Annotated in this window: 100 protein-coding genes and 1 riboswitch; of the genes, 42 read left to right on the top strand and 58 right to left on the bottom strand. The window is 38.2% G+C overall.

Features of this window, described 5'->3' with window-relative positions; all coding sequences use genetic code 11:
- Positions 1-2 precede the first annotated feature (2 nt).
- The 3 genes from AC27H3_RS08210 to AC27H3_RS08200 all read right to left on the bottom strand — a co-directional run bounded on the left by AC27H3_RS08210 (position 3) and on the right by AC27H3_RS08200 (position 2596).
- Positions 3-443, bottom strand: a complete 441-nt coding sequence (locus AC27H3_RS08210; protein ID WP_487105228.1) for a hypothetical protein — start codon at positions 441-443, stop codon at positions 3-5.
- Positions 444-605: 162 nt separating this feature from the next.
- Entirely contained in the window at positions 606-2345 is a 1740-nt protein-coding gene (locus AC27H3_RS08205) for a sodium:solute symporter family protein (protein WP_085300867.1), read from the bottom strand.
- Positions 2345-2596, bottom strand: a complete 252-nt coding sequence (locus AC27H3_RS08200) for a DUF4212 domain-containing protein (protein WP_487105226.1) — start codon at positions 2594-2596, stop codon at positions 2345-2347. Before AC27H3_RS08200 ends, AC27H3_RS08205 begins: the two co-directional genes overlap by 1 nt.
- Positions 2597-2909: 313 nt before the next feature.
- On the opposite strand from AC27H3_RS08200, the gene AC27H3_RS08195 reads away from it, so the two are divergent.
- From AC27H3_RS08195 to AC27H3_RS08170, 6 genes are all read left to right on the top strand, one after another.
- Positions 2910-4757: a putative nucleotidyltransferase substrate binding domain-containing protein gene (locus AC27H3_RS08195; RefSeq protein ID WP_487105224.1), complete on the top strand. Its 1848-nt coding sequence runs from the start codon at positions 2910-2912 to the stop codon at positions 4755-4757.
- Positions 4758-4771: 14 nt separating this feature from the next.
- Entirely contained in the window at positions 4772-5470 is a 699-nt protein-coding gene (locus AC27H3_RS08190; protein ID WP_487105222.1) for an exonuclease domain-containing protein, read from the top strand.
- 99 nt (positions 5471-5569) lie between these two features.
- Positions 5570-5806: an RNA recognition motif domain-containing protein gene (locus AC27H3_RS08185; protein ID WP_085300864.1), complete on the top strand. Its 237-nt coding sequence runs from the start codon at positions 5570-5572 to the stop codon at positions 5804-5806.
- Between the two features lie 385 nt (positions 5807-6191).
- A complete protein-coding gene (locus AC27H3_RS08180; protein ID WP_487105220.1) occupies positions 6192-7367 on the top strand; it encodes an efflux RND transporter periplasmic adaptor subunit in 1176 nt (391 codons plus the stop codon).
- An 11-nt stretch (positions 7368-7378) separates the two neighbouring features.
- On the top strand, positions 7379-10516 hold the full coding sequence (locus AC27H3_RS08175) for an efflux RND transporter permease subunit (protein ID WP_487105218.1): 3138 nt from the start codon (positions 7379-7381) through the stop codon (positions 10514-10516).
- A 93-nt stretch (positions 10517-10609) separates the two neighbouring features.
- Positions 10610-11242, top strand: coding sequence for a TetR/AcrR family transcriptional regulator (locus AC27H3_RS08170; RefSeq protein WP_487105216.1), 633 nt, complete (start codon positions 10610-10612; stop codon positions 11240-11242).
- 37 nt (positions 11243-11279) lie between these two features.
- Here AC27H3_RS08170 and AC27H3_RS08165 read toward each other — a convergent pair whose 3' ends face one another.
- Positions 11280-11972, bottom strand: coding sequence for a DUF2982 domain-containing protein (locus tag AC27H3_RS08165; protein ID WP_487105214.1), 693 nt, complete (start codon positions 11970-11972; stop codon positions 11280-11282).
- A gap of 152 nt (positions 11973-12124) precedes the next feature.
- Here AC27H3_RS08165 and arfA point away from each other — a divergent pair, with 152 nt between their 5' ends.
- A complete protein-coding gene (gene arfA, locus AC27H3_RS08160; protein WP_085300859.1) occupies positions 12125-12328 on the top strand; it encodes an alternative ribosome rescue factor ArfA in 204 nt (67 codons plus the stop codon).
- Between the two features lie 52 nt (positions 12329-12380).
- Here arfA and AC27H3_RS08155 read toward each other — a convergent pair whose 3' ends face one another.
- Genes AC27H3_RS08155 through cyaY form a run of 5 tightly spaced genes read right to left on the bottom strand, consistent with a single transcriptional unit; the run spans position 12381 to position 17143 of the window.
- On the bottom strand, positions 12381-13568 hold the full coding sequence (locus tag AC27H3_RS08155) for a heme biosynthesis HemY N-terminal domain-containing protein (protein WP_487105212.1): 1188 nt from the start codon (positions 13566-13568) through the stop codon (positions 12381-12383).
- Positions 13568-15058, bottom strand: coding sequence for a uroporphyrinogen-III C-methyltransferase (locus AC27H3_RS08150; protein ID WP_487105210.1), 1491 nt, complete (start codon positions 15056-15058; stop codon positions 13568-13570). Before AC27H3_RS08150 ends, AC27H3_RS08155 begins: the two co-directional genes overlap by 1 nt.
- A gap of 50 nt (positions 15059-15108) precedes the next feature.
- The gene (locus AC27H3_RS08145; RefSeq protein WP_487105209.1) at positions 15109-15882 is read right to left on the bottom strand and encodes a uroporphyrinogen-III synthase; all 774 of its coding nucleotides are present in this window, start codon (positions 15880-15882) and stop codon (positions 15109-15111) included.
- Complete coding sequence (gene hemC, locus AC27H3_RS08140; RefSeq protein ID WP_487105207.1) at positions 15869-16801, bottom strand: hydroxymethylbilane synthase; 933 nt, start codon at positions 16799-16801, stop codon at positions 15869-15871. The genes AC27H3_RS08145 and hemC overlap by 14 nt, the downstream gene beginning before the upstream one ends.
- Positions 16802-16822: 21 nt before the next feature.
- Positions 16823-17143 (bottom strand): iron donor protein CyaY, encoded by a 321-nt coding sequence (cyaY, locus tag AC27H3_RS08135; RefSeq protein ID WP_487105205.1) that lies wholly within the window; start codon positions 17141-17143, stop codon positions 16823-16825.
- Positions 17144-17253: 110 nt separating this feature from the next.
- On the opposite strand from cyaY, the gene lptM reads away from it, so the two are divergent.
- The 6 genes from lptM (at position 17254) to uvrD (ending at position 23313) form a co-directional block, all read left to right on the top strand.
- Positions 17254-17424 (top strand): LPS translocon maturation chaperone LptM, encoded by a 171-nt coding sequence (lptM, locus tag AC27H3_RS08130; protein WP_101685890.1) that lies wholly within the window; start codon positions 17254-17256, stop codon positions 17422-17424.
- An 11-nt stretch (positions 17425-17435) separates the two neighbouring features.
- Positions 17436-18686 carry a diaminopimelate decarboxylase gene (gene lysA / locus AC27H3_RS08125; protein ID WP_487105202.1) on the top strand — a complete coding sequence of 417 codons (1251 nt, stop codon included), beginning with the start codon at positions 17436-17438 and terminating at the stop codon, positions 18684-18686.
- Between the two features lie 16 nt (positions 18687-18702).
- Entirely contained in the window at positions 18703-19533 is an 831-nt protein-coding gene (dapF, locus tag AC27H3_RS08120) for a diaminopimelate epimerase (RefSeq protein WP_487105200.1), read from the top strand.
- A gap of 13 nt (positions 19534-19546) precedes the next feature.
- Entirely contained in the window at positions 19547-20233 is a 687-nt protein-coding gene (locus AC27H3_RS08115; RefSeq protein ID WP_487105198.1) for a DUF484 family protein, read from the top strand.
- Positions 20234-20244: 11 nt separating this feature from the next.
- Positions 20245-20970: an HAD-IA family hydrolase gene (locus tag AC27H3_RS08110; RefSeq protein ID WP_487105197.1), complete on the top strand. Its 726-nt coding sequence runs from the start codon at positions 20245-20247 to the stop codon at positions 20968-20970.
- Positions 20971-21138: 168 nt separating this feature from the next.
- The gene (gene uvrD / locus AC27H3_RS08105) at positions 21139-23313 is read left to right on the top strand and encodes a DNA helicase II (RefSeq protein WP_487105195.1); all 2175 of its coding nucleotides are present in this window, start codon (positions 21139-21141) and stop codon (positions 23311-23313) included.
- Positions 23314-23426: 113 nt separating this feature from the next.
- On the opposite strand, the gene rarD is transcribed toward uvrD, so the two are convergent.
- On the bottom strand, positions 23427-24347 hold the full coding sequence (rarD, locus tag AC27H3_RS08100) for an EamA family transporter RarD (protein ID WP_487105193.1): 921 nt from the start codon (positions 24345-24347) through the stop codon (positions 23427-23429).
- Between the two features lie 272 nt (positions 24348-24619).
- Between rarD and recQ the strand changes: the two genes are divergently transcribed.
- On the top strand, positions 24620-26419 hold the full coding sequence (recQ, locus tag AC27H3_RS08095) for a DNA helicase RecQ (protein WP_487105191.1): 1800 nt from the start codon (positions 24620-24622) through the stop codon (positions 26417-26419).
- Between the two features lie 65 nt (positions 26420-26484).
- Here recQ and AC27H3_RS08090 read toward each other — a convergent pair whose 3' ends face one another.
- The gene (locus AC27H3_RS08090; protein WP_085300846.1) at positions 26485-26784 is read right to left on the bottom strand and encodes a c-type cytochrome; all 300 of its coding nucleotides are present in this window, start codon (positions 26782-26784) and stop codon (positions 26485-26487) included.
- A 172-nt stretch (positions 26785-26956) separates the two neighbouring features.
- Here AC27H3_RS08090 and AC27H3_RS08085 point away from each other — a divergent pair, with 172 nt between their 5' ends.
- Positions 26957-27262: a DUF3630 family protein gene (locus tag AC27H3_RS08085; protein ID WP_487105189.1), complete on the top strand. Its 306-nt coding sequence runs from the start codon at positions 26957-26959 to the stop codon at positions 27260-27262.
- A 345-nt stretch (positions 27263-27607) separates the two neighbouring features.
- A complete protein-coding gene (locus tag AC27H3_RS08080) occupies positions 27608-28078 on the top strand; it encodes a 2-thiouracil desulfurase family protein (RefSeq protein WP_487105188.1) in 471 nt (156 codons plus the stop codon).
- Positions 28079-28085: 7 nt separating this feature from the next.
- On the opposite strand, the gene AC27H3_RS08075 is transcribed toward AC27H3_RS08080, so the two are convergent.
- Positions 28086-29099: a GGDEF domain-containing protein gene (locus AC27H3_RS08075; protein ID WP_487105186.1), complete on the bottom strand. Its 1014-nt coding sequence runs from the start codon at positions 29097-29099 to the stop codon at positions 28086-28088.
- Positions 29100-29361: 262 nt separating this feature from the next.
- On the opposite strand from AC27H3_RS08075, the gene AC27H3_RS08070 reads away from it, so the two are divergent.
- Together AC27H3_RS08070 and AC27H3_RS08065 are read left to right on the top strand one after the other, a co-directional pair.
- A complete protein-coding gene (locus AC27H3_RS08070; protein ID WP_487105184.1) occupies positions 29362-31146 on the top strand; it encodes a DUF885 domain-containing protein in 1785 nt (594 codons plus the stop codon).
- Between the two features lie 83 nt (positions 31147-31229).
- A riboswitch (cyclic di-GMP riboswitch) is annotated at positions 31230-31312 on the bottom strand.
- 282 nt (positions 31313-31594) lie between these two features.
- Positions 31595-33427, top strand: coding sequence for a hypothetical protein (locus AC27H3_RS08065; RefSeq protein WP_487105182.1), 1833 nt, complete (start codon positions 31595-31597; stop codon positions 33425-33427).
- Between the two features lie 104 nt (positions 33428-33531).
- On the opposite strand, the gene AC27H3_RS08060 is transcribed toward AC27H3_RS08065, so the two are convergent.
- A complete protein-coding gene (locus tag AC27H3_RS08060; RefSeq protein WP_487105180.1) occupies positions 33532-33786 on the bottom strand; it encodes a hypothetical protein in 255 nt (84 codons plus the stop codon).
- A 256-nt stretch (positions 33787-34042) separates the two neighbouring features.
- On the opposite strand from AC27H3_RS08060, the gene tesB reads away from it, so the two are divergent.
- On the top strand, positions 34043-34900 hold the full coding sequence (tesB, locus tag AC27H3_RS08055) for an acyl-CoA thioesterase II (RefSeq protein WP_487105179.1): 858 nt from the start codon (positions 34043-34045) through the stop codon (positions 34898-34900).
- On the opposite strand, the gene AC27H3_RS08050 is transcribed toward tesB, so the two are convergent.
- Both AC27H3_RS08050 and AC27H3_RS08045 read right to left on the bottom strand, forming a co-directional pair.
- The gene (locus tag AC27H3_RS08050; RefSeq protein WP_487105177.1) at positions 34884-36143 is read right to left on the bottom strand and encodes a mechanosensitive ion channel family protein; all 1260 of its coding nucleotides are present in this window, start codon (positions 36141-36143) and stop codon (positions 34884-34886) included. The two genes, tesB and AC27H3_RS08050, sit on opposite strands and share 17 nt — an antisense overlap.
- Positions 36143-37048: an acyltransferase gene (locus AC27H3_RS08045; RefSeq protein ID WP_487105175.1), complete on the bottom strand. Its 906-nt coding sequence runs from the start codon at positions 37046-37048 to the stop codon at positions 36143-36145. The genes AC27H3_RS08050 and AC27H3_RS08045 overlap by 1 nt, the downstream gene beginning before the upstream one ends.
- A 443-nt stretch (positions 37049-37491) precedes the next feature.
- Here AC27H3_RS08045 and proB point away from each other — a divergent pair, with 443 nt between their 5' ends.
- The gene (gene proB / locus AC27H3_RS08040; RefSeq protein WP_487105173.1) at positions 37492-38592 is read left to right on the top strand and encodes a glutamate 5-kinase; all 1101 of its coding nucleotides are present in this window, start codon (positions 37492-37494) and stop codon (positions 38590-38592) included.
- Between the two features lie 60 nt (positions 38593-38652).
- On the opposite strand, the gene AC27H3_RS08035 is transcribed toward proB, so the two are convergent.
- The 7 genes from AC27H3_RS08035 to AC27H3_RS08005 all read right to left on the bottom strand — a co-directional run bounded on the left by AC27H3_RS08035 (position 38653) and on the right by AC27H3_RS08005 (position 43802).
- Positions 38653-39162 (bottom strand): hypothetical protein, encoded by a 510-nt coding sequence (locus tag AC27H3_RS08035; protein WP_487105171.1) that lies wholly within the window; start codon positions 39160-39162, stop codon positions 38653-38655.
- Between the two features lie 32 nt (positions 39163-39194).
- A complete protein-coding gene (locus AC27H3_RS08030; RefSeq protein WP_487105380.1) occupies positions 39195-39317 on the bottom strand; it encodes a LapA family protein in 123 nt (40 codons plus the stop codon).
- 228 nt (positions 39318-39545) lie between these two features.
- Positions 39546-40376 carry a glucosaminidase domain-containing protein gene (locus AC27H3_RS08025; protein ID WP_487105169.1) on the bottom strand — a complete coding sequence of 277 codons (831 nt, stop codon included), beginning with the start codon at positions 40374-40376 and terminating at the stop codon, positions 39546-39548.
- Positions 40377-40528: 152 nt separating this feature from the next.
- Positions 40529-41119 carry a sigma-70 family RNA polymerase sigma factor gene (locus tag AC27H3_RS08020; RefSeq protein ID WP_487105167.1) on the bottom strand — a complete coding sequence of 197 codons (591 nt, stop codon included), beginning with the start codon at positions 41117-41119 and terminating at the stop codon, positions 40529-40531.
- A gap of 7 nt (positions 41120-41126) precedes the next feature.
- Positions 41127-42032, bottom strand: a complete 906-nt coding sequence (locus AC27H3_RS08015) for a mechanosensitive ion channel family protein (protein WP_487105165.1) — start codon at positions 42030-42032, stop codon at positions 41127-41129.
- On the bottom strand, positions 42032-42310 hold the full coding sequence (locus AC27H3_RS08010; protein ID WP_487105163.1) for a hypothetical protein: 279 nt from the start codon (positions 42308-42310) through the stop codon (positions 42032-42034). Before AC27H3_RS08010 ends, AC27H3_RS08015 begins: the two co-directional genes overlap by 1 nt.
- A gap of 58 nt (positions 42311-42368) precedes the next feature.
- Positions 42369-43802, bottom strand: coding sequence for an OmpA family protein (locus AC27H3_RS08005; protein WP_487105161.1), 1434 nt, complete (start codon positions 43800-43802; stop codon positions 42369-42371).
- A gap of 214 nt (positions 43803-44016) precedes the next feature.
- Between AC27H3_RS08005 and AC27H3_RS08000 the strand changes: the two genes are divergently transcribed.
- Together AC27H3_RS08000 and AC27H3_RS07995 are read left to right on the top strand one after the other, a co-directional pair.
- Positions 44017-44625, top strand: coding sequence for an RHS repeat-associated core domain-containing protein (locus tag AC27H3_RS08000; RefSeq protein ID WP_487105159.1), 609 nt, complete (start codon positions 44017-44019; stop codon positions 44623-44625).
- Positions 44618-45130 (top strand): hypothetical protein, encoded by a 513-nt coding sequence (locus AC27H3_RS07995; protein ID WP_487105157.1) that lies wholly within the window; start codon positions 44618-44620, stop codon positions 45128-45130. Before AC27H3_RS08000 ends, AC27H3_RS07995 begins: the two co-directional genes overlap by 8 nt.
- 182 nt (positions 45131-45312) lie before the next feature.
- Here AC27H3_RS07995 and AC27H3_RS07990 read toward each other — a convergent pair whose 3' ends face one another.
- From AC27H3_RS07990 to ilvC, 3 genes are all read right to left on the bottom strand, one after another.
- Positions 45313-45504 carry a hypothetical protein gene (locus tag AC27H3_RS07990; protein ID WP_487105155.1) on the bottom strand — a complete coding sequence of 64 codons (192 nt, stop codon included), beginning with the start codon at positions 45502-45504 and terminating at the stop codon, positions 45313-45315.
- Positions 45505-45678: 174 nt separating this feature from the next.
- The gene (gene ppnP, locus AC27H3_RS07985) at positions 45679-45996 is read right to left on the bottom strand and encodes a pyrimidine/purine nucleoside phosphorylase (protein ID WP_487105153.1); all 318 of its coding nucleotides are present in this window, start codon (positions 45994-45996) and stop codon (positions 45679-45681) included.
- A gap of 113 nt (positions 45997-46109) precedes the next feature.
- Entirely contained in the window at positions 46110-47594 is a 1485-nt protein-coding gene (gene ilvC, locus AC27H3_RS07980; RefSeq protein ID WP_487105152.1) for a ketol-acid reductoisomerase, read from the bottom strand.
- A 167-nt stretch (positions 47595-47761) separates the two neighbouring features.
- Between ilvC and ilvY the strand changes: the two genes are divergently transcribed.
- Positions 47762-48661 carry an HTH-type transcriptional activator IlvY gene (ilvY, locus tag AC27H3_RS07975; protein WP_487105150.1) on the top strand — a complete coding sequence of 300 codons (900 nt, stop codon included), beginning with the start codon at positions 47762-47764 and terminating at the stop codon, positions 48659-48661.
- Between the two features lie 19 nt (positions 48662-48680).
- Here the strand turns inward: ilvY and AC27H3_RS07970 are convergent, their stop codons facing one another.
- Positions 48681-50198, bottom strand: a complete 1518-nt coding sequence (locus AC27H3_RS07970) for a YifB family Mg chelatase-like AAA ATPase (RefSeq protein ID WP_085300829.1) — start codon at positions 50196-50198, stop codon at positions 48681-48683.
- A 518-nt stretch (positions 50199-50716) separates the two neighbouring features.
- On the opposite strand from AC27H3_RS07970, the gene ilvG reads away from it, so the two are divergent.
- From ilvG to AC27H3_RS07945, 5 genes are all read left to right on the top strand, one after another.
- Positions 50717-52384 carry an acetolactate synthase 2 catalytic subunit gene (ilvG, locus tag AC27H3_RS07965; protein WP_487105147.1) on the top strand — a complete coding sequence of 556 codons (1668 nt, stop codon included), beginning with the start codon at positions 50717-50719 and terminating at the stop codon, positions 52382-52384.
- The gene (gene ilvM / locus AC27H3_RS07960) at positions 52384-52629 is read left to right on the top strand and encodes an acetolactate synthase 2 small subunit (protein ID WP_487105145.1); all 246 of its coding nucleotides are present in this window, start codon (positions 52384-52386) and stop codon (positions 52627-52629) included. The genes ilvG and ilvM overlap by 1 nt, the downstream gene beginning before the upstream one ends.
- A 382-nt stretch (positions 52630-53011) precedes the next feature.
- Entirely contained in the window at positions 53012-54886 is a 1875-nt protein-coding gene (ilvD, locus tag AC27H3_RS07955) for a dihydroxy-acid dehydratase (protein WP_487105143.1), read from the top strand.
- Positions 54879-56459, top strand: coding sequence for a threonine ammonia-lyase, biosynthetic (gene ilvA / locus AC27H3_RS07950; RefSeq protein WP_487105141.1), 1581 nt, complete (start codon positions 54879-54881; stop codon positions 56457-56459). The genes ilvD and ilvA overlap by 8 nt, the downstream gene beginning before the upstream one ends.
- A gap of 130 nt (positions 56460-56589) precedes the next feature.
- Positions 56590-58176: a DUF418 domain-containing protein gene (locus AC27H3_RS07945; RefSeq protein ID WP_487105139.1), complete on the top strand. Its 1587-nt coding sequence runs from the start codon at positions 56590-56592 to the stop codon at positions 58174-58176.
- Positions 58177-58228: 52 nt separating this feature from the next.
- Here the strand turns inward: AC27H3_RS07945 and ubiK are convergent, their stop codons facing one another.
- Positions 58229-58483, bottom strand: a complete 255-nt coding sequence (ubiK, locus tag AC27H3_RS07940; RefSeq protein WP_487105137.1) for a ubiquinone biosynthesis accessory factor UbiK — start codon at positions 58481-58483, stop codon at positions 58229-58231.
- A gap of 176 nt (positions 58484-58659) precedes the next feature.
- Between ubiK and rep the strand changes: the two genes are divergently transcribed.
- Complete coding sequence (rep, locus tag AC27H3_RS07935; protein ID WP_487105135.1) at positions 58660-60678, top strand: DNA helicase Rep; 2019 nt, start codon at positions 58660-58662, stop codon at positions 60676-60678.
- A 118-nt stretch (positions 60679-60796) separates the two neighbouring features.
- Positions 60797-61789 (top strand): GGDEF domain-containing protein, encoded by a 993-nt coding sequence (locus AC27H3_RS07930; protein WP_487105133.1) that lies wholly within the window; start codon positions 60797-60799, stop codon positions 61787-61789.
- A 54-nt stretch (positions 61790-61843) separates the two neighbouring features.
- On the opposite strand, the gene AC27H3_RS07925 is transcribed toward AC27H3_RS07930, so the two are convergent.
- The 13 genes from AC27H3_RS07925 to AC27H3_RS07865 all read right to left on the bottom strand — a co-directional run bounded on the left by AC27H3_RS07925 (position 61844) and on the right by AC27H3_RS07865 (position 75456).
- Positions 61844-62323, bottom strand: coding sequence for a YehS family protein (locus AC27H3_RS07925; RefSeq protein ID WP_487105131.1), 480 nt, complete (start codon positions 62321-62323; stop codon positions 61844-61846).
- Between the two features lie 90 nt (positions 62324-62413).
- Positions 62414-63979 (bottom strand): ubiquinone biosynthesis regulatory protein kinase UbiB, encoded by a 1566-nt coding sequence (ubiB, locus tag AC27H3_RS07920; protein WP_487105129.1) that lies wholly within the window; start codon positions 63977-63979, stop codon positions 62414-62416.
- Between the two features lie 9 nt (positions 63980-63988).
- On the bottom strand, positions 63989-64618 hold the full coding sequence (locus tag AC27H3_RS07915; RefSeq protein ID WP_487105127.1) for a ubiquinone biosynthesis accessory factor UbiJ: 630 nt from the start codon (positions 64616-64618) through the stop codon (positions 63989-63991).
- A 16-nt stretch (positions 64619-64634) separates the two neighbouring features.
- Positions 64635-65423, bottom strand: a complete 789-nt coding sequence (gene ubiE / locus AC27H3_RS07910; RefSeq protein ID WP_085300820.1) for a bifunctional demethylmenaquinone methyltransferase/2-methoxy-6-polyprenyl-1,4-benzoquinol methylase UbiE — start codon at positions 65421-65423, stop codon at positions 64635-64637.
- Between the two features lie 227 nt (positions 65424-65650).
- Complete coding sequence (recG, locus tag AC27H3_RS07905) at positions 65651-67783, bottom strand: ATP-dependent DNA helicase RecG (protein WP_487105378.1); 2133 nt, start codon at positions 67781-67783, stop codon at positions 65651-65653.
- Positions 67780-68490 (bottom strand): tRNA (guanosine(18)-2'-O)-methyltransferase TrmH, encoded by a 711-nt coding sequence (trmH, locus tag AC27H3_RS07900; protein WP_085300819.1) that lies wholly within the window; start codon positions 68488-68490, stop codon positions 67780-67782. Before trmH ends, recG begins: the two co-directional genes overlap by 4 nt.
- Positions 68491-68562: 72 nt before the next feature.
- On the bottom strand, positions 68563-68952 hold the full coding sequence (locus AC27H3_RS07895; protein WP_487105125.1) for a RidA family protein: 390 nt from the start codon (positions 68950-68952) through the stop codon (positions 68563-68565).
- 13 nt (positions 68953-68965) lie between these two features.
- Positions 68966-71077 (bottom strand): bifunctional GTP diphosphokinase/guanosine-3',5'-bis pyrophosphate 3'-pyrophosphohydrolase, encoded by a 2112-nt coding sequence (gene spoT, locus AC27H3_RS07890; RefSeq protein WP_487105123.1) that lies wholly within the window; start codon positions 71075-71077, stop codon positions 68966-68968.
- 267 nt (positions 71078-71344) lie between these two features.
- Positions 71345-71620, bottom strand: a complete 276-nt coding sequence (rpoZ, locus tag AC27H3_RS07885; protein ID WP_085300816.1) for a DNA-directed RNA polymerase subunit omega — start codon at positions 71618-71620, stop codon at positions 71345-71347.
- A gap of 74 nt (positions 71621-71694) precedes the next feature.
- Positions 71695-72318, bottom strand: coding sequence for a guanylate kinase (gene gmk, locus AC27H3_RS07880; RefSeq protein ID WP_085300815.1), 624 nt, complete (start codon positions 72316-72318; stop codon positions 71695-71697).
- Between the two features lie 172 nt (positions 72319-72490).
- The gene (locus AC27H3_RS07875) at positions 72491-72898 is read right to left on the bottom strand and encodes a VOC family protein (RefSeq protein WP_487105120.1); all 408 of its coding nucleotides are present in this window, start codon (positions 72896-72898) and stop codon (positions 72491-72493) included.
- Between the two features lie 272 nt (positions 72899-73170).
- Positions 73171-74358, bottom strand: coding sequence for an amino acid aminotransferase (locus tag AC27H3_RS07870; protein WP_487105118.1), 1188 nt, complete (start codon positions 74356-74358; stop codon positions 73171-73173).
- Between the two features lie 387 nt (positions 74359-74745).
- A complete protein-coding gene (locus AC27H3_RS07865; protein ID WP_487105116.1) occupies positions 74746-75456 on the bottom strand; it encodes a DUF445 domain-containing protein in 711 nt (236 codons plus the stop codon).
- 190 nt (positions 75457-75646) lie between these two features.
- Here AC27H3_RS07865 and AC27H3_RS07860 point away from each other — a divergent pair, with 190 nt between their 5' ends.
- From AC27H3_RS07860 to AC27H3_RS07850, 3 genes are all read left to right on the top strand, one after another.
- On the top strand, positions 75647-76597 hold the full coding sequence (locus AC27H3_RS07860) for a peptidylprolyl isomerase (RefSeq protein ID WP_487105114.1): 951 nt from the start codon (positions 75647-75649) through the stop codon (positions 76595-76597).
- A 238-nt stretch (positions 76598-76835) separates the two neighbouring features.
- Complete coding sequence (locus tag AC27H3_RS07855) at positions 76836-77546, top strand: FecR family protein (RefSeq protein WP_487105112.1); 711 nt, start codon at positions 76836-76838, stop codon at positions 77544-77546.
- A gap of 56 nt (positions 77547-77602) precedes the next feature.
- Positions 77603-79831, top strand: a complete 2229-nt coding sequence (locus AC27H3_RS07850) for a CHASE2 domain-containing protein (protein WP_487105110.1) — start codon at positions 77603-77605, stop codon at positions 79829-79831.
- 40 nt (positions 79832-79871) lie between these two features.
- Here AC27H3_RS07850 and AC27H3_RS07845 read toward each other — a convergent pair whose 3' ends face one another.
- Positions 79872-80705: an SDR family NAD(P)-dependent oxidoreductase gene (locus AC27H3_RS07845; RefSeq protein WP_487105109.1), complete on the bottom strand. Its 834-nt coding sequence runs from the start codon at positions 80703-80705 to the stop codon at positions 79872-79874.
- A gap of 156 nt (positions 80706-80861) precedes the next feature.
- Here AC27H3_RS07845 and AC27H3_RS07840 point away from each other — a divergent pair, with 156 nt between their 5' ends.
- The 3 genes from AC27H3_RS07840 (at position 80862) to AC27H3_RS07830 (ending at position 85311) form a co-directional block, all read left to right on the top strand.
- Complete coding sequence (locus AC27H3_RS07840; RefSeq protein ID WP_487105107.1) at positions 80862-83750, top strand: M16 family metallopeptidase; 2889 nt, start codon at positions 80862-80864, stop codon at positions 83748-83750.
- A gap of 328 nt (positions 83751-84078) precedes the next feature.
- Entirely contained in the window at positions 84079-84708 is a 630-nt protein-coding gene (locus tag AC27H3_RS07835) for a YiaD family glycine zipper/OmpA-like lipoprotein (protein ID WP_085300808.1), read from the top strand.
- A gap of 159 nt (positions 84709-84867) precedes the next feature.
- Positions 84868-85311, top strand: a complete 444-nt coding sequence (locus AC27H3_RS07830; RefSeq protein WP_487105105.1) for an MgtC/SapB family protein — start codon at positions 84868-84870, stop codon at positions 85309-85311.
- A gap of 263 nt (positions 85312-85574) precedes the next feature.
- On the opposite strand, the gene AC27H3_RS07825 is transcribed toward AC27H3_RS07830, so the two are convergent.
- Together AC27H3_RS07825 and AC27H3_RS07820 are read right to left on the bottom strand one after the other, a co-directional pair.
- Positions 85575-86561, bottom strand: coding sequence for a GGDEF domain-containing response regulator (locus tag AC27H3_RS07825; protein ID WP_487105103.1), 987 nt, complete (start codon positions 86559-86561; stop codon positions 85575-85577).
- 180 nt (positions 86562-86741) lie between these two features.
- Positions 86742-87293, bottom strand: a complete 552-nt coding sequence (locus AC27H3_RS07820) for a BON domain-containing protein (protein ID WP_487105101.1) — start codon at positions 87291-87293, stop codon at positions 86742-86744.
- Positions 87294-87636: 343 nt separating this feature from the next.
- On the opposite strand from AC27H3_RS07820, the gene greB reads away from it, so the two are divergent.
- Entirely contained in the window at positions 87637-88110 is a 474-nt protein-coding gene (gene greB / locus AC27H3_RS07815; RefSeq protein ID WP_487105099.1) for a transcription elongation factor GreB, read from the top strand.
- A 182-nt stretch (positions 88111-88292) separates the two neighbouring features.
- The gene (locus AC27H3_RS07810) at positions 88293-88877 is read left to right on the top strand and encodes a YqaA family protein (protein ID WP_487105097.1); all 585 of its coding nucleotides are present in this window, start codon (positions 88293-88295) and stop codon (positions 88875-88877) included.
- A gap of 407 nt (positions 88878-89284) precedes the next feature.
- Here AC27H3_RS07810 and AC27H3_RS07805 read toward each other — a convergent pair whose 3' ends face one another.
- Entirely contained in the window at positions 89285-91996 is a 2712-nt protein-coding gene (locus AC27H3_RS07805; RefSeq protein ID WP_487105095.1) for a TonB-dependent receptor plug domain-containing protein, read from the bottom strand.
- A 102-nt stretch (positions 91997-92098) separates the two neighbouring features.
- Complete coding sequence (locus AC27H3_RS07800) at positions 92099-93409, bottom strand: GntP family permease (protein ID WP_487105093.1); 1311 nt, start codon at positions 93407-93409, stop codon at positions 92099-92101.
- 202 nt (positions 93410-93611) lie between these two features.
- Here AC27H3_RS07800 and AC27H3_RS07795 point away from each other — a divergent pair, with 202 nt between their 5' ends.
- The gene (locus AC27H3_RS07795; protein ID WP_487105091.1) at positions 93612-94274 is read left to right on the top strand and encodes a response regulator; all 663 of its coding nucleotides are present in this window, start codon (positions 93612-93614) and stop codon (positions 94272-94274) included.
- Positions 94275-94309: 35 nt separating this feature from the next.
- Here AC27H3_RS07795 and AC27H3_RS07790 read toward each other — a convergent pair whose 3' ends face one another.
- The 5 genes from AC27H3_RS07790 to trxA all read right to left on the bottom strand — a co-directional run bounded on the left by AC27H3_RS07790 (position 94310) and on the right by trxA (position 102245).
- Positions 94310-97783: a PAS domain-containing hybrid sensor histidine kinase/response regulator gene (locus tag AC27H3_RS07790; protein WP_487105089.1), complete on the bottom strand. Its 3474-nt coding sequence runs from the start codon at positions 97781-97783 to the stop codon at positions 94310-94312.
- A gap of 252 nt (positions 97784-98035) precedes the next feature.
- Entirely contained in the window at positions 98036-98731 is a 696-nt protein-coding gene (gene fre, locus AC27H3_RS07785; protein WP_487105087.1) for an NAD(P)H-flavin reductase, read from the bottom strand.
- 46 nt (positions 98732-98777) lie between these two features.
- Positions 98778-100280, bottom strand: a complete 1503-nt coding sequence (gene ubiD, locus AC27H3_RS07780; RefSeq protein ID WP_487105085.1) for a 4-hydroxy-3-polyprenylbenzoate decarboxylase — start codon at positions 100278-100280, stop codon at positions 98778-98780.
- A gap of 189 nt (positions 100281-100469) precedes the next feature.
- Positions 100470-101729: a transcription termination factor Rho gene (rho, locus tag AC27H3_RS07775; protein ID WP_085300797.1), complete on the bottom strand. Its 1260-nt coding sequence runs from the start codon at positions 101727-101729 to the stop codon at positions 100470-100472.
- 189 nt (positions 101730-101918) lie between these two features.
- Positions 101919-102245, bottom strand: a complete 327-nt coding sequence (trxA, locus tag AC27H3_RS07770; RefSeq protein WP_085300796.1) for a thioredoxin TrxA — start codon at positions 102243-102245, stop codon at positions 101919-101921.
- A gap of 222 nt (positions 102246-102467) precedes the next feature.
- On the opposite strand from trxA, the gene rhlB reads away from it, so the two are divergent.
- Positions 102468-103733 carry an ATP-dependent RNA helicase RhlB gene (gene rhlB, locus AC27H3_RS07765; RefSeq protein ID WP_085300795.1) on the top strand — a complete coding sequence of 422 codons (1266 nt, stop codon included), beginning with the start codon at positions 102468-102470 and terminating at the stop codon, positions 103731-103733.
- Positions 103734-103736: 3 nt separating this feature from the next.
- Positions 103737-105245 (top strand): Ppx/GppA phosphatase family protein, encoded by a 1509-nt coding sequence (locus AC27H3_RS07760; RefSeq protein ID WP_487105082.1) that lies wholly within the window; start codon positions 103737-103739, stop codon positions 105243-105245.
- Positions 105246-105365: 120 nt separating this feature from the next.
- On the opposite strand, the gene hemB is transcribed toward AC27H3_RS07760, so the two are convergent.
- The 6 genes from hemB to tatA all read right to left on the bottom strand — a co-directional run bounded on the left by hemB (position 105366) and on the right by tatA (position 110144).
- Positions 105366-106382, bottom strand: coding sequence for a porphobilinogen synthase (gene hemB / locus AC27H3_RS07755; RefSeq protein WP_487105080.1), 1017 nt, complete (start codon positions 106380-106382; stop codon positions 105366-105368).
- A 100-nt stretch (positions 106383-106482) separates the two neighbouring features.
- Positions 106483-107928 (bottom strand): sensor domain-containing diguanylate cyclase, encoded by a 1446-nt coding sequence (locus tag AC27H3_RS07750; RefSeq protein WP_487105078.1) that lies wholly within the window; start codon positions 107926-107928, stop codon positions 106483-106485.
- Entirely contained in the window at positions 107921-108715 is a 795-nt protein-coding gene (locus AC27H3_RS07745) for a TatD family hydrolase (RefSeq protein ID WP_487105076.1), read from the bottom strand. The genes AC27H3_RS07750 and AC27H3_RS07745 overlap by 8 nt, the downstream gene beginning before the upstream one ends.
- A gap of 69 nt (positions 108716-108784) precedes the next feature.
- A complete protein-coding gene (tatC, locus tag AC27H3_RS07740; RefSeq protein WP_487105074.1) occupies positions 108785-109531 on the bottom strand; it encodes a twin-arginine translocase subunit TatC in 747 nt (248 codons plus the stop codon).
- Entirely contained in the window at positions 109528-109896 is a 369-nt protein-coding gene (gene tatB / locus AC27H3_RS07735) for a Sec-independent protein translocase protein TatB (protein WP_085300789.1), read from the bottom strand. Before tatB ends, tatC begins: the two co-directional genes overlap by 4 nt.
- Positions 109896-110144 carry a Sec-independent protein translocase subunit TatA gene (tatA, locus tag AC27H3_RS07730; RefSeq protein WP_487105072.1) on the bottom strand — a complete coding sequence of 83 codons (249 nt, stop codon included), beginning with the start codon at positions 110142-110144 and terminating at the stop codon, positions 109896-109898. Before tatA ends, tatB begins: the two co-directional genes overlap by 1 nt.
- Positions 110145-110244: 100 nt before the next feature.
- Between tatA and AC27H3_RS07725 the strand changes: the two genes are divergently transcribed.
- A complete protein-coding gene (locus AC27H3_RS07725; protein WP_487105070.1) occupies positions 110245-111219 on the top strand; it encodes a hypothetical protein in 975 nt (324 codons plus the stop codon).
- Positions 111220-111240: 21 nt separating this feature from the next.
- Here the strand turns inward: AC27H3_RS07725 and AC27H3_RS07720 are convergent, their stop codons facing one another.
- On the bottom strand, positions 111241-113859 hold the full coding sequence (locus AC27H3_RS07720) for a bifunctional diguanylate cyclase/phosphodiesterase (RefSeq protein WP_487105068.1): 2619 nt from the start codon (positions 113857-113859) through the stop codon (positions 111241-111243).
- A gap of 405 nt (positions 113860-114264) precedes the next feature.
- Entirely contained in the window at positions 114265-115128 is an 864-nt protein-coding gene (rpoH, locus tag AC27H3_RS07715; protein ID WP_487105066.1) for an RNA polymerase sigma factor RpoH, read from the bottom strand.
- Between the last annotated feature and the right edge of the window lie 215 nt (positions 115129-115343).

The following is a 115343-nucleotide window of genomic DNA, read 5'->3' as shown; positions in this document are numbered from 1 at the left end:
GGCTACTGTATAGTTTGAGTATAAAATTCAGCAATATATTGTCCGCCTTTTATATTCGCTATTACCCGTAATTTTTGCTTATCACTTTTAGCTGAAATTTTGTTTCGCAAAGGCGTTGGACTCTTCCAATAATATGCATTGTCAATCATACCTAGTGGGTATGCATTAACTTGGTTATCGTTATCAACGATAAAGAATGTTGCGCTGTCGAGCGGAAATGTTGAATTTAACGTAGTCGTTCCTGCTTCATCATATATATTGACTTCAAATTCACCTGATTTCAAAATACATTTTTTATTAATAACATCACAATGTCCAAAAGGGACCATATTAAATACCCTTTCTTGATCCGCTTTATTTTCAAGATAAAAATCTGACGCTATGTAGCCACCCAAAATAAGAAACGGTGCCACCATTAAAGCTACTTTTGTATGACGGTTCATGATCATCCTCTTTAATATTCAATTGTAAACGTTATGCTGTAGCACTATAAGTAGTGCCGATAATACAAAGCCGATTCGCTTTAAGTCCTCCTTAAATCAGAAAAATTAAAGGCCCCAAAGTGGAGCCTTTATTCATTGAATATACAATTCCATTACTTGTTATTAATGGTCATGTGCTGCCGAAACCCCACCATGTGGCGTACGGAAGTTTTCAACTAATTGTTGAATATGAGCTGGTGCTGGACCGGTAAATTTCAACACAGTAAATGCTACTGCAAAGTTAACAACCGCACCAACTGAACCGAAGGCATTTGGAGAAATACCAAAGAACCAGTTAGGACCCATATCTCCTAAGAATGAAGTACCTGGGATAAACATAATACCTTTATGTTGGAATACATAAAGCATAGTTACACCGATACCTGAAATCATACCAGCAACGGCTGCTTTTCCACTCATTTTCTTAGCGAATATACCCATCATTAGTGCAGGGAATATTGACGATGCAGCTAAACCAAAGGCCAGTGCAACCGTACCAGCGGCAAAGCCAGGCGGATTTAAACCTAGCCAACCAGCCACCAATACCGATATTGTCATTACAATACGACCAGCCATTAACTCATTCTTCTCTGTTAAATCGGGCGTTAATATACCTTTCATTAAATCATGAGAAATTGAGGATGATATGGCTAATAATAAACCAGCAGCCGTAGACAATGCAGCAGCTAAACCACCCGCAGCAACTAAAGCTATTACCCAGTTAGGTAGGTTAGCAATTGCAGGGTTAGCCAATACCATAATGTCACGGTCAACTTTAATCATTTCATTGGTTTCTTTATCAGCAGTGTACTGAATTTTACCATCGCCATTTTTTTCTTCATATTGTAATAGACCGGTATTTTCCCAATCTTTAAACCACTGAGGACGCTCAGCATATTCAAGATTTTGACCTGCTACTGGTTCAATGGTGTTCATTAAGTTTAAACGAGCCATAGCGCCAACTGCAGGAGCAACGGTATATAACAAAGCAATAAATACTAAGGCGTAACCGGCTGATTGACGTGCTGCTTTAACTGAAGGAACTGTGAAGAAGCGCATAATAACGTGCGGTAAACCTGCAGTACCAATCATCAGAGATAAGGTATAAGCAAACATGTTTACTGTGCCGCCCATGTTATCCGTGGTGTATTCTTTAAAGCCTAAATCTGTAACCACCATATCTAACTTATCAAGTAAGTAAACACCACTACCGTCAGCTAAAGTAGAACCTAAACCTAATTGTGGAATTGGGTTACCCGTTAACTGCAATGAAATAAACACGGCTGGAATGGTGTAAGCAAAAATCAATACACAGTACTGAGCAATTTGCGTGTAAGTAATACCTTTCATACCACCTAATACTGCATAAACCCAAACAACGAACATACCGATGTAAAGACCTAAATCGTAGTCAACTTCTAAGAAGCGAGAAAAAGCAACACCTACACCCTTCATTTGACCGATAATGTAAGTTAATGAAGCAATAATTAAACAAACAACCGCGACTATACGAGCCGTTTTTGAATAATAACGATCATATATAAATTCAGGTACGGTAAATTTACCGTGTTTGCGCATGTAAGGTGCAAGTAGCATGGCTAATAATACATAGCCACCGGTCCAACCCATTAGGAATACAGAGCCCCCGTAACCTAAGAATGAGATCATACCGGCCATTGAAATAAATGACGCAGCACTCATCCAATCGGCACCAATAGCCATACCATTTTGCATAGGTGTTACACCACCACCAGCCACATAAAAATCACTTGTTGAGCCGGCACGTGCCCACCAAGCTATACCGAAATAAATAGCGAAAGAACCAAATACGGCAATGTATGTATAAATCTTTAACTCATCCATTATGATTCCTCCACGTTATATTTTTTATCAAGGTCGTTCATTTTCTTGGTATACCAAAAAACTAAACCGACAAATGTGTAAATCGAACCTTGTTGTGCAAACCAGAAACCTAGTTTGTACCCACCCAATCGAATCTCATTTAATGGCTCTACAAGCAATAAGCCAAAGCCAAACGAAACTACAAACCAGATAGCAAGACATATAAATATTAGGCGCAGATTCTCTGTCCAATATGTTGCATTACCTTCCATCATTCTCTCCTAGCAATTATTCTTATCAAACATAATCAGCTTAATAAGCACAGCGTTTTATGATTTTTATACGCTATATACCAAATTGATTTTCAATTGGTATTACCTGTTGTTTAAGAGAGGTTGACTATTAATTCGACCCGCTGGTAAAACCAACATTGGATAAATGAATACTTAACCTACTCTAAGTTACACACTAGCAATATTATTTCGGCGCTTATATTAAACTTTAGTCTAGAACGTGATTCTAACGGTTGACTTAAGTCGCACAATTCCCCTAAATACAGTAAGTGTATTTACTTGAGATATTGTTATGGACTCAGCATTAAGTGAAATCAGTGAATTTATTCAAGCGATTCCTCCTTTGGACTTATTGCCGAGTAATATCATTGAGCAAATAGTAAAAGAGATCAGCATTAGTTATGTTCGTCGCGGCCAATCACTGTCAGCCACAAGCGATGAAGAAGCGAATATCTACATACTTCGCAAGGGTGCTTTAAGTTACTTTAGCGAAGATGAAAAGTTATTAGCAAAGTATAGTGAAGGGGAGATATGTTCGGCTTTTTGTTTGAGTCAGCATGGGCATACAACCCCAAATATTACCTCGGATGAAGATACCTTACTCTATGGAATTAATTACAATAATTTTCAGCAATTAATTAAAGAGTTCCCTGATGTAATAACCTACTTTCAACACACTTCAGAGCAAAGACTGAATAAAAAAATGTTGCAAGTAAATGAAGAAGCAATAGTAAACTCTTCCTTATTGAATAGCCCAATTGACAATTTTTATCACAGCCCTGTAGTAACGATTAGTCCGAATAAAACGATTCAACAAGCAGCAATTATGATGACCGAGCAAGGCTTTTCTTGTTTAGTAATTACTGAAAATGAACAGCCATTAGGCATAGTCACCGATAAAGATATTCGTCGTCGATGTGTGGCGCAAGGACTAAGTATAGAACAACCTGTTAGTGCAATTATGACGGATGATATGACCACCATAGATGTTAATAGCACCGCTTACGATGCATTAATGAAAATGACACAAAAGCATATACATCACTTACCCGTGACCGCTAATAACCAACTTAAAGGCATGGTTACCGTCACCGACTTAATGAATAATGAAGGACAAAATGCCGTTAACATTACCAGCGTTATTCATAAAGCAACCTCTGTAGTCGAGCTAACTGAAATAAGTAGCATGATACCTAAGCTACAAATTCGTATGGCTAAATTAGGCACTACTGCTGATCATGTAGGTAAAAGTATTAGCGCTATTACCATGGCATTTACTATTCGTTTAATAGAAATGGCTGAAAAGTTATTAGGTCCACCACCCGTACCTTATGCATGGTTAGCCGCAGGCTCTCAAGCGCGGCAAGAGCAATTTGCGCACTCAGATCAAGATAACGCCTTGATCATATCTAACGACCTAAAACCAGAACATGGCTATTGGTTTAAAGACCTTGCTACGTTTGTGTCTGATGGCTTAGCCGCTTGCGGGTTTATTTACTGCCCAGGCAATGTCATGGCCACAAACCCACAATGGTGTAAAACCCAAAAACAATGGTCACAATATTTTTTTCATTGGATAAACACACCTGAGCCAAAAGCCTTAATGCATTGCAGCACTTTTTTTGACTTGACCACCGTTTATGGCGACAGCCAATTATTAGAAAAAGTGCGATCGAAGATGTTAAAAACCACTAAGAGCAGTACGTTATTTATCGCTCACTTGTCACGTAATGCCTTAAATTTAAGGCCACCATTGGGCTTTTTTCGTGACTTCGTTTTAAAGCAAAATGGCGAAAATAAAGCAACACTAGATTTAAAGCATAATGGAATTGCCCCCATAGTAGACCTTGCGCGTATTTATGCTTTATCAGAAGGAATTTCTTCTGTTAATACCATAGAACGACTAAAGCAAGCAGCAGGCACACCTTCATTATCAACAGCATCGGCAGCAAATCTTGTTGATGCATTTGAATTTCTCAGTATGTTACGCATGGTTAATCAAGCCGATAAATTACAACAAGGGCTAGAGCCGAATAATTATTTATCGCCAAAAGATATTTCAAAACTTGAACGAGAACATTTAAAAGACGCTTTTAAAGTGATCAAAACCATGCAAGACAGTCGCCAATCCACTTACTAAAAACAGTACTTATTATGTTAAACCATCATCCACTAATGCGTTGGCTAATCGGCTACGAAGCGCAACGAAAACGCATGTTAGCGCGCGCCCCAAAGGGGCCATTACATGACTTTCTTAGCGTGCCTTTTCCTTTGCTTTACACACCCGTTGACCAAATACCGATATTAGCAGTAGATTTTGAAACCACGGGCTTAGATGCTATTCAAGACAAGCTACTCAGTGTTGGTTGTGTTGAGCTAAATCAAAGACAAATTAAAATTGGCACAAGCTATCATCAAATCATTCAAACTCAAGGGAGTTTAAAAGCAGATAATGTCACTATTCATCAAATTACTGATGACCAGAAAGATCAAGGTAAACCTTTAGCCGAAGTGGTTGCTGCGCTACTTAAAATGCTAGCCGGCAAAGTCATGCTAGTGCATTTTGCTCGTATTGAGCGGCAATTTTTACAGCAAGCATGTATCGAGCTATATGGTATGGCGCCGGTATTTCCAATGATTGATACTTTAGTTATTGCAAAAAAGAAGCTTGATAAACGCGATGTGGCTTATGACCCTTCAGAGTTAAGGCTTTCAGCTTTGCGCGCAAAGTACCTATTACCAAGTCACTATGCCCATAATGCCTTAAATGATGCCATTGCTACCGCTGAGTTACTGTTAGCACAAACGAGTAAAAAAAATGAAGATTTAACGCTTCAACAATTGATTTTATAACTCAAGCTAACGCCTTATTTTTGCTAAATACAAAAATAGCTTGGTCTTGAGCAAAACTATGAGATAATTGACACTGCAATCACATACCTATGGTCAATTATGAAACTTTTAGTTCGCAACCTTTCTCGTTCAACAACTGAACAAGAACTCCGTATTTTATTTTCTGCTCACGGCAACGTAACTGAATGTACTTTAGTTTTGGACCAAGCAACCGCAAAATCAAAAGGTTTTGGCTTTGTTGAAATGCCAAATGAAAAAGAAGCTAAAGACGCTTTAAAAAACCTTCATGAAACCAAAGTTTCAAATAATAAAATTCGCGTTAAAATCGCACAATAATTTATCACTTTGATAGAAAATAAAAACCAGCATTATGCTGGTTTTTTTGTCTCAAGGGTTTGTAGTCCTTACCTCTAAAAACGATAAATGAACTCTTATACGCTATGCTTCAAAACCACCTCAAAATAGCGCATAGAAATCGGTTGTTTTTAACCATAAAAATTAACCTTTTTTATCGCTAGATTTAACCCAGTAAATACCTACAAGCCTTATCACAATTACTCTGATGAATGATAAAAAGCTAAATATTTCATGAAAAGTGTCATGTTTGTTTCATAAGTGTAATGTTTTGTAAAAAAGCACTTATTAAATTTCTTCTTACATAAAATTGGCTTAGAATGATCGTTCATTCTACATTCTATATTTAAAATTAAAGGTATTTAACATGTTGCGTTCTCGTATCGCTTTATCTCTATTTTCAGCCCTTGTTGCTATGGTTGCTTTAACAGGTTGTGAACAAGCGACTGGACAGCCACAAGCTTCAGGTCCTCAAGCCGTTCCCGTTGGTGTTATTACTTTAAAAAGCCAAGCGCTTACGCTAAAAAAAGAATTACCTGGGCGTATTAATGCCTTTCAAATCGCGGAAATTCGTCCTCAAGTCAGTGGTATTGTTCAATCTCGCTTATTTACCGAAGGTAAGCGCGTAGAAAAAGGCGAGTCACTTTATCAAATTAATCCTGATACTTTTAAGGCACAGCTAGCCGTAAGTGAGGCAGCAGTTGCAAGTGCGCAAGCGAGTATTGCAAGCAGTAAATCTAAAGCGACTCGTTTCAAGGAATTATTAAAAATTCAAGCCGTTAGCCAGTTAGATTTTGATGAAGCAGATGCAGCATATAAACAAGCACTAGCTGCTTTGCTTACCGCCAAAGCGCAACTTCAAACAGCGCAAATCAACCTCGATTACAGTCATGTTTCGTCGCCTATTAGCGGCCAAATCAGTAAATCAAGTGTCACCGTTGGTGCTTTAGTTAGTGCAAATCAAAGTACTGCATTAGCAACAGTTACCCAGCTTGACCCTATTTATGTTGATTTAACACAATCGAGCAATGAGCTTACAAGACTCAAGAAAGCATTAGCAACAGGTGCCTTAACAGTAGATGCTGCAAACCAAACAGACGTTGAATTAACTATGGAAGATGGTTCAGTTTACCCGCATAAAGGCACTTTACAGTTCTCTGAAGTAACAGTTGACCCAAGCACAGGTTCAGTAACCTTACGTGCACAATTTCCTAATCCAGAAAACTTTTTACTTCCAGGTATGTACGCTCGCGCCTCTATTGTTGAAGGTGTTGTCAGCGATGCTATTTTAGTACCGCAGCGTGGTGTCAGCCGAAATTCTAAAGGTGAGCCAACAGCTATGGTGGTAAATAAAGATAACAAAGTAGAAAGCCGTGTTTTACAAGTTGATAGAACCATTGGCTCAAATTGGTTGGTTACCAATGGCATAAAAGCTGGCGAAAAGTTAATTATTGAAGGCTTACAGAAAATTCGACCTGGCAGTGCAGTTGCTCCTGAAGAAGCAGAGTCGACTTTACATTCTACAACTAACAAAGCGCAATAACGGAGTATTCAATGTCACGATTTTTCATCGACCGACCTATATTTGCTTGGGTACTTGCTATAGTTGTCATGCTAGCAGGGGTTTTAGCGATTAATGGTTTACCTGTTGCACAATATCCTTCAATTGCGCCACCTGCTATTAGTATTTCAGCTAACTACCCAGGAGCGTCAGCAAAAACACTCGAAGACTCGGTAACCCAAGTTATTGAACAGAAAATGAAAGGGCTTGATGGCTTACTTTATATGTCGTCAACGTCTGAATCCAGTGGTTCAGCAACGCTTACGCTTACTTTTAGTGCTGATACCGACCCAGATATTGCCCAAGTTCAAGTGCAAAATAAATTAGCTACCGCAACACCATTACTGCCAGAAGAAGTACAACGTCAAGGCGTGGTGGTAGCAAAATCTGCCCGTAACTTTTTATTAGTTGTTGGCTTTGCCTCTCAAGATGGCAGCATGAGCAATATCGATATTGGTGATTATGTCTCTTCAAATGTACAAGACATAGTTTCACGAGTTAATGGCGTTGGTGAAGTACAACTATTTGGTTCACAATATGCGATGCGTATTTGGTTAGATCCCGCCAAGTTACAAGACTTTAATTTAAACCCTGCCGACATAAGTGCGGCAATAAGTGCACAAAATGCCCAGGTTTCTGCCGGTCAATTGGGCGGAATGCCCTCTGTTGAAGGTCAACAACTTAATGCCACTGTTACTGCACAAAGCCGTTTACAAACGCCAGAACAATTTAAAAACATCTTTGTTAAAACCAATAGCGATGGCTCTGTAGTACGTCTTGAAGATGTTGCTAAGGTAGAGCTTGGTGGTGAAAATTACGGTGTAGTAGCACGTTTCAATGGTAAGCCTGCATCAGGCTTAGGGGTTAAGCTAGCCAGTGGTGCTAATGCGCTTGATACCGCTGCCGGTGTTAAAAAAGCATTAGCCGAATTACAACCGTTTTTTCCTGAAGGCTTAGTATCTGTTGTACCTTATGACACGACACCTTTTGTGGCTTTGTCTATCGAAAAGGTCGTTCACACCCTAATTGAAGCGGTTGTTTTAGTATTTGTAGTTATGTACCTATTTTTACAAAACTTTCGTGCGACACTTATTCCTACAATAGCAGTACCGGTTGTACTTCTGGGTACCGTTGGTATTTTATTCGCTTTTGGTTATTCAATTAATACCTTAACAATGTTTGCTATGGTATTAGCCATAGGCTTGCTCGTTGATGATGCGATTGTTGTTGTAGAGAATGTTGAGCGTTTAATGACTGATGAAAAGCTTTCTGCGCTAGATGCAACTCGAAAGTCCATGGATGAAATTAAAGGTGCCTTGGTAGGTATTGCCATGGTGTTATCTGCAGTATTTATTCCAATGGCGTTTTTTAGTGGTTCTACGGGTGTTATTTATAGACAGTTCTCTATTACGCTGGTATCAGCCATGGGGCTTTCAGTATTAGTTGCTCTTATATTAACGCCTGCATTGTGTGCAACGTTATTAAAGCCAAGCCATGTACATAATAACAATAGCTTAATAGGTAAGTTCTTTTCAGGCTTTAACCGCGGATTTGATAAAACGAATGCCGGCGCACAAAGCTTTGTTGCTAGAATGATCAACCACTCTAAACGTTATTTAATTATTTATGCCATGATTGTTGGCGGCATGGTCTATGTTTTTTCAAGCTTACCTACCGCTTTTTTACCTGATGAAGATCAGGGGCTTTTATTCAACCAAGTTATGTTACCTGCTGGTTCAACTACCCAAGAGACATTAGAGGTAGTTAAAAAAGTAGAAAATCATTACTTAAATGAACAATCAGAAGCCGTAAAAGGTATATTCACCGTTACTGGTTTCAGCTTTGCGGGCTCAGGACAAAACTCAGCGATTGGTTTTGTTAGCTTAAAGCATTGGGATGAACGACAACGCCACGACCTGTCAGTTTGGGCGGTTGCAGGTAAAGGTATGCAATTTTTCTCAACGATTAAAGAAGCATTTGTTTTTGCCTTCCCACCACCTGCTATTGTTGAATTAGGTACCGCAAACGGCTTTAATATGTTTTTACAAGACCGTGTAGGCATGGGCCACGAGGCGCTTTTAAATGCACGAAATCAATTATTGGGCTTGGCAGGCCAAAGTAAGATTTTAGCTGGTGTGCGCCCTAATGGGCAAGAAGACATGCCAGAGCTAAAACTTGATATAGATTTAGCCAAAGCACAAGCCCTTGGTGTATCACAAAGTACCATTAATAGTACGCTTTCTACCGCTTGGGGTAGCAGTTACGTTAACGACTTTATCGACCGTGGCCGTGTTAAAAAAGTATATCTTCAAGGTAGTGCAGATTCTCGTATGGTGCCCGAAGATCTTAATAAATGGTATGTGCGAAATAATCTTGGCGATATGGTGCCTTTCTCGGCATTTGCGAGCTCTTATTGGTCTTATGGCTCTCCACGTTTAGAAAGATATAATGGATTTGCTTCAATGGAAATTCAAGGTAGTGCCGCGCCTGGTTATAGTACGGGTCAAGCCATGGACGAAATGGAACGATTGGTTAATCAACTGCCTCAAGGTTTTGCTTCTGAGTGGACAGGCATTTCATTTCAAGAACGCTCAAGCGGTGGACAAGCGCCACTGTTATACGGTCTTTCATTACTGTTTGTATTCTTATGTTTAGCCGCACTATATGAAAGTTGGTCTGTACCCTTTGCCGTTATGTTGATTGTACCTTTGGGTATATTTGGTGCCATCATGGCAGCTTTTGGTGGCGGCTTATCAAACGATATTTACTTACAAGTAGGCTTGTTAACTACCATAGGTTTAGCGTCGAAAAATGCGATATTAATTGTTGAATTTGCTATTCATCAAATGGAAGAAGAAGGCCTAGAACTTGTTGATGCAGCCATTGCCGCTGTTCGACTTCGTTTGCGTCCTATTTTAATGACATCAATGGCCTTTATTTGTGGTGTATTACCGCTAGCTATTGCATCTAGTGCCGGTTCAGGTGCCCAGAATGCCCTAGGTATTTCAATTATTGGTGGCACACTGGCATCGTCAATTTTAGTGGTGGTGTTTGTACCCGTATTTTTCGTTATTGTTCGTCGAATATTTCCAGCTACAACTAATGGCAGCAATGATAAAGCGGCACTTTAAACTAAAGCACTTTAATAACCTACTTAAATTTATTTTAAGTAGCACTTAAATATGGTTTTTATCGGGCCAATAGGCTCGATAAAGGAAATTTAAATGAAAACAAAAAAATACGCAGATCCTGCACTCGCTAAAGCACGCCGCGAACAAGTACTTAGTGCTGCCGCTGAATGCTTTCATCGTAAAGGTTATCACGGTGCAGGCATGGCCGAAATATCACGAACTGCCGGTATGAGTGCTGGACATATTTATAATTACTTCGATAGTAAAGAAGCGATTATTGAAAGTATTATTGAGCAAGATATGGAAGAAATGTTTTCTATCTTTCAACAATTTGAAGATCATCCAAGTGATGTGCTTACTGCGCTTTTAGATGGATTAAATATGGGTGTATCACGACATATGGATACAGGCTCATGTGTTATAAATTTAGATATGATGGCCGAAGCTAATAGAAATTACAAAGTAGCAAAACTCTTACGTGAATCTGATTTAAAAGCCAGAAATCGCATGAGGCAATTGTTAATTAGTGACAGAAGTGTGTTAAAAAACCAATCGGAAGAAGAGATTGAAAGTCGCATTAACGTTATTTTTTCTGTGATGGCAGGGTTACTACTGCGAAAAGTGTTACACCCAGAACTTACTGAAGAAACGGTTCTTATCGCACTTCGACCAGCAATGAAAACCTTACTTATGCCATTTGAACAAGCGCAATTAAAAGCACAGTAAATTTTCACTCAGTAGCTAAATAGCTTGTTTAGGCTTCTTATTTAGGTGCTGAGTAATAATCTTGTTTCGCATGTTGTAAATAATGGCTCGATAAGACCACAAAATCATCAATTGAGCTATTTAAACTACTCGCTGAAATAAACAAATGCGCGCCAAGTGCTTGGTGCAATATTTCACAATGATGCAAGAAACCTGCCAAAGGCCCTTTAATCACTTCACCGGTTGTTAACCGATAAGGCTCAAAATTTAATACCCCTTGCTCCATGGTAATAAGTTGCTGCTTTATGCAATAGTGAATAAGCGGCTTTTGTTCGTGAATCATTCGATTGGCTAATCGTAACGATATATTACTCGCAAGTGCATCTACAGAGTATAGTTTAATCCCAACGTAACTCAGCTCTTGTCGCTCAATGCCAACGGTATTAGTAACACTATGAATATTTCGAATATGTTGCCATTTAAGCTTCCAGCGTCCATGACGATGGTAAAACGTTAACGTTTCAGGTGCTAATATTAAGCTATGTTGAGGCTCTGCAAGTTTTAATAAGCCAATAAAAATAGTTACCAAGCAAGTTAACACCATAAACATCAGCACAAACCTAGCTTGGTGCCAATAATTAAAACAAAAACCTAGCACAATAACTAACGCAATAAGCCCCAGCAAGGTAATAAACAAACCATGATGACGAGCGATAGCTTTAATTTTTCTGGTGGTAATAGTCGTTGTCATGGTCATTTGCTGTTAGTTAAATAATTTGTGTATTTAATATTTGTGCATATTTTTTTGTTTAGTATATACTCAGCGCGTTTTCGCTACTAAGCAACAAATTTATCGAAATTTGTTTGAACAACTCAATTAATAGTAAATAAAAGGTAAATAAAATGACAAAGAATAAAGTAAAAAAACAACTCAAAAACCAAGGGGGTTGTGAATTAGGCCGAGGGGTAATTAAAGATAACTTTTTAGCCGCTGTAGTTACATCTAAGTTATTTAAGCAACAAGTTATAACAGCAAAAAAAGGTAAAGGCGCTTATCAAAGAACGCAAAAACATAAAGGACAAGAGTCCTATTTAATAGCGGTTTAATTCTTAAGAATATAACCGCTATTAAATAGGGCTTTAGTTTTATATAGCTAAATTAAAGGTGTATTTTTCGCAGTACTTGGTTGGCTTTATCTAACTGCCCTTGATGCTCAAGTACTTGTGAAAAAGCCAGTAAATCGATTTTATCGTATTGCTGTTCTTCAAGGTTTACTAAGCTGTTGAAGGCTTTTTCGGCTAATGACCACTGTTTAGAAGCTGCGGCAAAGTGTGCAACTAAAGATAACCAAAGCGCATTATTAGGCTGGTTGTGTAAGTGCTTTTGAGCTGCCGCCATCAAACTATCGTCATGAGTAATAGGCAATGTTCTTAGTGCTTTTAATAAGCTTAACGCGTTGCCTTTTTTAATGATCGGTAATAATAATTTTTCCAAAGGTTCATTGATTTGATTTTCTGCCAACACTTGGCAATAAGTCATAATTACAACTTCATTCTGCTTGATTTTTTTCGGCAGCTGTTGCCAATATTCAACTAATGCCGAGCTGTCGTGCTGCTTTATTTGCTGATTAAATGCACCATAAAAAGCTTGTTGTTGCCATAAGGTTATCGTCTCGATACTAATAGATTTTTCTTTTTGAGCCGCGTTAAACTGCTTGATTGCATAATCAAAGCGCTGCTCAATTAAACTTAATTCTATTTCCAGCTTTAGTAATCGTGCGTCATGTCCAATATGCTTGTGGTGTTCATCTATAATCGTGCGTGCTAGTTGATAGTTTTTTTGTCCCATCAATAATTTAACTTTAATTATTATCGCTTCTAAGCCCGTTTCTTTAATACTGGTCGTTGTGTTTTCTAATAAACCTAAATAATGATCAGTATTGGGCTTTAATGCTTGTTTCTGAGCGGCATCAGCGGCAACAAGGTAAGCAATATGCTCAAAGGTAGAGCCGTCAGCAGACTTAGCTAACAAATGCTCAGCTTGTTTGTAATCACCTAGCACATAGGCAGCAATACCTTTATTAAAGTCTTTAAGCGCTTTTCGACGACTGGCAAAAGAAATTTTATTCCAAGCTTTAAAGCTAAAGTTAACTCCGCCGCGGAAAAATTTTATGATAAGTGCCAAGGTAAAAAAGCATAATGCCAGCGTTATAATTGCGGTAATGACTGTTGTTTCAATGGCTGAATCGCCAATAGAAATCAGAATATAGCCTTTTTCTCCAATTAACATAGGCGTTACAACAACGACACTAAGAAATAAAATCAGCAATAATAAAAGTCGTTTCATTATAATTCCTCGCTCAGTTCAGAGCTTGTTGCTGGCTCTGGCGTAGCTGGCGGTGTTTCAACGCTCTTACTGCTATCAAAAGTCTCTACTGAAGACGACTCTTTATCCGACAACACTTGTCGAATGGCCTGTAATGAGGCAAGCTTATTTGGGTAATCAACTTTGATAGTGGCTGTTTTTAACGTATTTATTGTCTGAAGAAAATGTTGGTTTTCATCTGTTGTTAGATCAAAATATTCATTAATCCAACGCTCTGTAGCATTAAGTGACTGCAGATAAATCTCGTTTTTAGATTTACTCGCCGCCCAAATAGCCGTTTGCACTTTTAAACTTAAGTTTTCACGCAAATTTTGCTGAAACTGTGGCGACATTAATGGTTCAATGTTGCCGGTTCTGCGTGTAACAGTGAAAAACTCATCAATAAACTTACGCCATGTTTTCGCCAGGTTTTCACGCCAGTCAGCTGCGTTATCGGTTAACGCTAATGAATTCTGAGCTGGATTTAAATCTGGAATTTCAAATAACGCCATTGGCAATGTGGCAATTTGTTGTTCAAGTACCATTAACTTTAAAATTACATCATCGGTCGCCAATGTAGGTAATAGCTGTAATTGCGCAACATCTTGTTGAATAGTTTGGCGCAATGCTAAAAATTGAGGATCATTTAATTCTTTTATACGCAATTCAGCATCTTTAAGCAGGCTAACCGCTGTACTTGGCGTTTTTTCTAACCATAAACTCCTTGAAGCAACTCGAATTAGGTATTCAGCTTCTTGTAAGAGCCAATCACTGGGTTGATTTTGTCCTAAGCTAGCCAGTTTTTGCTTTAATTGAGTAAGCGTAGTCTGGTTACTATTTTCAATACGATTTATTTGGGCAACTTTATCAGCTAATGCGTTAATTTCGTTAGTATTGCTTAATTTACTTTTAGCAAACTGTTGGTTAATTTTCTGACTAATATTTTGGCTGTTACTTGCAAGCTGTTGGGCTACTTGCTGTTGGTTTTCAATAAGCTTGCGCTCTAAAACATCATTGAGTTGTTGGCTGTATTGCGCCTTTTGCTGCTCATTCCAATAAAAGTGGCCAGCGCTGGCCAAAATTGCAAGCAAAGCAATTATTAAAGCGATAATACCAACTTTAGAAATTTTATTATGCTGCGCTTTAGTCGTGGCATTTTTATCAATAGGCTTTTTAGTGCTAGCCGTTGTTGGCTTACTTGATGCGGTAGTCGCGTTATTTTTCAATGGGGCTTCGCTCTTTTCATTAGTTTTTTTCGAAGATGGCTCAGTTGGCTTTTGGCTTGCTGCACTGGGTGCTTTTTCTGACTGGTTTTCATTAGGTGCAATAATAGCAGGATTTTCAGGTACGACTTCATTCGCTGAACTAACCTTAATGGTGGCAGATAAACCTGTTTGCTGCTCAACATTACTGTTTGAAGCTGAAGATTTATCATCAGATTTAGTTTGCTTAGGTTGTTTTTTATCGCTCATGAACTGATCCTATCTTGCATGGTTATTACTACATACTTTACTTTTATAGCTTACTTAAGCGCTATTTCACTTTTTGTGCTTTCGCTAACCTGACAAGCAAGCGTTCGTATAATGGCAATGGTATTAGCGCCGTTAGCATTTACTACGCGCTGAATACCCATAGTTTTGGCATTTTCAGCAATTCTTTGGCTCGCAACGACCCATAAACATTGTTGTTGCCAGTATGGGTCTGAACCCTTAATTAAGTTTACTATGAATTCTAGCAAAGCGTTACTAGTGATTAAGATACAATTTATCTGTTGCTGATGCCATGTTTTGATGATCTTTTGTGGGTAATTTCGCCAAACACGTCGATAACTTTCAAAATAATGCACAGTAGCACTACGCTGACGTAACGCATCAGCTATTAGCTCTCTACCGCCATCGCCACGTATAATCAGCACATTTTTATTTTGTACATTTTTCAAAGGTAATAGCGCTAAAACCCCATCACTGTCGTGCTTTTCGGGAACCAATGCGTTGATGTCTAACGCTTTTAGCGCTTGTTGAGTAGCACTACCTACCGCAATAACGATTTCTGCAGGCCATAACGATATTGGCATTAATTTTTGCGCAAACTCAACCGCTGCTACGCTAATAAAAATAACAATAGGTGATACTAACTGTTTTTGCAGTGTCTGTAATTGATCAAGGTTTTCGGCGGCTTGATAATCGAAAAATGGCTGGCAATAACTGCCATAGCCATATTGCTCTAGACAAGTTTGTAGCTCGCGCCCTGCTTTTTCCGGGCGCGTGATTAATACATTAAGTTTATGATTGTTCATATACCTGACGAAGAATTTTATCAGCGCCTTTAGCCAAGAGATTTTCAGCTAATTGGTTGCCTAATTGTGCGGCCTGGTCAATATTGCCACGTACTTCGCTGGTTAATATTTCGCTGCCATCGATAGCGCCGACTAAACCACGCAAATATAACTGTTGCTCTTCAAACACAGCGTAACTGCCTATTGGCACCTGACAACCACCTTCAAGCGCTCGGTTCATGGCACGCTCTGCAACCACTCTAACACGTGTATTTTCACATGCTAACGGTGCAAGTAAGGCTTTTATTATCGTATCTTCATTTCGACATTCAATACCGACAGCGCCCTGGCCATTAGCAGGCAACATAACTTCTGGCTCAATATATTCTTGAATACGTTCAGGCATTTCTAAGCGAATTAGGCCTGCTGCCGCTAAAATAATCGCATCGTATTCACCATTATCAAGCTTTTTAAGGCGGGTATTAACGTTACCTCTAAGATCGCGAATATCAAGGTCTGGACGCAGTGCTTTAATTTGACATTGACGACGTAAGCTTGAAGTACCAACAATAGCGCCTTGCGGTAAATCAGCAAGACTTTTAATGGTGTTAGAAACAAACGCATCACGCGGATCTTCACGTGGACAAATTATTTCTAATCCTAAACCTTCAGGGAATTCAACCGGTACATCTTTCATTGAGTGCACCGCAATATCAGCACGGTTCTCTAACATCGCCACTTCAAGCTCTTTTACAAACAAACCTTTACCGCCAACTTTTGCTAGCGGCGTATCAAGAATAATGTCACCTTTTGTGGTCATGGGAACCAGTTCAACATTAATACCTGGATGAAAGTGCTCAAGTTTCGCTTTCACATATTCGGCTTGCCACAACGCTAACGCGCTTTTTCGAGTGGCAATACGTACGGTGTGTTGTGTCATTTCAATTACCTTAATTAATATTTATTGCGCAGTAAGCACGATGGCTTGTTCTGCTTGTTTGCTGACCGCATGAGATAAAAAATGCCATAGCTCATCGCCACCGCGTTTATCTAACCATTGCTCATTTTCGAAATGAAAATGGTGGCCATTAAATTTTGTTGCTACCCAAATTTCATGTAAGGGCGCTTGTTTGTTAATGATGATTTTACTGGCGTTTTTAAAGGTCAGCGTTAACATACCGCCAACACCTTCATAATCGATATCGCAACCGCAATCTTCAATGGCTTCTTCTACCGCAAGTAAAATATTTTCAGCGGCTATATTGTATTGACTATCATTCATTAACTATTCCTTTCTACCGGTACATTAAGATTGTTTAATCTTTGCTTGGTAATTGTTGGTCAAGGGATTATAAAACGTCTATCATGGGAAAAAAATCGAATAAATCAATTATGCGTAAACAAATTGTAATTATTTTCTTCAGCTTGGTTAGTTTAGTAATCATAACAGGCTGTGGTATTAAAGGTCCTTTATACCAAACTCCTGAGCAACAGCAAGAGAACTTGCCTAAAACAAGTGAAGAAACAGACAAAAATAGCGATAAATCTAATTTAAAGCATTAGGAATAACGGCATTGGACTTTTTTAATCGTAAACAACACTCATTATACGCCGAGCAATGTCAGGTTACTGAGTTAGCAAAGCAATATGGTACACCACTCTATATTTACTCTCGAGCGACTATCGAGCGTCATTGGCATGCCTTCGATCAAGCGGCTGGCGATCGCCCGCACCTTGTTTGCTACGCCGTAAAAGCCAATAGCAATATTGGTGTGTTAAATGTAATGGCTAGACTAGGCTCAGGCTTTGATATTGTTTCTAAAGGTGAGCTAATGCGTGTGGTTGAAGCAGGTGGCGATCCTAAAAAGGTGGTTTTTTCAGGCGTTGGTAAAACATCTGATGAAATAGCTTATGCCTTAAATCTTGATATTTATTGTTTTAATGTAGAGTCAGCGGCAGAGTTAGATCGCATTCAAGATGTCGCCAAAGGCTTAAATAAAGTAGCCCCAATTTCTTTACGGGTTAATCCCGATGTTGATGCTGGTACACACCCTTATATTTCAACAGGCTTAAAAGAGAATAAGTTCGGTATTAGTATTGAACATGCCCCAGCACTTTATCAATATGCAGCAACGTTATCGCACATTAATATTCAAGGTGTTGATTGCCATATAGGTTCGCAACTTACCGAGGTTTTACCTTTTTTAGACGCTCTCGATCGCGTGTTAAAATTAGTTGATCAACTCGCTGAGCAAGGCGTTGTATTATCACATATTGATGTTGGTGGTGGTTTAGGTGTTTGTTACGACGACGAAAAGCCACCGCACCCACAAGAATATGCTGAAGCTATTGCGCAAAAGTTAGTAGGTCGAGACCTCAAGCTAATTTATGAGCCGGGCCGAGCGATTATGGCCAATGCCGGTATTTTAGTGACTGAAGTAGAGTATCTAAAAGAAAATGAAGATCGAAATTTCGCCATTGTAGATGCCGCGATGAACGATTTGATCAGACCCGCACTATATCAAGCTTGGCAGGCGATTATTCCTGTTGAACAGCGTGATGATATAGCCAGTGCACAATATGATATTGTCGGGCCAATCTGTGAAACAGGGGATTTTCTTGGTAAAGATAGAAGCTTAGCCATACGCGCGGGTGACTTACTTGCTATTCGTAGTGCGGGTGCTTACGGTTTTACGATGAGTTCAAATTACAATAGCCGACCACGCGCAGCCGAAGTCATGGTTGATGGCACTGACAGTTATTTAGTGAGAAAACGCGAAACCTTAAGCCAATTATGGCAAGGTGAAAGCATATTACCTTCATAGTGGAAGATAAGCATAGATGTTAGTAAATTTTTCTAAAATGCATGGTTTAGGTAATGACTTTCTTGTACTCGATAATGTAACGCAAAACGTTTACTTGTCGAATGAGCAAATAAAGCAGCTTGCCGATCGAAACTTTGGTGTCGGCTTTGACCAAGTATTAGTGGTTGAGCCGCCGTATGATCCTGATTTAGATTTTCATTATCGAATTTTTAATGCCGACGGTAGTGAAGTTGGGCAATGTGGTAATGGCGCACGTTGCTTTGCAAAGTTTGTGCGTTTAAAAGGCTTAACCAATAAACATAAAATAAAGGTCTCAACGCAATCGGGCAAAATGACCTTATTTGTTGAGCGTGACGGTAATGTTTCAGTCAACATGCCGGTACCGCAATTTGAACCACCAAAAATTCCATTTACCGCACAAAAAGCCGAAGGAACCTATATTCTGCGCAGCGAAGACGAAACTGTGCTTTGTGGCGTTGTTTCTATGGGTAATCCACATTGCGTCTTAACGGTAGACAATGTAAAAGAAGCACCCGTAGAAGTTTTAGGTAAAGCATTATCATTTCATGAGCGCTTTCCTGAACAAGCAAATATTAGCTTTATGGAAGTTGTTTCACCTGAATATATCAAACTACGCGTTTACGAACGTGGGGCAGCTGAAACCTTAGCTTGTGGTAGTGGCGCTTGTGCTGCTGTCGTTATTGGCCACATGCAAAAAAAGCTCAATCGACAAGTATTGGTTGATTTACCCGGCGGACAATTAAAAATATTTTGGAAAGGCCCCGGTAACTCAGTAAAAATGACAGGTCCCGCCGTGCACGTGTTCGATGGGCAAATAAACCTATAAACAAGATAAACCTATGCAAATAAATGATCAAAACTTACTGTCTGATGACGAAATAAAACTAACCGATGAATTAATCGTCGCTTACCTTCAAGAAAATCCTGAGTTTTTTAACCGTCAGGCTGACTTTGTTACCACCTTAAGACTGCCCGATCATCAGCGGGGCACAATTTCTTTAGTGGAACGTCAACTATCTCAACAACGACATAAAATTCATAATCTAGAAGAAGAAATCACCCAATTAATGGTAATTGCTAATCAAAACGAGCAACTTTTTTCTTTATATAGCGATCTCTACCTACGCCTACTTGATTGTACTACCGCCGTTGAACTACTCGATTGCTTACATCAAGCGACGACACAATTATTATCATTAGATGCGTTAAAATTATGGTTAGTTAAGCCAACTAAAGTTAGTCACAGTGCTTTAATTAACAATAATTGTGCTGAAATAATTGAAAACAGATTAAGTAAAGATGAATATTATTTTGGTCGATTACAACAAAGCGAACAAACATTGATTTTTGGTGAATCCAACGCCGGTTCAGTTGTTTTAGTTCGCCTTATGCATAACCAAGAAGATATCGGTTTCCTGGCGATTAGTAGCCAAGATGCAGAGCATTTTGACCCACGAATGGATACCTTGCTGTTGGGGCAATTTAAAAAGTTAGTCGCTAAATTACTTCATCAACAACTTTTCTAGGCTGAAGTATTGTGAGATTTTATCGTCGGCTGCACCCTTTTCATGCTATTAGCTTTGATTTAGATGATACTTTGTACAGTAACCACCCAATTATGTTGGCTACCGATACCAAGATGATCAAATATTTTAAAGCTATTTTCAGTGACTATGGTTTAGATAGTACTTTATATGCCTTTGATATGACTTTCTGGTGGCCTTTTCGCCAACAAGTTATCGCACAGTCACCTTGGATAAAACATGATATAAGCCTGTTACGAGAAAAAACCTACTATCTTGGCGCTATGTCATTGGGTTTAAATGACACAGAAGCACAAAAAGTTGCTACTTTAGCCTTAGCTTATTTTGTTGAACAACGCAGTAACTTCACGCTACCACAACATACGCACGACTTTCTAAGCACCCTTCAGCGCAAAATTCCTTTGGCTGCGATCACCAACGGCAATGTAGATACCGACAAAATAGGTATCGCAAAATATTTTACAGCCCACTTTAATGCGACCACCGAAAATAAATTAAAACCTGATCGCGATATGTTTGATAAAACCTGCCAAACCCTACAAATAAGCCCTTCACAATTACTGCATGTCGGTGATTGTGGTAAAAATGATGTTTTTGGCGGTATTAACGCCGGCTGCCAAACTGCTTGGTTAAATCCCTACCAAGTAGGTAAAGCCCTGAAAGTTATTCCAACCCTAGCACTTGACCATATTGAACAGCTAATCAAAATTGTAAAATAAGTAATTATATTTACTTCTTTATATTAAAAAACAACCAAATTAACGTTAATATTTCAGTAAACAATATCACTTTATATATTCATTAACTTCACAGGCTTATAGCGTTATCAAAACAGGGCTGAACTTGTTATGATAGCAGCATAATTTTGCTTTAGATTTTACCTTGCTATGGATGTTTCTGAATTACTTGACTCGTTAAACGATAAACAACGCGATGTGGTGGCTGCACCATTACAAAATATGTTGGTGCTCGCTGGCGCGGGCAGTGGTAAAACGCGAGTTTTAGTTCAACGTATAGCTTGGTTAATGAAAGTTGAGCATGCATCTTCTCACAGTATTTTAGCAGTAACTTTTACCAATAAAGCCGCAGCAGAAATGCGTGCCCGAGTAGAACAAACCGTTGATGGCAACGTACATGGTATGTGGGTTGGTACCTTCCATGGTTTAGCACATCGTTTATTGCGCATGCACTTTCAAGAAGCCAAGCTACCGCAAAGCTTTCAAGTACTTGATTCTGATGACCAACTTCGTATGGTTAAACGTATTGTGCGTTCCTTAGAATTAGACGAAAAACGTTGGCCACCAAAGCAATTTCTTTGGTATATCAATGGTAAAAAAGATGAAGGTTTACGTCCACAACATATTGATACTCAGTACGATGCGACCGAAGAAACTTTTGTTAAAGTTTATCGTGTTTATCAAGACACTTGTGACCGAGCAGGCTTAGTAGATTTTGCCGAATTATTACTGCGCGCTCATGAACTTTGGTTAAACAACCCAGAATTACTCGCACATTATCAACAGCGCTTTGCCCACGTATTAGTAGATGAATTTCAAGATACCAATGCCATTCAATATGCCTGGTTGAACATGCTAGGTAAAAAAAGTGGCAGTGTCATGATAGTAGGTGACGATGACCAATCTATTTATGGTTGGCGTGGTGCAAAAATTGAAAATATTCAACGCTTTTTACAAGACTTTGATGGCGCAAAAACCATTAAATTAGAACAAAACTATCGTTCAACAGCCAACATTCTTAATGCCGCTAATCAGTTAATTGGCAACAATAATAATCGCCTCGGTAAAGACTTATGGACCGAAGATGATGCTGGCGAAAAAATATCTATCTACACCGCATTTAATGAAATAGACGAAGCTCGCTTTATTGCCGGACGCATTAGCGATTGGAAAGATAAAAAAGGCTCACTCGATGATGTCGCTATTTTATACCGCAGTAACGCACAATCACGCTTAATGGAAGAAGCGTTAATTCAAGCTAAATTGCCGTATCGTATTTATGGCGGTTTACGATTTTTTGAACGTCAAGAAATTAAAGACGCGCTTGCTTATTTGCGCTTACTGAACAACAGAGATGACGATGCTGCATTTGAGCGTGTTATTAATACACCGGCGCGTGGTATTGGTAATCAAACATTGAGCTTAGTTCGTGATGCTGCACGTAGCCTCGAAAGTACGCTCTGGCAAGCCTGTCAGCACATGATGAAAAATGAAGAGCTTAAAGGTCGCAGCGCAAAAGTGATCAAGCAATTCATTAATGTTATTGATCAGTTAGAAGATGACTCTAGTCACTTAAATCTCGACCAACAAGCAAATTATGTTATTCAGCATTCAGGCCTTAAAGCCATGTATCAAGCCGAAAAAGGTGAGCGTGCTGAAGCTCGTATTGAAAACTTAAATGAATTAGTTACGGCATGTCAAACCTTTGAGGTTGATCCTGAGCTTGAAGAAGAACAAAGTCCGCTTACCTCATTTTTAACTCATGCTGCATTGGAATCAGGTGAATCGCAAGCCGACGATTATGAATCTGCCGTGCAACTGATGACTATGCATTCAGCTAAAGGCCTTGAGTTTCCATTGGTATTTATAGCTGGTTTAGAAGAAGGTATGTTCCCTTCGCAACAGTCGGTTGAAGACCTAAGTCGTTTAGAAGAAGAGCGACGTTTATGCTATGTAGGTATGACCCGAGCAATGCAAAAGTTGTACTTGTGTCATGCAGAAAGCCGTCGTTTATATGGCCAAGAGAAGCATCATAAAGCCAGTCGTTTCCTACGAGAATTACCCGATACTTGCACTGAAGAAATTAGAATGCAAAACCAAGTAAGCAAACCCAGAACCACCGGGAAATTCTCTTCAGCGCTGACCTTAGAAACCTTTGGTAACTCAGGCTTTAAGTTGGGTGAAAATGTTCGTCATGCTAAGTTTGGTGACGGCGTGGTATTAAATTATGAAGGTAGTGGTCCACAAAGTCGTATTCAAGTTAACTTTGCTGATGTGGGGTGTAAGTGGTTAGTCGTTGCTTATGCTAATTTAGAGAAGCTCTAAATATTTAATCGAATATGACTTAGCACGCTTGAGTTAAGTCTCAAGCGACATTCCTACCATTAAAGCACAAAATAGAGCGTGCTTTTTAACACGCTCTATTAACTGATATAAACTTATATTAACTTTGTCGCTGCTAACTTAGCAGCTTTACGTCTGGTTTTTACTGAGTCAAAGCTAAATATTGCCAGTGCGGTCCAGATACAAGCAAAGGTAATTAATTTCGCAAAATAGAGTGGCTCTTGATAATAAAAGGTTGCCAAAACAAACATAATACTTGGCCCTATATACTGAAAGAAGCCCAATGCGGTTAGGGTCATACGCTTCGTTGCTGCAGAAAAGCAAAGTAAGGGTGCGGTAGTTACTATACCGGTACAAATTAATATTATATTTAATGACATAGCATTTTCGAACATATTATTGGTATTGGTTTCTAAAAACACTAACCAATAAATTAGCGCGATAGGTAACATCATGAGTGACTCAACTAATAACCCAACAAATGAGTCTAAAGGTAGCTTTTTCCGCAATAATCCATAAGTAGCAAAAGTACCGGCCAACGCTAACGATATAATGGGAACCGAGCCAACCATAATAAGCTGAATCATCACGCCAATAAATGCCAAACCTACAGCAAATAACTGCCAAAACCTTAAACGCTCACCTAAAAACACCACGCCCAACGCCACACTAAGCAACGGATTAATATAATAGCCAAGACTAGCATCGAGTAGGTGATCATTATTAACCGCCCAAATAAACATAAACCAGTTTACGGCTAAAAAGCTCGCCGATATTGTTAACTGCATGACTATTTTAGGTTGTGTAATGGTGGCAACAAAGCTGCCCCAACGCTTAGTCAATAAAACAATTAGCATCAATAACACGGTCGACCATACTACGCGATGAACAAGAATTTCATCGGCATCAATATGATCAATTAATTTAAAGTATAAAGGCGCAATACCCCACATGGTGTAAGCGCATATGGCAAAAATAATACCGCCACGAAGAGCGTTAGTTTCAGTTGTTGGCATGAAGTGAACTTAAGGACTAAATTTTGCTAAGGAACAAACATAATAACATTATTAATTTAAACAGCCTATCAACAAGTTAATACCCGCTAAGGATATTGAGATACTGTGACCGTTAATTTTATTTAGCTTTGGTTCAAGTAACTAATTTATAACTTATTATAAAAACTCCTGTTCAAGCACGTTAAAATTCAGCTTAATATTGAAAAAAATCTCCGCACAATGTCATTACTACTGTAAAATGTCCGTTGATTTAATTTAATAAAGACTTTCTGTTGCAAGCCATATCCTCAACAACATTAACTGACTCTCTGAAACATCATTTTGGTTATCAGGCTTTTCGTCCTGGCCAAGAAGAAATCATCAATCAGGCGCTTCAGGGCCGTGACAGTTTAGTATTAATGCCAACGGGTGGCGGGAAATCAATGTGTTTTCAGCTACCTGCAACTATTTTGCCCGGTGTTACTATTGTTGTTTCCCCCTTAATCGCCTTAATGAAAGATCAAGTTGACGGTTTGGTACGACAAGGCATTGCGGCAGCATTTGTTAATTCATCACTTGACGCTGACACGATAAACGATATTTTTCGTCGTTTGGGGCAAGGCGAAATAAAATTACTTTATGTTGCACCTGAACGGCTAAAGAATTACTACTTTATTCAAGGGCTTTCTCAACTGAATATCAGTTTATTTGCTATTGATGAAGCGCATTGTATTTCGCAATGGGGCCACGACTTCCGCCCAGCTTATACCCAACTGCATTTACTAAAGCAAAATTTTCCACATGTACCTGTGATGGCACTCACCGCCACGGCAGATGTCACCACACGCAGAGACATACTGCAGCAATTAGCCCTAAACGATCCTTATATTCATCTTGATAGCTTTGACCGCCCCAATATTCGTTTTACTTTGGCAGAAAAATACCAAGGTGAACAACAAGTTGTCGGCTACATTAAAAAACGTAAAGATGAATGTGGCATTATTTATTGTAATAGCCGCTGGCAAGTTGAAAAGCTAGCCAAGCGTTTAGCTGAAACCGGTGTTAATTGCTCTGCGTATCATGCTGGTTTAGAGCCCGAAATTCGCAATATTATTCAAGATAAATTTGCTAAAGATGACATACAAATTGTGGTCGCAACAGTGGCTTTTGGTTTAGGCATTAACAAATCTAATGTACGCTTTGTCATTCATTTTGAACCGCCAAAAACCGTTGAATCTTATTATCAAGAAATAGGCCGAGCAGGTCGTGATGGTTTACCAGCAGAAGCGCTGTTTCTTTACGATGAAAAAGATGCTGAACGCATTAATAAGCGCATTAGCGAGGGTGAAAACGAAGAGCGTGTCAATGTTGAGCTACAACGTTTTCAGGCTATGCGTGGCTTTATTGATGCTCAAACATGTCGACGCAGAGTAGTATTAAATTATTTTGCTGAGTTTACTGAAAAAAGCTGTGGCAATTGTGACATTTGTTTAGACCCACCAAGCCAGTTTGATGCAACACAAGCTGCACAAAAAGTACTTTCCTGTGTTTATCGCATTGAAGAAAATGGTGATGTTGAGCATGTTGTTGCAGTGTTACGCGCAGAGTTAAATAATAAAATAACCCAGCTTGGTCATGACAAAGTATCAACCTTTGGTATTGGCAGAGACAAAACCCCCGGTTATTGGTTTTCAATTGTTAGGCAATTAATTCATTTAGGCTATCTACAACAAGATATTGCTGCCCAATCCAACTTATGTCTTACGCAAGCCGCTGGCGATATATTAAAAGGTAAACATCCTTTAATGTTAGCTGCGCCGCGTTTACAAAAAGCGAGTTATTGGCAAAGTAATAAACGCGAAAAAGTTTATGACAGAGCATTATTTGCTAAGTTGAGATCCCTACGTAAAGAAATAGCTAAACTTGAAGATATTGCGCCTTTTATTGTCTTTAACGATGCGACATTGTCTGAATTGGCGAGGGTAAAACCTACAACAACCAGGCAGATGCTCAATGTTAGTGGTATTGGCGATACAAAGCTTGCCCGCTATGGTGAGCCGTTTTTATCTTTAATAAAACAACATCAAAGCTAAACATACCCTAAATTTTGAAGACAAAAAAAGCGCTTAATAGCGCTTTTTTCAAAACATAAAACTTATTATTTAAGGCCAGCGTAGTAAGCTGCGATGTTAGCAACATCTTCATCAGATAATGCCATTGCCATAGGCGCCATTACTGGATCTTTACGGTTGCCCGATTTAAAATCTTTTAATTGCTTTGCAAGGTAAGCTTCTTTTTGACCAGCAAGATTAGGGTACATAGGAACAGCAGAAATACCAGCAGCACCGTGACAAGCTGCACACATAGCTGATTTTGCTTTACCGGCAGCTGCGTCACCAGCAAATGCTGGAGAAGCCATCATAACAGTAGCAGCAACGGCTAAAGTAAGTTTTTTCATAGATAATATCTCTCTTTGGTAAATAATTTTAAGGGATCCTTTGTTGATTATATGTAAAAAAAATACTGTTGTCGTTGCTTTTTTTAAATGCACACTCGGATGAAAAGTAATCTATTACATTACTGCAACAATATATGTTTTCAACAATTAACTCATTTGAAGTAGAAACGGTATGCTAAAAGAAAATAATATAGAAATCATAAAGCTTGATGAAATAAATAACACAACACTGCAACTTTCATTTAATGTTGAATGGACAATGGATGATAAAGCCTCAATAATTGATCATATTTTACGCTTAACATCAGCGAAGAAATTAGAAGTTTTAGAAGGGGCAGATCTTTATAGTTTAAGAGTAAGAATTGCTGATAATGAATTTTTTCTCAATTTTGAAGAATATAGCCACGCTTGTTGGTTTGAATGTGTTAGCGAACAAGACATCTGCGGGTTACCAGCCCTGAAACAACTTTTATTATAACTAACAACATAAGACCTATGCTTTTATTTACTTGGCAGAAAGTCTTATACCAAATGTCATAAGTTATTGACCAATGTTAAGCGAGGATAAATTGTTCAAGAATACATGTTTATTGTTCCAGACTAAACATAAGTACCTGCATCCCTGCAGGCACATGTTTATTGTTCCAGACTAAACATAAGTACCTGCATCCTAAGTTATTAGCGCAATGAAGGAGCATATTGTCGAGTAATAGCGGGCGTGTGTGATTGAAAACAACGCCGTTATTGACGATTTAAACCGCCTTAAAATGATCGATTATTTATTTTAATTGGTATTAATATTTAAATTGTATAGGAATAGCTAGTGGAAAAAATTCTCATCAGCAGCTGCTTTTTAGGTAATAAAGTGAGATACGACGGTGGTGACAACTTATTAGTTAATGCCACACTTTTGCGTTGGCAAGAAGAAAACCGTTTAGTCGTGATCTGTCCTGAGCTAGCAGGGGGGTTAACTACGCCAAGACCTCCTGCTGAATTGCAAGTTATTGACGGCAGCATTTCAGTTAAAACTATAACGGGTCAAGATGTGACTAACGAGTTTAAACAAGGTGCCTCTAAAGCGTTAATAGTCTGTCAAAAACATCATATTCGATACGCCTTGTTAAAAGAGTCTAGTCCTTCTTGTGGTAGCACAACTATTTACAATGGTAATTTCAAGCAAGAAAAAATCCCAGGACAAGGTGTTACCAGTGCAATATTAAGAGCGAATGGAGTAAAGGTATTTTCAGAAAAAAACTTACCGCTTTTAATAACTGAACTCAGCGCAGATCAATAAATACCGGTTAAGTATTAGCAATATTAACGTGGTTAGTTCGTTTACTAGTATTATCATTAATCAGTGCGCGTGTTTGGTTAATAATATTATTAGCGCTGGTAGCAACATTAAAATCGCTAACACCAATACTCAGCGTCATTTGAGGTAACCTAGTACCTGACTTACTAGTAATAAACCTTAATTTTTCAACACTTTGTCGAATTTTTTCAGCTACTTCACCAGCAACAATTCGTTTTACATTAGGTAATAAAATTAAAAACTCATCGCCAGCGGTTCGTACCGGTAACCCACTCTGTCCAACATAACTGCTAACTTTATTGGCAATTTTTGTTAATAATACATCGCTGATTAATGGGCCTAAGCTTTCATTCATTTGAGTAAACTGATCAATATTAATAACAATTGCTGCAACTTGCTTTTTGGGGTCATCACAAAGCCAAAGTTCTAAATGCTGATTCATTGCTTTCATATTATATAAACCGGTCAGCGGATCTAAGTAGATTTCTTTTTTGACGTCGTCCAACTCTACACGTAAAGCGGCTGTAGATTTTTGTGAAGACTTAAGCTGTTTAGCAAGCTTTTCTTGCTCATATTTGAATTGCTGAGTTGTTAAACGTATTTGTTTAATAGCGTTGAATATTTCGCTTCTATCTTTAGATTTTAGATTAACAATATTTTCGTCTAACTCAGTCACTAATCGCTGAGTATTAAGGCTAGATTGTTGACTATTAGCCTGTAAATCTACGAGCACTTCATCAAGATCGTCAATTAATTCACCTCTAAAAGCACTTTGTCCTAAAATATATTGACGATACATTTCTTCTAAAAAGAAGTTATCGAGTTTCTTTTTAGATGCCAGCTGCTTTTCAATAGCACTATTAAGACTTTTTGAGTGTTTATTAAGGTAGCCGTAACTTACCGCGTAATTGATTGGAGTCGCCGCTATATGCCATAACTGCAATTGTTTTATGGCGGCATGCATTTTTTGTTCAGCTTGTGCTATGGAGTCATGGTACTGCACTATGCCAACTTTTTATTTCATTATTGCTAAATTTAACCGGTAGGTTATTGTCCAGTAATTTACATGAAAGTGCCATAATAAAATGCCTAAAGCCTGCAACAAGTAGCCATTTTGTGGCTAAAAAGCACAAAACGCGATCCTAATAGACTAAAGTGTTGAAAAATTAAGACGTGATCGTAATCTTTGCTTTATAAATGGTTTCGATTTGTTATGGTAATTAAATCAGTGACTATTTTAATATAATTAACATTTGAGATTTCTAATGAAAGCTTTTTCAATCACCTTATTCCTTGTTGCATTTATTATGGGTTGTCAGTCGACAAAACCTAACGCTCCAGTTGTTAGCAACAACCTTGAACAGATAATTAAAGACTACCAGCAATTTAAAGACAACCAAAACCCGTTTAATCAAGATATTGCCGGCGATACTAACAGTCGATTACCCGATTTATCTCCAAAAAATCTACAAGTGCAACATCTAGCACTGTCTGAAATTTACCAGCGACTATCGGCAATAGACGACAAAAACCTTAATCAATCTGACGCCATTAATCATTCAGTTTTGTCATATAGCATAAAAAACCAACTCGATAATTACACCAACAAAGAGCATTACATGCCATTAACCGCTGAGTCAGGGTTCCATGTTTGGATTAGTCGAATTAAGAGCCAAGTAAGCTTTAAAACTGAACAAGACTATCGCGATTACATTTTGCGTATGCAGGCTTTACCAAAATATTTTACTCAACAAATGTATTGGATGGATAAAGGTATTGAAGAAGGTATTACTCAACCAAAAATTGTACTGCTCGGTTTTGAAGACTCTATTAAAGCATTTATCAAGCCTGATGCGAGTTTAAGCACTTATTATCAACCATTTACTGCCATGCCTGAGTATTTTTCACCACAATTAAAAGCGCAACTAAAAGCAGAAGCTATTAACGCTATTGTTGAGTCTGTAATACCCAGTTACCAACAATATTACGACTACATGATAAATCGCTATCAACCCAATGCACGAAAAAATATAGCCGCAAGTTCTTTACCCAATGGTGATAACTATTATGTTAATCGATTACAACACTATACAACCTTACCTAATACAGTTGATGAGGTACACAATACCGGTCTAGCCGAAGTAAAACGTATTCGCCATGAAATGGACACCATTATTGAGCAACTAAACTTTACCGGCAGTTTTGCTGACTTTGTCCACTTTTTACGCACAGATAAACAATTTTACGCCACTAGCCCAGAAGGTTTATTAAAAGAAGCCTCGTTTATTGCTAAAAAAATGGATGCTCAATTACCAAAACTATTTAAGACCTTGCCACGCACACCTTACGGCGTTATTGAGGTACCGGCGAACATTGCACCTAAATATACAACAGGCCGATATTCTGGCCCTTCACGCGATGATCAAGCCGGTAATTATTGGGTTAACACCTACCGTTTAGATCGCCGCCCTCTCTATGTTTTAGAAGCGCTAACGTTACATGAAGCAGTACCCGGACATCACTTACAAAACTCTATTGCTCGTGAAATGGAGAATGTGCCTCAGTTTCGAAATAGTACTTATATTTCTGCGTTTGGTGAAGGCTGGGGACTTTACTCAGAGTACTTAGGTAAAGAAGCTGGATTTTATCAAAGCCCATATAGTGATTTTGGTCGCCTAACCTATGAAATGTGGCGTGCTTGTCGCTTAGTTGTTGATACCGGTATGCATGCGAAAGGCTGGAGTCGTGAACGTGCTATGAACTATTTAGCTGATAATACCGCTCTGTCACTGCACAATGTAAAAACTGAAATTGACCGTTACATTTCTTGGCCTGGCCAAGCGTTATCTTATAAAATGGGTGAGTTAACCATCAAAAAGTTACGTCAACATGCAGAACAAGAGCTAGGTACATCATTCGACTTACGCGATTTTCATGATCAAATATTAAAGAATGGTTCAATGCCATTATCAATGTTAGAAACCTTGATTTATAAGTATGTTGAAGATAAAAAATCGCTAGATAAAAGCAATAATGAAGAAAAGCGATGAGAAAACAAAGGAAGGCACGCAAAGTTACCAGAGACTAGAATGAAGGAACCGATAAATTAAGATAAGCCCCCACTATATCTAAATTTTGCAGTTCCGCTATCATAGGTTGCCCCTTAGATCGGTAACTTTGCGTCTCCAGTTTTCACTGGATTTGCCCTTATTAAGCTTAAAAAGCTCAGTAACAATTATAAATAAAGAATTATATTTGTAAACACCTTTTAATATTACCTTGGCAGCAATAATTAAAACGTTGATATTAAATAACTTATTATTTATAGCTTAGGCTTAAAGTAGTAATACTAATGGTAAATTACGCTGTAGAGTTAATAATTTTTCAGCTTTAATTCTACATTATCAGTGCTAACTGTTAATTAAATACTTTAGATAAAATATAGTTACAGTAAAAAACAAAAATGACCCACAACCTAAAAATGGAAGTTAACGTTCAATGAATCGAATGCTAATAGGTTTTTTAATCAGTATTTGTATCTCGCTTTCTATTCAAGCAAGTGAAACGAATAATGACATTAATTATATTCAAGTTATTGACAATTATTACAGTCTAAACAAAGAATTATTACTTTCACAAGATGTGGTCGATACAGCACAATCAATTGTCCATTTTAGAGATCAATTTAGCTCAAACACCATCGCCAAAGCATTTTCGCTTTTATCTGATGTTGCTTACAATCGAGGTAACTTGCTTGTGGCATTTCAACTCGCACAATATGGTAGTGAAATTGATCAAATAGCTACCGAAATACAGCTAGATTTAATGTTAAAAGTTGCTCGCGGCTATTATGCACAGGGGAACTACCTCCAATTACAAGATACCTCACAGGCTGCAGCATGGTTGGCTGAACAAGCCAATAATATGAATTATCATTTACAAGCTCTCGCATACTCTGTTGTCGCCTATGCATTAAGTGCTGAATACGAGGAAGCAGTAAAAACGCTTAATAAAGTTGAAACGTTACTCAATCAAAATCTCACCAATGTGGATCAAATAACATTGCTTGAAACTATTGCTCAAGCACATTTCTATTTATCAGAATATGACAACGCTGTAGAAATTCTCACACATGTCATCAAGTTACGCACTGACATGGCAAGATCAGAAGGCCTTGCTCGCAGTTATCATTTAGTGGCTCAAGCTTATTATCAATTGCACCAATATGATGATGCATATAATGCTTTTTGGCAGTCATTAGAATTTTCTAAACAATATAAACTCAACATACATACAGCTTATGCCGAGCTTGGTCTAGGTCAGGTACTACTTGAGCAACAGCGGCTTAAAGCGGCAAAAAAACACTTACTCAATGCCCAAGAGGTATTTAATCAATACAACTTAGTACGGGTTAAACTGTCGGCTAAAATTAGTTTAGTTAAAGTTTTATTTGCCTTAGGCGAGAACCAAGAAGCGGAAAGTACGTTGCTTTCAGCGCAAGTATTAACTGAAAATATTGTGCTTTCTCCACAGCAAATTGAATTGTATTTGTTATTAACCGACTACTATATTGCAAAAAATAACTTTCCTCTTGCGCTGAAAAATCAAAGTCTTTATTTATCATTATATCGAGGTATATACCCTAACGTTAGCGTAAAAGATTCATTCGCTAGAGCCGCTATATCAACAAGTGATAAAGCTAAAAAACTTGCTTTAAATTTAGCAGAGCAAAGCCAACTTAGTCTAAAATTCAACGAAAAATATACTCAACAAAAAAATGTCATTATTCTGCTTTCTCTGCTCTTATGCTGTAGCACTATTTTTATAGCTTTTTGTCGTTTTCAGACTCATCGCCAACAACTTACCCGTAGTTACGATGAAATAGAATTACCTCAAAACCAATTAGCACAACCAGTACAAACAAAACGTTGGTATCAACAGCAATATAAAATAGCTAGAAAATATCAATATGAAGCTTCTATCGCCTACTTAAAAATAGAAAACTGGCAAGAATTGAGCTTTCGCTTTAATCGGAAAATTCTTAACGATGTCAGCCAAGCACTGGCTATTATTATCAATGAGAACATCGATGAAGAAGATTACGCTGGAGTAATAAGCACTGGCGAATATTTATTTTTATGCCCTCACCAAAGTCCTGAGCAGGCAGTGATAAAGTTAACGCGTATTAAACAAGCGATCAGCACTCGCTTTTTCGCAAATTTAGGAGACTACTCGGTTAAAGTAGTATTCTCAATAGATTCGCCAAATATTCAAGATATTGATCCCTATGTATTTCTTTCACGGTTAAGCGAATGCTCTAGTAAAGAATAAATTAAGCTGTGTTGTTTAAAGTGGTCGGGGGGAGACTATGAAGTATTAAAAGGTAGCAATAAAAAAGCCGCTCTATAAGCGGCATTTTTATATCAAAATGGAAATTAAGCTCTAACGGTAATACTTGGTGAGGTATTAATCTCGCCATCGTCCGAAATGGTCGCGGCATTATTATCACATAATAAAATGGCGATATTGCCAGCCTTGCTGCTGCGAATAAAACAAAGATCGTAGCCGAATTGAGTCAAACTGCTAGTAGCAAATTTTTGCGCAAGCGAAAGCTTGTCCCACAAATTAGATTGCTCTGCGGTATATTGGCGTCTTTCTAGTAATACTTCTCGTTCAAGAACTGCGTGCACAATGGCCTCTTTATCACGTTAGTAATACGTATTTTACATTCATATTATACGTTTAGTAGCTGCAACATATCGTAGATCATTATTAAGATCAATCATTAAAGTTAAAATTTTCATAAATAAACTTTTGCTGGTTGGCCAGTATAGCAGCCTGCATTTGTCAAAAAGAATAATTTTTTAAAGTATATTTCGTTATTCTCCCGAGATAGCAGGTTATAATTAATTTAGATTTGTCACAGTTAAAGAGAGTAAAGTTTTTATGAGTCAGGTATTGGATGATCTTTCAGCACTTTTAAAATTAGAGGTAATAGAGCAGGGTATCTACCGTGGCGAAAGTCAAGATTTAGGCTTTAGAGCTTTATTTGGTGGCCAAGTTATGGGCCAAGCGTTGTCGGCCGCACAAGAAACCGTTGCAGAAACTCACAATGTACATTCTTTACATTCTTATTTTTTAAGACCAGGTGATGCGAGTAAGCCCGTAGTTTACCAAGTTGAAAATATTCGTGATGGCAAAAGCTTTAATACTCGTCGTGTAAATGCGATTCAAAATGGCCAAGCTATTTTCTATATGACGGCTTCATTCCAACAACAAGAGCAAGGTTTTGACCATCAAGATGTTATGCCTATAGTGCCTAAGCCTGAAGAGTTAAAGTCGTATACTGATTTTATTTTTGATAATCAAGAACATATACCAGAAGAAATACGCGGTAAATTCTTATCTGAAAAGCCAATAGAAACTCGACCTGTCAAACAATACGATTGGCTAAAACCTGAAAAAACAGAAGCTAAGTGTCAAATGTGGATAAAAGCTAATGGTAAACTACCTGATGACCTTCGTATTCATACCTACTTATTAGCTTATACTTCTGACTTTAATTTTTTACCTACGGCTTTATTTCCTCATGGTGTTAGCTATTGGCAGCCAAACTTTCAATTAGCAACTATTGACCATTCCATGTGGTTTCACCGACCATTTCGCATAGACGAATGGCTGCTATATTGTATTGATAGCCCATCAGCTAGTGGTGGTAGAGGCTTAGTAAAGGGTCAAATATTTAACCAAGCTGGCTTGTTAGTCGCCTCTACTATGCAAGAAGGTGTTATGCGCCAACGTTAGATTGGGCATTTTTCCAGTCGTAACCGCTTGGGTGCTGAAACACTCTCAAGCCGAAAAGCGGTGCTGCTGCATATAAATGGTCGAATATATCGGCCTGTATAGCTTCATAATTCACCCAGTTTTGATCACTACTGAAAAAGTATAACTCTAGTGGCAAGCCAACTTCTGTTGCCGGTAACTGCCTAACCATACATGTCATATCATGATGCACTTTTGAGTGCTGTTTTAAATAAGCCGTTATATAAGCTCTAAAGGTGCCAATATTGGTTAGCTGCCTTGTATTAATCGTTGAGACAGTTATAGCGCTATCTACTTCAACCTGTTGCTTGAATATTTCAGATTTTTTGGCTGCTAAGTAATCTTTAAGTAAATTCACCGATGCCAATGATTCAAGTTGTTGTTGGTTATAAAACTCAATACTACTGACATCAATCACAATAGCGCGTTTAATTCTTCTGCCGCCAGAATTAAGCATGCCACGCCAATTTTTAAAAGAACCACTGGTTAAAGCATAGGTTGGCACTGTGGTTATAGTATTATCAAAATTTTTAACTTTTACCGTATTTAACCCTATTTCGATGACATCGCCATCGGCACCATACATAGGTAACTCAATCCAATCGCCGGGTGCAACCATCCTATTAGCTGAAATTTGAATACTCGCGACCAAGCCTTTAATCGTATCCTGAAACACTAAAATTAATACGGCAGTTAAAGCGCCTAAACCACTAAGCAAGTAAAGCGGTGAACGATCTAAAATTTGCGATACCGCCAATATTGTTGCTACTAAATACACCACAAGCTTAATAACTTGTAAGGTAGAGTTCAGCGGTAAGTATCGTTCGCTAGCGGTTTGTCGGTAGAGTTTATTAATAACATTAAGCACAGCACTTATAGTGCGCGCTATTTGAAAACAAAGGCCTATTTTAGCAACCACTATCAGTACTGTGGCGAGTAATGAGCTTTCATCCAAAAAGTAAGGGGTCAGTAACAGTAATAATATAAAAGGAACTAACAAAGAAATACGTGCAAATACTTGGTGATCAAAAAATAAATCATCCCAAGTGTTTTTTGAAGCTGTTGTTAGTTTATGTATTAACACAAGCACATAGTTTTTCGCGATATAAAAACTAATACTGCAAAATAATAAAATAATCAAGCAAGCGATAATAACCGAACTCAAGGTTAAGTATGACTCATGTAAACCCTGCGCCGTTAACCATGAAGTAATTATGTCCTGCATTAATTATCCTTGTTTGCTTGTTCTTCAAGCTCAATCATTTTTTTATCTTTATCTAACCAAAGCTGATTAACCCACTTTTGAAACTGTATTTTATAAGCACGATCATTAACATAATCCCCCTTTAAAGAATCGCCAATATCTTGCGTTTCAATAGCAATATCTACTTGCTTTATCTTGCCTGATAGAAAGTCTATAAAGTTTGGCTCACCATCGGGATAATAAATGGTTACATTAACAACTTTACTCAAATTGCCTTTCATTGCTTGTAGTACAAAGCCAATACCACCGGCTTTAGGCTTTAATAACCGTTGAAAAGGCGAGTTTTGCTTCTGATGTTTTTCAGCGGTAAAGCGAGTTCCTTCAATAAAGTTCATTACACTTACTGGCTTGTGTTTAAACTTTTCACAGGCTTTTTTGGTTGTTTCGATATCTTTACCTTTTAAGTGTGGATTTTTCCTTAAAAAGTGTTGGCTATAACGCTTCATAAAAGGAAAGTCGAGTGCCCACCATGCTAGTCCCAGAAACGGAACATAAATTAATTCTCTTTTTAGAAAAAACTTTAAGAATGGAATTTTGCCATGAAAAACACGCTGAAGAACTAAAATATCGGTCCAACTTTGATGATTACTTATCACTAAATACCAGTCTTTCATTTTTAATTTTTCTAAGCCAGAAACGTTAATTTTTGTTTTAGTGAATAGCTTTTGGATAAAAGTATTAAAAAGCACCCAATTACTGGCCATTTGATCCAGTAAATAACTAAAGAACTTTTGCCACAATGCAATAGGCCCTAAAGCTTTTAACAGTGAAAAAATTAGAATAGGCAGTAACCATAATAAGGTGTTTGCAAGATACAAAAGCACAGAGAAGCAGGCAATAATAGGGCCAGGTAAAAAATGTAGCATATAAACAACCGAAAAATTAAAATCTAAAAACTAGCTATGATATTAATGGGTTTTGCGCATATTTTCAGTAAAAATCGTTAAAAAAATAATAGCTTGTTAATAGAGAATATTCATCGTAGTTATTTGAAGTGTAAATATAAACTAGCGTCAACGTCACAAAAGTAGGCTTTATGACAGGTTTTATTTAGCATAATAAAACTAGAATTCAAGGTTACATGTTATTGCGAGGAAAAAAATAATATGGGTAAAAACGCACCATATATTTATTGCCATCGACATTCTGCGAATAAAACACCATATTAACTTAGTAAAACATTAACTTTAGTGCACTAATTCCATAAACCATTAGAAAAGAGTAAACAAGTCTAATACAGCGGCAAAAGTAGGTTGCAAAACTACCATGTTTCAAGGCAATCTTAACCAATAAGAAAAGAGGGATTGTAATGAATTTTAATCGGGTTGTAATAAAAGTTGGTAGTGCATTAGTTTCACCTGACGCTCAGGGTTGTAGCGGTAAGTATATACTCGCTATTGCGCGTTTTATTACTCAATGTCAGCAAGCAGGTAAAGAAGTTATTCTGGTTTCATCGGGTAGTGTAGCCGCTGGCAGAGGATTAATTGCGCACGGCTCATCCAATCCTTCAATACCTATAAAGCAAGCGATGGCGTCGGTTGGTCAAATGAAGATGATGGCTAACTGGCAACGCTTTTTTGATGTTCCTTGTAGCCAATTATTAATAACGCATGGCGACTTAAAAGATCGTCAACGCTACATTAGCATTAAAAACACCTTACGAATTTTACTCGAAAATGGCGTTATACCTATTGTTAACGAGAATGATACGGTGGCTACAGAAGAGTTAAAAGTTGGTGACAATGATAATTTAGCAGCATTAGTCGCTGTCGTTAGCGAAGCAGATAGTTTATTTATTTTAAGCGATGTTGACGGCGTATTCGAAGAAGATCCACGTATAAACCCACAAGCTAAATTAATTCCTGTTATCAACAAAATCGATGACGCTATTTATGCCATGGCAGGCGCTACCAATAACAGTATTGCTACCGGCGGTATGAAAACAAAAATTCAAGCAGCAGAAAAAGCGGTAGAAAACGGGATTGAAACCTATATTTTTAATGGTAGTCGCGGAGAAATATTTGAACAAATCTTACGTTTTGAAAACCCAGGCACTCACTTTGTTGCTAAAGAAAGTGCTACACGGGCACGTAAACATTGGTTAAAGCACACGTTAAAAAGTAGTGGTACTGTTTTAATAGATGTTGGTGCAGTTAGCGCTTTGAACAATAAGGGCGCATCTTTGCTTCCTTCAGGTGTTGCTGATGTGAAAGGAAGTTTTAAAGTTGGCGATTGTATAGATATTTATGACGCCAAAAATGGTAAACATATCGCAAAAGGTATAAGCCAATACAATACCCATGATCTCAAACGCATTAAAGGTTGTAAAAGTGATGAAATAAACACTTTACTCGGTTATTGTCCAAGCAAAGTCGTTATACATCGTGATGATATGGTAGTGTTAACATAATCAATAAGTTAAGTGGCGCTGTATATATCGCGAGTAAACTTCTGCACTGATTTAGTCGGACTAAAACTCTACTCTTAAACCCTCTTCTACAATCACTAAACTAGAAGGTGAAAATTTAAATAAATCATTACTAATACGATCAAAATCAATCAATACTGAAATGGGTAAATGTTGCCCGATAGTATTTTTAATTGAGTTAATAGAAGTCTCAGACTTTGGGAAGGTGTTATCAATAACATCAAATTTGGTAATTAATGGATTACTTACTTTCAAAGCGTTACTCGCTTTGTCAAAAAAAATTTGGCCTTTAAATGTCGTATCAGCAGTAAGTTGGTGACCATTCTTAATAACCTTTATACGAGCAGTTATAGCAACAGACTGACTAGCAGCATACAGTGCTAAATAGGGGTTTGAGGCTTCTAATCTATATTCCATATATGTTTCAACGACTGGAAACCTTATGCTCAAAATACTATTAATTTGGCGCTCTGACATGGTTAAGCCTAAAGCAAAAACTTGTTGGCTAAATACAATAAAAATAAAAATGAGCACGCCTATTTTTTTCATCATTACTACTTACCTTTTTAATTACCTACTAAAGATTACTCACGTTTACTTTTTAAAATTAGACCGATTAATAAGCCTATCACTAACATCAAACCAATTAAAATGGCTCGCGGCATGGCAAAATCCCAAAACAGGAAAGAGATACTGACAGTTGCCATATTCTGTAACACAATAATTAAACATAAAATTGTTAATATTAATATAAAATATCGGTGTATTTTACTCATTACTGACTCCTAATATTTGTTTTTAAATGAACCTTATATTGTTAAGTACAAATAAAATTTTTGAGGCTGTTGTTACTACCTATAGATGCACTGAACCTAACAAAAGTCACATATGAATGAAAACTTTCTATATTCCATATCGCTGCAATTTAACTTAGATTAGTCTGTAATATCATCAAAGGTATTTTCAAACGCGGTGGTGAATCGTTGAAGCTTATTTTGTTGAATAAATGCAATTAGTTTTGCAACATAATGATGACCTTCTTCAGAGTACTCAGTCAATGTTTTTGCTAAAGAAGTACCTGTAAACGACGCTTCTTTTTCACGCAACATTGCTCGACTTTCTCGTAACCCTTTATAAGAATCATGGGTGTTAAGGTTTAAAATATAACTACGAACAGCCATATTGATAGAGTCAAATCTAGCGACTTCATGACCTTTACCTGACTCTCTTAGCGCAGGCTCCATACCGCAGCCTGGCGAAAAGCACCATTGGCCGAATAAATTATTACCTTGCTTTGCAAATCGTGATGTTCCCCAACCAGACTCTATAGCAGCTTGCGTTAGCGCTAAAGATGGAGGAACGTAATCAACTCTTTTCAGTAGCTCTTCAAAAGTGTCGTCATCAATATATTCACTTTCTACTTTATAGTTTTTTGAAATGTTCAGTAACCAAGTTTGCTGTTTAGCAGTCAGCTTTGCTACAGGAACACTCTTAAGCATATTAATAAGCTTTCTTAATTGTAATACGTGATTATTTTCAGCTTGAATAATAGGGTATAAGGTCGTGAAAAAAGCTTCCTTTTTTTCTTTTACATCTCTAATTTTAGAAAAGTCCGGCAAACTTTTCATGCTTGAGTTAACTTTTGCTTCTGCTTTAGGGAGTAATAGCGCTGAATGGTCGCCCGTAATAACACTACCGATGAACGCCAAAATAAAAAGTGCGCATAGAAATAGAACGGGGATTTTAAATTTTATCTTACTGTGCATGCTGTGCCCTATGGTTAATTTAACACTGTGTATTATATCATTTCATTGGCGTTGTAATTTCTTTATTTAATAATTACAACGCCAAATTTTACTTTATAAACGCCGAATCGTTTTAATATAGGCACTAAGCACATCAAAGTACTTTGTGCGCTTTACTTGTCTTGATCCTCAGAACGAGCACTGACAGCCATTTTTTCTAATGCACGTTTATAGCGCATTTTTACAGTGCTTAATTTCTCTTCAACCACCAAAGCTATATCGCTAAAATCAAGATCACCTGCAATTCGAAACACAACAATTGAGCGCTCTTCTATACTCAATTTCGCTAACAGATGGTCAATACTTTTATCACCTTCTGTTGAGCTATTTTGTATGCCATCAACTGCTATATGCTCAGCTTCATCGAGGTCAACTAAATCCAGTTGCTTTTTCCTAAGCCGAGTTAAAGCTTGGTTGTGTGCAATTCGATAAATCCATGTTTTAAAACTGGCGCGGTCTTCAAATTTAGCTAGGCTATGAAAGACACTAAGCATAGTATCATTTACAGCCTCTTCTGCTTCTTGGGTTGAGCCTAAATACCGGTAACAAACTTGTATAAGTTTTTTATGATATCGATGAAAAAGCACTTCGTAGGCCGTTGTCACATAAGGTAGTTGCAACCGTGCAATTCGCACAAGCTCAGCATCACCTTCTTGAGACAAGCGATCAGAGACACGATTATTTTCGCCCTCTGATATGGTCATTATGCGCTCACTTTTCTTTGGTTGTTTTACTTATCTTAGTTGTTTTACTAGCTTTAGCCGCTTTACTTGGCTTAACTAACTCACTCATTTTCGTAGTAAGATATTTTTCAGTTAACAGATCTTGATTTGGAATACTCAAACGCTTACCCGCTTTATTTTCAATTAAGGTATTAACCGTTGAAACAGAAACGACATTTCCAATAAAACCATCGAATTCAACTTCATCTCCTGGCGAAAGCTGCTCTCTCGCATAAATACCTGAAACAATACTGTTTGCGATAGTTTTAGTGCCCAGGCCTAACGCTAATGCAAGGGCGATACCTAGGCTCGCAATCAGCACAGTGAAAATCGTATTAAGTAATGCCATTTCTAATTCAAGCTGGCCTGTAACCAATGAAAAAGTAATAAATAATACTAATATCTGAAGTACACGCCCTGCTGCTGCACCATACTCCACACCTAAACTATCAAGTGAACTTTCAACTTGAGTTTTCACTAGGTTAGCAATAAATAAACCTATCAATGTAATAACCACAGCTCCTAATAACTTAGGTAAGTACAATACAAATTCATCAAGAATTGCCGAGAATCGATCTAAACCTAGCGTATCTGCACCAGCAACAAGTATAATCAGTACAAAAAACACATGGAGAAGTTTGCCGATCATTTCAGACGGCGTTAATTTCAGTCCTAAGGTTTTAATAGCCTTGTCAACACTGAGCTTTTGGCATAGCTTATCAAAACCTAGCTTCTCTAAAATTTTTGCTACCCACTTTGTAATTATTTTGGAGATAAATAAGCCAATATATATAACAATTATGGTGGCAATTAGGTTAGGTAAAAAACCTGCTATTTCAGTCCAAAAGCCTGATAGGGCATTACTAAAAGATTGTGTCCAAACATCTAAGTTCATTATAATTCTCCGGTGTTTTTATTATTTTTTGATAATTTTGTATTTAATAATGTTTGTTTTTGTTGATTGTGAAGTTCAAGTTTTCGCTTTGCAGAATACATTGAAGCACCAAAACCAAGAAAAAGTACCCAAATCCAACCGACAAAAAGTCCTGTAACGTCTTTCACCGCCGTTATATTTGACGACGTTGACAGCACTTTTTTTAATGCTTCATCTTCGTCAGATTGAGGGCTGTTTTCTTGCCACATTGTTCTCAATTTGTCTTCGTCAAAACTCATTTGTGTTCTCCAACAATAAAAAGAGGTGCTATGAAATACACAGCACCTCAATCACTAACTAGTTAATAATTAAAATTTCTACTCGTCTGTTTTGCGCACGGCCTTCAACAGTTTCGTTAGAGGCAACAGGCTTCTCTTTACCAAAGCCATTTGACTGTATGCGATTAACATCAATGTTACCTACTTGGCTCATAAAATCAGCCACTGTTTGAGCTCTGTTTTTAGAAAGCGCAAGATTAAGTTCTGCACTGCCTGTTGCATCAGTGTGACCTGAAACTACAATTTTAGAATTCGGGAATCGGCTGATCGCATCATTAATTTTATTTAATAACGTAAAGTTAGATGATTCAATTTCACTACTGCCCGGCTTAAAAGAAAAGCCTTGAGCACGAATTAAAACGTTATCTAATTGTCTATAAACTGCCGCTTCTTCCTCTTTAAATAATGACTGAACGCCAGCAAACCTTGCATTGTCTTCACGTTTTGCTTTTTGCTCTTCTTCAAGTGCCATTTTCGCTGACAAAATAGCTTCATCTTTATCTCGAGCTAAGCGAGATTCACGCGCTTCTAAAGAGACTAATTCGCTGCTCAAACTATCAGTACGTTGGCTAGTTTGTGTTAACGTTTTGTGCGCATAAGCCACCACTTCTTTATTTGATTCATTAAATGGCAAGCTGGCTGTAATAGGCGATAAGGCATACTCAAGCTGCTCTTGATACCAAATAAGTTTCTGCTCTTCAGTGAACTTAGCGTCTTTAAAGTATTTATTCATATCAGCAATCCCTTGCGCACGCTGAATTAACCAAATAGCACGATTAGAATGCACGTTAGCTTTTTGCGTGTTAGATCTATCAGCCTCTAAAGTATTCAATGCTAATTGATACTCGTCTTGCGCCTGAGCAAACAAAATTGGCGCAATGTCGTCTAAATCTTCTTTAGCTGCGGTATTAATTGTATTTTTAGCCACGCTTAGCATGTTAGTTTTTAAAGCTGTAAGTTCAATGGCTAAGTACTGGTTTTTTAACTCATTAATATCACGTATAGCACGTTCATCTTCACCAAGTTCAAACCAAGCAAGCATTTTTTTAAATTGCTTTTCTGCGTCGTCAAAGCGTTCTGGTACAAGTTTGTCTGCATTTACAATCAGCGCTTTTTGACGAGCATTAAACGCCTCTTCAAAAGTATATTTTGCTTTATTTGATTGTGTTATTGCTGCATTAACTCTATCAACCGTTTCTTTTGCGGTAATGTCTGTTGAAGCTTTTCCTGTTTTGGCTTGTTTTAATGCATCGTCAAAAGCACGTTGTGCCGCTTTCATTTGTTCAGGCGCGTAAAATGCTAAATCTTCCTGCCCTGCTTTTTCTAAAAGCTGCTCTGCTTGATTCAAGGTCGGAAATTTTTTCATCATCTCATTTTCAGATAATGTAACGTTAGAAGCACAACCGGTTATTAAAACTAAAGTCAGTGCGCTGGCAATTAATGTTTTATTCATTTTGAAGTCCTTTATATAGATAATTACATAACTGATTTAAATGCTTAACAAGAAAGGCAATTATGACATTTGTAGATATAGACGACAGGCAAGGTGAAAAAGTCACAAATTAATTTATGAATCTGTATCGTTTATGAATTTGATGGGCTGGATTTATTGGGTGACAACTACAAATAACTTACTAAACAGTCACTTATATTTTGGTTGAGTTTATATGCAGGCACGATACTATGATCCAGTCATAGGTCGTTTCTATTCGAATGATCCTGCAAGTTTTTCGAATATTCATAATTTTAACCGTTATGCTTATGCTAATAATAATCCATATAAGTACACAGATCCTGATGGCGAAAATGCTATAGCTGTTGCTAGGGCTTCATATAGAGTTGGTCAGAGTATCGGTAATGGAATAAATATTGCGACCGAAGCATTGACTGGCGCTAGTCTTTCTACCCATATTGCTAATGCTGTTTATGATGCTGTTCATAATGACTCTTCTGATCCTGTTGATGGTATTAAAGAGGGCAAATCACCTGCGAAAGGAGAAGCTGGAGAGAAAGGTCAATTAGAGGGAGTTGATGGTCAGGCTGGTGCGCTTGAAGATCTAGGAAGTATACCTTTAGAAGAAGGTTCTGAATGGTCATCTCCTGATGGAAGCAGGCAAGGTGGAACGCTTGGTGATGGTAGTGGCAGAAAAGCCAATGTCCATCCGAGTGGTGGAGGTGATTCATATCCCAAAGGTACACCAACCTTAGAAGTACAAAAACCAAATGGAAAAACTGACGTAAAAATTAGATACCCGGAGAATAAGTCTAATGGATAAAGAACAGTTAGATAAATTAGATTCAATCATCAGGGAAAACTTTCTAAACCCTGATGATTACCCAAGAGCTAAAAAAAATAGCGCTTTAATAGGAAGTGTCTTTAAAAGCGATTTTGAAGATTCTGGAAAATGGATTTCACAGGAAGGCTATATTAATGTTATTCAGAAAATATTAAAAAATTCTGAAGATACTGAACTTATCGTTATTGAGGACTTTGAGAGGAAATATAAGTCTTCAGGAAAAACCGTTAGGCTAAATGAGATCGTTAAAGAGTCGTGGGCAGATTTCAATACTTTTGCTGAGCAAACTGAGATTATTTCTTTTTTCGCCATAGGTAAAAGTCAAGATTGGGTTATATGGGCTAACAGAGATTATTGGTGCATTTTGCTACAAAAAACTGTCTATAACTCTCTTGAGTTGGGCATAACTCAAGAGTCAATTCTTACTGCTTTTAGTGAAGCGGATGAAGAATTCATTGCTTTTATTGAAAATTTGTATTCTTAACAAAATACAAATGTAACTTTTAATCAAAGCCCCTTGCGGGGCTTTATTTTTGGCTGCTTTTGAAGCCAAAGGGGTAATGCAATACCTCGGCTTCTGAAGTATATGGAATTCACTGCGTCTAAAATATTGTGTCTTTTAGATATGAATATTAATCCTGTGTTACTGCAAGGCGCTACGAGTGCTTACGAAAAACCACCAACCGCAATGCCGTCTAAGTAATCCAATACCGCCTGATGATGCCCATTTTCAACCGCGACTTTTGCCGTGCTACCAAGTGCTGGTATTTGCTCACTTTCATACCATGCTTTAGCAGCGTCAATACTACCAGCCCATTCTATTACCAGTGAAATACTTTGCTGTTCTTGGGATGTCATTTTCTTATGCTCATTGCTAGTTACTTACCTTTCATTATAGGCAAAGATTAATAATCATAATTCACGTCTCGTAATTATTTTTCATGGTAATGAATTAATATGGTGCGGGAAGAGTATTGTGCACAATAGCTGCTCAATAGATAAGTGCGTTAATTGCACTATTAACTCAACAAGTTATTCAGCAATGTAAGTACAACAGTAATCCGCTAATTCACTCACTTTAATATCAAAAGAGGCGTTAGCTGGCACATAAAAAGATTGGTTGGCTGTTATGGTCTGCCAAGTATCACTACCAGGTAATAACACGCTAACAACACCTTGTTGAAATTCCATCAACTCTTTTTCAGCAGTTTTAAAGGTGTATTCACCCGGCATCATAATACCTAGGGTTTTGAATGAACCATCCGCAAAGGTAACTTTTCTGCTGGTAACTTGGCCATCAAAATAAACACTTGCTACGGTTGAGATAGTGACGTTATTAAATTCTGTCATGAGCTTTCCTTTTTACTTAATCTGTTTGTTCGTGATAAATGTGTGACATAAAAAAGCGGTACTAGCTAAATGTGCCAACACCGCTTTCTAATATATTGTCTAGTTTTCAGCTATTAAGCGTTTGCTTCTACAATGCGCTTCATATCAGTCATGTAACCACGTAGTTCTTTACCGATTGACTCAACACCGTGGCTGCGAATTGCTTCGTTTACTTCGATTAAACGTGCGTTATCAACACCATTTGAAGTCGACTTTAAGCCTTCGCCTAATTCTTCCAATGTAAGCTTACTTGCGAACTCTTCTAATAAAGGTACTGCCGCGTGTGAGAATAAATAGTTACCGTATTCTGCTGTATCAGAAATAACTACGTTCATTTCGTAAAGCATATTACGTGCAATAGTGTTAGCGATTAACGGTGTTTCGTGCAGCGATTCATAGTAAGCTGATGCATTGATAATGCCTGAGTCAACCATAGCATCAAACGCTAATTCAACACCGGCTTTAACCATAGCAACAACGAAAATACCTTTATCGTAATATTCTTGCTCTGAAATTTCAGTGTCGCAAGTGGGTGCTTTTTCGAAAGACGTTTCAGCAGTTTCTTCACGCCATTTTAATAAGTTAGCATCGCCGTTATCCCAATCAGCCATCATACCGGCAGAGAAACGACCTTCGATGATGTCATCCATATGTTTTTGAAATAAAGGACGTAAAATTTCTTTTAATTCTAACGACATATCAAATGCTTTAATTTTAGCTGGGTTTGACAAACGGTCCATCATGTTAGTAATGCCACCGTATTTTAAACCTTCAGTAACACCTTCGATGCCGTATTGTAATAATTTACGTGCGTAACCTGCGTCAACACCTTGAGCCAACAATTGCTTGTGACCTAAGATAGCGGCAGTTTGTAACATGCCACAAAGAATAGTTTGTTCACCCATTAAGTCAGACTTAACTTCAGCGATAAATGAAGAGGCTAAAACACCAGCGCGATCGCCACCTGTTGCAGAAGCATAAGCTTTAGCAATAGCCCAACCATTACCTTGTGGATCGTTCTCAGGGTGAACAGCGATAAGTGTTGGTACGCCAAAACCACGTTTGTATTCTTCACGTACTTCAGTACCTGGGCACTTAGGTGCCACCATAACAACGGTAATGTCAGAGCGAATTTGCATACCTTCTTCAACAATGTTGAAACCATGTGAGTAAGCTAACGTTGAGCCTTCTTTCATTAGTGGCATAACCGCTTTAACCGCTGACGTATGCTGCTTATCAGGTGTTAAGTTTAATACTAAATCGGCTTGTGGAATTAGTTCTTGGTAGTTACCAACAGTAAAACCATTTTCAGTCGCCCATTGGTAAGATTGACGTTTTTCAGCAATCGCGGCATCACGAAGTGCATAAGAGATATTTAAACCTGAATCGCGCATGTTTAAACCTTGGTTAAGCCCTTGTGCGCCACAACCTACGATAACAATATTCCAATCTTTAATGAAGTTACAGCCATCACTAAACTCTTCACGCTTCATAAAGCGACACTTGCCTAGTTGTGCCAATTTTTCGCGTAAACTTAATGTATTGAAATAGTTAGACATCGTATTCTCCTGTGCTTGGTACAACCAAGAAATTAGTTAGGTGGTCAGTTTGTTGACCTTAACCACATCATAGCGAAAACTTATCGTTGCTTAAAATGATATATTTGCATTGCTGCGTTGCAATTTTTGCAATACAGTTAGGTGTAATGACGATTTAAGGAATAAATATGGAATTAAAATCTTTGCGTATGTTTGTCGATTTAGCCAAATCGTTACATTTTGGCAAAACCGCAGAGCAACACCATGTTAGCCCCTCAACGCTCAGTCGTGTCATTCAACGACTTGAAATTGAATTGGGTAACGCATTGCTACATCGCGACAATCGTACAGTGGTGTTAAGCGAAGCGGGCCAACAATTCTACCAATTTGCTGAGCAGCAACTTGAGCAATGGCAATTGTTACAGCTTTCGCTGAACCAAAAGCATGCCGAACTGCAAGGCAAACTTCATATTTATTGCTCTGTTACTGCCGCTTATAGTCATTTACCACCGCTACTTGAGCGCTTTAGGCAGCAACATCCTATGGTAGAAATTATGCTAACCACAGGTGATGCAGCTGACGGTTTGGAGCAAGTTGAAAAACAAGCAGTAGATCTTGCTATTGCGGCAAAACCAGAACAGCTATCACGTATTTTTACTTTTCAGCATTTAGCAAAAATTCCTTTTGCAGTTATTGCGCCTAAGATGATTTGCCAAGTACAACAACAAATTCAGCAGGATTTTCTCTGGTCTGAAATACCGATTATTTTGCCCGAACACGGCCCTGCACGAAAACGCTTTGAATACTGGTTTCGTAAAAAACAGCAAGGAAAAGCCAATATTTACGCAACAGTGTCAGGGCACGAAGCATTGGTGAGCATGGTTGCTTTAGGGTGTGGAGTAGGCATAGTGCCGCAAGTTGTGGTGGAAAATAGCCCAGTTAAAGATAGGGTTCAATACTTAGCAGATGCAGGCGAAATTACCCCGTTTGATCTCGGGGTATGCTGTTTGAATCAGCATAAAGACAAACCATTGATTCAAGCTTTTTTTGAAGCTATTCAATCGTATCAGTCAGATCAAAACGCTTAAAATCTCTGTTGTATTGTGATTATATTGCTTCAGTCAAATGGCGTAATATTCTATCCATAGCTCGATACGACAGTGCTTCGATTAAGTGTTTACGTTCAATATGTTCTAACGATTCCATATCTGCCAGTGTTCTAGCTATTTTAAGTATTTTATGATGCGCCCTGGTGGATAAATTGAGCTTTTCAATAGCAAGCTCCAAAAACTCATTGTCTTCGTCGTTTAATTGACAAAAACTTCTAACCTCGGCGCTAGTTAACTGCGCATTCGCCTTACCTTGACGAGATATTTGTCTTTGATGGCAAGTGCTTACCCTTTTTTGAATCGTGCTACTCGATTCACCTTTACCGTTATCGTTCGCCCACATGCCACGCGGTAAACGAGTAACTTCAATCTGAATATCAATACGATCTAAAAAGGGCCCTGACAACCGGTTGAGGTAACGTAACACTTGCTCAGGTGTACTGCGCTTATCATTGTAAAACCCAGTTGGACTGGGGTTCATAGCAGCTACTAATTGAAACTGTGCTGGAAAAGTTTGTTTTACCAGTGCACGCGAAATGGTTACCTCGCCAGATTCTAATGGTTCGCGTAATACGTCGAGCACTTTGCGCTCAAATTCGGGTAATTCATCTAGAAACAGTACGCCGTTATGCGCCAATGAAATTTCACCCGGTTGCGGGTGGCTGCCGCCGCCAACCAGTGCAGCAGAAGAGGCGGTGTGATGTGGTGCTCGAAAAGGTCGTGTTAACCATGACTCTGGACTAATATTTTTATGACAAATAGATTGAATTGCCGCACTCGACAGAGCTTCCTGCTCAGTCATGGGAGGCAAAATTCCGGGTAATCGACTCGCCAACATTGTTTTTCCGGTTCCTGGTGGCCCTATGAAAAGTAAATTGTGCCGACCGCTAGCAGCAAGCTCTAATGCCCTTTTGGCTAATGGTTGACCAACAACATCGGCAATGTCATGCTCGATTTTGGTCTCATACTCTTGTAAAATTTTTGTCGGAACCAGCGGCAGGCTCTGCTGTTTTAAAAAGTGGGGAAATAACTGGCTTAGATGAGATAGGCTTAATATGTTTACTGCTTGAACCCAACTTGCTTGTTCTGCATTCTCGCTCGGTATAACTAAGGTTCGGCCACTTTCTCTGCAGGCCATTGCCATCGGAATTTCACCAATAATCGGCCTGAGCTCTCCCGACAGTGCAAGTTCGCCAGCAAATTCATATTTGTTTAAGTCGGTATCTGGCAACTGAGCAGCAGCGGCCAGAATACCAATGGCAATAGGTAGGTCGAAGCGACCACCTTCTTTGGGCAAGTCGGCGGGAGCCAAGTTAACGGTTATACGCTTTGCGGGGAATTCATAGCCACAATTGATAATAGCGCTACGCACACGATCTTTCGCTTCACGTACTGATGTTTCAGGTAAACCAACAATATTAAAAGCCGGTAACCCGTTAGCTAAGTGAACTTCTACGGTAACTAAAGGCGATTCGAGCCCAATACGCGCTCGACTGAAAACACAGGCTAAGGTCATAAAAATCCATTTTTATTTTTACATATCGAACAGAAAGTGTAGTTAAACAAACCCCATTGCGCGAAAAATAATCAGCTAAAATTTTTCATAATATCTTGGCCGTTATAACGCGTAATTATTTTTTACTGAAAAAAACACTAATAAACCACTTGCGCTTGATATTAGAGCTATGGTACTAATTTAAATAGGCTTGAAACTCTCAGCACTCAACAAATAATTTTACAGATAAATTAAATAAATATGCAAAACTATACCTTAGTGATTATTAACGTCCTCATCGTGGTGATTCTCAAATCGTCGCGGGGTATTTGTTGAGCTAAAGAAAATTAAAAATCTTAAAATAACAAACCCCCCGCTTCGAAAGGACCGGGGGGTTTGTCGTATTAAAATATTAAACCGCGCATAGCGCACAAACATTATTAACTTTTGGAGAATACTTGTTAATTTTAATAAATTTATACTTTTCATTTTAGTGAATGGTTTATGAATAAAATACTTTTAATAAGTTAAACAATTACATGACAACAACTGAAAAAAAATTAACCGGCGCTAGCTTATTATTTAACGTGCTAGAGCAGCATGGTGTTGAACATGTTTTTGGCTACCCAGGTGGTGCAATAATGCCGATTTACGACGCACTTTATGACAGTGGCGTTGAACATTTTTTATGTCGACATGAGCAAGGTGCGGCATTTTCGGCTGTAGGTTATGCAAGGGCATCTGGAAAAGTTGGTGTTTGTTTAGCTACATCAGGTCCAGGCGCAACTAACTTAATCACTGGACTTGCTGATGCTCTGGCAGATTCTATTCCCGTTGTTGCTATAACTGGGCAAGTAGCTACTGCCGCTATGGGTTCAGATGCCTTCCAAGAAATAGATATTTTTGGTTTATCGCTGGCCTGTACCAAGCATTCTTTTCAAGTCACTAATATTGACGATTTAGCCGATGTTTTACATCAAGCTTTTGCTATCGCGTTAGAGGGCAGACAAGGGCCAGTATTGGTTGATATTCCAAAAGACATTCAAATTGCAGCCGTTAATGGCTCGGTCGATGATTTAGTTAATTTACAAAACAAAGTAAAATTACCACCAGCAAACGTAGGCAATGCATTAGCATTATTAAATCAAGCGAAAAAGCCGATTTTATATGTTGGCGGTGGTGTTGGTATGGCTAATGCGATTGATGAATTACGCGATTTTGCCAAAATAACTGGCTTACCTTGCGTGTCAACATTAAAGGGGCTTGGCGCCATTGACCCCGAAGACAAATACTATATGGGCATGCTAGGAATGCATGGCACTAAAGCCTCTAATTTAGCGGTACAAAAGTGTGATTTGTTAATTGCTGTAGGGGCTCGTTTTGATGACCGAGTAACAGGTAAATTAAACGAATTTGCGCCCAATGCAAAAGTTATTCATTTTGATATTGATACCGCTGAAATTAATAAACGCAGAGTGGCTGACGCTTCAATTTTAGGCGATTTAAAAGTTAATTTACCGGCCTTGGCTATTCCATTATCGATTGAGCCATGGAAAGCATTTTGTTTACAAATGAATGCCGATTATGCCTGGGATTATAATCACCCTGGCGAGACTATTTTTGCGCCAGCAGTCTTGAAAGAAATTAGCGATAAAATGCCTAAAAATAGCTGTGTAACTACCGATGTAGGCCAGCATCAAATGTGGGCAGCGCAACATATGATATTTGACGATCCAAGTAACTTTTTAACCAGTGCCGGCATGGGGACGATGGGCTTTGGTATACCTGCGGCGGTTGGTGCACAAGTAAGCCGACCAACCAATTGTATTATTGCCATTTCAGGTGATGGATCTTTTATGATGAATGTACAAGAGTTATCAACCATTAAACGTTTCCAATTACCGGTTAAAATCGTGCTAATTGATAACGCTAAGCTAGGTATGGTTCGCCAATGGCAAGACCTATTTTTTAATGGTCGATTAAGTGAAACCGACTTAGCTGATAACCCTGATTTTATTATGCTAGCTAATGCTTTTGATATTAAAGCTCAAATGATCACTAAAAAATCAGAAGTAAGTGCTGCTATCGAAGAAATGCTAGAGCACGATGGTCCATATTTATTACAAGTTAAAATTGACGCACAAGACAACGTATGGCCGTTAGTGCCACCGAATACGGCAAACGATAAAATGATGGAGAGTACCTAATGAATAATTATCAATTAATGATATCAGTAGATGATAAGCAAGTGGTACTTGAGCGCATATTACAAGTGACCCGTTATCGTGGTTTTTTAATCAATGGCATGAACGCTAATGTTAATACCGGAACAAAAATTGGTACCATCGAATTAATGGTTAGCAGTGAACGCCCAATTGAGCTTTTAGTCGACCAGATTAATAAACTGATCGATATCAAAGAAGTAAAAGTAGACAACACAGCAACGCAGTAAGAGTATGCCTGCACTAGTTTTACAAAGCTTTAACGCATACAACATGCAAGTTTAATGGTGAACTTATGCCGTGGCAAAATGCTACGGCACATGTTTTAACCATCATATTTATTAGGGGTCAGCGGTATTTGAAGCTACTTTTCACGGGACAACGACAATACCTGAAAATTGCTTAAAGCCAGTTTAATCACTTTATACGTTCTGACTTCGCTTAATATGTTTACGTTAAGTAAAGGGCAGTAACATTGCTAAACTACAATGAGTAAAGCAGCACAGCTGAAACTTATTTTAAAAGCTCATAAATTAATGATTTTTTTAAAATAATTTTTATTACATACAACAGTTTATTATCGTATTCATCAAATATATAGGGACTAAGGTCATGCCAAAATTAAGATCAGCAACTTCTACTCAAGGCCGCAATATGGCTGGCGCTCGAGCACTATGGCGTGCAACGGGTATGACAGATGGTGATTTCGGCAAACCTATTATTGCCGTGGTTAACTCATTTACCCAATTTGTACCAGGTCATGTACATTTAAAAGACATGGGGCAACTCGTTGCTGGCGCGATTGAAGAAGCCGGTGGTGTCGCAAAAGAATTTAATACTATTGCTGTTGATGATGGCATTGCCATGGGCCATAGCGGCATGCTTTATAGCTTACCTTCTCGTGATTTAATTGCCGATTCTGTTGAATATATGGTGAATGCTCATTGTGCCGATGCCATGGTATGTATTTCAAACTGTGACAAAATAACTCCAGGCATGTTAATGGCAGCAATGCGCTTAAATATACCGGTAATTTTTGTTTCTGGTGGCCCAATGGAAGCCGGTAAAACTAAGCTTTCTGACCAAATTATCAAGCTAGATTTAGTTGATGCCATGATTAAAGGCGCTGATCCTACGGTAAGTGATGAAGACAGCGATAAAGTTGAGCGTTCAGCTTGCCCTACCTGTGGTTCATGTTCTGGCATGTTCACTGCGAACTCAATGAACTGTTTAGCAGAAGCGTTAGGTTTAGCCTTACCGGGTAACGGTTCAATGTTAGCGACTCATGCCGACCGTGAGCAACTATTTTTAAAAGCAGGTAAAGAGATTGTTAAACTAACTAAGCGCTACTATCAAGACAATGACGAATCTGCCTTACCACGTAATATTGCCAGTAAAGACGCGTTACATAATGCCATGTGCTTAGACATTGCGATGGGTGGTTCAACCAACACTATTTTACATTTACTCGCTACCGCACAAGAAGCAGAAATTGACTACACCATGGAAGACATGGATAAATTATCTCGCATAGTACCGCAGCTATGTAAGGTTGCCCCTTCAACGCCAGAATATCATATGGAAGACGTACATCGCGCTGGTGGTGTTATTGCTATTTTAGGTGAGTTGTCACGCGCCAACTTACTTAAAACTGACGTGCCCAATATTTTAGGGACAACATTAGCTGATGTTATCGCCAAATATGATATTAAAGTTACTGACGATGAAGAGGTTAAAAAATTCTACCGTGCAGGTCCTGCCGGTATTCGCACCACTAAAGCATTCAGCCAAGATTGTCGTTGGGATACTTTAGATGACGATCGCGAAAACGGTTGTATTCGAAGCATAGATAACGCCTTTTCATTAGAAGGGGGTTTAGCAGTACTTTCGGGCAATATTGCTGTGGACGGCTGCGTAGTTAAAACCGCAGGTGTTAGTGACGATAACCTTGTATTTACTGGCCCTGCTCACGTATTTGAAAGCCAAGATGCTGCAGTTGCAGGCATATTAGATAAAAAAGTTGTTGCCGGTGAAGTCGTTGTTATTCGTTACGAAGGTCCTAAAGGTGGCCCAGGCATGCAAGAAATGTTGTATCCAACCACGTATTTAAAATCAATGGGACTAGGCAAAGCGTGTGCGTTACTTACTGATGGTCGCTTTTCTGGCGGTACTTCAGGCTTATCTATTGGCCATGTTTCGCCTGAAGCAGCGAGTGGTGGCACTATCGCATTAGTTGAGCAAGGCGATCTTATTCATATTGACATTCCTAATCGCTCAATTGAATTAAAGGTAAGTGAGACAGAGCTAAATCAACGTCGTGATGCTATGAATGCTAAAGGCAAAACCGCATGGAAACCTGCTGAACGTGTACGCCCAATAAGCTATGCATTGAAAAATTACGCCATGTTAGCCACCAGCGCCGACAAAGGTGCAGTACGAAACCGCGAATTACTCGATGGTAATTTTAATGGTGAAAACAATGACTGAGGCTGAACAAACAGCATTAATGCAAACACAAGCTACGCAAGCGCAAGGTTTAGATTACTTGCGCAGGATACTGCTTGCACCCGTTTATGATGTAGCGGTTGAAACAGCATTAACACCGATGAGCAAATTGTCATCACGTTTAGGCAATCAAATATTTCTTAAACGCGAAGATCAACAACCGGTACACTCTTTTAAATTACGCGGTGCATATAACAAGTTAAGTAACCTAACTGAACAACAATGTTTACACGGCGTTATAGCCGCGTCTGCTGGTAATCATGCACAAGGCTTAGCCTTAGCAGCCCATAAACTGGGTATTAAAGCGACAATAGTTATGCCAATTACTACACCTGACATTAAAGTAGATAATGTTAGGCGTTATGGCGCTGAAGTGCGCTTAGTTGGTAAAAGTTTTAACGAGGCACAGCAAGCCTCCATGGCTTACGCACAAGCCGAAAAGAAAACTATTATCCATCCTTTTGATGATAGTGATGTTATTGCAGGCCAAGGCACAGTTGCTAAAGAGCTACTACAACAGCGACCTCATACCGATGTGGTATTTATTCCTGTTGGTGGTGGCGGTTTATTAGCGGGTATGGCCGTATATCTAAAACAGCTACAGCCTCATATTAAAGTTATAGGTGTTGAAGCAGAAGATTCCGCTTGTTTAAAAGCAGCCTTAGCCGCTGGTAAGCCTGTTGATTTAGCACAAGTGGGATTATTTGCCGATGGTGTTGCAGTTAAACGTATTGGTGAACATACTTTTGATTTAATAAAACATTACTGCGATGACGTGATCACAGTATCAACCGATGAAATCTGTGCTTCAATTAAAGATATTTTTGAACAAACGCGCGTTATATCAGAACCTGCTGGCGCGTTGTCTTTAGCGGGCTTACAAAAATATTGTCAAAGCAGTCAAGGTGATGAATCATTGGTCGCGATTCTTTCAGGCGCAAATATGAACTTTCATACTTTGCGTTATATATCTGAACGCTGTGAGCTAGGTGAGCAGAAAGAAGCGGTATTATCGGTAAAAATTCCAGAAGAAAAAGGCAGCTTTAGAAACTTTTGTAAGGCACTCTCTGGGCGTGTAATTACTGAATTTAATTATCGCTATGCTGATAACGCTAACGCTTCAAACCAAGCACAAAATGCTAATATTTTTGTTGGTGTTCGCCTCGGCGGTGAAAGTAATGAGCGACAAAAACTTATACAAAGTTTACAGCAACAACATTATGAGTTAACTGATTTTACAGAAAACGAACTAGCTAAATTGCACGTTAGGTACATGGTTGGCGGTAAAAACGAATTGTCGGCACAAGAACGTATTTTTCGCTTTCAATTTCCAGAATACCCCGGCGCTTTAGAGAAGTTTTTAGATACGCTTGGCGAGCATTATAATATTACCTTATTTCATTATCGTAATCATGGTGCGGCTTTTGGACAAGTATTAGCGGGATTTGAAGTACAAAAATCACAAGAAGATGATTTTTTTGCGCATTTAAAAGCCTTAGATTATGAATGCCAAGAAGAAACTGACAACAAAGCTTATCAGACTTTTCTAACCTAAATATCACAAGATTTTCATCCTAGGATGTTAACTTTCATTATACTAAGCAGCTTTAATAGTTAATTAAAGCTGCTTTTTTTGATCAAAAAAATTATATTATTAAACATAGGAATAATAAAAAGGAAGTTAAATGTCAGATACTCATGCTGATTTGTTAGTTTCAAATAATGCCTCAAAAACAAAGCTAGAAAACCTCTCTCCTGTTACTGTGGCAGAACGAATAGATGCCATGGATATTCTTCGTGGATTAGCCCTGGTTGGCATCTTATTGATGAATATTGAGTGGTTTAATCGCGCATTATCCAATTTAGGCTTTCAAGATACTAACTTAACCGGGTTAGATCATGCCGTAGGTTGGCTAATTCGATGCTTTGTTGAAGGTAAATTTTATAAGCTCTTTGCTTTGCTTTTTGGCATGGGGTTCGCCGTAATGTTAATCAGAGCAAAAGCCGCCAACAGGCCTTTTGGCGCTTGGTTTTCCCGACGCATGCTGGTGTTAATTGTTATCGGTTTATTGCATATGATATTTTTGTGGGGCGGTGATATTTTACATGATTACGGGGTAGCTGGACTCTTATTATTAGGCTGGATTACCCTTTTACAAAAACCAAATCTGCAAAAATACGACAATCCAAAATCTTTTTTTAAGCTCTCTGTTGTTTGGTTAACTGTGCCAATAATACTATCAGTACTCGGCGGCATGGGTTTTGGTTTGCTCAATGACAATAATGATTTAACAAGCCAATGGCAAGAGGAAACTCAAGTATCTCAACGTGTTGAGGCTATTTGGCTAGAAAAAGAGACATTATTACAACAACAATCTGAAGCCTTAGCTGAGGTTGCGGCAACCGAACAACTAATAGCCCCCACAGAAGAAATAGCGCCTGCTAACGCAGAAAAAAATATTACCGATACAGCCTTAGGTACTCTTGCTGATGAAGTAGTCGTTATTAACGATGCAGGTGAAGAAAGTAGCGCCGAGCTTCCTCCAGCCGACTTAATTGAACAACAAGCGCAAGCCATCGTCGAACAGCAAACAGAAATACAGCAAGAGGTAGATGCTGAAATTACGGCATTTACCGCAGATAACTACTGGCAGGCCACTGAGTTTAGATTCAACTTTGCGTTATTTATGTTGATGTTTACTTTGCCTTTTTCGTTAACCGTGCTTTTACCCATATTTATTTTGGGTTATTGGTTAGTCTCCAGTGGCATCATGCAAAACTATCAACAGCATGCTAGCGCATTTAAAGTTATGGCCTATGTTGGTTTAGGGTTAGGCTGTGTGCTTGAAGTAGGAGGATTATTGGTTGTTCAACATCCGGTATCTAATCAAATAGTGCTATTACAAACTGTTGGCGAAGCATTGTTTTATATTGGTCAATTTGTCATGGCGGCAGGATACTTTGGCTTAATTATGCGCTTACTCTGCCATGTTAAATGGCAAAAAATCTTAGCAATATTTACACCGATGGGCAGAATGGCACTAAGTAATTACCTTATGCATTCTGTTATTTTAACTACAATATTTTATGGTTATGCTGGCGGCTATTTTGGTGAAATATCACGTGCGCCACAAATGCTGATTGTTTTCGCCATTGTGATTTTCCAATTGCTATTTTCACGCTGGTGGTTAAATAACTATGCATTTGGACCATTAGAATGGTTATGGCGCTGTTTATCTTATAAAAAACTGCAATCAATGCGTATTAAGTAGCTAGGTCAAAATAAGGCCTTTGGTTTAAATTAAGGCCTTATTCTCTGCTTTGTTACTCTGGCGCGTTTAGCATAGCTTCTAATGCCGCAACTTTAGCTTCAAGATCAGTTAATTTTGCTCGCGTTTTAATTAACACCTGAGTTTGTACATCAAACTCTTCACGAGTTACCACGTCAAGCTGTGAAAGTTTTCGTTGTAAAACAACTTTTGTTTTATCTTCCATTTCATGAGCAAAATCTTTAAATCCTGCAGGAATCGAGTCAGTTACTTGCTTTGCAATTTCTTCTATTTTTTTAGCATTAATCATTTGCGGCTTCTTCATTAGTAAACTATTAGGTTATTGTAAGCGCTTTTAATATTAATATCTCCTTTGCTGGTACAAGAAATTACAAGAGTAAACGTAAAGTTGATGTTGTCTTGCTAGAAAAACAGGTAAAATCTACCGCCAAATATTTTATCCACTAATTGAGTTACAACGCAGCAATGAAATTAAACCCAGGTCAAAATGAAGCAAAAAAATATGTTGATGGTCCGTGCCTAGTATTGGCAGGAGCAGGCAGTGGCAAAACTGGGGTTATTTGTCAGAAAATTGCATACTTAATTCAAAATTGTGGTTATAAGGCGAAAAACATCGCCGCGGTAACTTTTACCAATAAAGCCGCACGTGAAATGAAAGAACGTGTGGTTAAAATGATGGATAAGTCGCAAACAAGAGGTTTAACGGTTTGTACGTTTCACTCTTTAGGTTTAGATATTATTAGAAGAGAGCTAAAAACCTTAGGCTACAAACCTGGCTTTACACTTTTTGATGATCAAGACAGTTTGGCGTTATTGAAAGAACTGACCCAAGAGCAACTTGATGGCGATAAAGACTTGCTCAGCAGGCTGCAAATGATGATTTCAAATTGGAAAAATGATTTGCTATTGCCTGATGCAGCCATTAAAAATGCCAGCGATGCCGATAGCCTGCAGTTTGCTGAGTTTTATGCCATGTATCAAAAGCATATGAAAGCCTATAACGCGCTAGATTTTGATGACTTAATTTTGATCCCAACATTATTAATGCGTAATTACCCCGAAGTAAGGGCCCGCTGGCAACAAAAAATTCAATATATGCTGGTTGATGAATACCAAGATACCAATGCCAGCCAATACGAATTAGTAAAACAAATAACGGGCGAAAAAGGTTTATTAACCGTTGTAGGCGACGACGACCAATCGATTTACTCATGGCGTGGCGCTAAACCGCAAAATTTGGTGCTATTAGGTGAAGACTACCCGAACCTTAAGCTAATAAAGCTTGAACAAAATTATCGTTCTAGCGGTCGTATATTAAAATGTGCCAATACGTTAATTGCTAATAATCCACATGTTTATGATAAAGCCTTATTTAGTGAGCTAAATTACGGTGTTGAATTACGCGTTCTACAAACTAAAAATGAAGACCATGAAGTAGAGCGAGTTGTAGGGGAGCTCATTGGTCATCGCTTTTTAAATAAGAGTAAATTTAAAGATTACGCCATATTATACCGGGGTAATCATCAATCACGTTTACTTGAAAAAGCCTTAATGACTAATAGAATACCGTACAAAATTAATGGCGGTACCTCATTTTTTTCACGATCAGAAATAAAAGACATGATGGCGTTTTTAAGGGTGCTAGTGAACCCTGATGACGACAATGCTTTCTTACGTATTGTTAATGTTCCGCGTCGTGAAATTGGCCCAACAACCTTAGAAAAACTAGGCAGTTATGCCAATATGCGTCAAATAAGCATGTTTGCCGCCAGTTTCGAGTTAGGCTTAGAGCAGCACTTAACGGGTCGTGGGCTACAAAGCGTTCAAAGATTTACACGCTGGTTGGTAGAAACAGCTGATCACGCTGAACGAGGAGAAACATCTGAGGTATTACGTACCATGGTGCGTGAAATTAATTACGAAGATTGGCTCTACGACACTTCACCTAGCGCAAAAGCCGCCGAAATGCGCATGAAGAATGTCACCCAATTGTTTAGTTGGGTCACCCAAATGCTAGAAGGTGAAGACGATGAAGAGCCAATGACCTTAGCTCAAGTTGTCACCAGACTGACATTACGGGATATGATGGAACGTAATGAAGATGAGGAAGATACCGACCAAGTGCAATTAATGACACTGCACGCTTCTAAAGGGCTAGAATTCCCTTATGTTTTTCTTATTGGCATGGAAGAAGGTTTATTACCGCATCAAACCAGTATGGATGAAGGTAACGTTGAAGAAGAGCGCCGACTAGCATATGTTGGTATCACTAGGGCTCAGCGCGAATTAATATTTACTTACGCAAGAGAGCGTAGGCAGTTTGGTGAAGTTTCTCGCACTGAAGCAAGTCGATTTTTACATGAATTACCTCAAGATGATTTAAGTTGGGAGCTTACTCAAACAAAACAAAGCGTTGAAAAAAAGCAAGCAGCAGCCAAAATGGGTGTGGCCAACTTACGTGAAATGCTAAAACAAAAAAAATAACGTAAACTATGATTGTTACTATATTATCTATTTGAATTTTAAAATAGATTTCTCTATATTAAGCAGAGAATATAGCGCAGAGTTTGTCAGAAAATTGTCGATTTATTAGGGATATACAATGACACAACGTTCAACAGCAGAAAAAATGCTACTGATATTAAGTGCATTTGCCTTTCTAACGATTTTACCATTCGTGTATTTCAGGTGGAGCGAAGGTGATAGGGTCATGGCTGCAATTGATGCATCAATTGTGGTTGTTACGGCTACATTTTTTATTTTTGTTTTCAAAACACGCAAAGTAAAAACGGCTAAGCTCATCTTATCAAGCTTTTTCTCTATTGCTATTGTCACCATTGTTGCAATTAGAGGGCAATCACATCTGTTTTGGCTATATCCCTGTATGATCGCTTTCTATTATATATTACCTGCTAGACCCGCAGGTTTAATTTGTTTCCTAGCTATTATGCTCATTGCTACAATAATTTTCCCAGAAACCAGTATGTTAGAGTTTTTAACTATAATTAGTACATTATTTTTAACCGCAATATTTTCTTATGTTATTTTTAGTAATTATAATAAAACAAATAGAAAATTAGCGTTATTAGCCAGTATCGACCCATTAACTTCTTCTGGAAATCGCCGAGCTTTAGATTTAAAGCTTGAAAAAATCCTTTCAGATCAAAAGCGTGAATCTTCCAAAGTTTCATTGTTATTATTAGATTTAGATCACTTTAAAAAAATTAATGATAGTTATGGTCATGCAAATGGCGATATCGTACTGGTTGAGCTAGTAGAACTCATTCAAAAACATACCCGTTCTCTTGATGACCTTTATCGCTATGGTGGTGAAGAGTTTATTATTTTACCTTTGAAGGTTGATTTATTAGAAGCTAAACAAATTGCTGAGAAATTACGTGCAATAATCGAAAAATCTACTTTTGCCAGTAAGATTTCTGCCACGGTTTCAATTGGTGTTGCTCAATATCGAGCAGGTGAAACTGCTGAAGCATGGATTAGTCGCGCCGATGCTGCCCTTTATGTTGCTAAAGATAGCGGACGTAATCGCGTGGTGGCTGAATCAGAGCTAAATAAAGAAAACGATCACAGCTAAACCAATGAGAAGAAATGAAACTGAGTAAAAGCTTAGCTTCATTTATATTGAACCTTACTCTTTTATCATTAAAACCGCTTGTCTCTTTTGTAAATGTAAGCCATTAAAAAACTTTAATAAAGTCTCATCGGTACAGGTGCGATAGTGCTTATGATCTGTCTTTCTAAAAAACGCACTAAGCTCATGCTTACTCAAGGTGAGTTCAGCTGTATCAAGTAAAGCAATAATGTCTTCTGCTTTCAAAGCGAGTGCTATTTTTACTTTATTAAAGACGATATTGTTATTTATTGACTGATTTAACTGCGCTTGTACACCTTCTTTTGCTCCGCGGTTTTCGATAATTAAACCATCAAGGAAGCTAGCTAGCTGATTATCTGCAATGCGAGCAAAGCTTGGCTCACCATTCTTACGGAAGAAGTTGTCAATGTCTTCATCGGTTTTTGGGCACTGCGCCTGTTGAAAAATAGTCGCTATTTTTTCATTGCTCAGCGTAAAGATATAACGAATGTGATGTAAAACTTCGTTGTTGGTCATGGTTATTCCTGTTTAATTGTTCTATTTTTTACTACTGAACAGTAACGCTAAATATTAATTTCAGCGCTAAAATAGTGAAAGTTCACTTTATCAAGTAAAGCTAATGGTTAAGCAAATAGCGAGCGTGGCAATAATAACCAACTTTGTCATTTGCTTACTGTGTTGTTGCTGCTGCAATTGCATCTGTTGCATCGACTTTAACTGCAGCCGTTGTGCTTCGCGATTAGTTTTTAAGTAATCGTAGACTAAATCGGGAATTTCAGGCAGTTTTTCATTCCAAAATGGTAAATTGTCTTTTACCTTTTTATATACTGCTTTAATACCCATTTGCTCTTTCACCCAGTTCTCTAGAAATGGCTTCGCTGTTTGCCAAAGATCTAACGCTGGATAAAGCTGACGGCCTAAGCCCTCAATATAGAGTAGTGTTTTTTGTAGCAATACTAACTGGGGTTGTACTTCCATATTAAAACGGCGTGCGGTATTAAAAAGGTTAACTAGCACCTGCCCAAATGATATTTCCGACAACGGTTTATTAAATATTGGCTCGCAAACCGTGCGAATGGCAAACTCAAATTCATCAACACTGGTATCACTCGGCACCCAGCCTGAGTCAACATGCAACTGCGCGACTTTGCGATAATCGCGATTAAAAAAAGCGACAAAGTTCTCGGCTAAATAACGTTTATCTTCACGATTTAAGGTGCCAACAATGCCGTAATCTATAGCAATCCAAGTAGGATCTGCTGGCTTAGTGGCGTTAACAAAAACATTGCCTGGGTGCATGTCAGCGTGAAAAAAACTATCACGAAATACTTGAGTAAAAAAGACTTCTACGCCACGTTCGGCAAGTAACTTCATATCGACATTATTGGCTTGTAATGTCTCAATTTCACCGACACCGATACCGTAAATTCGCTCCATAACCATAACGTTTTTCGAACAGTATTCGCTATACACCTCTGGCACGTATAGCACTTTATCACTGTCTCGCCCTTGACTAAAGTTACGCTTTAATTGCATAGCATTAGCGGCTTCACGATTTAAATCTAGTTCTTCTAAAATGGTTTTTTCATATTCAGCAACCACTTCAACTGGTCGTAAACGCTTACCATCAGGCAACCATCGAGCAACTATTTTGGCGAAAGAAGACATAACGTTTATGTCGGCTAATATAGTTTTGGCAATATTAGGTCGTAAAACTTTCAAAACAACGTTTTTATCGCCATCGTCGTGCATCATAGTGGCAGTATGCACTTGCGCAATTGAAGCTGATGCTAAAGGAGCGCGATCAAAGTCTTTAAAATATGTTTGAAAAGTTTCAACACCCATTGCCGCAATAACGATGCGTTCGGCTTCTTCACCGGCAAATGCAGGCACTTTATCTTGTAATAACGTTAGTTCATTGGCGAAGTCGTCAGGTAGCAAATCTCGACGAGTAGAGAGCATTTGACCAAACTTAACAAATACTGGCCCTAATGACTCAATTGCGAGTCTAAACCGTTGTGCTTTAGGTTTATCGCGATGTTTATTTCGCAGCCAAAATAAAGACTTGCGAGCTATTTTTATATACCACGGTAAATATTTTTTCGGTAACAGCTCATCAAGCCCATACTGAAGAAATGTTTTTACTATTTTGTATAAACGTTTACTACTCACTACATACCCTTATGAACTTGCATTGAAGCGATTTATTAAGTTTTCGATACGTTGGCTTAACTTTGGTAACTGCTGTTCAATAACATCTACATCATGGCTAAAAGATGATAATTCAGTTGATGTTACTATTAAACGCTTTTCATGAACGAGCCATTCGCTAGCATCAGCTTGAATTTGTTGGCTTGCAAAGTTTAACTTATCAACTATTTTTCGCCCTAACTGGCCCAGTTTGTAAGCTGGAATATCGCCAATTCTTTTAGCTAGTTCACTCTGCCAATCAATATCAAGTGATTGAGCAATATCGGCGAAGCGCTGCGCAACTTTTAAATCGCCTTGAATATCGAGTTTATCATTTCTTATTAAGTCAGTAAGTTGTTGTTCTTTTTGCAATTCAATCAAGGTACTAACACTGGTAACAAGGCAACAGTCGTAGTGTGCTTCGCTCGTGCTAACATGTACTTTTTCATTGTTAACAGTAAAACTTAAGGGAAATGGTAATTCACCAAGCTTCACGGTCAGTGTTTTTTCAGATAAAGGTTTTAATGCGCGTGTACCATGTAAGTTGTAGCGCAAAAACTGCTCAATCAACTTTTCCAAGATGGCACTTAAGGCCTGGGCAAACATAAGTTGCTGACTCATAGTCTGAGGCATAAGGTTAAAATTTATAACCTTTGTGCAAGGCAACAACACCGCCTGTTAAGTTCTTAAAGCTGGTTTGCTCAAAACCTGCATTATCCATCATAGATTTTAGGGTTTCTTGATCTGGGTGCATACGAATTGATTCAGCTAAATACTGGTAACTATCGCCGTCTTTAGCCACTAACTCACCCATTTTAGGCAAGATATTAAACGAGTAAAAATCGTACGCTTTATTGACTAGTTCATGTTCAGGTTTTGAAAACTCTAATACCAATAGTCGACCACCAGGCTTAAGCACACGATACATAGAGCGTAATGCCATGTCTTTATCGGTAACGTTGCGTAAACCAAAGGCTATTGTGATCACGTCAAAGGTATTATCTTCAAACGGTAAGTATTGAGCATTGGCTTGTACGTACTCAATGTTTTGTACTAAACCACGATCGCGAAGTTTGTCGCGACCTACATTGAGCATTGAGCTGTTAATGTCGGCTAATATTACCTTTCCTTCACGACCCACAAGTTGAGAGAATTTAGCGGTTAAGTCACCCGTACCACCGGCTAAATCTAATACTTTGTTACCCGGACGTACGCCACTGGCGTCAATGGTAAAACGTTTCCATAAGCGATGAATACCAAATGACATCAGATCATTCATTACATCATATTGCTGTGCAACAGAATGAAATACGCTGGCAACTTTCGACTCTTTTTCATTTTTTTCGACCGTTTGGAAACCAAAGTGAGTAGTGGCTTCTTCGCTGTTGTCGTTATGAGTAGGATGATTTTGATCGTGTGAAGACATCATGGTTTCGCTATAAACTAAAGTTACTGCTAGTTTACCGCATTTTTTTAGAATTATTAACACTTCAAATCAAGGTGACAGATATTTATGGCAAATGCATTAGTTAGGTAACTTTTAAAGCCGATAATGGCTTTAACAAAAGCGCGAATTTATTAATATTTATTTGAACACAACTTTCTTTAAACCATAATTCTTGAGGTATTTAACTAATAAACTTACCGTTGCAGTTAGGCATTTGAATATCTCTCTCGATTGGCTAACCAACGATCGATTAAAGCGTTGGCTTTGTCAGGATACTGTCGCCATATCAGGTGCGCTTGTTGCTGAACTTCTGGGATTAAGTGAGCGTCTCGCTGTAAATCTGCTATTCTCAAATCGGCTAAACCGGTTTGTTTAGTGCCTAATAGCTCACCAGGGCCTCGAATTTCTAAATCTTTTTGTGCAATAACAAAACCATCGTTACTTTCTCTAAGTACTTTTAATCGTTTAGTCGCTGTTTTCGTCAGCGGTGCTTTGTACATTAATACACAATGGGACGCTACTGAACCGCGACCAACACGACCACGTAGTTGATGGAGCTGCGCTAAACCTAAACGCTCAGGGTTTTCAATCACCATTAAGCTTGCATTAGGCACATCAACACCCACTTCAATTACCGTTGTAGCAACCAGTACGTTAAGTTCGCCAACTTTAAATTGCTCCATTACGGCTTGTTTTTCGTCGGCTTTCATTCGGCCATGCACCAAGCCAATTTTCAAATCAGATAATTGTGCCTGTAAATACACTGCGGTATCTTCAGCAGCTTGACATTGTAGGGCCTCCGACTCTTCAATTAAGGTACAAACCCAATAAGCTTGTCGATTATCGTTTGTGCAACCTTGACGAATACGTTCAATTACATCGTCACGGCGACTATCAGGTAATGCTACTGTGGTGATCGGTGTTCGGCCAGGTGGCAGTTCATCAATAACTGAGGTGTCTAAATCAGCATAAGCCGTCATTGCCAGCGTACGTGGAATAGGAGTTGCCGTCATAATTAATTGATGCGGGTAATTACCTTGCCAAGCGCCTTTTTCACGTAATGATAAACGCTGATGCACACCAAATTTATGTTGCTCATCAATAATAATTAAGCCGAGTTTGTTAAATATCACTTGTTCTTGAAATAAAGCATGAGTGCCAATAACCATTTGCATATTACCGTTTTCAATATGCTCTAAGGCGCTGCGCCTAGCTTTTGCTTTGGTTTTTCCGACCAGCCAACCGACCGTAATATTGAGCGGTTCAAACCATTTTTTAAAATTAATGGCATGCTGTTCAGCTAATATTTCAGTTGGTGCCATTAAAGCAACTTGAAAACCTTGGCCAATGGCAGTGAGTGCGGCTAATGCAGCCACTAAAGTTTTTCCTGAGCCTACGTCACCTTGTACCAAGCGCATCATAGGCAAAGGCTTGAGTAGATCGGTTCGTATTTCTGCTGTGACACGTGCTTGAGCGCCCGTAGGTGAAAAGGGTAATGATGCTAAAAAGTTTTTTTCCAGTGCTGTATCAATTGCTAACACAACCGCGGGGTGATGATCACTAGCCGCTCTTAACTTCAACATACTCAGGTTATGAGCTAGAAGCTCTTCTTTAATTAGTTTCAGCTGCGCCGGATGTTTACCTTCTTCCATTAACTCCACAGAAGTATCAGGTGGTGGACGATGAATTAAGGCTAACGCAGACGCTAAACTATATCGTTGATGGTTAATTTCTTCAGGCAGTAATTCTTCAACATGGCCGCGCTTTAAGCGAATTAACGCTTGTTCGGTTAAATTTCGCAGCGATATTTGTCGCAATCCATCAGTTGTTGAGTAAACGGGGGTTAGGGTTTCTTCAACAGGGGTTAATGGTTGGTCTTGATCGAGCGCTTTATATTCTGGGTGCACCATTTCAAAGCCGCGCATTCCACGATTAACTTCACCGTAGCAGCGAATATTTAACCCAACTGCCAAGCTATTTTTTTGGCTGGCTGAAAAATGAAAAAAACGTAAATTAATGCTACCTGTACCATCATTAATGGTTACTAGCATCATTCTACGTTTGCCTTGAATTATTTCGTTCTGTGTAACTTCACCAATAATATTGGTGAATAAACCGGGTATGAGATCACGAACAGCAGTAACTCGGGTGCGGTCTTCGTAGCGAAGCGGTAAATGAAAAAGTAAGTCTTGTAACGACACTAAACCTACTTTTTCGAGTTTCGCTGCCATACCAGGGCCAACACCTTTTAACGTTGTAACGGGTATTTGGGCTAAATTAGATAACGCTTCGATTTGGCGAGACACCGCAGACTCCCTTGCTGTAGGTTTATTGGTTATTCGTCGTCGATTTTCTTCCACGCATCTTGAGTCATTTGCATTTGCTGCCACCACTGCTCTGAGGCAACAATCTGTCCGTCTTCATCAATCTCTGGATATGGTAGGCCTTTACGCTGACAAGCAGTGGCAAAAATAGGGTGCCCACCTTCAAATAATATCCGTTGACGGCGTTCGTGGCTTATTCTAGGTTGTTGATATAAACCTGCTGCTTGACGCTGTCGCTGCGCTTCATATAACACCACAGAACAGGCAACTGAAACATTTAATGACTGCACCATGCCAACCATAGGTATAACAATATCTTGGTCAGCCATTTCTAGTGCTTTAGCAGAAGCGCCAAACTTTTCTTGCCCTAAAATAATAGCGGTAGGTTTGGTATAGTCAATTTCTCGAAAGTCGACCGCTGTATCTGATAAGTTAGTGACCAATACCTGCATGCCTTGATTTTTTAATTCAGTGATTGCATCTTCAGTATTACTGTAGTCGTGCACATCTATCCAATTTTGACTACCCGCAGCACTTCCGCCCGAAAGGCGCATGGTTTCATTTTTCCATACGGCATGTACATCACTAATACCTATAGCGTCAGCTGTTCGAACAACTGCGGCTAAGTTATGAGTTTTATGCACGCCTTCCATACAAACGGTTAAGTCGGGTTGGCGTTGATCTAGCATGCTGTTAATTCTTTGTAGTCTATCTGGTGTCATATACGTGTTCTAAAGTTGGTTATTTATTAATATATCTTTATCGAATTTATCGTTTACATGAAGCGATGTTTATTAACTGTAGTTAGGTAATTCCATAATACCGTCAATTTCAATAGCAACATCTTTTGGTAACCGAGCTACTTGCACCGCTGCGCGTGCAGGGTAAGGTTGTGAAAAATACTGACTCATAATTTCATTAACGGTCGCGAAATTAGCAAGATCTTGTAAAAATATATTCACTTTTACCAGATCATTAATATTGCCACCTGCCGCTTCACATACCGCTACAATATTTTTGAAAACTTGTTGTGTTTGCTCAGCAAAATCTTCAGAAACAATTTCCATCGTTTCAGGCACTAATGGAATTTGTCCTGAAAGATAAACGGTATTATTTACCTTAACTGCTTGGCTGTATGTCCCAATTGCACTAGGTGCATTATCTGTATTAATAATTGTTTTCATAATTTTCCTAAATCTATTTATTACGCACAACGCGTTGAACGTCGCCCATAACTTTAATTTTTCTGATGATGTCGGCAAGATGAACCCTGTTCCGACAAGTAATTTCTATATCGATAAGATACAAGCCTGACTCTTTTTCACCTGAATTAAGTGAATGAACATTTGAGCCACAGCGAGCGACCACATTGGTTAATGCTGCCAATGCACCTTTATGGTTAAGAATTTCAATACGTAATTTGGCAATAAAATCTCGATCAATATCGGTATCCCATCGCACAGGGAATAAACTGCCTTGCTCATGACCTTTGTTATTACGACAGCCATGTTGGTGCACCATTAAACCTTTTCCTGGGCTTAGGTAGGCCAATATTGAATCGCCAGGAATAGGGCGACAACATTTACCATAGCTAACCATCATGCCTTCGGTGCCTTTAATTGGCATTTTATTTTTAGTTGTTGCTGGTTTAAGCAGATCAGACTCTTCGGTAAACTCGTCTTTCAAACGTTTAGCAATACCTATGCTTAAGGCATTACCCAAACCTATGTTTATCAGTAACTCTTCAGTATTGCTATTACCGGTATCTTTAACAACTTGTGTTAGCTTTTCTTGGGCAATATCTTCTAGTTTGGTGGCACCAAGTGCGTGGCTCAGCAGTCTACGACCTAACGCCAAAGACTCTGTTTTTTCTTGCGATCGCAGATAAGTACGAATTTGCAAACGGGCTTTAGCGGTAACCACAAAGTTAAGCCAAGTGGCGTTTGGCCTAGCAGCTGTAGAGGTAACAACTTCAATGGTTTGGCCTGAATCTAATGGTTTACTCAATGGAAAAGGTTTACGTTCAACTTTCACGCCTACACATGAATTACCAACATCAGTATGAACAGCATAGGCAAAATCGACCGCGGTTGCGCCCATTGGTAATTCAACAATGCGACCATCAGGGGTAAAAACATAAATTTCTTCGGGAAATAAATCCGATTTTACATTTTCGATAAATTCAAACGAACTGCCGGCACTTTGCTGTAGCTCTAATAAACTTTGCATCCATCGTCGTGCTTTCATCTGTGCAGTGGTGCCAGTATCTTCGCCGTCTTGCTTATATAACCAATGCGCCGCAACACCTTTATCTGCCATTTGATCCATATCGTTGGTACGAATTTGTATCTCAACCGGAATACCATGCGGACCAATTAAAGAGGTATGTAATGACTGATAACCGTTAGTTTTTGGAATGGCAATATAGTCTTTAAACCTAGACTCGATAGGCTTAAATAAATTGTGGGCTGCGCCTAAAGCACGATAACAGTCGTCAATTTTATCACCAACAATAATTCTGAAGGCATAAATATCCATGACTTCATTAAACATAAGTTCTTTATTGCGCATTTTGCGATAAATTGAATAGAGGTGTTTTTCTCGGCCAATAACTTGCGCTTTAATACCGTTTTCCGCTAAGCGGCTGGTCACTTCTTGTTGAATATTATTGATAATTTCTTTGCGGTTACCACGAGCTTGCTTAACAGCTGACTTTAAGGCGCGTGCGCGCATAGGATATAATGCTTCAAAACCTAAAACTTCTAATTCATTTTTTACATCGTGAATGCCCAGACGATTAGCAATTGGGGCATAAATTTCTAATGTTTCTCGGGCAATACGACGACGTTTATCAGGTCGTAAAGAGCCTAGTGTACGCATGTTATGCGTGCGGTCAGCGAGTTTAATCAAAATAACGCGTATGTCTTGCACCATGGCTAAGATCATTTTACGGAAGTTTTCCGCCTGCATTTCTTCTTTATTATCAAACTTTAGCTTGTCTAGTTTACTAACACCTTCAACCAATTCAGCAACCGTATGACCAAAAAGCTCTGAAAGTTGGTCTTTGGTTACCGGAGTGTCTTCAATTACGTCGTGCAGTAATGCTGCCATTAGCGTTTCGTGATCTAGGTGCATTTTGGCGAGATTCAGCGCAACGGCCACAGGGTGGGTTATATATGGCTCACCACTAGAACGCATTTGGCCATCGTGGGCCTCGCGCGCAACAATATAGGCCTGCTTTAGCAGGTCAATTTGTACTTTCGATAAATAACTTGATACATGTTCTTTTAGTGGTTCAAAAAGGTACACCCAATAATTCCCTGATGATTGCTGACGCTGTGATTAGTTTAGAATACGATTATTTTACCGCTATGCCAATATTTATGCCATTTTGATTAATTATGCGAACTACTTTTTCATTTTAAACATTAAAAAAGTAGCTAATTAACTTAATTAGAAGCACATTTGCACGAATTTCTCTCATGAATCATGAGCAGATAATAAAAAACGCGTAAATCACAGTGATGTAATTTACGCGTTTTGAATGTTGCTACTAACGTTAAACGTTAGAAATAATTATTGGTTACCACCAACAATTGCTGCAACAGCATCTAATTCAGCAGCGTCTTGTTGTACTTGCTCATGCTTATCTGAAACGTCCATTACTTCAGTAGTAATAAGGCCAGCTTCGATTTCACGTAAAGCAATTACTGTTGGTTTGTCATTTTCAACTTCAACCAATGGATCTTTACCGCCCGTAGCAATTTGACGAGCACGACGAGATGCAATTAACACCAAGTCAAAACGATTACCGACTTTTTCTACGGCATCTTCAACAGTTACGCGAGCCATTTGGTCTCTCCAACAATTAAATTCATAAAATAGTCGCGTAGTTTACTTGATCTACACGCATGTAAGCAAGCGTTCTACGCTAATAATTCATCAAATAAAGCTTGATGCTCGCTCGCTTGTTGGCTGCGTTTTAAGCGTTGGTTGTTCACTACTGTGGTTAAATCAGCTAATGCCTGCTCGAAATCATCGTTAACAATAATATAATCGAACTCTTGATAGTGTGAACATTGTGCTTGTGCTTCACTCATTCTTGCTTGAATAACTTCTTCACTGTCTTGGCCCCGGCCACGTAAACGGTTTTCTAACTCTTGTTTTGAAGGCGGACTAATAAATATTGTTGTTACGTCAGGCTTTTTCATTCTAACTTGTTGAGCACCTTGCCAGTCAATATCAAGAAATACGTCGATACCTTGTGCAAGTTGTTGATCTATTGCGACTTCACTTGTGCCGTAAAAATTTCCAAATACTTCAGCGTATTCATAAAAGTGCTTATCAGCAATTGACTGCTTGAATTTAGTTACACTAACAAAATGGTAGTGCTGGCCGTCAACTTCACCAGGGCGCGCATTACGTGTAGTATGTGAAACAGATACTTGCATAGGTCGCGATGATGCTTGCTTGAGTAAGGCGGAAATTAAACTCGATTTCCCTGCACCACTTGGCGCAGACAGAATGAAAAGGTTGCCTTTGGTTGTCACAATTTATCCTTTGTAGCTGAATTAATAGCAGCTTATGGTAGTGCCAATAATGTTATTGCATAGAACGCAATGTAACTTGGCATAGTCAAAATTTATTGTCGCGCACTATACCTAAAAGTTCGCCTATTTCCCATAATTTTGCTTTGAATAATTTGTTGATTCTTTTTTTAAACTAAGAAACTTTAGCGCGTAATTCAACATTATTACCGGCAATATCGGTTAAATACAACGAACGACCCATACCTTCTGCCCCATATCTTTCTTCAAAATCACCAACTTCAACCCCTTTACTGGTGAGGAAGTTTTTTAAAGCAGTTTCATCAAACGCGGCTATTTGTAAGCAGAAGTGATCAACATTATTACCGGTAGTTTTGGGTGCTTCACCGCCAACTTTTCCTAACGTTGAATTTACCTTCACTATATCTATTAATGAACTGCCGGCTCGCAGTTGCGTTAAACCTATATCGTCGGGTAATACTCGCTCGACAACACAACCTAATACGTCACAATAAAAGTCAATAAGTGCTTGGTATTTGGTAGTGCGCAAAACGATATGATCTAGCGCAATAGGTTTAATCATAAATAATCCTTAACTAACATAAAGTTTCTCAGCTAACTATGAGCTTAACTTTATAGTATAGCGTGCTCAAATTTCGCAGCATAACAAAGTAACATGAAAACGGGTTATCAACGTGTCGATGTTTAATTTTTTGCACACATTATTGGTACATTAACTTAAGCTGCTTTTGCAGGGCTTGTAGATATTGAAGGTAGAAAGAGTGTTAGGAGTATTTACTTAACAGAAGTAAAAACTCCATGTATGAGTGCATACATGGAGTTTATAGCGTTAGCTTATAGCACTTTTGCGATTGATTGTGCTAAGTAATCAACGTTGCGGTTAGCAATACCGGCAATGCTCATACGGCTTGAACCTACCATGTAAATGCTGTATTCATCTTGCAGTTGTTGTACTTGCTCAGGCGTTATACCTAAGAAAGAAAACATACCTTTTTGACGAGGAATAAAGCTAAAGTCGCGTGTTACGCCGTTTTCAACAAGCTTATCAACCAATAATTGACGATTGCCATTAATGCGATCACGCATTTCTTTAAGCTCCCTGTGCCATTGCGCACGTAGCTCGTCAGAATGCAGAATAGTTTCCACTAATGCCGCACCATGTGCTGGTGGCATTGAATAAATACAACGAATTACACTAAGCAATACAGAGTTTGCAATATCAGCGCTGTGCGAGGTTTCACCAATAATAGTACAAGCGCCAATACGCTCACGGTATAAACCAAAGTTTTTAGAGCATGAACTACAAACGATCATTTCTTTTACGCTATCAGCCATTAACCTAAGGCCGTAAGCATCTTCATCTAAACCTTCACCAAAACCTTGGTAAGCCATATCAATTAATGGTAAAAAGCCAATGTCTTTAGCAACTTCAGCAACTTGTTGCCATTGTTCATTGGTTAAATCCATACCACTTGGGTTATGACAACAAGCATGAAGCAATACGGTATCATCAGCTTTAACTTCTTTTAAAGCCGCTAACATGCCATCGAAATCAAGGGTTTTGTTTTCATAATCATAATAAGGATACGTTTTTACATTTAATCCTGCGGCTTCAAATACACCGGTATGGTTTGCCCAAGTAGGATTACTTACCCAAATAGTTGCGCCAGCTTTACATGAATTAATAAACTCAGCCGCTACTCGTAACGCCCCTGTACCACCAGGTGTAGAAACCGTTCGCGCACGATTTTCAAGCAACACTTTATGATGACCGAATACTAACTTAGCCATTTCTTCGTTAAAAAGTGATGAGCCTGTTGGGCCAATATAAACTTTGGTATCTTCAGTATCGAGTCGATGTTTTTCAGCGGCTTTTACACACTTTAAAACTTCTGTATGACCCGCTTCATTTTTATAGACACCAACACCTAAGTCGATTTTATTCGGATTAGAGTCTTCACGATATTTAGCCAACAAGCCTAAAATAGGATCGGCAGGCAACGCCGTTAAGCTACCAAACATTTTTGGGTTTACCTTTTACGAAGAGAGGGCTTGAGCGATTAAACTCCAGGCTTGGAGTCGCTACATTTAACCCTGTGATTAAAGCCTAAGCATAACGGCTATCAGGCTAAAATTAAAGCACAAAAATTAAAATATTCTCGACTAAATAGCCTAAAAAGATCTAGCTGATAACCCAGTGTTATAGCGAAACAATTCTGCTTTAAATTTCACTCAGATATTGTACCTAAATGAGCGAGTGTTCAATCTGGCTGTAAAGATATTGCTAATCAATATGATGTTGATGATATTAGACTTAATAGGCAGATACTTTAGTCACAACCTAGATAAGCTTTAGTTAACCAGGGCCGACTAAAGCTTAAATTCAATATAAAAAACAAACAGCCCTTATTAAAGTTGAGTGGTAATTGCTGCAATAAAACCAATTATGCCACCAAAAACACCGCCCCAAACCACAAGCCAGCCTAAATGCTCACGAATCATGCGTTGTACTATTTCTTTAACAAGTTGTGGTGTTAGTTCATTAAGGCGCTTTTCAATAATATCGCTTACCTTGTCACGCATACCCGCCATGATATTAGGCTGCTCTAACTCTTTTCGTAGAATGGCATTAAATTCATCACTTTGGCTTATTTCGATAACTGAGGCGCGCATTTTCTCAATAAATGGTTCACGCATAGGTTGCAGCGCTTCAGTGCCACCTACCATAGCTAACATACCGCCAAAAGAAGATTGTTCAACCACACTGACTAAGTTATCAAAAGCTGGCGACAAGTCGACTTTATTAATAACCGGCGCAAGATCAATGGCTGTTGCAGGACTATCGCTTCCAGCAAGAAACCTATCTATATTTTCTTCGGTAAAGAATTGTTCCATCATTAACCCACGAATTGCGACTTTAAAGTCTTCAAAACGCGCAGGAATAACACCAGAACCATATAAAAAAGGTACACGTTCAAATAACATATGTATAGCAAGCCAATTAGTTACAGCTCCAGATAAAGCAAATAAACCTACGGTAAAAATAATATTATTTGCGACTGTGTAGCCGATAATAATGGCAATAAAGGCTAAAAAATTAGTGATAAAACTTTTATTCACAAAAGCTCCGTAACGTTGAGAGTAATTATTCATGCTATGGTATCAATTGCTTGCGATTGCGCCAATATTTCATTGTGAGTGAAATGAACATCAATAAATTGTGTAACATCTTTAGCCACTCGTTTGCTATTTTCGTGACAATATTAAACAATCATTAACATAGTAAAAAAAATAATAAAAAAGGCGCTTTATGTATAATCGAATAAGCTTTTCAATGTTAATAACCCTATTTAGTTCATGGCTTATGTTGATAAGCGCAAGTGCGACTGCCGAACAACAAACGAAAACGTTAATAACTGACAACATAGCAACACAAGCTAATGTTCAGAGTGAATGGCGAACTGTTGCTATTGAAAACATGGTGTTATTAACACTGCCACATGGCAAAGTTGTTATCGAGTTAGCCCCACAGTTTTCTCCAAAGCATGTTAAACAATTTATCCAACTTACTAAGGCTGGCCACTATAACGGCAATAAATTTTATCGTGTAATTGACGGTTTTGTTGCACAGGCGGGTCCTGAAGATGCGAGTAAGGCCGATCGTTCTGTTCCTTTATTGTCGCTTGAAGGCGATTGGACAACACAACAAGATTTTGCATTTACTTTAGTACAAAACAATGATTTATTTGCTGAAAAAACGGGCTTTAAAAACGGTTTTGCCCTTGGCCATAATCCTCGTGAGAATAAAGCATGGTTAACGCATTGCCCTGGTATTATTGCTATGGCTCGCGGCAACGAGGCTAATTCAGCTTCAAGCCACTTTTATATTACTAATGGTCAAGCGCCAAGGTATTTAGATCGTATTATGAGCATTTTTGGTCGAGTTATTTATGGCATGAACCATGTACAATCTATAACTCGTACTGCCGTTATTGAGGGAGAAGATGCAGTGCCTGATACTAAACACACTCCCATAATTAGCATGCAAATGATGGCTGACGTACCTAAAGCAGAGCAAATTCACCTACAAGTAACAAATACTGAAAGTGCCTTGTTTGCGACTAAACTTGCTGACCGTATCAAGCGTAATAGCGCCTTCTTTTTTAAAAAACCGCCACCGGTTCTCGACATCTGTCAAACTCCAGTACTAACGCGCTTAATACAAAATAAAGCGATTACAAAAGAGACTGCAATTAAATAATAACGATAAACTCTGGCAAGCATCAGTTAATCATGAATTAGCACTTTTTAGTTATGCCAATCAGTAGCTTTTGTAAAATATTGGTTGATGTTACTTGATAATATTTTGCTTTTACTTTTATAGTAAAACCATTCGATTAGCTGAACATGTTATTTTTACAGTTATCTATAGCGAAATATTATCAATTAAAAATACTAAAATATAATGCAAATCAACCATTGGGTAATTGGAACTAATTATGAGTAGTCAATCAGTAAATACACGCAGAGCGTTTTTAGTAAAAGCTTTCAACACCGGTTTATTGGCAACTGTAACAAGCAGTGCTTTACTAAGTTCACTGGTAAACGCGATGGCTGAAGTACCAGCAGAATTGCCACTTGGACAATCTATTTACAACTTCGAAGGTGAAGTAACGGTTGATGGCACAATAATTACCAAAGCAAATATGTCAAAAACCGTGATCAGAGCTAATTCAGTAGTGGTTACAGGCCAAAGCAGCTGGATAATGTTTGCCATCGGGAAAGATGCCCACCACTTAAGAGAGAACTCACGTTTAGTGCTAGAAAGTACCGGTGTATTTGAAGAAGCAATGCGTTTATTTACTGGCTCGGTACTATCGGTATTTGCTAAACGTAAGCCAACTGAAAAACAATTTAAACTGCACACAACTACCGCTACGGTAGGTATTCGAGGAACGGCTGTTTATGCAGAGTCAGATACAGCGTTAAATCGCAGCTACGTGTGTACCTGTTACGGAGAGGTTGATGTTAGTGCCATTGCTGACCCTAGCATTTCTGAAAATATTAAAAGTGCTCATCATGACAACCCTCGTTACATCTATGCTGATACAAGCCAAGGCGATATTATTCAGCCCGCGCCAATGAAAAACCATAATGATGCAGAATTAAACTTAATTGAGGCTATTGTCGGTCGTACCTCACCATTTTAGTATGATAAAAACCTGATCCAAAAGTAACAGTCAGCACTTTATTATTTCAGTAACTCATGGTTGATAACAATAAAATGATATTTCAGCGCTCTAAAAAGAACATATTAAATTTTATTATCATTTTATATATTTTTATTAGTACGACACCATTTATAGAAGTGCCTATTTTAAATACCTTAGAAATGTTCACTTCTGACGTGCGTTTAAAGCTCACCATGCCAAAAGGAATTGATGATCGGGTAGTTATTGCCGATATCGATGAAGACAGTATTCAAGAAGTAGGCCGTTGGCCATGGAATAGAGCTGTTTTAGCTGAATTAATTGACACACTATTCGACCATTATCACATTAAAGTGCTTGGCTTTGATGTTGTGTTTTCTGAGCCTGATGATGTAAGTGGTTTGAAAGTGCTTGAGCAACTTGATTCACTAAAAATTAACGATAGTCAGTACCTCGCTGCAAGCGAAAAATTCAAACAAAAATTGGCTTATGACCACATATTTTCAGAAGCGATAAAAGGTCGCAATATCGTATTAGGTATGGTGTTTGATCAAAACAATACTGATGAAATTAACCACCTAAAAAAACCAATCTCCACCATAGAACAAACACTTGCAGAAAAAACCTTAATAGCAAAGCCACAGGGTTACACAGGCAATATAGACATTATTCATCAAGCAACTGACAGTGTCGGTTTTTTTGATAACCCTAATATTTCTGAAGATGGTTTATATCGCAAAGTACCGCTGTTTCAACTTTATCAAAATGGCTTTCACCCTTCTTTAGCTTTAGCTATCACCAGAAAAGCTATTGGCGATCAAAATTACTATTTTAACATCGCAGAAACAGGCAATTACCTGGCAATTGAGCAAGTTCAACTGGGCAGCTTTATTATTCCAGTAGATAAAACCGGCTCAGTTACTGTGCCTTATCGAGGTAGAGCAGGTAGCTTTCCTTACATTTCTGTCAAAAACATTTTAAACAAGCGCATTGCAATAGACGCCCTTAAAAATCGCATTATTATTTTAGGTACGTCAGCACCTGGGTTGCAAGATATAAGAGCAACGCCTGTAGACACAGCACTGCCGGGTGTTGAAGTACACGCCAATATTATTAGCGGTATACTCGATCAACGCATACCTTATCAACCAAGTTATACACTAGGTGTTGAGCTCACTATTATTATTATTTTAGGTTTGCTAATGATGGTGGTTTGCAATTATTTATCACCCATTAAGACCATGCTTTTTACTTCAGCACTGATCACGCTTTACCTTATTTTAAACTTTTTAATATGGCAGCAAGGCATTGTTATTTTTCTTGCACCACCCTTGCTATTAATACTGATGATATTTGTGGTGCATATGTCATGGGGCTTTGCTGTAGAAAACAATACTAAAAATACGGTAAAAAAGCTGTTTGGGCAATATGTCCCTCCAGGGTTGGTTGATGAAATGGTTAATAAACCAGAGTGGATTAGCCAAGAAGGACAATCTAGAGAGTTAACGGTATTATTTGCCGATATACGGGGTTTTACTGCAATTTCTGAAAGCCTGTCACCTAAAGAGCTTAGCGAATTATTAAATTTATTTCTTACGCCGTTAACCAAGGTTATATATGACGAAAGAGGAACTATAGATAAATATATTGGCGATTGCATCATGTCTTTTTGGGGAGCGCCACTTCCCGACAGTAATCATGCAGAGCATGGTGTTAGCGCGGCACTTAACATGTTAGAAAAAGTTAAACAGCTTCAATCGAGTTTCTCAGAGCGAGGATGGCCAGCAGTTAATATTGGCATTGGTTTAAATACTGGTGAAATGAGCGTTGGCAATATGGGCTCAGAATATCGCATGGCCTACACCGTTTTAGGCGATGCGGTAAACTTAGCTGCTCGGGTAGAAGGGCTGACTAAGCAATATGGTGTGGCATTAATCGTTACTGAATTTACTAAACAGGCTGCACCAAATTTTATTTATCGCAAATTAGACCAAGTTAAAGTAAAGGGCAAAAATGAAGCGGTAACCATATATGAGGTGGTTAACTTTATTGGTTCAGTGAGTGATGAGTTAATCGAAGAAATTCGCCAGTTTCATTTCGCTTATGAGTATTATTGTCAGCAAAAATGGGATGACGCTGCAGGTATTCTCAATACGCTCGCAAATCAAAAACAAAGCGAAACAAACAACGTTTTATATCAATTATATTTGCAACGTATTAAAAACTATAAGCTATCGCCACCAGATAAAAATTGGCATGGCGTTTATAGCCATCAAACTAAATAACCTGAACTCTGGATAAGCAGCACTTGCTCATTTCTACCACTTAATTGGGTGAATCTAAGTTACGTTTTTTATATTGCGTTTTCATTTTACCACCTTTGCGATAAAGTGCGGGCCTTAAGGCTTTGCGAAGTGTTGGAAATAAATACGATATGGTTGTTAGCCATCCGCTAATTTTTGGTAACGATATTTCAGTTTTCTCACCTCGCGCCACACTCACTATGGCATCAGCGACTTGTTGAGCGGTGCTCATGGGTTGCGAAAATACAATATCTTCAACTTGATCAATTTCCGACATAATAAACCCGGTATCAATAGGTCCTGGTGATACCACGCCAACATAAATCCCCGTATTTTGTAATTCATCCGCTAATGAATAGGTAAAGGCACGTAAACCTGCTTTTGTTGCCGCATAAGTTGCTGCACCTTGCAGTGGCGTTCTACCTGCAAGCGACCCAACATTAACGATTGCCCCTCCACCAGCCTGTTTTAAATACGGTAATATCAAGCAAGACAATTGAATGGGCGCGCGTAGATTTACATCGACCATTTTAGCCAAATCACTCGCTTGATTTAAGGTGACATCTCCACGTTGGTGTAAACCTGCATTATTAATTAACACATCAACAGAACCAAAAGTTTGAGCCGCTTTAATGAGTAAATTTTCATTTGCGCTTGCATCATTAATGTCCATAGCAATATTGATGACCGATGTTATTTCAGCAAGTTCTTCTGTGATAACATCTAAGGCCGTTTGCCCTCGAGCAACTAACACTAAATTAGCACCTAGTTGAGCAAAAGTTCGTGCAGTTGCTGCACCAACGCCAGCCGAAGCGCCAGTAATAATCACCGTTTTATTCTTAAAATCATCTTTCATCGTATTTGCTCTCTTTGATTCACTAAAGTACTTTGCCAGCTTTAACTAAGCACGTATGTGGCTTGTTACAAAACATCATTGTAAATAAAGTGTTAACATAGTGAAAAAACATCAATAATTTCATAAAATAGCAGCATAACAACAAAGGGCTCGATAATGAAAATAAAATATTTAGCGGCAGTTATTGTCGCCAGCTTCACTCTCTCTGCGTGTATAGCAACGCAAACTCATCAAAATTCAACACCGCAAAGTGCTGCCATTGAAAGTAATAGCAACAAAGTATTCAGCCAAAATTATGTTTTTAAAGAGCTTGAAAATGGCTTACGTGTACTTATTGTTAAAACTGATTATCCTGATCTAGTTTCTGTACAAATACCTGTTTCCGTAGGTGCTCGCGATGAAGACGAAAAAGGCCGCACTGGTTTCGCGCATTTTTTTGAACACATGATGTTCAAAGGCTCAAAAAAATATCCACAAGCGGTATATGCAGATTTATTCAAAAACGCTGGTGTTGATAACGGTGCTTATACCACCAACGATTACACCAACTATCATTTAGATTTTTCAAAAGATCACCTAGACAAAGTATTAGAGATTCAAGCGGATCATTTCCAGAATCTAAGTTACACAGAAGCACAATTTAAAACTGAAGCCTTAACGGTAAAAGGTGAATATTTAAAAAATAACGCCAGCCCTATTCGAAAATTACTTGCTGCTGTGCGCAAAGAAGCCTTCGATACTCATACTTATAAACATACCACCATGGGATTTTTTGAAGATGTTGAAGCTATGCCTGAGCAGTCAGCTTATGGTGAGAAATTCTTTCAACAATTTTATAAACCCGAATATGTATCTTTAGTTATTGTGGGTGATGTCGAGCCAACAGCAACCATGGCAATGGTAGAAAAACATTGGGGTAATTGGCAAAAAGGCGACTTTGTTAACAATATTGCTCCAGAGCCAAAGCAACTAGCACCAAAATACGTACATGAGAAGTTTGAAGGTTTACCGGGCCATTGGTTACTGGTGTCTTATAAAGGCGCTGATTGGCAACCTAAGAAGAAAGATCGTGCGGCATTAGATTTAATTTCTGAATTATATTTTTCAAATAACTCAGCACTTTATCAAGAGTTAGTTGTTGATAAACAACTTGCAAGCCAAATGTTTAACTATAACCCTGAAACTAAAGATGCTGGCTTACGCCATGTATTTATTAAAGTGAATCAAGAAAAAGATTTAGCCACAGTGCGAGATGCTATCAACCAAACTTATGCAAAAGCACGCACTGAATTAGTTTCTGCCGAAAAGCTTGATAACTTAAAATCAAACTTAAAATATAGCTTTGTCAATAGTTTAGATTCTTCAGAGGCAATTGCATCAACATTAGCTAGCTACATGCATTTTGACCGAGATCCTGAAACTATCAACTACCTTTATAATAGTTTCGATAATATTTCTGCAGATGATATAAAGCGTATTGCTAACAAATACTTTATTGATGAAAACCGCACAACCGTGACCTTATCTGCTTTAGATAAAGTAGCAGGGTTTGATCAAGAAGTTGCCTTAAACACAGCGGTAGCAAACTTCAAAGTGAAAAGCTCTCAGCCCCAAAAAGCGCAATTTACGGTATTAGACAAAACCAATGACTCACCGTTAATCGATGTGAACTTTCTGTTTTATACTGGTGCCGCAGCTGATCCTGCGGGTAAAAAAGGGGTAGCTGCATTGATGGCACGTATGTTAACCCAAGGTGGTTCTCAAACACGCAGTTACCAAGACATTCAACAAGGTTTATACCCTTTAGCTGGCGAGTTTTCATCACAACTTGATAAAGAAATGATGTCGTTTACCGGCAGAGTACATAAAGACAATGCTGAATCTTGGTATCAACTAATTAGTGATCAATTATTAAACCCAGGCTGGCGAGAAGACGACTTTAAACGCCTGAAAAAAGAATTAATTGATAGCATTAAATCAGGGCTTAAAGCCTCTAACGATGAAGAGTTAGGTAAAGAAGTTTTATACAGTGAACTTTATAAGGATCATGCGTATGAGCATTATAATAGCGGTGATTTGTCTGATTTAGATACGATTACATTAGACGATGTGAAAGCTTTTTACCAAGCTCAACTCACGCAAGCAAAATTGCATCTGGGTATAACTGGTGCACTTTCAAATGACTTAAAGAAAAAAATGTTCGCTGACCTTGCACGCTTACCTGCTGGTAAAGAAAAACGTCTAAACATTGCCAAAGCTCCATTGTTAAAAGGTCATCATGCAACAATTGTTGAAAAAAGTGCCCAATCAACGGCAGTTTCTTTCGGCTTTCCAATCGATACTATTCGTAATAACAAAGATTGGGCCGCTTTATGGTTAGTACGCTCTTATTTTGGCGAACACAGAAGCTCGAATAGTTATCTTTATCAACAAATTCGCCAAGCACGTGGCATGAACTACGGCGATTACGCTTATATTGAATATTTCCCTCGAGGTATGTTTCAAACCAAACCTGATGCTAACTTAGGTCGTTCAAGCCAAATTTTCCAAGTTTGGTTACGCCCTTTACGTACAAATAACGATGCGCATTTTGCTACCCGAGCCGCTTTATATGAATTAGATAAGTTAATTGAAAATGGCATGAGTGAAAAAGACTTTCAAGCAACGCGTAATTATTTAACCAACTATGCGCCGCAGCTAGTTGCTAGCCAAGATCAGCAATTAGGTTATGCGCTTGATAGCGAGTTTTATCAAACCGATGAGTTTGTAAAATACGTACGTGAACAATTTGCAAAACTTTCGTTAGCTGATGTAAATCGTGTAATTAAAGCTAATTTGCAAACCGATAATATTCACTATGTGTTTATTTCCGCTGACGGCGAAGATATGAAACAACGCTTACTGTCTGAGCAAGTATCATCGTTAGAATATAATTCTGATAAGCCCGCAGCGCTAATAGCAACTGATAAAGTTATTGAAAACTACAAGCTAAAACTGCCGAGTAAAAACGTTAAAGTTTTAGCTGTTGATACAGTTTTTGAATAACCTTAACTGACACGATTAAATTAGAAAATTAACTATCATTAAAAGCACCACGCCTGTCGTGGTGTTTTTGTTTCTCCATAGGAATTTATCTATAGAAACAACCTAAAAACCAGAACCTTAACCACAAAGCCAGCTACTTTGAGCATATAAAAAATTTTAACCTACAGAGAAATACCTGTAATAACTTAAGGTTAGAAGACAAATTGATCTTTAAAGGTTAATTCCTCGTATTTAATTGTTACAATCGACTTTCTCGTTCATTAACCATTCATTTTTCTTTGGTATGATGAAAACAAGTTATTCAATTTATATTTTTAAAGGTCAATTTATGCAGTGTAAAAAATCCATTATCAGTTTAGTTGTTGTGTCGTTAGCCTTCAGTGGCTGTGCGAGTACTAATAAAGAAAAAGGAGCTGCAATTGGCGCCATTACGGGTGCGGTTATCGGTAAATCAACCAGTAATCATAAAAATAAGCGTGCTGTTTGGGGTGCCGCTATTGGTGCGCTTGCAGGTGTAGCGATTGGTGATTACATGGATAAACAAGAACAAGAGTTTCGTGACGAATTGTCAGGCTCAGGCATTGAAGTCGTAAGAGAAGGTGATAACTTACGCTTAATTATGCCAGCTAACATTACCTTTGCTACAGGCCAAGCTTATATAACATCTGGGTTTTACAGCACACTAGACGATATCGCTCGCGTGTTAAATAAATATGAAAAAACTTTACTCAGTATCGAAGGCCATACCGATAGCCAGGGTGCGGCAGATTTTAATCAAAACTTATCTGAGCAACGCGCAGGCAGTGTAAAACAGTATTTAACCAATCAAGATATTATTGCGAGTCGTTTACAAACCGTTGGTTACGGCGAAACTCGTGCGGTTGCCGACAATAGCAGTGCCAATGGCCGCGCATTAAATCGCCGAGTAGAAATTCAAATTATTCCAAACCAAGCTTAATTTACTGCAAAATTTTCTCTGCGGAATATTCACTATAAATACCACTAACATTAGTGGTATTTTTTTGGACTATTTTCAGTTATTCAGTAATATAACTTATAAAAATTGTACGGTGTGAATGCTCGAACAAGCTTTTCCAATATAAGGACACTAGAATTTATGGATTTATTTAACCTCAATATTAATATAGATGAAGTCATGAAAAATCTAATACAGTTATTTATCGCATTAATATTACCCATTATGACCGCATGGGAAAGAGAGAAAAGTAGTAGATCAGCTGGGTTAAGAACCTTTCCTTTAGTATCAATGGCAGCTTGTACTTTCACTATTCTTGCCATGTCTATTTTTAACGACCAAGATGCTCAATCTAAAGTAATTGCTGGTATTGTCACTGGCATTGGTTTTATCGGTGGGGGTGCAATTTTAAAAGACTCATCACAAGTTAGTGGAACATCAACAGCGGCAGCAATTTGGTCAACCGGAGCCATTGGTATTGCTGTTGGTTTAGAGCGTATAGAAATTGCAATAGCGCTAAGTATTATGACCTTTGCAACGCTTAAAGTTATCGGTAGAGTGAAAGAAGAAGTGCCTAAAGATTAATGTTGAATTTAATGCTTTCTGCGCTGTAAATAAAGCCAAAAAACACCACGGTTATTGCATATTAGTAAAAATAACCGTGTAATGACCGTTACACTATTCGCCGCTATTTGATGTGGAATTTTTAGTGTTTTGCTGATTGTACCAACAATAACATTGACCAGACTGAACATAGGGATTTTTCGCTCGCGGCCGATGGCTTTTTTTAAATAGTTGATCAAAAACTTTCTTGTAATTTTGCAATATTTTTCCCCTTAAAAATCTCATTAACTGCAAACTTGATTACGACCGTAAGTTTTTGCTTTATACAAACTCACGTCGGCCTGGTTAATAAACGCTTTAACCTTTGAACTTGTTTCATCTATAAAAGTGGGTGAGCAACTTGTAACTCCTGCACTTATCGTAATGTTATGGTGCTTAGCGTTGGAAGCATGCTTAATATTTAGCTCATTAACCGATTTAACTAAACCATTGGCTATTTTTTTAGCGCCTGCTAAATCAGTGAATGGAAGTAAAATAACAAACTCCTCGCCACCAAATCTGGCAACAAGATCGGTAGTGCGCTTTATTTTTTCAGCTAAGCACTGGGCAACTAGCGATAAGCATTCATCACCTTTTACATGACCAAACTCATCGTTGTAATATTTAAAGTGGTCAATATCGACCATAATAAGCGAGATTTCACCGGATCCTCGCATAACCGCTTGCCAATCAATAACTAATTGGCTATCAAAGCAATATCTATTTGCGATGCCGGTTAAAGCATCTGTCTTTGAAACTAGCTCAAGCTCTTTAGTGTGCTTAACTAATTTAATGTGATTTTTTACACGACTGAATAAAATTTTAGGCAAAGTATCAGAGGCAATATAATCAATAGCCCCTAAAGCTAGCATTTTCTCTTCTTCTATTTCGCTGTAATGATCACTAATAAAAATCATTTGAATATGCTCTGTCGATTTATGCTGTTTCACAAACTTACAAACATCTGCGCTTGCCATTTTAGCTAATTGAGTCGATGCAAGTACGATGTCAATATTGCCTTTTAAAATAGCCTGTAACGCCGTTAAACCGTCTTGTGCTGTTTGTATATGAAAGTGTCTGCCAAAAACCTTGCGCCAATGTGTTAATTTTTTTTCAAACTCGTTCACCAATAGGAGAGTTAGCTTAGTATTACTTTTTTTCGCTAACTTACTGTGACTTAAATTTGGCACATTTGCGGAGATATTATTTTGAGAGGTTGGTGCTGAAGCCATGTAGCCCTCCAAATTAGCTTTCGATAATACAAAAGCAATGTTGAAATTATAAAAAATCAAAACTCAGCAACACCAAATCACAACAGCAATCAATTATGATGAACACATGGTCAAATTTTGAAAAGCGCGAAAGTTAAACGCACGCCTGTGGCGTGCGCTCGATCGAACTATTGTAGAATACTAATGCTTAACTATTTCCAATTGATCAACCACCGATTTAACATCAGTTGTGTTTTTAGTGATAGCAACAGCGAGTTGTTTTGCTGCATCTGAGTCCACTTCGCCTGATAATGTAACCACGCCTTCTTCAACTTCTACTTCGATAGCCGTTCCGCTGACTTCTGATTCAAATAATAGCTTTGTTTTAACCACTGTCTCAATTTTTGAATCTGTTAATGCCATCAGCATTTTGTTGTCTTTAGTAGGTTCATTATCGATTACTGTTAACTGGTTATCGACTGAGTTCACCCCCTCCAGACTGGCAACCAACTCTTCAGCTAACGCTTTATCAACACCGCTTTCAACTTTACCCGTAAGAATAACTACACCATTTTTCACATCAGTATTAATGTCAAAAGAATTTAGGTTTGTATTAAATAATAAAGTACTTTCTGCTTTACCATCTAACCACGCATCTTTTGAGGTATCTTTCCATGTATTCTCTGCATACGCAGCTGATGAACCAACTGTTAATAATGTTAACGCAACCAATGAACGAATTGAGTTTTTCATATTATTCTCCTTTTAGTTAAAACAACAAGACTAAAGCCATAACCATGCCAATAACTTAAGCTACTGATTATAAGAGATATTTGTTATTTTCTCTACTTGACTGTGGACGTTATTGATAGAGAATTACGCTTTATTTACAGATGGAATTGTAAAAAATACATAGGTGAGTAAAAATAAGAAAGTATTAATCTCAAATTGATAAATTATCCGCTCATTTTAATGATTAAAATATACAACTACCGCGTTATAATATAAACCACAGCTTGATGAGTGATTGTTTTGCTTATTTTTTTGCAAAGTATCACAGTTATTGCCTCAATTATTGAAGACAAAAAGCAAACTTATGAAAACCAAATTAATTACTCGACCAGGCTATGAGTTACTTCAGCAAGAGTTAAATAAACTGTGGCGAGAAGAGCGTCCAGAAACCACCCGAAAAGTTTCATGGGCTGCCAGTTTAGGCGACAGGAGCGAGAACGCTGATTATCAATATAACAAGAAGCGCTTGCGTGAAATTGATCGCCGCGTACGTTATCTTCGTAAAATACTTGAAGAGCTAAAAATTGTTGATTATGGTCCACAACAAGAGGGCAAAGTTTTTTTTGGCGCTTGGGTAAATTTAGAAAATGATGACAATGAAAGATTAAAATTTCGCATTGTTGGACCAGAAGAGATCTATGGCCGTAATGACTACTCGTCAATAGATTCGCCTATTTCACGCGCATGTTTAAAAAAAGAAGTCGACGACGAAGTTGTGGTAAAAACTCCTGCCGGTGAAAAAATTTGGTATGTAAATGCCATTGAATATGAAAAATAATATGTTTAATACAAAATGTAATAAGTTATTGACGATTTAATCCGCCTTAAAATGATCGATTATTTACTTCAATTGGTATAAGTAGTGTAATTTCATCTTAACTAATATGGTTGATTTTTGCCTATGAATTAAGAAAGATATGGCTATAAGCGCCATTTATTTGTGCCGTAAAAGGACGTTTTATGTCTATCCAAGAAAAACTTAAACAAAAAACACGACAATTTATCGACTCTAAAAAAATGTTGAGAAGCATTACGCTGGCATCATTTTTAGAGTCAACCATAGTCCCTATTCCTTTAGAAGCGGTATTAATACCTTTAATGCAAGCACGCCGTGAAAAAATATGGCTTATTGCTCTAATGGCAACTTTAGGTTGCCTTATTGGCGCATTATTTGGTTATGCGCTTGGCTATTATTTATTTGATATTGTGGGTGAATGGGTTATCTCGACATTCTCAAATTCAGAACAATTTGAAGTAGTTAAGCAAAAAATGCATGAACAAGGATTTTGGTTTGTTATTACCTTAGGCATAGTACCTATCCCTTTTCAAATAGCCATGTTGGCCGCTGGTGCAACAAAATATTCACTCACCTTATTTTTAATCGCCTCGGTAATTGCACGCTCTATTCGCTATTTTGGCTTAGCACTTATTGTGTATTACGCGGGTAATCAGGCTGAGCGCATTATCAAAAAGCATAAAACTAAGGCCATCTTAGCTTTAACCTTGATAGTATTAAGCGCTTGGTGGGTGAGTACATTGGTTTAGTCTAACTAACCTGAACTCTGGATAAGCAGCACTTGCTCAATGCTCCCTTTTAAGCCATTTTCTGCGTTAAAACGTCGATAAATAGCGCGCTATTCATAAACGTTTTGCCTTAAAAATGGCATAAAATGAAGCATTGATGATGTCTATTCGTGATGTTCACCTGGCTATAGCATTTACTTTATTACCTAAGCTTTTGGTTCACTTGAGTTTCAAGCACTCATTATCCAGAGTTCAGGTTAACTAATAAAAATTATTGCCAATAGTGAGTAGTAGTCCGACTAAACTGCATTAACCAAGTTATATAGTCTTGATAACTCAAATGAGGAAGAGGAATTTTTAGCGTAATTTGCTAGCTATATTTACCGCAATATAAAAATAGCTAGCACTAAAACTAAACGTCTATGGAATTAAAACGTGTAGCTTGCTTTTGCATAAAATATGCGTCCGCGTGGATCGTGGTGTTTAGGGTCGTAACTAAAGTTAGCGCCATCTGCTACAACAGGCGCCGCGCGATCAAATAAGTTCTGAACACCAACACTAAATGCCGCTTCACCCTCTTGAATAGCCGTAACAAAACGATATTGCAATTCAACTGGGGTAAAAGCGTCAATGGTATCGCCTTGACGGTTATTTATATAGCTTGATACGTAATCAACTCGTGCCATTACACTATGATTATCCATTAACCAATGTGCAGATATATTACCTTTATCTTCAGGCATTGAACGTACAAAACTACCAAAATTAAATTTACCTACAGCATCGTAAGTACTGCCATCGGCATTAGGTACATCGTAACTTAAATAACGTGAAAAGCCTGCTGAAAGCTCTAAAGAACTACCATCAAGATCGAACCTATAACTTGTTTCAATATCAATACCACTTGCGTCAATAGTTGCCGCATTAAAGTAGTCGGTTGAAATACCCGCTAGTGTACTAGATGGGTCATTAGGATCTTGACGTACTATCGTTGGACCATTAGGGTCTTGATCCAATACCGCTTGAGCAGACTCGATGGTAATGACGTCTTTGTAGTCAATACGCCAGTAATCAAGTCGTACTTGAAAAGCATCGCTACTCCATAATGCGCCAACATTATAGTTTGTTGCTTCTTCAGGTTTTAAATCGGCATTACCTGTAGTTGTTTGGCGGATAAATAACGAAGAGGCATTCGGGATTTTATTGCCACTTGAATCAAGCACGGGTGTGCCATCTGGATTTAATTGATAATCAACTAAGTTAACCGTATTGGTTACATCGGCATTAAACTGCGAAAGTGATGGTTCACGAAACGAGGTACTTGCAGAAGCGCGTAAGGATAAGTTATCTGTAGCGCTATACAGCACTGAAATTTTTGGATCTAAGCTACTATCAGTATCTAAATTTTCATAACGTAAGGCTGCATTTACCGTAATATCATCAGATATCGGCAGCTCAATTTCAGCAAAAATTGCCGCTGCTGAACGAGACTCATCAATGTTATTTACACTACCTAAAAAGGTGAAGTCATTGGGTAGTGGGTTGCCAGCTGCATTATAAAGAATTGTGCTATTTTCTGCTGGATTAACTTGATAAGACTCTCGTCGGTATTGAGCGCCGAAAGCACCATAAACCGTTCCACCGTCCAACTCAAACAATTCACCATTAATAACCCCATCCCAGACTAATAATCGAGTTGTTGTCTCAGATTTAAAGTCCGTTTCTAGCCAATCTAATAAGGCGGGATCATGATTTAGGTCAGTACTGAAATGATCAAAGGTCATATCTCCAGACACGCCACCTTGGCCATTCATAGCTAACGCTAAACGAGAAAGTGACATTTCTGGTTGGCTAATTTTATAAGTATTACCACTGTAAGCCAGTGAAGTTATCCATTCCCAACCATTGTCTAGGTACCCACTTAAGCTAGTTTCTAATCTAAAGGTTTTATTATCTCTAGGTGCCGCTCTTGATTTACTAAAATCGGCTACGGTTGGGTTATGACGACCAAAAATTATAGCGTCAACACCAAATGGGTTGGTCGAATTATCTGCCGATACTACTGGGAAGCTTAAATTAGGCAACGAAGGTACTGAGAAGTTATCGATAATGCGATAGTCACTGTAGAATGCCGACACATTTAGTTTAATATCGTTACCAAAAAAGTGCGTTAAGCTAGTGTAATACTGTTCACGCTCTTCTTCGTTTACAATATTGTAATGTAAGCCATATTTAAAACCACAACGGTCAATATCGCCATCGCCATCAAGATCGAGAATATTACCGTTTACGCCAGCACAATTAGGGTTACCTACTTGCTCTCCTTCAGCGTAAGTGCCAGCCCATGGGCCAGAGGTAACAACAGAATCACCAGTTAATTTAAACCCGGTACCTAAACTACTCGCAGCATTTTTAACTAAATCAGGGCGCTCCCAACCTTGCATATTACTACGTCTTAACATTGAAGCGGCAAAGACAATATTGGTGTTATCAGATAACTTCATGCCCGAAAGAATACTTATATTTTTATCATTTTGGTCAAAACCTTCAATCGTATGATAGGCGCCATCTATTTTTACCCCTTCAAAAGTGTCGTTAGTGACAAAGTTAACTACACCTGCAATAGCATCAGAGCCATATGAAGCTGCAGCCCCTTCTTTTAAAACTTCAACGCGTTTAAGGGCAATAGCAGGAATTGATGATGTATCAACAAACACACTACCATCTTGTGCTTTAGCGCCACTTAATACCTGTCGCTTGCCATTAATCAGCACTAAGGTAGAAGAAAGCCCTAAACCTCGTAAGTTTACATTCGAGGTGCCTTGATTATAAAAACTAGTAAAAGTATCGGGACGATTTTCGGCTCCGCTATTAATAGGTAAAATATTAACTAAATCGGTAGTGTCAACAGCACCTGAATACTTCATGTCGTCAGCATTTACCACAGATACAGGATTAGCCGTAATCGTATCTGCCCCTTTTATGTAGCTACCTAATACTTGTATTTTTTCAGTTTTATCATCTTTTTTTACGGTGGCTACATCTTGTTCTGCATCGGCTGAATAGGCCAATGATGAATTCAATGCCAAGCCTACAAATACGGCTAAAGGGCTGAGTTTAAACTTCATACTTGTTTTCATGTGTGCTCCTAAAATAGCGTTGTTATAGTTAAATTTTTATTGTGCTTATTTATAATTATTATGATTTTCTATTTTTACTGCTTTGATATTACTAACTAATTTCTAGGTAATTAAAAAAAGCATAACCGCGACAATAGTCCCCACTACCGGTACTACAACGGTTAATGCTGCCATGGGTCCATAAGCTGCTTTATGAGTTTCGCCACAGATAGAACGAATGGTAGTAACGACATAACCATTGTGTGGTAGCGAGTCCAACGCACCGGAGGAAATAGCGATTACGCGATGCAGTGCTTCAGGATCAACTCCAGCATCTAGGTAGTGAGGTGCTAAAACAGGTAAAGCGATAGATTGACCGCCAGAAGATGAGCCTGTTAATGCAGCAATAACGGTCACAGCAATCGCTGCTCCTATTAATTCGTTACCTGGAATAGCGGTTAAATGATTAACTGCGATGGTAAATGCTGGTGAAACCTTAGCGACAGCACCAAATCCAACCACAGCAGCCGTATTACCAATAGCAAGAAGTGACCCTGCGGTGCCTGCACCTATGGTATTACTTAAATTGGTAAAAAAACGTGCATTCAATAACCAAGCTGCAATACAACCGGAAAGCAAAGCCAACACCAAAGCGAATTGCGCAAAAGCGTGATGACCTAGAAATGTAACAGTAAGCACGGTTAAAATAGGGATAGCGGCAATAATAGGATGAGGTAAAGTTTTTGCCGAAATTACGGGGTCGTTATCACGAGCTTCAAAAACTTCACCATTGGCAATCGCTTTATTGAGCATACGTTGTAACCAGAAGTAGCCGAATACAGCCATCAACACTGCAACGACTAAACTAACTTCCCAGCCAGCATAGGGCGAAGTCCCTAAGTACTTAATCGGGATCCAGTTTTGAATTTCAGGTGAACCTGCTGATGTCATGGTAAAAGTTACTGAGCCAAAAGCCATCACGGCAGGGATAAAACGCCGAGGTAAGTTTGCTTGTTTAAATAAGCTTAATGCGATGGAGTAAGCCGAGAAAGCCACCACGAATACACTCACACCACCATAGGTTAAAATGGCACAGACTGCGATAACGGCAAAACTCGCATTTTTAACCCCTGTTTTACTAACAATCCACTGCGCTATACTGTCTGCTGAACCACTGTCTTCCATTAACTTGCCAAACAGCGCTCCCAACAAAAACATAAAAAACCAGGAAGCAATAAAACCAGAAAAACCAGCCATGTAACTTTGAATGAAGTTAGCACTGGTTAGTGTTTCCTCAACAGGAAAAAGTGATAATCCTCCGGTTAATGCAACGATAATAGCGGTTAAAGGTGCGGCAATTAATAAATTCATCCCACGTATGGTGAGATAGATTAACAGCGCTAACGCACCGATAAGGCCAATTAAACTGATCATAAAAATTCCTGTTCACATAAATAGATACAAAATAATGTGCCCTGAGAAGGGACTTACTTTGCTGGCGTTTATTATGTGAACAGTGACAAAATATAAATATAGTACTTTAGGGTGGCGGTTAATTTTTCATTGAATTTAGCTAGATGTTTGATCGTAGCTTCTGTTATGTTATAGCGATATTTTGACGAGTAATTTAGATTTAATGACAACCAATATAAAAATAATAATCGCTGATGATCATCCACTATTTCGAGGTGCAATTAAACGCACTATAGAAGATTTAGTCACGGTATTAGATCAAAAAGTATCGGTTACTGAAGCTCAAAGTGTTGCTGAGGTGTATAGTGTTTTAGAGCACAATGATGATTTTGATTTAGTCTTGCTCGATGTTAATTTTCCGGGCACCAATGGCTTATCGGGGCTGGCGAATTTAAGAGGCTGTTTTCCGTTAGTGCCTATTGCTATGATCTCTGGGAATGACGCCTCTGACATTATTGAGTTATCTCGCGAGCTTGGCGCTTGCGGTTTTCTCTCCAAAAGTGCAGCACCTGAAGCAATAGCTCAATCAATAAAACACTTGCTCTCTGGTGAATATTGGTTTCCAAACTCAAGTTTAAACCCAAAAGATAATATTGGTCGAGAAATTGCCGAAGTGGCTGAAAAAGTGGCGAGTTTAACACCGCATCAATTTCGCATTTTTACCTTAGTTTGTGAAGGCCTACTGAATAAGCAAATTGCTTATGAACTGGGTATTTCAGAAAACACCGTAAAAACGCATATGAGTAATATTTTTGTTAAATTTAATGTTAGAAAACGTACTAACCTCATTGTGTTAGGTAACCTGTTAAATACCGGTAATAGCTAAGTGCATCTAGGGGATATATGTTTATCTGCTCTATTTTATTTACTCGAAATACGTGAAAGTGCAGCACGAAGCGCCAATGGTTTAATGGGTTTTTGCATAAACAAAAAGCCTAGCCCTTTACTTTCTGCTTTTACTTGTTCAGTTTGATCTGCCGAAATAACAATACACGGCACAGTTTTTCCCCAATACTTAAATAGTGTTTGTACAACCTCAATACCTGAGTATTCGTTTTCTAAGTGATAATCAGCCAAAATAACATCCGGCGCATTACTCGCGGATGTACTTGCTTTAGCTTCAGCTAAACTTGTTGCTGTAATCACATTATGATGCCACTTCCCAAGTAAGGAATTCATACCCTTAAGAATTTTTTCTTCATTATCGATAGCCAAAATATTAAGTGAGGAATAGCTCAGTTTTTTATTACTTTTCGAATTTACATCTAGTAGAGGTTTTTCTATCTTGGCAGTACTCCCACGTGGCACAGTTATTTTAAACCCTGAGCCTTTCCCAAAAATAGAATTAACTTCTATCGGTAAGTTAAGCAATAAACACAGGCGATGAACTGTAGCAAGACCAAGTCCTGAACCCTCATCGTTTCCACTATGCCCAATACGTTTAAATTCTGTAAAAATATCTTTTGCGTCTTTTTCTAAAATACCAATACCGGTATCCCATACCTCAATTTTTACACTATTTTTTGTTCGCCTACACCCTATAATTACTTTGCCTTTGTTCGTGTATCGAAGCGCATTAGCCAGAAGATTTTGTAAAATACGTAATAACAATTTGCTATCAGTTTGCACAATAAGATCACTGGCTTGCACGTGAAAATCGATATTTTTCTTACGAGCTAATACTCCAAAGTCATTTTGTAATAAATTAAATACTTGCTTCACAGGAAAATGACTAATTGTTGTTTTAACAACACCGGCATCAATTTTAGCAATATCAAACAACTCACTGATTAAGCTTTCGGCATTTTGCAAAGAGTCTGATAAATTATTAATTAAACTCGAAGGGTCTTGTGGTAAATCAATATGCTGCAGCGCAGTAACAAATAACCGAGCTGCGTTCAGTGGCTGAGCTAAATCATGACTCGCTGCCGCTAAAAATCGCGTTTTACTTTGATTAGCCGCTTCAGCTTGAGACTTTGCGACACCTAAACGATGATTAATGTTAGTTAATTGTGTTGTACGCTGTGATACTCGCTGCTCTAATGTTTCATTAGATTCTTTTAAAGCGTCAACCATCAGTTGATAACTTGTAATATCGGTGTAGGTAATAACATGGCCCTTACTCGGTATCGGCTCAACCCGAACCTCAATAACTTGCTGAGTAACTGATATTCTTTTGTACACATACGATTGCTGACTGGTATATTTCTCTAGCTGCTCACTAATACGCTCTGCGACCTGCTGCTCTGACAATTTTTCCTGTAGTGCATTAAAACGTACTAGTTCAGCAATCGGATTTCCTACATAAAATAAATTTTCAGGATACTCAAACAGCTCGATACAACGTTTATTCCAAGCGACCAAACGTTGGTTATTATCTATTACTGTAATGCCTTGGCTCATATTATCGATACTACTTTGCAGTAATTCTCGACTAAATTTTAAAACATTCGAAGCTTCTTGCAGCAATCGCTCAGTTGTATTTGTTTCGTCTGGAATATGGCGAGGAGCAAGAGTAATAATATGTTTCGCGGAAGACGGACCAATAATACCGGCCAATAATGATTCGGCAAATTTCACGGTTTCAACGTGAGCCATGTGTGAAAGACAAAAGCCACTGCCATGCTGATTACAATGCTGAAGTAGCGCCAGCTTTGCTTGTTCTTCTCCTAAAAATCGGCTAATTAAATGCAGTAATGATGCGTTAGAAAGACCATCGATATTTGTTTGTTCATTATCAGGTAAAGAATGCTTTTGAAAATAAAATGAAACAACAATAAAAACGAAAGTATTTAATCCTAAACTCCATAAAACACCATGGGTTAATGGGTCTAGAGTCGTAAAATTGAATAAGGCTTCAGGGCGCAATTGAGAAAAGCCAAACAAACCATTTTGCAATAAGTCATGTGAGAACCAACCCGCTTCAACTAATGTTGGTGTTAATAGCGTATACGCCCAAATTATTGCCCCTGTTAAAACGCCAGCAATAACACCGTATTTATGACGTTTAGGCCAATATAAAGCGCCGATCAGAATGGGGAAGAGTTGCACCAATAATGTAATAGAGATTAAGCCCATAGCGCCAAGATTACCCGACGATCCCACTAAACGATAAAATATATAAGCCATTAAAAGGATAACTACAATCGTACAGCGCCTAATTTTAAGCAACGAACTTCCCACTCCCGTTGTTTGTAAATGAAAACGTTTATGGCGAAGAAGAACGGGCATGATCATGTCATTACAAATCATGGTAGAAAGTGTGATAGTGGCAACAATTACCATGCTAGTGGCTGCAGATAAGCCCCCTAGATATGCAAGTAAAGCTAAACTTGATTGTTTTTCTGCTAATGGAATAGCCAAAAAAAACATCTCGGTATTCACAAACTTCGCCTGAAAGTAGATCATTCCGACAACGATCACTAAGAGTAAAAAAAATGAAAATATAATCGCGTAAGAAGGAAAGAACCATTGCGCCGTGTCTGCATCTGTTTGGTCATTACTTTCAACAACTAACAAATGAAATAACCAAGGTAAGCATACAATCGCAGCCATGCCTAAAATTACTGCGGTAAAGTAACCATTAGACTGCTTTGCAGAAAGTGCTTGTTGAATATTTTCGTTGTTAAGCGCCTGTATTAGCACATCGCTAGGGTTATTAAATAACTGATACGCCACAAACAAGCCAATGCCACACACTGATATCAATTTAACTAAAGACTCGAAAGCAACCGCTAACATTAAACCATTATGATGTTCGGTTAAGTCAACATGGCGAGTACCAAAAACAATGCTAAACACTGCCATTAATATGGTGACAATAGCGGTAGTATCTTGCCAACTAAACAAGCCATTTTTTTGCGCGTTGTTTAATGGAAAACCATCTAAAAATGGCGAAGATATAACATCGAAACTGGTTGAAATAGCCTCTAACTGCAGAGAAAGATAGGGCAAAGTTCCAATAATAACCACTGTTGTGATCAACAATGAAACCGTTTTAGAATTTTGATATTGCGCTGAGATAAAGCCAACAATAGAAGTGCTTCTACGTTGCTTTCCCAAAGTGATTAGCCGTTTAATAACCGGAATAGCAAAAGTAATACTTAATATAGCACCAATTGTAGTTGGGGGAATAAACCAACCATTATTTGCGGCCTGTGCAGAGGTTCCGTAAAAGCTCCAAGCAGTAAAAAATATCGGTAAGCAAAGTGCGACAATAATGGGTTTAAAGCGATGGTTCTTTTTATCTATAAACTTATCACCAAAATAGGCAATGCCAAATAAAATCAATAAATAAGCTAAAGATATTATTGAAATATTAACAACACTTAACATGTGATTTCATGCCCTATTAATTCAGGTGTAACTGACTATTTTTCTATAGTCTTCACATTTATACAGAACAGTAAAGACGTACTATAAATGAATAGTGCGACAACATGGCTAGTACTTTAGTACTACGGTGAGTGGTGTAATGCTTGCAGGACAGAAAGTGGGCAGGTTAGAAGTTATTAAAGCTGATGTAAGGGTATTAAATATAATTTTTAATACCCTTAATTTTCAATATCCATGAAAAGCTTTTATATCTTAAATAAAAGCAAAAGCATCAGCATACATCTGCTCTATTAGCGCGCCTTGTTCAACAAAATCACCTCTTACAGCCGCAACCATTTCAAATCGACCTGCTAAATAGATATCGTAATCGGCTAAATTTTTAACATCTTCCATTACGGCTTTATGCACCATACCTGAGCGGCCTTGCCAATCGGTATTTGGCGCTTCAATTACGGGAATAAATTTACCATTCGACAGTGTATTAATAATAGTAGCTGTTTGATCTAACTCGTAACAAGCACTTGAATCACGTAAGCCCCAATAAACAATAACTTCACGTTGTGAGTGTTTTAATGCCAAATATTCAAACATAGATTTTATATAGGAAAACCCTGTTCCACCGGCAATCAACAATAGTGGGCGCTCACTTTCTTCACGCAACTGTGCGTTCCCAAAAGGCATTTCAATCGTCACTTCAGTATTGGCTTTAATGTGTTCAATAACTTGCATTGGATAACTGTCTAAACCAGAAGCCCCAATTTGTAATTCAATAAGCTCAGCGCCTGGGGCACTAGCTATAGAAAAAGGGCGTTTGTCTTCGTCACTCATTACAAAATTTAAATATTGTCCGGCAGAGAAATCAACAGGCATGCTTGGCTTTAAAAGAGCCTTATAAACAAACTCCGTTAATGGTGTTAACGACACTACCTGACATGTGATCACTTTCATTTATTCTGTACCTTATTACTTCGTGCTTACTATATTAGTAGCATTATTAATTTGAATTATCAGTGCCGCTTGAGATATTAAGTTCGTCCCAAATATCATCCACTTGGTCTTTCACTGCTTGGGTCATTTCAATGGGTTCGCCCCATTCACGATTGGTTTCACCTGGCCATTTATTGGTCGCATCTAAGCCCATTTTTGAACCTAGGCCTGAAACCGGTGAAGCAAAATCTAAATAATCTATTGGTGTGTTTTCAATTAACACTGTGTCGCGACTTGGATCCATACGCGTCGTCATTGCCCATATTACGTCTTGCCAATCACGAGCATTAATATCATCGTCGCAAACTATAACAAATTTTGTGTACATAAATTGACGTAAAAAAGACCAAACCCCCATCATTACACGCTTAGCATGGCCAGCATATTGCTTTTTAATCGTAACAACGGCTAAACGATAAGAACAACCTTCTGGTGGCAAGTAAAAATCTTGAATTTCAGGAAACTGCTTTTGCAAAATAGGCACAAAGACTTCATTAAGTGCAACACCTAAAATAGCAGGCTCATCTGGTGGACGTCCGGTATAAGTACTGTGATAAACAGGGTCTTTTCTGTGGGTAATATGGGTAACGGTCATCACCGGGAAATCGTCAACTTCATTATAGTAACCCGTATGATCACCATATGGCCCTTCTGGTGCCATTTCATCGGGGTCAATATAACCTTCTAAAATAATCTCGGCTGTTGCCGGCACTTCTAGCTCGTTACTAATACATTTGGCAACTTCCGTTTTACTGCCGCGTAATAAACCCGCAAAAGCATATTCAGAAAGGGTGTCTGGCACTGGCGTAACCGCACCTAAAATGGTCGCTGGATCTGCGCCTAACGCAACAGCTACTGGATACTTTTCACCTGGAAAAGCTTTTTTAAATTCTTGAAAGTCTAATGCGCCACCACGATGAGATAGCCAACGCATGATGACCTTATTGCGACCTAATAATTGATTGCGATAAATACCCAAATTTTGTCGTGATTTATGCGGACCTTTTGTAACGGTTAAACCCCAGGTGATTAAGGGAGCCACATCACCTGGCCAACATTTTTGAATAGGCAGTTGAGTTAAATCAACCGCATCACCTTCAAGCACTACTTGTTGGCATAACGGCTTTTTAATCACCTTAACAGGCATATTCAACACTTGTTTATACAAAGGTATTTTGCTTAATGCATCACGAAAACCTTTTGGAGGCTCAGGTTCTTTTAATGCCGCTAACAGTGTGCCAACATCACGCAAGGCTTTTACATTTTCTTGACCCATTGCCAACGCTACGCGCTCAGGAGTACCAAATAAATTGGTTAACACCGGCATAGCGTGTGGCTGACCATTTTCGTCAACGGGATTTTCAAATAACAATGCTGGACCGGCTTGTCGCAAGGTACGGTCACTAATTTCTGTCATGGTTAAATCAGTAGATATTGGCTGGCTAATACGCTTGAGTTGGCCTAATTTCTCTAACTGAGAGATAAAGTCTCTTAAATCACTGTATTTCATATTAGAATTTGATGAAAAATTTGTCTTACATTATAACGGTATAAAGCCTAAATTCCCTAATCGATAGCGGTATCAAGTGAATAATTTTTCATTTAACGTATCTAGTCGCATTTTTACTGGCCGAAATTTTATTAAGCACATAAAAAATGCCAGCTAATTGCTGGCATTTTTCAAATATAAATAACTGGCTTATTGGCGTTTCATTGAATCAAAAAACTCATCATTCGTTTTAGTCATCGCTAATTTATCAATCATGAATTCCATGGCGTCAATTTCACCCATTTCATGAACGATCTTACGTAATATCCACATTTTTTGTAACTCGTCTGGCTTAGTTAATAGCTCTTCACGACGCGTACCACTGCGGTTAAAGTGAATAGCAGGGAAAACACGTTTTTCAGCAATTTTGCGTGAAAGGTGTAATTCCATATTACCTGTACCTTTAAACTCTTCGTAGATAACTTCATCCATTTTAGAGCCAGTATCAACAAGCGCTGTAGCAATAATCGTCAAGCTACCGCCTTCTTCAATGTTACGTGCGGCACCGAAAAAGCGTTTTGGACGATGTAAAGCGTTAGCGTCTACACCACCGGTTAATATTTTTCCTGACGATGGAATTACTGTGTTATAAGCTCGTGCTAAGCGGGTAATTGAATCAAGTAAAATCACCACGTCTTTTTTATGCTCAACTAAACGTTTTGCTTTTTCAATAACCATTTCAGCCACTTGAACATGGCGGTTCGCTGGTTCGTCAAAAGTAGAAGCAATGACTTCACCCTTAACTAAGCGCTGCATTTCGGTAACTTCTTCAGGGCGCTCATCAATCAGTAACACCATTAACTCAGCTTCAGGGTGGTTATGGGCAATACTTTGGGCAATGTTTTGTAGTAATAATGTTTTACCGGCTTTCGGCGGTGCAACAATTAATCCACGTTGACCCATACCAATTGGCGATGCTAAATCTAATACACGTGCGGTGATATCTTCAGTCGAGCCATTGCCACGTTCCATTGTTAAACGGTCAGTTGGATGAATGGGTGTAAGGTTTTCAAAAAGGATTTTATTGCGAGAGTTTTCAGGGCGGTCGAAGTTTACTTCATTAACTTTCAAGAGAGCAAAATAACGTTCGCCGTCTTTTGGTGGGCGAATTTTACCTGTAATGGTATCGCCTGTTCGCATACTAAATCGACGTATTTGGCTTGGTGATACATATATATCATCAGGTCCAGCTAAATAGGAAGAGTCCGCAGAGCGTAAAAATCCAAAGCCGTCTTGTAGAATTTCTAAAACACCGCTGCCAAAAATATCTTCCCCGCTTTTAGCATGGGCTTTTAATATAGCAAATATAATGTCTTGTTTGCGGTTACGAGCTAAATGCTCTAGTTTCATTGATTCTGCGAGTTTAACCAGTTGGCTAATCGACTTTTCTTTAAGTTCGTTAAGATTCATATTGGGGGTTCTTAAACTATTTAGGTTCTTATGCTGTGCCGTTTGGCAATTTAGGATGTTTGAATATGGTTTTTTTGAAATGTTCTTTCTTTAGAAAGTTAAATTTAGCATTAAAAAGCAAACCAGTAAAGGATCACTTAATTGATCTTATAATAAATAATAAAAAGGTCCGAATTATCGGACCTTTTTTTATAAATTGTTATCAATAAACTCTTTTAATTGCGTTTTTGATAAAGCGCCAACTTTCGTGTCGGCAACCGCACCATCTTTAAATAGTAACAAGGTAGGAATACCACGAATACCATATTTAGGTGGGGTGTTTGAGTTTTGATCAATGTTTAATTTGCCGACGGTTATTTTACCAGCATACTCTTCAGCTACATCATTTAACAATGGCGCGATCATTTTACATGGTCCACACCACTCAGCCCAAAAATCAACTAGAACCAAGCCTGATGCATTGATTACATCAGTGTCAAAACTATCATCAGTTAACTGAACAATTTTATCGCTCATTTATATCTCCAAAAAAAGGTGGCCTATTGCCAATGGGTTAAGATTATACCTTCATCAAAATTAATTACCATCAATCGTATATAACAGTTATAGGTAATAAATTTAAATCACATATAACAGTAATGGGCATTTAAATTAAAAAATCAACTAAAGCTATCATTTTATTGTCGCTTTTATGTGAATCTAATTTTTATTAATAGCGTAAGGTGTTAAGCTTGCGGTATGAAAAAAACACACTTAACAGAAATAAAGTTCTCGGAACTTAAGCTCGAGCCTACCGTTGTTAGCGGCCTCGAATCTATGGGCTTTGAATATTGCACTGCAATTCAAGCAAAGTCTTTACCTATATTGATGACAGGCAAAGATATTGCCGGTCAAGCACAAACCGGCGAAGGTAAAACCATTGCCTTCTTAGCCGCAACATTCCATCATTTATTACAGAAAAAAAATGTTAGCCACAATCAACCGCGCGCCTTAATTATGGCGCCAACACGTGAGCTTGCTATTCAAATTCATCGCGACGCTATCGCAATGGCAAAAAGCACAGGTTTACGCCTAGGATGTGTTTATGGTGGTGAAGGTTACGAAAGCCAACGTTTAGAACTTGAACAAGGTGTAGATATTTTAATTGGCACTTGTGGCCGCTTACTTGATTACTTAAAACAAGGCATTTATAACCTCAATAATATTGAAGTTGTAGTGCTTGATGAAGCTGATCGTATGTTCGATTTAGGCTTTATCAAAGATATTCGTTACATGTTTAACAAGATGCCGGCAGCAACTGAGCGTTTGAGCATGCTTTATTCTGCAACCTTATCTTTTCGTGTTAAAGAGTTAGCTTTTGAACACATGAACGAACCTGACAGCGTTGAAGTAGAACCTGATCAAAAAACTAATATTCGCATAACAGAAGAGCTATTTTACCCTTCTAATGAAGATAAAATGCGCTTACTACAAACCTTAATTGAAGAAGATTGGCCTGATAAAGCGATTATTTTTGCCAACACTAAACATGTTTGTGAAAAAATTCACGCTCACTTAGAAGCAGATAAAATTCGCGTTGGCATGCTCACTGGCGATGTTATTCAAAAGAAACGTTTGAAAATTTTGGAGCAGTTTACCGCTGGCCAATTAGATGTTTTAGTGGCTACTGATGTAGCAGCACGTGGTTTGCATATTCCAGCCGTTACGCATGTATTTAACTACGATTTACCTGATGATTGTGAAGATTATGTTCATCGCATAGGTAGAACGGGTCGTGCTGGTGCTACCGGTCATGCTATTAGTTTAGCCTGTGAACAATATGTATTTAATTTACCAGCCATTGAAACCTATATTGAACATGCCTTGCCTGTAAGTAAATATGATCACGATGCATTATTGACCGACCTACCTCGACCTAAGCCTCGTCAACGTCGTCATAAGCCTCATAATGGTGGCCAAAACCGCAGTCGTAGTTCTGGCAATAGGCCTCAAAGGAACAGTTAGTTGATGTCGACCACGTCCCTGGAGCTTTTATCACCTCTATATGCTGTGGTCGATTTAGGCTCTAATAGCTTCCATATGTTAATTACTCGACAACTTGCCGATAGCGTGCAAGTTGTTGATAAAATCAAGCGTAAAGTTCGACTCGCTGCTGGCTTAGATACTAACAATATATTATCTGAGCAAACGATGGCAAAAGGCTTAGAATGCTTACGTTTTTTTGCTGAACACTTACAAGACATCCCTCAAAAAAATATTCGTATTGTTGCTACCGCCACTTTAAGGTTAGCAAAAAATCGCGACGAGTTTATTGCTAAAGCTGAAGCAGTGTTAGGGCATCCTGTTAACTTACTAAGCGGTATTGAAGAAGCTGAACATATATATCTTGGTGTTGCTCATACCAGTTTAAGTGCTGACAAACGTTTGGTTTTAGATATTGGCGGTGCTAGTACAGAACTTATTGTTGGTCGAGGCTTCAAGGTTAAAAAGGCCCATAGCCTTAATCTTGGTTGTGTGACTTATAGTCAGCAATACTTTCCTCATGGCGAGTTATCAAACGAACACTTTAACCAAGCGATTTGTGCTGCTGAGTTTATTATTGCGCCAATAAAAAATGAATTTTGTGATATTGGCTGGCAATGTGTTCTTGGTGGCTCGGGTACCATGCAAGCGTTAGCGGAAATGCTAATTTATCAGCATAAGCCGAGTGTTATTTCGCTAGAGTTTCTCTATCAGGTTAAAGCGCAAATATTGCATTTTAATCAAATTGACAAGATTAACTTAGCAGGGTTATCTAGCGAAAGGAGCCCAGTTATTGCTAGTGGCTTAGCTATTTTAATTGCCTTATTTCAACAGTTGTCGATTAAAGAGTTAACACTTTCTAGTGGTGCATTACGCGAAGGCTTGTTATACGAAATGCTACCAGAGCAAAGCACTTCTAACGTTCGCCAAAGAACCATTACAGCATTGAGCCAACGTTTTCATATTGATCAGCGGCATGCTAATAGCGTAAAACGTCAAATAGAAACGCTTTATTTACAGCTTAAATCTATTTGGGATTTACCTGATGGTAATGCGCTTGCACTTTTACTAGTTAGTGCTGACTTGCATGAAATAGGCTTATTACTAGAGTACAAGCACCATCAGCAACATAGTGCCTATATTTTAGCTCATGCTGACTTAGCGGGTTTTAATCAATCAGAGCGGCAACTACTGGTCAGTTTGGTCACCTTGTATAAAGGAGATATAAATTTAGCCCTTATTGAACAGCAATCAGCTATTGATGATCATAGCGCTAAAAAATTATTAATTATTCTGCGCTTAGCAGTAAGATTATGTCGTCACCGCAATGATCAGACATTACCCGACTATGCTGTATCGCTAAATGACAAGTGTTTGCAGCTTAGTTTGCCGCAGCAATGGTTGTTACAACACACGCTCATTCATGATGAATTAGCGCAAGAGAATGAACACATTGCCATACTTGGTTATAGCCTGGAGCTCGATAAAGTATAGATTATATTTTAGCTATAAACATTGATGAATAATTGAAATTCACACATAAAAAAGCCGCAATCAATATTTATCACGGCCATTCTCTTTCTTTATTTTTCACGCCTGATATAACTCAGCGTTTTAGCTTGTTTGTTCTGCTTTTAACCAGCGCGCCACTTGTTTTGCAAAGTAGGTTAATATACCGTCGGCTCCTGCACGTTTAAAGGCGAGTAAACCTTCCATTACGCAAGGCTTTTCAGCCAACCAGCCGTTTTGAATAGCTGCCATATGCATGGCATATTCACCACTCACTTGATAAGCATAGGTTGGCACTTGAAAATTATCTTTCACTCGGCGAACTATATCTAAATATGGCATGCCTGGCTTAATCATTACCATGTCTGCGCCTTCATAAATATCTTGGGCAACTTCATGCAGTGCTTCATTACTGTTGGCAGGATCCATTTGGTAAGAGAACTTATTGCCCCCTTTAATGTTGCCTGCCGAGCCTACCGCATCGCGAAACGGACCATAGTAACTTGAGGCATATTTGGCTGAATAAGCCAGTATTTTAGTATTAACATAGTGGTGTGTTTCTAATATTTGACGAATTGCAGTAATACGGCCATCCATCATATCTGATGGTGCAACAATATCGGCACCTGCTTGGGCATGAGATAGGGCTTGCTTCACTAAAATATCTTTGGTTATATCGTTGAGCACATAGCCTTGCTCATCAATAATGCCATCTTGGCCATGCGTCGTAAAAGGGTCTAAGGCAACATCGGTGATCACCCCTAAACGAGGAAACTTGGCCTTTACTGCACGAACAGTGCGCTGAGCTAAACCATCAGGATTATAGGCTTCTTCTGCTAACAATGACTTTTTATCTGCAGGTGTTACCGGAAAAATAGCGATAGCAGGTATGCCTAAGTCGGTTAACTCTTCACACTCTGCCAATAATAAATCGATACTTTTGCGCTCAACTCCAGGCATCGATTCAATAGTTTCACATTGGTTTTCACCTTCTAAAACAAAAACGGGATAGATTAAATCATTAACCGTCAATTGATGCTCTGACATTAAACGTCGTGAAAAATTATCAGAGCGCATGCGGCGCATTCGACGGGCAGGATATTGACCAAAAACGTTGTTCATACTCTTTCCTATAACAATGTAAATTCTATTCAAACAAAAATGTAATATACGACGATATGCATTAGGAGCTATCTTAAGCCGCCATTTGATTTCAACCGTATTACCGTGGCTGGGTTGATCTTTCTATTGGTATAACTTGCACTTGATCCCGGCCTGCTTGTTTTGCTTTATAAAGTGCTTTATCTACGTAATCAAAAATAATTTCTGGTGTGATCTCTTTCTCTTGCTGATAAGTTGTAACACCACAACTTACAGATAATGTAATGATGTTTTCATTGCTATAAACCTGTTGTTGCCTAACACTCTGACATATCTCTTGTGCAAGTGCTAAAGCACCTTGAGCATCGGTTTCGGGTAAAATTAAACAAAACTCTTCCCCACCATATCTACAGCCCACATCTGAACTTCGACGCAGTAAAGATTTAATCATACCTGCAACTTCTACAATGCATTTATCGCCAGCCAAATGGCCAAAGTTATCATTAACACGCTTAAAGTGATCTATATCTACGAGAATAAGACTTAACGGTGTTAAATTGCGACGACTACGTCTAAATTCAGCCACTATTTTTTGATCATAATAACGTCGATTATATAGCCCAGATAGCTCATCAAGCGTATTTTTTTCTTTTAATTCTTGATTAACAACTTCTAACTCTTGTAACGCTATATTTAACTCTAAAGTCCGTTCTTGCACGCGGCTTTCTAATTGCTCTTGGCTTTCATCTTGTAATCTTGATATTTCTTTTTGTGCTATTTCTGAAGCTTTTATGCTTGAAAGTGCTTGTTGTTGAGCTAACTTTTCATCACGTAATTGACAGTAATATTTATGCCCCATCAAATAAGTCGCCATAATAGCCATCACCCAAAAGGCGAGCATATCAAAACAATTTATAACGTATGAAGAGAAGCCGAGGTAGTACAACATAAAAGCTAAAAGATTAAAGCTTAATTGTATCATCAGAATTGGTGAAAATATTGAGAGTAAATCAAGGTCAATGGCTTTTTCGTATCTGAAAATATACAACAAAGCGAGTAAGCTTATTGAGGTTGGTATTTGTGTTAATAGCCAAGTGTTACTGGGGTGGGTAATAAAACTTAAAGGCACACTCAGAGCTATAATAATAGATAAGCGCAGTAACAGTTGATAGCTTTTATGCTTATTTTTTTTTAAGGAAAATAACTTAATTGTAAAAATAAAAAACAGAATGTTAGCGCTACTGGCAAGCAACACACTCTCAGCATTTAGAAAATAGGGGTTACTAGTTAAAAGTGCGAGTAAAGAAGCGCCACCAGCAACTAAAATACCTAATGACTTTACAGCAAAAAATAACGCCAACATTGCCATGCTATAGCTTCGTGAAGCTCTAGCCCATGTAAGGCACATAAGAATTAATATTAAACTACTGCCGATAAAAACATGCTGGCCATGTAATTGAAAAGTAAAGTCTGTTTTTGTTAATACACGTGCGCCTTGAGCCATCACATTAAAGGAGCAAAATATGATTATAAAATAAATAACTAAACGGCTAATTAGGTTATACATTGCTAGTGCTTATACTAAAAAATGTTTCTGAATTAAGCGTAGTTTGTTTAATTATATCTTGCTCGCTAAAAGGCATTAATTCAGCCAAAGTCTTAATAATATAAGGTAAATAGCTAGGTTCGTTACGGCTACTTTTAGGCTTTGGTCGAATGTTTCTTGGAGTTAAATAAGGCGCATCCGTTTCAATCATTAGACGATCTAATGGAATTAAAGAAACAATATCACGAAGCTCTTGTCCTCTTCGTTCATCACATAACCAGCCTGTTATACCTATATACATACCAGCGGCTAAACATTGCTCTAACTCTTTTTTATTTCCGGTAAAGCAATGAGAAACCATAGCAGGAACTTTAGAAAAGTATGGCGTTAGTATTTCAAACCAAGGCTCAAAAGCATCTCTTTGATGCAAAAACAAAGGTAATTGCAGTTCTGAAGCTAACTTTACTTGCTCTGAAAAAACTCTTTTTTGGTTCTCTACCGTTGAGAAATTACGATTAAAGTCTAATCCGCATTCACCAATGGCCTTCACACATTTATTGTTGGCTAAAACCGCTAATTGCTCTTGAAAATTTATCGCTGCGTTATCAGCATCATGCGGGTGAATACCAACAGTACTATGTAAATACTCAGGGTATTGCTGACAAAGGCTTATAGCTTGCTTACTTTCTTCAACGCTGGTGCCTGTAACCACTATCGCGCTAACATTTGCCCGCTGGGCACGTATAAGCATTTCACTTCGATCTTTATCAAAGCGCGTGTTGGTTAAATTCACACCGATATCAATCAAGAGTAAACTCTTTACTTTTAGCTAAAACACTCAAAAAATTTGCTTTTATCTTAGTCGAACTTTGAGGCATTATTTTTCATCCGTCGTGTCTTCTTCTTTATAATAAAGCGAAGCGATAATAATGCCTAACTCGAATAGCAACAGCATTGGCACTGCCAGCATTGTTTGAGAAATAATATCTGGTGGCGTAAGTAGCATACCAATAATAAATGCACCTACAACAATATAAGGGCGTTTAGTGCGTAAACTGTCAGGCGTTGTTACACCAGTCCAACATAAAAGAATGATAGCAATTGGGATTTCAAATGCGGCCCCAAAAGCAAAAAAAAGTTTTAAGACAAAATCTAAATAACTACTAATATCAGTTGCTATAGTTACACCATCAGGAGCAACAGATGAAAAAAATGTAAAAGCTACTGGAAATACAATGTAGTAAGCAAATGCAATTCCACCATAAAACAATAATGTACTACCAACCATTAAAGGCGCAATTAAACGCTTTTCATTTTTATATAAACCAGGCGCAATAAACGACCACATTTGATATAAAATGTAAGGCATAGTAATAAATATTGATAAAACTATTGTCAGTTTAAAAGGCGTAAAAAAAGGTGATGCTACATCAGTTGCGATCATCTGCGTGCCTTCTGGCATTACCGCCAAAAGTGGTTGAGCAACATATTGGTAAATATCTTGAGCGAAATATATTAACGCACAAAACACCACAAGAACACCCAATACAGCATGTAATAGCCGTGTTCTCAGTTCTAACAAGTGATCGAATAACGTATAGTTTTGTTTAGCAGCTGAACTCATTTAACCTGCTTTTCATCTTTATTATCATTTAGCTTTTCAATTTCATCATTAGACTTTATTGACTGTTCAGCTGTCTGATAGGGGTTATTGACCATTTCTGCCGCTTCTTTTAGAGACTTAACTGAAGCCTCTAGCTCTGGCGACAAATCTTTCATGCCTGCTTGCTCAGCTTTTTTTAGGTTGGCATGCAACTCTTGAATGCGAAGTTCTTCAGTAAGTTCGTTTTTAACGCCCTCACTAAAGCCTCGAATACTCGCGATCCAACCACGTACAGTTCGAATTGCAACGGGTAATCGCTCAGGACCGAGTACAACTAAGCCAATAATAGCGATTAATAATAATTCCCAAAAGCCGATATCAAACATTAGACTTTATCTTTCTCTTTTTCATCAACGTTGCGCTTGCTTGCAGTGCTATCACCTAAACTATCACCCTTAGCAGAGTCAGTTTCTGACGATTGCTCTTTTTTAGCCGGTTCATCTGATACCGCACCTTTAAAACCTTTAATAGCTGAACCTAAATCAGTGCCTAAATTACGTAATTTTTTAGTGCCAAATAACAACACAACAATCACTGCAATAATTAATAATTGCCAAATACTTATACCGCCCATAAAAAACTCCTATAATTTAATTGAATTCATTATAAAGTTTATAGAAATAAAATCACCAACTGATATGCTAAATGATGAGGTAAAACAAAATTTGATAAGAATGAATTGTAAAAAACCATGTTATGGGCAGATATGCTTAGTATTTTTTTACTTTGTATTTGCAAATTCAGCATTAGCTTTTACTGCAGAAGAAGAAAAAGCACAGGTTGAACAAAAAGATGATCACTGGATGCAAGGATTGCATGAAACGGTTTCAGATACCGTTTATCAATCTGCACAATGGTTTGATAGTTTTTTTATCGCAAATGATAGTGAAGAGCAACAAAGCCCTACTACAACCGCAAAAATTCGTTTTGCTTGGCTGCCGAAAAGCCGTGACTGGAGCGAAGTAAAAACGCGATTTCGAGTGCGAGTAAAATTGCCGCATTTACAAGACAGAGTTAGCCTAGTGTTATCAGATGAAGCTGATGATGATCTCAATAATTTGCCTTTAGAGTCAGCAAACACGAAATCAAGTATCGAAGAAGAAAAGTTTTCTTTAGCATTAAACTACACTCAAGAAAAAAAAGAAGATCGTTTAATGAACTATCGTGTGGGTATTTCAGGAGGCGATATATTTGTTAGAGCAAGACATAAACGCCGACTTAACTTGAGCCCTACACAAAATTTTTTAGTTGAACCATCAGTTTATTATTTTCTCGACGAAGGCCTGGGAACTAAACTTTTACTAGAATATGATTACCAACTCAGTAAAAAATCTCAATTTCGTATTAATTATAGTATTCGAGGCTCAGCAGAGTTTAGTGGCATTAGGTGGAAGCATGGCTTTTATAAATTACACCAAATTAACGATACCACGGCATCAGTAATCAGCTTACAAGTAGAAGGTGAACGAAATGGTGCTAGAGGCTTCGTAGTTGATAATTATACTTTAGGTTATCGATATCGCTTTAACGCACTTCGAGATTGGTTATTTTTTGAAATCGAACCTTTTTTGGAGTTTCCAGAGGAAAAAAACTATAGAACAACTCCTGGCATTGCATTGCGTGTCGAAGGTTTTTTTCATAAAGGCTAAGCGTGTGCATATTGCCCGATGCTATGCCCGATGCATAGCAACGACATTACTTTGAGCTATATCTTTTTCTATTTTTCCAGGTCGGCTGATATGATATCCCTGACCAAATTCGCAACCAACATTTTGTAATTTCTTTAACATCCCTTCAGACTCAATGCCTTCAGCAACTAAGCGATAACCAAATTTAGTGCCTAGTTCATGCAATGCTTTTACTAATGAAAGATTTTTATCATTTTGGTTTATCGCACGGATAAAGCTACGGTCGAGCTTAATAAACTCAAAAGGGTAGTTATGTAAAAAATTAAAAGAGGATAAGCCTGCACCATAATCATCTAAAGCTAACTTTACACCAAATTCTTTCAGTTTTCGTAGTCCCTTAAGCGCTAATTCAGTATGACGAGCAAACGCAGACTCGTTAAACTCTAAAATAAGTCGTTCTGGCTCGATAGTATTATCGCTGATGAGCCCCATAAGTTTTGTTAATTGATTTGCTTGAATTAAATGCCTTCCAGATAGGTTAATCCCAATATAAGCATTCTCATATTCTTTAGATTGCTTCCACAGTTTCAACTGCAGACAAACTTCTTCAATAACCCATGTTTCTATTTCTAAAATCATACCCGTTTCTTCTGCCATAAAAAGAAACTCGCTAGGTGTTAATAAGCCTTTAGTAGGATGCTTCCAGCGTAAAAGTACTTCAAAGCCTAAGGTTTTCGTAGAGGTTAAGTCTGATATTTTTTGATAATGTAACTCAAACTGTTTACTTTTTATTGCCTGCCTAAGCTCTTGCTCAAGGGTCATACTCGCAATAATTTTTTCTCGCATACTATCGTCGAAGAAAACATAACGACCGCGCCCTAAACTTTTAGCTTGGTACATTGCCGCATCGGCATCTCGTAATACTTCATTAGCGTCTTTATAGCTAATACGACTTTGAGCAATCCCTATACTGGCATTTGAATATAACGTATGACCTTCTAATTCAAAAGGTTGTGCAATTGAAGTAATTATACGTGTAGCTATTTCTTCCATATCATCAGGAGACTGCAACGAATCAAGCAGCACGACAAATTCATCGCCTCCTAACCTCGCCAAAATGTCATTATCGCGAACACAATCTTGTAATCTACGGGCAATTTCAATTAGGAATTGATCACCTGCATGATGGCCTAATGTGTCATTAATCATTTTAAATCGATCTAAATCGATAAATAAAACCGCAAATCTATGATGAGGGTGACGTTTTAGGTGACGAATGGCATAGGTTAGTCGATCTGAAAACATTGCTCGATTAGGCAGTTCGGTTAGGCCGTCGTGATGCGCCTCATGGTATAAACGTGCTTCAGCTTTGCGTCTTTCCTCGATTTGCATGCGTAAATTTAAATTAGTCGCTTGTAGCTCTTCAGTTCGTTTATTTATCATTTTCTCAAGTGCTTCATGACTTTGCAGCGCTTGTTGCTGAACTTTTTTTCGTAAAATCTCTATCGAAATATGGTGACTAACAAAACGAAGAAGCTCAAGATCTTTAGTCTGATAAGCATTTTTATCTTGATAATGTTGAATCGCAATAACACCAAAAACTTCACCTTGGTCAGATAATGGTGCGGCTAAAAACGCCTGAGGCAATTTATCTTCAGGGTATGCTTGCGTAAATGCACGTTGAGTTACTTCACCTTGCTCTGCCAACGTATAAACCATTCTGTCACTCAACAGTATGGGCTTTCTCGCTCTTATAGTAATCTCTGAAAGTCCATCACTAAGCGCTCGTGTTTTCGGTTGTTTAGACTTTTCATTGCAATAATAGGGAAACGCTAATTGGCTTTTATCATCAGATAATAAGGCAATATAAAAGTTTTTTGCTGGCAATAATTTACTGATTTCATGATGCAGCGCTTGATAGAATTCATCTATAGCATAGGATTTAGCCGTTAGTTCAGAAATATTCAGTAAGACTTGATGTGTTTTAACCGCTTGCTGTCTTTCAGCAATTTCACGCTGTAACTGCTGGTTAGTTTGCGTTAACACTAATGTACGCTGCTCAATGCTCGATTCTAGTAATTCTCGGCTGCGAACCCGATCGATTGCCGTTACTAAATGTTCGGCAATACCTTCTAAAATTTGGCAATCTTTTGCTGAAAATTTTAATGCTTTATCATAACTTTGTAAGGCTATAACGCCAATAACTTGCTCGTCTCTTTTGAGTGGAACACCTAGCCAGTCTTTAAATTCAGAGTCATATAATTTAATTTCATCAGCATTCGCTAAATCTATTCGTTTATTTGCAGAGCAATGTAACTTTTGTTGACGCACAATCACTAAGCCCGACAGAGTTTTTTGCCAATGGCTTAGATCAACTTGCTCGCACAAGCCTTTTTCTAATGGATTATGACAATGGGTTAATTTTAACTCATCAGAGGAATTTAAAAGTGCGATATGGAAACTATCAGTAACCAATAGGGTTTTGATTACAGATTCAAGTGCATTATAAAACGCATCCATGTCAGTTACAGCACTGGCTAACTCAGACAGTTGTAATAAACCTGATTGCATCGTTTTAATATGTCTATATTTTCTAAGTAAGCGCTTTAACCTAGGAAGTTGACGTACCGCTTGTGTAGTTTCCGTCGTCGGCAATTCCATTTTGGAAATTCCATTTTATTATTAGTATTATTTTTATACGGTTAGTCTAACAAAATAAATTTGATAAGCTAGACCTAAGCGCAATTTAATCAATGTCATTCATCTCAATACACTTGAGGTTATTTATAAAAGCCATGATATCGCCATCACTTCTGCCCCCACCCAAGCCATAGCCCTTTGTAATACAAGTCATATCAATGATTTTGAATAACCTCAGCGTAATAAGATTTTACATGGCTAATGCTATTATAATAATCAAATAATCAAAAAATAACTTTCATGCTTCAAATAAAAGCCGAAATACGCTTAACTATTACTAGTTCAAATACTTCATTAGGTAAGGTTGGGAATTTAATTTAAACATAAAAAAACCGGCACAAGCCGGTTTAAGTTAATTGTTTGAGATTAAGTAGCCATAGCACCTTTTAGTTTTGCTAGTGCATTTTTCTCTAATTGGCGAACACGTTCAGCAGATATTTCATATTTATTCGCTAACTCTTGTAAAGTTGACTTATCATCAAGCAACCAACGAGTACGAATGATATCTTGGCTACGATCGTCAAGACTAACTAAAGCGTTACTCAGCCTTTTATTAGCATGCTGCTCCCAATTTGAATCTTCTACTTCTGTAGCAAGATCAGATTGTTTGTCTTCTAAGTATTGCGCAGGTGAGTATGTGCTCGCATTAGCGCTGTCATCATCGTCAGTTGATAACTCAAAAGCTTGGTCTTGGTTACTCATACGAGATTCCATTTCCAAAACATCTTTAGTTGTAACACCTAGCGTTTCGGCAACGTTACTGACTTCTTCATGACTAAACCAACCTAAACGTTTTTTATTTTTACGTAAATTGAAAAACAACTTTCGTTGAGCTTTAGTTGTAGCAACTTTAACTATGCGCCAATTCTTTAATACAAACTCATGAATTTCAGCTTTAATCCAGTGTACTGCAAACGATACTAAGCGAACGCCTACTTCAGGATTGAAGCGTTTTACCGCTTTCATTAGCCCTATATTGCCTTCCTGAATTAAATCAGCTTGTGGTAAACCGTAGCCTGCATAGCCTTTTGCAACATGAATTACAAAACGAAGATGCGACATAATTAGCTCTTGGGCCGCTTTTAAATCATTTTCAGAATATAAACGAGTTGCTAACTCATGCTCTTTTTCAGCACTAAGCATTGGAATGCTATACGAAGATTGCACGTATGCTTCAATGCTGCCGCTTTGCGGAACAGTTAACGCCATTGATTGCATTGATTCACTCATTTAATAACTCCTCTTTCTAATTCTAGCTCGCGATTATAACATATTTACCTAAATCACCTCAAAATATAGTTTCAATGGTAATGTAAGTAAGGGGGATGACCGATTATCACGATTTTAATAGGCCAACATTAGCTTAGAAGACACTGCTAAACAACAGTCTCTTTCAATTTTTTTGTCAACAAACTGTTAATTTTTGTCATCATAATAAAAATATT

Source organism: Colwellia sp. NW0002-52-1 (genome assembly GCF_057550865.1).
Note: the sequence above shows the minus strand (reverse complement) of the source record. Positions and strands in the feature narration are given on the sequence as shown.

Bases quoted from the DNA above. Each gene is read 5' to 3' on its own strand.
- AC27H3_RS08185 (WP_085300864.1), top strand. From the start codon at position 5,570: ATGAAACTTTTAGTTCGCAACCTTTCTCGTTCAACAACTGAACAAGAA.
- AC27H3_RS07840 (WP_487105107.1), top strand. From the start codon at position 80,862: ATGAAAATAAAATATTTAGCGGCAGTTATTGTCGCCAGCTTCACTCTC.
- greB (WP_487105099.1), top strand. From the start codon at position 87,637: ATGAAAACCAAATTAATTACTCGACCAGGCTATGAGTTACTTCAGCAA.
- AC27H3_RS07795 (WP_487105091.1), top strand. From the start codon at position 93,612: ATGACAACCAATATAAAAATAATAATCGCTGATGATCATCCACTATTT.
- AC27H3_RS08035 (WP_487105171.1), bottom strand. From the start codon at position 39,162: ATGATGAAAAAAATAGGCGTGCTCATTTTTATTTTTATTGTATTTAGC.
- AC27H3_RS07855 (WP_487105112.1), top strand. From the start codon at position 76,836: ATGAGTAGTCAATCAGTAAATACACGCAGAGCGTTTTTAGTAAAAGCT.
- AC27H3_RS07805 (WP_487105095.1), bottom strand. From the start codon at position 91,996: ATGAAAACAAGTATGAAGTTTAAACTCAGCCCTTTAGCCGTATTTGTA.
- rhlB (WP_085300795.1), top strand. From the start codon at position 102,468: ATGAAAAAAACACACTTAACAGAAATAAAGTTCTCGGAACTTAAGCTC.
- AC27H3_RS07995 (WP_487105157.1), top strand. From the start codon at position 44,618: ATGGATAAAGAACAGTTAGATAAATTAGATTCAATCATCAGGGAAAAC.
- AC27H3_RS07790 (WP_487105089.1), bottom strand. From the start codon at position 97,783: ATGTTAAGTGTTGTTAATATTTCAATAATATCTTTAGCTTATTTATTG.
- AC27H3_RS08190 (WP_487105222.1), top strand. From the start codon at position 4,772: ATGTTAAACCATCATCCACTAATGCGTTGGCTAATCGGCTACGAAGCG.
- rep (WP_487105135.1), top strand. From the start codon at position 58,660: ATGAAATTAAACCCAGGTCAAAATGAAGCAAAAAAATATGTTGATGGT.
- tatC (WP_487105074.1), bottom strand. From the start codon at position 109,531: ATGAGTTCAGCTGCTAAACAAAACTATACGTTATTCGATCACTTGTTA.
- AC27H3_RS07720 (WP_487105068.1), bottom strand. From the start codon at position 113,859: ATGGAATTGCCGACGACGGAAACTACACAAGCGGTACGTCAACTTCCT.
- cyaY (WP_487105205.1), bottom strand. From the start codon at position 17,143: ATGAATGATAGTCAATACAATATAGCCGCTGAAAATATTTTACTTGCG.
- AC27H3_RS07970 (WP_085300829.1), bottom strand. From the start codon at position 50,198: ATGACCTTAGCCTGTGTTTTCAGTCGAGCGCGTATTGGGCTCGAATCG.
- AC27H3_RS08115 (WP_487105198.1), top strand. From the start codon at position 19,547: ATGCAAATAAATGATCAAAACTTACTGTCTGATGACGAAATAAAACTA.
- AC27H3_RS08000 (WP_487105159.1), top strand. From the start codon at position 44,017: ATGCAGGCACGATACTATGATCCAGTCATAGGTCGTTTCTATTCGAAT.
- ppnP (WP_487105153.1), bottom strand. From the start codon at position 45,996: ATGACAGAATTTAATAACGTCACTATCTCAACCGTAGCAAGTGTTTAT.
- AC27H3_RS08195 (WP_487105224.1), top strand. From the start codon at position 2,910: ATGGACTCAGCATTAAGTGAAATCAGTGAATTTATTCAAGCGATTCCT.
- AC27H3_RS08175 (WP_487105218.1), top strand. From the start codon at position 7,379: ATGTCACGATTTTTCATCGACCGACCTATATTTGCTTGGGTACTTGCT.
- AC27H3_RS08180 (WP_487105220.1), top strand. From the start codon at position 6,192: ATGTTGCGTTCTCGTATCGCTTTATCTCTATTTTCAGCCCTTGTTGCT.
- AC27H3_RS08015 (WP_487105165.1), bottom strand. From the start codon at position 42,032: ATGAACTTAGATGTTTGGACACAATCTTTTAGTAATGCCCTATCAGGC.
- AC27H3_RS08010 (WP_487105163.1), bottom strand. From the start codon at position 42,310: ATGAGTTTTGACGAAGACAAATTGAGAACAATGTGGCAAGAAAACAGC.
- arfA (WP_085300859.1), top strand. From the start codon at position 12,125: ATGACAAAGAATAAAGTAAAAAAACAACTCAAAAACCAAGGGGGTTGT.
- dapF (WP_487105200.1), top strand. From the start codon at position 18,703: ATGTTAGTAAATTTTTCTAAAATGCATGGTTTAGGTAATGACTTTCTT.
- AC27H3_RS07725 (WP_487105070.1), top strand. From the start codon at position 110,245: ATGAATTGTAAAAAACCATGTTATGGGCAGATATGCTTAGTATTTTTT.
- AC27H3_RS08150 (WP_487105210.1), bottom strand. From the start codon at position 15,058: ATGAGCGATAAAAAACAACCTAAGCAAACTAAATCTGATGATAAATCT.
- AC27H3_RS07760 (WP_487105082.1), top strand. From the start codon at position 103,737: ATGTCGACCACGTCCCTGGAGCTTTTATCACCTCTATATGCTGTGGTC.
- AC27H3_RS08205 (WP_085300867.1), bottom strand. From the start codon at position 2,345: ATGGATGAGTTAAAGATTTATACATACATTGCCGTATTTGGTTCTTTC.
- AC27H3_RS08020 (WP_487105167.1), bottom strand. From the start codon at position 41,119: ATGACCATATCAGAGGGCGAAAATAATCGTGTCTCTGATCGCTTGTCT.
- trmH (WP_085300819.1), bottom strand. From the start codon at position 68,490: ATGACACCAGATAGACTACAAAGAATTAACAGCATGCTAGATCAACGC.
- AC27H3_RS08025 (WP_487105169.1), bottom strand. From the start codon at position 40,376: ATGCACAGTAAGATAAAATTTAAAATCCCCGTTCTATTTCTATGCGCA.
- ubiD (WP_487105085.1), bottom strand. From the start codon at position 100,280: ATGAAATACAGTGATTTAAGAGACTTTATCTCTCAGTTAGAGAAATTA.
- AC27H3_RS08090 (WP_085300846.1), bottom strand. From the start codon at position 26,784: ATGAAAAAACTTACTTTAGCCGTTGCTGCTACTGTTATGATGGCTTCT.
- AC27H3_RS08165 (WP_487105214.1), bottom strand. From the start codon at position 11,972: ATGACAACGACTATTACCACCAGAAAAATTAAAGCTATCGCTCGTCAT.
- tatB (WP_085300789.1), bottom strand. From the start codon at position 109,896: ATGTTTGATATCGGCTTTTGGGAATTATTATTAATCGCTATTATTGGC.
- AC27H3_RS08005 (WP_487105161.1), bottom strand. From the start codon at position 43,802: ATGAATAAAACATTAATTGCCAGCGCACTGACTTTAGTTTTAATAACC.
- ilvY (WP_487105150.1), top strand. From the start codon at position 47,762: ATGGAATTAAAATCTTTGCGTATGTTTGTCGATTTAGCCAAATCGTTA.
- AC27H3_RS08145 (WP_487105209.1), bottom strand. From the start codon at position 15,882: ATGAACAATCATAAACTTAATGTATTAATCACGCGCCCGGAAAAAGCA.
- AC27H3_RS08070 (WP_487105184.1), top strand. From the start codon at position 29,362: ATGAAAGCTTTTTCAATCACCTTATTCCTTGTTGCATTTATTATGGGT.
- hemC (WP_487105207.1), bottom strand. From the start codon at position 16,801: ATGACACAACACACCGTACGTATTGCCACTCGAAAAAGCGCGTTAGCG.
- rpoH (WP_487105066.1), bottom strand. From the start codon at position 115,128: ATGAGTGAATCAATGCAATCAATGGCGTTAACTGTTCCGCAAAGCGGC.
- AC27H3_RS07835 (WP_085300808.1), top strand. From the start codon at position 84,079: ATGCAGTGTAAAAAATCCATTATCAGTTTAGTTGTTGTGTCGTTAGCC.
- AC27H3_RS07820 (WP_487105101.1), bottom strand. From the start codon at position 87,293: ATGAAAAACTCAATTCGTTCATTGGTTGCGTTAACATTATTAACAGTT.
- AC27H3_RS08045 (WP_487105175.1), bottom strand. From the start codon at position 37,048: ATGCTACATTTTTTACCTGGCCCTATTATTGCCTGCTTCTCTGTGCTT.
- ubiE (WP_085300820.1), bottom strand. From the start codon at position 65,423: ATGTCTTCACACGATCAAAATCATCCTACTCATAACGACAACAGCGAA.
- AC27H3_RS07800 (WP_487105093.1), bottom strand. From the start codon at position 93,409: ATGATCAGTTTAATTGGCCTTATCGGTGCGTTAGCGCTGTTAATCTAT.
- ilvM (WP_487105145.1), top strand. From the start codon at position 52,384: ATGAATAATTATCAATTAATGATATCAGTAGATGATAAGCAAGTGGTA.
- AC27H3_RS07850 (WP_487105110.1), top strand. From the start codon at position 77,603: ATGGTTGATAACAATAAAATGATATTTCAGCGCTCTAAAAAGAACATA.
- ilvC (WP_487105152.1), bottom strand. From the start codon at position 47,594: ATGTCTAACTATTTCAATACATTAAGTTTACGCGAAAAATTGGCACAA.
- AC27H3_RS08155 (WP_487105212.1), bottom strand. From the start codon at position 13,568: ATGAAACGACTTTTATTATTGCTGATTTTATTTCTTAGTGTCGTTGTT.
- ilvA (WP_487105141.1), top strand. From the start codon at position 54,879: ATGACTGAGGCTGAACAAACAGCATTAATGCAAACACAAGCTACGCAA.
- hemB (WP_487105080.1), bottom strand. From the start codon at position 106,382: ATGAACAACGTTTTTGGTCAATATCCTGCCCGTCGAATGCGCCGCATG.
- AC27H3_RS07845 (WP_487105109.1), bottom strand. From the start codon at position 80,705: ATGAAAGATGATTTTAAGAATAAAACGGTGATTATTACTGGCGCTTCG.
- rho (WP_085300797.1), bottom strand. From the start codon at position 101,729: ATGAATCTTAACGAACTTAAAGAAAAGTCGATTAGCCAACTGGTTAAA.
- uvrD (WP_487105195.1), top strand. From the start codon at position 21,139: ATGGATGTTTCTGAATTACTTGACTCGTTAAACGATAAACAACGCGAT.
- AC27H3_RS07930 (WP_487105133.1), top strand. From the start codon at position 60,797: ATGACACAACGTTCAACAGCAGAAAAAATGCTACTGATATTAAGTGCA.
- AC27H3_RS08210 (WP_487105228.1), bottom strand. From the start codon at position 443: ATGAACCGTCATACAAAAGTAGCTTTAATGGTGGCACCGTTTCTTATT.
- ubiK (WP_487105137.1), bottom strand. From the start codon at position 58,483: ATGATTAATGCTAAAAAAATAGAAGAAATTGCAAAGCAAGTAACTGAC.
- lptM (WP_101685890.1), top strand. From the start codon at position 17,254: ATGCGTAAACAAATTGTAATTATTTTCTTCAGCTTGGTTAGTTTAGTA.
- AC27H3_RS07750 (WP_487105078.1), bottom strand. From the start codon at position 107,928: ATGTATAACCTAATTAGCCGTTTAGTTATTTATTTTATAATCATATTT.
- AC27H3_RS07895 (WP_487105125.1), bottom strand. From the start codon at position 68,952: ATGAAAACAATTATTAATACAGATAATGCACCTAGTGCAATTGGGACA.
- proB (WP_487105173.1), top strand. From the start codon at position 37,492: ATGAATTTTAATCGGGTTGTAATAAAAGTTGGTAGTGCATTAGTTTCA.
- ilvD (WP_487105143.1), top strand. From the start codon at position 53,012: ATGCCAAAATTAAGATCAGCAACTTCTACTCAAGGCCGCAATATGGCT.
- AC27H3_RS08065 (WP_487105182.1), top strand. From the start codon at position 31,595: ATGAATCGAATGCTAATAGGTTTTTTAATCAGTATTTGTATCTCGCTT.
- AC27H3_RS07830 (WP_487105105.1), top strand. From the start codon at position 84,868: ATGGATTTATTTAACCTCAATATTAATATAGATGAAGTCATGAAAAAT.
- AC27H3_RS07990 (WP_487105155.1), bottom strand. From the start codon at position 45,504: ATGACATCCCAAGAACAGCAAAGTATTTCACTGGTAATAGAATGGGCT.
- trxA (WP_085300796.1), bottom strand. From the start codon at position 102,245: ATGAGCGATAAAATTGTTCAGTTAACTGATGATAGTTTTGACACTGAT.
- AC27H3_RS07860 (WP_487105114.1), top strand. From the start codon at position 75,647: ATGTATAATCGAATAAGCTTTTCAATGTTAATAACCCTATTTAGTTCA.
- AC27H3_RS07915 (WP_487105127.1), bottom strand. From the start codon at position 64,618: ATGAGTCAGCAACTTATGTTTGCCCAGGCCTTAAGTGCCATCTTGGAA.
- AC27H3_RS08085 (WP_487105189.1), top strand. From the start codon at position 26,957: ATGCTAAAAGAAAATAATATAGAAATCATAAAGCTTGATGAAATAAAT.
- AC27H3_RS07945 (WP_487105139.1), top strand. From the start codon at position 56,590: ATGTCAGATACTCATGCTGATTTGTTAGTTTCAAATAATGCCTCAAAA.
- AC27H3_RS08030 (WP_487105380.1), bottom strand. From the start codon at position 39,317: ATGGCAACTGTCAGTATCTCTTTCCTGTTTTGGGATTTTGCCATGCCG.
- AC27H3_RS08050 (WP_487105177.1), bottom strand. From the start codon at position 36,143: ATGCAGGACATAATTACTTCATGGTTAACGGCGCAGGGTTTACATGAG.
- tesB (WP_487105179.1), top strand. From the start codon at position 34,043: ATGAGTCAGGTATTGGATGATCTTTCAGCACTTTTAAAATTAGAGGTA.
- rarD (WP_487105193.1), bottom strand. From the start codon at position 24,347: ATGCCAACAACTGAAACTAACGCTCTTCGTGGCGGTATTATTTTTGCC.
- AC27H3_RS08170 (WP_487105216.1), top strand. From the start codon at position 10,610: ATGAAAACAAAAAAATACGCAGATCCTGCACTCGCTAAAGCACGCCGC.
- rpoZ (WP_085300816.1), bottom strand. From the start codon at position 71,620: ATGGCTCGCGTAACTGTTGAAGATGCCGTAGAAAAAGTCGGTAATCGT.
- AC27H3_RS07810 (WP_487105097.1), top strand. From the start codon at position 88,293: ATGTCTATCCAAGAAAAACTTAAACAAAAAACACGACAATTTATCGAC.
- AC27H3_RS07875 (WP_487105120.1), bottom strand. From the start codon at position 72,898: ATGATTAAACCTATTGCGCTAGATCATATCGTTTTGCGCACTACCAAA.
- AC27H3_RS07925 (WP_487105131.1), bottom strand. From the start codon at position 62,323: ATGACCAACAACGAAGTTTTACATCACATTCGTTATATCTTTACGCTG.
- tatA (WP_487105072.1), bottom strand. From the start codon at position 110,144: ATGGGCGGTATAAGTATTTGGCAATTATTAATTATTGCAGTGATTGTT.
- fre (WP_487105087.1), bottom strand. From the start codon at position 98,731: ATGAAAGTGATCACATGTCAGGTAGTGTCGTTAACACCATTAACGGAG.
- ilvG (WP_487105147.1), top strand. From the start codon at position 50,717: ATGACAACAACTGAAAAAAAATTAACCGGCGCTAGCTTATTATTTAAC.
- AC27H3_RS07870 (WP_487105118.1), bottom strand. From the start codon at position 74,358: ATGTTTGGTAGCTTAACGGCGTTGCCTGCCGATCCTATTTTAGGCTTG.
- AC27H3_RS07825 (WP_487105103.1), bottom strand. From the start codon at position 86,561: ATGGCTTCAGCACCAACCTCTCAAAATAATATCTCCGCAAATGTGCCA.
- AC27H3_RS08200 (WP_487105226.1), bottom strand. From the start codon at position 2,596: ATGGAAGGTAATGCAACATATTGGACAGAGAATCTGCGCCTAATATTT.